The sequence below is a fragment of the Pseudoduganella sp. R-32 genome (assembly GCF_049913245.1).
Lineage (GTDB): Bacteria > Pseudomonadota > Gammaproteobacteria > Burkholderiales > Burkholderiaceae_D > Rugamonas.
Genome location: NZ_CP183987.1, coordinates 1,690,638 through 1,804,966 on the forward strand (window position 1 = coordinate 1,690,638; position 114,329 = coordinate 1,804,966).

At 62.7% G+C, this 114,329-nt stretch carries 103 protein-coding genes (2 of these 103 cut by a window edge); 64 read left to right on the forward strand and 39 right to left on the reverse strand.

Annotated features, from left to right (window positions below):
* Positions 1–544, forward strand: the 3' portion of a protein-coding gene (urtE, locus tag ACN9MU_RS07975) for an urea ABC transporter ATP-binding subunit UrtE (protein ID WP_426323708.1). Its footprint begins 155 nt before the window's first position; 544 of the gene's 699 nt are visible here — the last part of the coding sequence; its start codon lies beyond the left edge, outside the window; the stop codon is at positions 542–544.
* Here urtE and ACN9MU_RS07980 read toward each other — a convergent pair.
* Together ACN9MU_RS07980 and ACN9MU_RS07985 are read right to left on the reverse strand one after the other, a co-directional pair.
* Complete coding sequence (locus ACN9MU_RS07980; RefSeq protein ID WP_426169356.1) at positions 522–1,457, reverse strand: response regulator; 936 nt, start codon at positions 1,455–1,457, stop codon at positions 522–524. The genes urtE and ACN9MU_RS07980 overlap by 23 nt on opposite strands.
* Positions 1,441–4,788: a hybrid sensor histidine kinase/response regulator gene (locus tag ACN9MU_RS07985; protein WP_426169359.1), complete on the reverse strand. Its 3,348-nt coding sequence runs from the start codon at positions 4,786–4,788 to the stop codon at positions 1,441–1,443. Before ACN9MU_RS07985 ends, ACN9MU_RS07980 begins: the two co-directional genes overlap by 17 nt.
* A 97-nt stretch (positions 4,789–4,885) precedes the next feature.
* Here ACN9MU_RS07985 and ACN9MU_RS07990 point away from each other — a divergent pair, with 97 nt between their 5' ends.
* Genes ACN9MU_RS07990 through ureG form a run of 8 tightly spaced genes read left to right on the forward strand, consistent with a single transcriptional unit; the run spans position 4,886 to position 10,697 of the window.
* Complete coding sequence (locus ACN9MU_RS07990; RefSeq protein ID WP_426169361.1) at positions 4,886–5,719, forward strand: nickel transporter; 834 nt, start codon at positions 4,886–4,888, stop codon at positions 5,717–5,719.
* An 11-nt stretch (positions 5,720–5,730) separates the two neighbouring features.
* A complete protein-coding gene (locus ACN9MU_RS07995; protein WP_426344398.1) occupies positions 5,731–6,573 on the forward strand; it encodes an urease accessory protein UreD in 843 nt (280 codons plus the stop codon).
* Position 6,574: 1 nt separating this feature from the next.
* Positions 6,575–6,877, forward strand: a complete 303-nt coding sequence (locus tag ACN9MU_RS08000) for an urease subunit gamma (RefSeq protein ID WP_426169365.1) — start codon at positions 6,575–6,577, stop codon at positions 6,875–6,877.
* 7 nt (positions 6,878–6,884) lie between these two features.
* Positions 6,885–7,202: an urease subunit beta gene (locus ACN9MU_RS08005; RefSeq protein ID WP_426344399.1), complete on the forward strand. Its 318-nt coding sequence runs from the start codon at positions 6,885–6,887 to the stop codon at positions 7,200–7,202.
* On the forward strand, positions 7,202–8,902 hold the full coding sequence (ureC, locus tag ACN9MU_RS08010) for an urease subunit alpha (RefSeq protein WP_426169371.1): 1,701 nt from the start codon (positions 7,202–7,204) through the stop codon (positions 8,900–8,902). Before ACN9MU_RS08005 ends, ureC begins: the two co-directional genes overlap by 1 nt.
* Positions 8,903–8,915: 13 nt before the next feature.
* The gene (gene ureE, locus ACN9MU_RS08015; RefSeq protein ID WP_426169373.1) at positions 8,916–9,407 is read left to right on the forward strand and encodes an urease accessory protein UreE; all 492 of its coding nucleotides are present in this window, start codon (positions 8,916–8,918) and stop codon (positions 9,405–9,407) included.
* A gap of 2 nt (positions 9,408–9,409) precedes the next feature.
* Entirely contained in the window at positions 9,410–10,069 is a 660-nt protein-coding gene (locus ACN9MU_RS08020) for an urease accessory protein UreF (protein ID WP_426344876.1), read from the forward strand.
* 10 nt (positions 10,070–10,079) lie between these two features.
* A complete protein-coding gene (gene ureG, locus ACN9MU_RS08025) occupies positions 10,080–10,697 on the forward strand; it encodes an urease accessory protein UreG (RefSeq protein ID WP_426169375.1) in 618 nt (205 codons plus the stop codon).
* Here the strand turns inward: ureG and ACN9MU_RS08030 are convergent.
* From ACN9MU_RS08030 to ACN9MU_RS08040, 3 genes are all read right to left on the reverse strand, one after another.
* Positions 10,694–12,670, reverse strand: coding sequence for an ATP-binding protein (locus ACN9MU_RS08030; RefSeq protein WP_426344400.1), 1,977 nt, complete (start codon positions 12,668–12,670; stop codon positions 10,694–10,696). The genes ureG and ACN9MU_RS08030 overlap by 4 nt on opposite strands.
* Before the next feature lie 144 nt (positions 12,671–12,814).
* Positions 12,815–13,222, reverse strand: coding sequence for a hypothetical protein (locus ACN9MU_RS08035; RefSeq protein ID WP_426169381.1), 408 nt, complete (start codon positions 13,220–13,222; stop codon positions 12,815–12,817).
* Positions 13,223–13,234: 12 nt separating this feature from the next.
* Positions 13,235–14,467: a porin gene (locus tag ACN9MU_RS08040; RefSeq protein ID WP_426321554.1), complete on the reverse strand. Its 1,233-nt coding sequence runs from the start codon at positions 14,465–14,467 to the stop codon at positions 13,235–13,237.
* Positions 14,468–14,715: 248 nt separating this feature from the next.
* Between ACN9MU_RS08040 and argJ the strand changes: the two genes are divergently transcribed.
* From argJ to mutT, 3 genes are read left to right on the forward strand one after another with little or no spacing between them, the layout of a single operon-like run.
* Complete coding sequence (gene argJ, locus ACN9MU_RS08045) at positions 14,716–15,954, forward strand: bifunctional glutamate N-acetyltransferase/amino-acid acetyltransferase ArgJ (RefSeq protein WP_426169385.1); 1,239 nt, start codon at positions 14,716–14,718, stop codon at positions 15,952–15,954.
* Positions 15,955–15,958: 4 nt separating this feature from the next.
* Entirely contained in the window at positions 15,959–16,825 is an 867-nt protein-coding gene (locus ACN9MU_RS08050; RefSeq protein WP_426321556.1) for an ATP-binding protein, read from the forward strand.
* Complete coding sequence (mutT, locus tag ACN9MU_RS08055; protein ID WP_426169391.1) at positions 16,822–17,217, forward strand: 8-oxo-dGTP diphosphatase MutT; 396 nt, start codon at positions 16,822–16,824, stop codon at positions 17,215–17,217. The genes ACN9MU_RS08050 and mutT overlap by 4 nt, the downstream gene beginning before the upstream one ends.
* Before the next feature lie 61 nt (positions 17,218–17,278).
* Here the strand turns inward: mutT and yacG are convergent, their stop codons facing one another.
* The 7 genes from yacG to ACN9MU_RS08090 form a co-directional block, all read right to left on the reverse strand.
* Positions 17,279–17,458 (reverse strand): DNA gyrase inhibitor YacG, encoded by a 180-nt coding sequence (yacG, locus tag ACN9MU_RS08060; RefSeq protein WP_426169393.1) that lies wholly within the window; start codon positions 17,456–17,458, stop codon positions 17,279–17,281.
* 5 nt (positions 17,459–17,463) lie between these two features.
* Entirely contained in the window at positions 17,464–18,219 is a 756-nt protein-coding gene (zapD, locus tag ACN9MU_RS08065; protein ID WP_426321559.1) for a cell division protein ZapD, read from the reverse strand.
* A 61-nt stretch (positions 18,220–18,280) separates the two neighbouring features.
* Positions 18,281–18,883 (reverse strand): dephospho-CoA kinase, encoded by a 603-nt coding sequence (coaE, locus tag ACN9MU_RS08070; protein ID WP_426321561.1) that lies wholly within the window; start codon positions 18,881–18,883, stop codon positions 18,281–18,283.
* Positions 18,880–19,752, reverse strand: coding sequence for a prepilin peptidase (locus ACN9MU_RS08075; RefSeq protein WP_426344401.1), 873 nt, complete (start codon positions 19,750–19,752; stop codon positions 18,880–18,882). Before ACN9MU_RS08075 ends, coaE begins: the two co-directional genes overlap by 4 nt.
* Before the next feature lie 5 nt (positions 19,753–19,757).
* Positions 19,758–20,969 (reverse strand): type II secretion system F family protein, encoded by a 1,212-nt coding sequence (locus ACN9MU_RS08080; RefSeq protein ID WP_426321563.1) that lies wholly within the window; start codon positions 20,967–20,969, stop codon positions 19,758–19,760.
* Positions 20,970–20,979: 10 nt separating this feature from the next.
* A complete protein-coding gene (pilB, locus tag ACN9MU_RS08085) occupies positions 20,980–22,671 on the reverse strand; it encodes a type IV-A pilus assembly ATPase PilB (protein WP_426169406.1) in 1,692 nt (563 codons plus the stop codon).
* Between the two features lie 122 nt (positions 22,672–22,793).
* Complete coding sequence (locus tag ACN9MU_RS08090) at positions 22,794–24,083, reverse strand: HlyC/CorC family transporter (protein WP_426169409.1); 1,290 nt, start codon at positions 24,081–24,083, stop codon at positions 22,794–22,796.
* 99 nt (positions 24,084–24,182) lie between these two features.
* Between ACN9MU_RS08090 and ACN9MU_RS08095 the strand changes: the two genes are divergently transcribed.
* Complete coding sequence (locus ACN9MU_RS08095; RefSeq protein ID WP_426169411.1) at positions 24,183–25,070, forward strand: helix-turn-helix domain-containing protein; 888 nt, start codon at positions 24,183–24,185, stop codon at positions 25,068–25,070.
* Positions 25,071–25,151: 81 nt separating this feature from the next.
* A complete protein-coding gene (locus ACN9MU_RS08100) occupies positions 25,152–25,640 on the forward strand; it encodes a NuoB/complex I 20 kDa subunit family protein (protein WP_426169413.1) in 489 nt (162 codons plus the stop codon).
* 4 nt (positions 25,641–25,644) lie between these two features.
* Here ACN9MU_RS08100 and uraH read toward each other — a convergent pair whose 3' ends face one another.
* Entirely contained in the window at positions 25,645–25,998 is a 354-nt protein-coding gene (uraH, locus tag ACN9MU_RS08105; RefSeq protein ID WP_426169416.1) for a hydroxyisourate hydrolase, read from the reverse strand.
* 94 nt (positions 25,999–26,092) lie between these two features.
* On the opposite strand from uraH, the gene puuE reads away from it, so the two are divergent.
* The 11 genes from puuE to ACN9MU_RS08160 all read left to right on the forward strand — a co-directional run bounded on the left by puuE (position 26,093) and on the right by ACN9MU_RS08160 (position 43,793).
* Entirely contained in the window at positions 26,093–27,043 is a 951-nt protein-coding gene (gene puuE / locus ACN9MU_RS08110; RefSeq protein ID WP_426169419.1) for an allantoinase PuuE, read from the forward strand.
* Between the two features lie 78 nt (positions 27,044–27,121).
* Complete coding sequence (xdhA, locus tag ACN9MU_RS08115) at positions 27,122–28,588, forward strand: xanthine dehydrogenase small subunit (RefSeq protein ID WP_426321567.1); 1,467 nt, start codon at positions 27,122–27,124, stop codon at positions 28,586–28,588.
* A 24-nt stretch (positions 28,589–28,612) separates the two neighbouring features.
* Complete coding sequence (xdhB, locus tag ACN9MU_RS08120; RefSeq protein ID WP_426344402.1) at positions 28,613–30,955, forward strand: xanthine dehydrogenase molybdopterin binding subunit; 2,343 nt, start codon at positions 28,613–28,615, stop codon at positions 30,953–30,955.
* A 1-nt stretch (position 30,956) separates the two neighbouring features.
* A complete protein-coding gene (xdhC, locus tag ACN9MU_RS08125; protein ID WP_426344403.1) occupies positions 30,957–31,889 on the forward strand; it encodes a xanthine dehydrogenase accessory protein XdhC in 933 nt (310 codons plus the stop codon).
* 2 nt (positions 31,890–31,891) lie between these two features.
* Positions 31,892–33,205, forward strand: a complete 1,314-nt coding sequence (gene guaD / locus ACN9MU_RS08130; protein WP_426344404.1) for a guanine deaminase — start codon at positions 31,892–31,894, stop codon at positions 33,203–33,205.
* Positions 33,206–33,232: 27 nt separating this feature from the next.
* Positions 33,233–34,651 (forward strand): adenosine deaminase family protein, encoded by a 1,419-nt coding sequence (locus tag ACN9MU_RS08135; RefSeq protein ID WP_426344405.1) that lies wholly within the window; start codon positions 33,233–33,235, stop codon positions 34,649–34,651.
* Between the two features lie 424 nt (positions 34,652–35,075).
* Positions 35,076–38,510 (forward strand): TonB-dependent receptor domain-containing protein, encoded by a 3,435-nt coding sequence (locus ACN9MU_RS08140; protein ID WP_426321572.1) that lies wholly within the window; start codon positions 35,076–35,078, stop codon positions 38,508–38,510.
* Between the two features lie 124 nt (positions 38,511–38,634).
* On the forward strand, positions 38,635–40,293 hold the full coding sequence (locus tag ACN9MU_RS08145; RefSeq protein ID WP_426344406.1) for a bifunctional metallophosphatase/5'-nucleotidase: 1,659 nt from the start codon (positions 38,635–38,637) through the stop codon (positions 40,291–40,293).
* 13 nt (positions 40,294–40,306) lie between these two features.
* A complete protein-coding gene (locus ACN9MU_RS08150; protein ID WP_426344407.1) occupies positions 40,307–41,563 on the forward strand; it encodes a phospholipase D-like domain-containing protein in 1,257 nt (418 codons plus the stop codon).
* Positions 41,560–42,585 (forward strand): S1/P1 nuclease, encoded by a 1,026-nt coding sequence (locus ACN9MU_RS08155; RefSeq protein ID WP_426169440.1) that lies wholly within the window; start codon positions 41,560–41,562, stop codon positions 42,583–42,585. The genes ACN9MU_RS08150 and ACN9MU_RS08155 overlap by 4 nt, the downstream gene beginning before the upstream one ends.
* A gap of 11 nt (positions 42,586–42,596) precedes the next feature.
* Positions 42,597–43,793, forward strand: a complete 1,197-nt coding sequence (locus ACN9MU_RS08160; RefSeq protein WP_426169443.1) for an MFS transporter — start codon at positions 42,597–42,599, stop codon at positions 43,791–43,793.
* On the opposite strand, the gene ACN9MU_RS08165 is transcribed toward ACN9MU_RS08160, so the two are convergent.
* On the reverse strand, positions 43,783–44,679 hold the full coding sequence (locus ACN9MU_RS08165; protein ID WP_426169446.1) for a hypothetical protein: 897 nt from the start codon (positions 44,677–44,679) through the stop codon (positions 43,783–43,785). The genes ACN9MU_RS08160 and ACN9MU_RS08165 overlap by 11 nt on opposite strands.
* 144 nt (positions 44,680–44,823) lie before the next feature.
* Here ACN9MU_RS08165 and ACN9MU_RS08170 point away from each other — a divergent pair, with 144 nt between their 5' ends.
* On the forward strand, positions 44,824–45,384 hold the full coding sequence (locus tag ACN9MU_RS08170) for a hypothetical protein (RefSeq protein WP_426344408.1): 561 nt from the start codon (positions 44,824–44,826) through the stop codon (positions 45,382–45,384).
* Here the strand turns inward: ACN9MU_RS08170 and ACN9MU_RS08175 are convergent.
* From ACN9MU_RS08175 to ACN9MU_RS08190, 4 genes are all read right to left on the reverse strand, one after another.
* Complete coding sequence (locus ACN9MU_RS08175) at positions 45,371–46,342, reverse strand: ABC transporter permease (RefSeq protein WP_426344409.1); 972 nt, start codon at positions 46,340–46,342, stop codon at positions 45,371–45,373. The two genes, ACN9MU_RS08170 and ACN9MU_RS08175, sit on opposite strands and share 14 nt — an antisense overlap.
* A gap of 4 nt (positions 46,343–46,346) precedes the next feature.
* Positions 46,347–47,429, reverse strand: a complete 1,083-nt coding sequence (locus tag ACN9MU_RS08180) for an ABC transporter permease (protein WP_426169454.1) — start codon at positions 47,427–47,429, stop codon at positions 46,347–46,349.
* Between the two features lie 2 nt (positions 47,430–47,431).
* The gene (locus ACN9MU_RS08185; RefSeq protein WP_426169457.1) at positions 47,432–48,961 is read right to left on the reverse strand and encodes an ABC transporter ATP-binding protein; all 1,530 of its coding nucleotides are present in this window, start codon (positions 48,959–48,961) and stop codon (positions 47,432–47,434) included.
* An 81-nt stretch (positions 48,962–49,042) separates the two neighbouring features.
* A complete protein-coding gene (locus ACN9MU_RS08190) occupies positions 49,043–50,041 on the reverse strand; it encodes a BMP family lipoprotein (protein ID WP_426337111.1) in 999 nt (332 codons plus the stop codon).
* A 392-nt stretch (positions 50,042–50,433) separates the two neighbouring features.
* Here ACN9MU_RS08190 and ACN9MU_RS08195 point away from each other — a divergent pair, with 392 nt between their 5' ends.
* The 3 genes from ACN9MU_RS08195 (at position 50,434) to ACN9MU_RS08205 (ending at position 54,438) form a co-directional block, all read left to right on the forward strand.
* The gene (locus tag ACN9MU_RS08195; RefSeq protein ID WP_426344410.1) at positions 50,434–52,713 is read left to right on the forward strand and encodes a TonB-dependent receptor; all 2,280 of its coding nucleotides are present in this window, start codon (positions 50,434–50,436) and stop codon (positions 52,711–52,713) included.
* A gap of 82 nt (positions 52,714–52,795) precedes the next feature.
* Positions 52,796–53,491 (forward strand): DUF969 domain-containing protein, encoded by a 696-nt coding sequence (locus ACN9MU_RS08200; protein WP_426321588.1) that lies wholly within the window; start codon positions 52,796–52,798, stop codon positions 53,489–53,491.
* Complete coding sequence (locus tag ACN9MU_RS08205) at positions 53,488–54,438, forward strand: DUF979 domain-containing protein (RefSeq protein WP_426169467.1); 951 nt, start codon at positions 53,488–53,490, stop codon at positions 54,436–54,438. The genes ACN9MU_RS08200 and ACN9MU_RS08205 overlap by 4 nt, the downstream gene beginning before the upstream one ends.
* 11 nt (positions 54,439–54,449) lie before the next feature.
* On the opposite strand, the gene ACN9MU_RS08210 is transcribed toward ACN9MU_RS08205, so the two are convergent.
* Positions 54,450–55,535: an RNA-guided endonuclease InsQ/TnpB family protein gene (locus ACN9MU_RS08210; protein ID WP_426321590.1), complete on the reverse strand. Its 1,086-nt coding sequence runs from the start codon at positions 55,533–55,535 to the stop codon at positions 54,450–54,452.
* 107 nt (positions 55,536–55,642) lie between these two features.
* Between ACN9MU_RS08210 and pcp the strand changes: the two genes are divergently transcribed.
* Entirely contained in the window at positions 55,643–56,287 is a 645-nt protein-coding gene (gene pcp, locus ACN9MU_RS08215; protein WP_426169472.1) for a pyroglutamyl-peptidase I, read from the forward strand.
* A 73-nt stretch (positions 56,288–56,360) separates the two neighbouring features.
* Here pcp and ACN9MU_RS08220 read toward each other — a convergent pair whose 3' ends face one another.
* The 3 genes from ACN9MU_RS08220 to ACN9MU_RS08230 are packed head-to-tail and all read right to left on the reverse strand — an operon-like array spanning position 56,361 to position 59,287.
* Positions 56,361–57,272: a LysR family transcriptional regulator gene (locus ACN9MU_RS08220; RefSeq protein ID WP_426169475.1), complete on the reverse strand. Its 912-nt coding sequence runs from the start codon at positions 57,270–57,272 to the stop codon at positions 56,361–56,363.
* Entirely contained in the window at positions 57,257–58,183 is a 927-nt protein-coding gene (locus tag ACN9MU_RS08225) for a pseudouridine-5'-phosphate glycosidase (protein ID WP_426169478.1), read from the reverse strand. The genes ACN9MU_RS08220 and ACN9MU_RS08225 overlap by 16 nt, the downstream gene beginning before the upstream one ends.
* A 3-nt stretch (positions 58,184–58,186) precedes the next feature.
* Positions 58,187–59,287 (reverse strand): carbohydrate kinase, encoded by a 1,101-nt coding sequence (locus ACN9MU_RS08230; protein ID WP_426169481.1) that lies wholly within the window; start codon positions 59,285–59,287, stop codon positions 58,187–58,189.
* A gap of 222 nt (positions 59,288–59,509) precedes the next feature.
* Between ACN9MU_RS08230 and xapA the strand changes: the two genes are divergently transcribed.
* From xapA to ACN9MU_RS08265, 7 genes are all read left to right on the forward strand, one after another.
* The gene (xapA, locus tag ACN9MU_RS08235) at positions 59,510–60,349 is read left to right on the forward strand and encodes a xanthosine phosphorylase (protein WP_057261862.1); all 840 of its coding nucleotides are present in this window, start codon (positions 59,510–59,512) and stop codon (positions 60,347–60,349) included.
* Positions 60,350–60,469: 120 nt separating this feature from the next.
* The gene (locus tag ACN9MU_RS08240; protein WP_426169484.1) at positions 60,470–61,663 is read left to right on the forward strand and encodes a phosphopentomutase; all 1,194 of its coding nucleotides are present in this window, start codon (positions 60,470–60,472) and stop codon (positions 61,661–61,663) included.
* The gene (gene deoC / locus ACN9MU_RS08245; protein WP_426169487.1) at positions 61,660–62,622 is read left to right on the forward strand and encodes a deoxyribose-phosphate aldolase; all 963 of its coding nucleotides are present in this window, start codon (positions 61,660–61,662) and stop codon (positions 62,620–62,622) included. Before ACN9MU_RS08240 ends, deoC begins: the two co-directional genes overlap by 4 nt.
* Before the next feature lie 12 nt (positions 62,623–62,634).
* Positions 62,635–65,022, forward strand: coding sequence for an aldehyde dehydrogenase family protein (locus ACN9MU_RS08250; RefSeq protein ID WP_426169489.1), 2,388 nt, complete (start codon positions 62,635–62,637; stop codon positions 65,020–65,022).
* 128 nt (positions 65,023–65,150) lie between these two features.
* The gene (gene deoA / locus ACN9MU_RS08255; protein WP_426337116.1) at positions 65,151–66,473 is read left to right on the forward strand and encodes a thymidine phosphorylase; all 1,323 of its coding nucleotides are present in this window, start codon (positions 65,151–65,153) and stop codon (positions 66,471–66,473) included.
* Between the two features lie 78 nt (positions 66,474–66,551).
* Positions 66,552–66,956 (forward strand): cytidine deaminase, encoded by a 405-nt coding sequence (locus tag ACN9MU_RS08260; RefSeq protein WP_426169494.1) that lies wholly within the window; start codon positions 66,552–66,554, stop codon positions 66,954–66,956.
* A 6-nt stretch (positions 66,957–66,962) separates the two neighbouring features.
* The gene (locus ACN9MU_RS08265) at positions 66,963–68,177 is read left to right on the forward strand and encodes a nucleoside deaminase (protein WP_426321597.1); all 1,215 of its coding nucleotides are present in this window, start codon (positions 66,963–66,965) and stop codon (positions 68,175–68,177) included.
* On the opposite strand, the gene ACN9MU_RS08270 is transcribed toward ACN9MU_RS08265, so the two are convergent.
* The 7 genes from ACN9MU_RS08270 to ACN9MU_RS08300 all read right to left on the reverse strand — a co-directional run bounded on the left by ACN9MU_RS08270 (position 68,170) and on the right by ACN9MU_RS08300 (position 72,026).
* Positions 68,170–68,550: a YybH family protein gene (locus ACN9MU_RS08270; RefSeq protein ID WP_426321599.1), complete on the reverse strand. Its 381-nt coding sequence runs from the start codon at positions 68,548–68,550 to the stop codon at positions 68,170–68,172. The two genes, ACN9MU_RS08265 and ACN9MU_RS08270, sit on opposite strands and share 8 nt — an antisense overlap.
* On the reverse strand, positions 68,547–68,948 hold the full coding sequence (locus ACN9MU_RS08275; protein ID WP_426321601.1) for a VOC family protein: 402 nt from the start codon (positions 68,946–68,948) through the stop codon (positions 68,547–68,549). Before ACN9MU_RS08275 ends, ACN9MU_RS08270 begins: the two co-directional genes overlap by 4 nt.
* A complete protein-coding gene (locus ACN9MU_RS08280) occupies positions 68,948–69,373 on the reverse strand; it encodes a VOC family protein (RefSeq protein WP_426321603.1) in 426 nt (141 codons plus the stop codon). The genes ACN9MU_RS08275 and ACN9MU_RS08280 overlap by 1 nt, the downstream gene beginning before the upstream one ends.
* A gap of 77 nt (positions 69,374–69,450) precedes the next feature.
* Positions 69,451–70,227 (reverse strand): LytR/AlgR family response regulator transcription factor, encoded by a 777-nt coding sequence (locus ACN9MU_RS08285; protein ID WP_426169506.1) that lies wholly within the window; start codon positions 70,225–70,227, stop codon positions 69,451–69,453.
* A gap of 2 nt (positions 70,228–70,229) precedes the next feature.
* Positions 70,230–71,126: a sensor histidine kinase gene (locus ACN9MU_RS08290; RefSeq protein ID WP_426169508.1), complete on the reverse strand. Its 897-nt coding sequence runs from the start codon at positions 71,124–71,126 to the stop codon at positions 70,230–70,232.
* Positions 71,119–71,361, reverse strand: coding sequence for a hypothetical protein (locus tag ACN9MU_RS08295; RefSeq protein WP_426344411.1), 243 nt, complete (start codon positions 71,359–71,361; stop codon positions 71,119–71,121). The genes ACN9MU_RS08290 and ACN9MU_RS08295 overlap by 8 nt, the downstream gene beginning before the upstream one ends.
* 113 nt (positions 71,362–71,474) lie before the next feature.
* Positions 71,475–72,026 carry a GNAT family N-acetyltransferase gene (locus tag ACN9MU_RS08300; RefSeq protein WP_426321609.1) on the reverse strand — a complete coding sequence of 184 codons (552 nt, stop codon included), beginning with the start codon at positions 72,024–72,026 and terminating at the stop codon, positions 71,475–71,477.
* A 97-nt stretch (positions 72,027–72,123) separates the two neighbouring features.
* On the opposite strand from ACN9MU_RS08300, the gene ACN9MU_RS08305 reads away from it, so the two are divergent.
* Genes ACN9MU_RS08305 through ACN9MU_RS08325 form a run of 5 tightly spaced genes read left to right on the forward strand, consistent with a single transcriptional unit; the run spans position 72,124 to position 75,625 of the window.
* Positions 72,124–72,726: a hypothetical protein gene (locus ACN9MU_RS08305; protein WP_426321611.1), complete on the forward strand. Its 603-nt coding sequence runs from the start codon at positions 72,124–72,126 to the stop codon at positions 72,724–72,726.
* 45 nt (positions 72,727–72,771) lie between these two features.
* On the forward strand, positions 72,772–73,143 hold the full coding sequence (locus tag ACN9MU_RS08310; RefSeq protein WP_426169519.1) for a VOC family protein: 372 nt from the start codon (positions 72,772–72,774) through the stop codon (positions 73,141–73,143).
* 13 nt (positions 73,144–73,156) lie between these two features.
* Positions 73,157–74,212, forward strand: coding sequence for a hypothetical protein (locus tag ACN9MU_RS08315; protein WP_426169522.1), 1,056 nt, complete (start codon positions 73,157–73,159; stop codon positions 74,210–74,212).
* A gap of 30 nt (positions 74,213–74,242) precedes the next feature.
* Positions 74,243–74,677, forward strand: a complete 435-nt coding sequence (locus ACN9MU_RS08320; protein WP_426169525.1) for a DUF4440 domain-containing protein — start codon at positions 74,243–74,245, stop codon at positions 74,675–74,677.
* 3 nt (positions 74,678–74,680) lie between these two features.
* Entirely contained in the window at positions 74,681–75,625 is a 945-nt protein-coding gene (locus tag ACN9MU_RS08325) for a sensor domain-containing diguanylate cyclase (RefSeq protein WP_426169527.1), read from the forward strand.
* Between the two features lie 76 nt (positions 75,626–75,701).
* Here ACN9MU_RS08325 and ACN9MU_RS08330 read toward each other — a convergent pair whose 3' ends face one another.
* Together ACN9MU_RS08330 and ACN9MU_RS08335 are read right to left on the reverse strand one after the other, a co-directional pair.
* A complete protein-coding gene (locus tag ACN9MU_RS08330; RefSeq protein ID WP_426344412.1) occupies positions 75,702–76,343 on the reverse strand; it encodes a TetR/AcrR family transcriptional regulator in 642 nt (213 codons plus the stop codon).
* On the reverse strand, positions 76,330–77,784 hold the full coding sequence (locus tag ACN9MU_RS08335; RefSeq protein WP_426169532.1) for a PLP-dependent aminotransferase family protein: 1,455 nt from the start codon (positions 77,782–77,784) through the stop codon (positions 76,330–76,332). The genes ACN9MU_RS08330 and ACN9MU_RS08335 overlap by 14 nt, the downstream gene beginning before the upstream one ends.
* A gap of 165 nt (positions 77,785–77,949) precedes the next feature.
* Here ACN9MU_RS08335 and ACN9MU_RS08340 point away from each other — a divergent pair, with 165 nt between their 5' ends.
* The 10 genes from ACN9MU_RS08340 (at position 77,950) to ACN9MU_RS08385 (ending at position 89,603) form a co-directional block, all read left to right on the forward strand.
* Positions 77,950–79,266: an aspartate aminotransferase family protein gene (locus ACN9MU_RS08340; protein ID WP_426169534.1), complete on the forward strand. Its 1,317-nt coding sequence runs from the start codon at positions 77,950–77,952 to the stop codon at positions 79,264–79,266.
* A 200-nt stretch (positions 79,267–79,466) separates the two neighbouring features.
* On the forward strand, positions 79,467–80,582 hold the full coding sequence (gene ald, locus ACN9MU_RS08345; protein WP_426169537.1) for an alanine dehydrogenase: 1,116 nt from the start codon (positions 79,467–79,469) through the stop codon (positions 80,580–80,582).
* A gap of 15 nt (positions 80,583–80,597) precedes the next feature.
* Entirely contained in the window at positions 80,598–82,100 is a 1,503-nt protein-coding gene (locus ACN9MU_RS08350) for a CoA-acylating methylmalonate-semialdehyde dehydrogenase (RefSeq protein ID WP_426169539.1), read from the forward strand.
* An 11-nt stretch (positions 82,101–82,111) separates the two neighbouring features.
* A complete protein-coding gene (locus tag ACN9MU_RS08355) occupies positions 82,112–83,479 on the forward strand; it encodes an NAD(P)-dependent oxidoreductase (protein WP_426169541.1) in 1,368 nt (455 codons plus the stop codon).
* Positions 83,479–84,765, forward strand: coding sequence for an NAD-dependent dihydropyrimidine dehydrogenase subunit PreA (gene preA / locus ACN9MU_RS08360; protein ID WP_426169544.1), 1,287 nt, complete (start codon positions 83,479–83,481; stop codon positions 84,763–84,765). Before ACN9MU_RS08355 ends, preA begins: the two co-directional genes overlap by 1 nt.
* Complete coding sequence (locus ACN9MU_RS08365) at positions 84,762–86,240, forward strand: NCS1 family nucleobase:cation symporter-1 (RefSeq protein WP_426341621.1); 1,479 nt, start codon at positions 84,762–84,764, stop codon at positions 86,238–86,240. Before preA ends, ACN9MU_RS08365 begins: the two co-directional genes overlap by 4 nt.
* Positions 86,241–87,635 carry a dihydropyrimidinase gene (gene hydA / locus ACN9MU_RS08370; RefSeq protein WP_426337125.1) on the forward strand — a complete coding sequence of 465 codons (1,395 nt, stop codon included), beginning with the start codon at positions 86,241–86,243 and terminating at the stop codon, positions 87,633–87,635.
* Positions 87,636–87,645: 10 nt separating this feature from the next.
* On the forward strand, positions 87,646–88,881 hold the full coding sequence (locus tag ACN9MU_RS08375) for a Zn-dependent hydrolase (protein WP_426337126.1): 1,236 nt from the start codon (positions 87,646–87,648) through the stop codon (positions 88,879–88,881).
* A gap of 63 nt (positions 88,882–88,944) precedes the next feature.
* Entirely contained in the window at positions 88,945–89,202 is a 258-nt protein-coding gene (locus ACN9MU_RS08380; RefSeq protein WP_426337127.1) for an antitoxin, read from the forward strand.
* Positions 89,199–89,603 (forward strand): type II toxin-antitoxin system VapC family toxin, encoded by a 405-nt coding sequence (locus ACN9MU_RS08385; protein WP_426337128.1) that lies wholly within the window; start codon positions 89,199–89,201, stop codon positions 89,601–89,603. The genes ACN9MU_RS08380 and ACN9MU_RS08385 overlap by 4 nt, the downstream gene beginning before the upstream one ends.
* 4 nt (positions 89,604–89,607) lie before the next feature.
* On the opposite strand, the gene ACN9MU_RS08390 is transcribed toward ACN9MU_RS08385, so the two are convergent.
* Positions 89,608–90,243 carry a TetR/AcrR family transcriptional regulator gene (locus tag ACN9MU_RS08390; protein WP_426337129.1) on the reverse strand — a complete coding sequence of 212 codons (636 nt, stop codon included), beginning with the start codon at positions 90,241–90,243 and terminating at the stop codon, positions 89,608–89,610.
* A 94-nt stretch (positions 90,244–90,337) separates the two neighbouring features.
* On the opposite strand from ACN9MU_RS08390, the gene ACN9MU_RS08395 reads away from it, so the two are divergent.
* Genes ACN9MU_RS08395 through ACN9MU_RS08415 form a run of 5 tightly spaced genes read left to right on the forward strand, consistent with a single transcriptional unit; the run spans position 90,338 to position 96,877 of the window.
* On the forward strand, positions 90,338–91,474 hold the full coding sequence (locus ACN9MU_RS08395; RefSeq protein WP_426337130.1) for an acyl-CoA dehydrogenase family protein: 1,137 nt from the start codon (positions 90,338–90,340) through the stop codon (positions 91,472–91,474).
* A gap of 10 nt (positions 91,475–91,484) precedes the next feature.
* Positions 91,485–92,690, forward strand: coding sequence for an acetyl-CoA C-acetyltransferase (locus ACN9MU_RS08400; RefSeq protein ID WP_426337131.1), 1,206 nt, complete (start codon positions 91,485–91,487; stop codon positions 92,688–92,690).
* Between the two features lie 12 nt (positions 92,691–92,702).
* Positions 92,703–94,835, forward strand: a complete 2,133-nt coding sequence (locus tag ACN9MU_RS08405; RefSeq protein ID WP_426344413.1) for a 3-hydroxyacyl-CoA dehydrogenase NAD-binding domain-containing protein — start codon at positions 92,703–92,705, stop codon at positions 94,833–94,835.
* Between the two features lies 1 nt (position 94,836).
* Positions 94,837–95,916 (forward strand): CaiB/BaiF CoA transferase family protein, encoded by a 1,080-nt coding sequence (locus ACN9MU_RS08410; RefSeq protein WP_426344414.1) that lies wholly within the window; start codon positions 94,837–94,839, stop codon positions 95,914–95,916.
* A gap of 22 nt (positions 95,917–95,938) precedes the next feature.
* Positions 95,939–96,877 carry an alpha/beta hydrolase family protein gene (locus ACN9MU_RS08415; protein WP_426321653.1) on the forward strand — a complete coding sequence of 313 codons (939 nt, stop codon included), beginning with the start codon at positions 95,939–95,941 and terminating at the stop codon, positions 96,875–96,877.
* On the opposite strand, the gene ACN9MU_RS08420 is transcribed toward ACN9MU_RS08415, so the two are convergent.
* Together ACN9MU_RS08420 and ACN9MU_RS08425 are read right to left on the reverse strand one after the other, a co-directional pair.
* The gene (locus tag ACN9MU_RS08420) at positions 96,852–98,621 is read right to left on the reverse strand and encodes an allantoate amidohydrolase (RefSeq protein ID WP_426344415.1); all 1,770 of its coding nucleotides are present in this window, start codon (positions 98,619–98,621) and stop codon (positions 96,852–96,854) included. The two genes, ACN9MU_RS08415 and ACN9MU_RS08420, sit on opposite strands and share 26 nt — an antisense overlap.
* Positions 98,622–98,807: 186 nt before the next feature.
* Positions 98,808–99,737, reverse strand: coding sequence for a LysR family transcriptional regulator (locus ACN9MU_RS08425; RefSeq protein WP_426169578.1), 930 nt, complete (start codon positions 99,735–99,737; stop codon positions 98,808–98,810).
* Positions 99,738–99,850: 113 nt separating this feature from the next.
* Between ACN9MU_RS08425 and ACN9MU_RS08430 the strand changes: the two genes are divergently transcribed.
* The 3 genes from ACN9MU_RS08430 to ACN9MU_RS08440 are packed head-to-tail and all read left to right on the forward strand — an operon-like array spanning position 99,851 to position 102,750.
* Entirely contained in the window at positions 99,851–101,059 is a 1,209-nt protein-coding gene (locus tag ACN9MU_RS08430; protein ID WP_426321659.1) for a urate hydroxylase PuuD, read from the forward strand.
* The gene (locus ACN9MU_RS08435) at positions 101,059–102,285 is read left to right on the forward strand and encodes a M20/M25/M40 family metallo-hydrolase (RefSeq protein ID WP_426321661.1); all 1,227 of its coding nucleotides are present in this window, start codon (positions 101,059–101,061) and stop codon (positions 102,283–102,285) included. The genes ACN9MU_RS08430 and ACN9MU_RS08435 overlap by 1 nt, the downstream gene beginning before the upstream one ends.
* A 12-nt stretch (positions 102,286–102,297) precedes the next feature.
* Positions 102,298–102,750, forward strand: a complete 453-nt coding sequence (locus ACN9MU_RS08440; protein ID WP_426169586.1) for an acyl-CoA thioesterase — start codon at positions 102,298–102,300, stop codon at positions 102,748–102,750.
* On the opposite strand, the gene ACN9MU_RS08445 is transcribed toward ACN9MU_RS08440, so the two are convergent.
* Positions 102,743–105,106: a prolyl oligopeptidase family serine peptidase gene (locus ACN9MU_RS08445; protein ID WP_426321663.1), complete on the reverse strand. Its 2,364-nt coding sequence runs from the start codon at positions 105,104–105,106 to the stop codon at positions 102,743–102,745. The two genes, ACN9MU_RS08440 and ACN9MU_RS08445, sit on opposite strands and share 8 nt — an antisense overlap.
* Positions 105,107–105,248: 142 nt before the next feature.
* Here ACN9MU_RS08445 and ACN9MU_RS08450 point away from each other — a divergent pair, with 142 nt between their 5' ends.
* Positions 105,249–106,589 carry a S41 family peptidase gene (locus tag ACN9MU_RS08450; RefSeq protein WP_426344416.1) on the forward strand — a complete coding sequence of 447 codons (1,341 nt, stop codon included), beginning with the start codon at positions 105,249–105,251 and terminating at the stop codon, positions 106,587–106,589.
* Positions 106,590–106,638: 49 nt separating this feature from the next.
* On the opposite strand, the gene ACN9MU_RS08455 is transcribed toward ACN9MU_RS08450, so the two are convergent.
* On the reverse strand, positions 106,639–107,118 hold the full coding sequence (locus ACN9MU_RS08455) for an outer membrane beta-barrel protein (RefSeq protein WP_426321667.1): 480 nt from the start codon (positions 107,116–107,118) through the stop codon (positions 106,639–106,641).
* A 118-nt stretch (positions 107,119–107,236) separates the two neighbouring features.
* On the opposite strand from ACN9MU_RS08455, the gene ACN9MU_RS08460 reads away from it, so the two are divergent.
* Positions 107,237–109,552 carry a DNA polymerase II gene (locus ACN9MU_RS08460; protein WP_426344417.1) on the forward strand — a complete coding sequence of 772 codons (2,316 nt, stop codon included), beginning with the start codon at positions 107,237–107,239 and terminating at the stop codon, positions 109,550–109,552.
* Here ACN9MU_RS08460 and ACN9MU_RS08465 read toward each other — a convergent pair.
* The 3 genes from ACN9MU_RS08465 to ACN9MU_RS08475 all read right to left on the reverse strand — a co-directional run bounded on the left by ACN9MU_RS08465 (position 109,549) and on the right by ACN9MU_RS08475 (position 111,995).
* Entirely contained in the window at positions 109,549–110,091 is a 543-nt protein-coding gene (locus ACN9MU_RS08465) for a hypothetical protein (protein WP_426169598.1), read from the reverse strand. The genes ACN9MU_RS08460 and ACN9MU_RS08465 overlap by 4 nt on opposite strands.
* Before the next feature lie 178 nt (positions 110,092–110,269).
* Positions 110,270–111,172 carry a DMT family transporter gene (locus tag ACN9MU_RS08470; RefSeq protein WP_426344418.1) on the reverse strand — a complete coding sequence of 301 codons (903 nt, stop codon included), beginning with the start codon at positions 111,170–111,172 and terminating at the stop codon, positions 110,270–110,272.
* Positions 111,173–111,230: 58 nt separating this feature from the next.
* The gene (locus ACN9MU_RS08475; protein WP_426321676.1) at positions 111,231–111,995 is read right to left on the reverse strand and encodes a helix-turn-helix domain-containing protein; all 765 of its coding nucleotides are present in this window, start codon (positions 111,993–111,995) and stop codon (positions 111,231–111,233) included.
* A gap of 147 nt (positions 111,996–112,142) precedes the next feature.
* Between ACN9MU_RS08475 and ACN9MU_RS08480 the strand changes: the two genes are divergently transcribed.
* Both ACN9MU_RS08480 and ACN9MU_RS08485 read left to right on the forward strand, forming a co-directional pair.
* Positions 112,143–112,895: a carbohydrate-binding family 9-like protein gene (locus ACN9MU_RS08480; RefSeq protein ID WP_426321678.1), complete on the forward strand. Its 753-nt coding sequence runs from the start codon at positions 112,143–112,145 to the stop codon at positions 112,893–112,895.
* Between the two features lie 218 nt (positions 112,896–113,113).
* Positions 113,114–114,329, forward strand: partial view of a TonB-dependent receptor gene (locus ACN9MU_RS08485; protein WP_426321680.1) — the 5' end (the start) only. The gene runs 1,883 nt beyond the window's last position; only the first 1,216 of its 3,099 coding nucleotides appear in the window; the start codon lies at positions 113,114–113,116; its stop codon lies off the right edge, out of view.

Genomic DNA, 114,329 nt, shown 5'->3' on the forward strand with positions numbered 1-114,329 from the left:
GGTGGCTGGCGGCACCGTGCAACTCGCCGGGCGCGACATCACGCGCCTGCCGCCCCATGCGCGCGCGGCGGCCGGCATTGCCTATGTACCGCAAGGCCGGGAAATCTTTGCACGCCTGACGGTGGAGGAGAACCTGCGCATGGGAATGGCCAGGCTGCCGCGGCGCGAGGCTGCGAACATCAGCGGTGAAGTCTTCGAGCTGTTTCCCGTGCTGAAGGAAATGCTGCAGCGGCGGGGCGGAGACCTGTCCGGCGGCCAGCAACAGCAGCTGGCCATTGCCCGCGCCATGCTGCAACGGCCGCAGGTGCTGATCCTGGATGAACCGACCGAAGGCATCCAGCCGTCCATCATCAAGGATATCGAACGCGTGATCCGGCTGCTGCGCCAGCGCGGCGACATCGCCATCCTCCTTTGCGAACAGTACTTCGATTTCGCCCACGCACTGGCCGACCATTTCGTCGTGCTGTCGCGCGGCGAAGTGGTGGCGGCCGGCAGCCAGGCGCAGATGGCGAGCGACGACGTTACCCGCCACCTGTCGGTCTAGAGGACACCGCCAGCGCGGCCGCGGCAGTGCGCGTCTCCACGCCCAGTTTCGCAAACACATGCTCCAGGTGCTTGTTGACGGTACGGGGACTGGTGCCGAGGATGTCGCCGATGTCGCGGTTGGTCTTTCCCTTGCTGACCCAGTGCAGCACTTCGGCTTCGCGCTGGGTCAGGCGGTGCCTGGCCATCAGCGACTGCACCAAGGCGTCGTCCGCCTCCTCCCGCAGCACCACGCTCCACTGGACCGCTTCGTCCGCCTCGCCAAGCGTGAAGATCAGGCGCCGCGTGCCTTGGGCGATGACCAGTGCGGCCGCTTCCTCGCCGGCGGAGCGTGCCCGCACGGCGCGTTGCAGCCAGGGCGATACCTGCGGCGGCAGCGTTGATTTCGCCTGGGCCGGGAAGTAGATGTCCAGCCATTGCCGCGCCAGCGGGGTTTGCCAGATGATGCGTTCTTCCGGATCGACCGCCAGCACGGCGTGGCCGAAGGCGTCGAGGGCGCTGCGGGCCTGGCTCACCAGGCGTGCATTCTGCGTGTGGGCGCGGATGCGCGCCAGCATCTCGTTCTGTCGCACCGGCTTGGTGACATAGTCGCTGCCGCCGGCCTGGAATGCCGCCACCACATGTTCGCTCTCCGTCAGCCCCGTCATGAAGATCACCGGGATGGCGCGGGTCTGCAGGTCCGCTTTCAGGCGGCGGCAGACTTCGAAGCCGTCCATGCCGGGCATGACCGCATCCAGCAGCACGACGTCGGGCACCAAGGCATTGGCCTGTTCCAGTGCGGTGGCGCCATTGTTGGCGACTACGACGGAATACCCCGATTCATCCAGCGCGTCGTGCAGCACGGCCAGGTTTTCGGGCATATCGTCAACTACCAGCACCAGTTGGCCTGGTGGGCGCTCAATCGTTTGTGGCATGGGATGCTCCCCGTTCGAGCAAGCGCGCCATCGCTTCCAGTTCGAAGCGCTGCGCGTGGTCTCGCATGATGTCGACAAAATGCCGGTACGGTTCGCCGAGCGCGGCGATGACGTCCAGCTGCTGCTTGATGCCGCGCATGTAGCCGGCCTTGACCTGGGCGCGCAAGGGAGCAAGCTGGGCGGGCGAGGGCAACTGCGGTCGGCCGGACGGCGAGGCGCTGGCGGCTGCCGTTTCCGGCGCCAGCCAGTCCAGCTGCAAGCGGCGCCCGATCCAGTCCAGCAGTTCGGCCAGTTGCACCGGCTTGGTGAAAAAATCGTCGGCGCCAATGCCGGCCGGGTTGGGCAAGCCCTTGTCGTAGGCATTGGCCGAGACGATGCCGATCGGCACCGTACAAGCGTGTTCGGTGCGCAGCAGGTGGCTGGCCTCCCAACCGTCCATGCCAGGCATGGCCAGGTCCATCAGGATCAGGTCGGGAGCGAAGCCGGCGTAACTTTGCAGGCACTCCTGGCCAGAGGCGGCCTGACCGACGATGAAGCCGAGCGGCGTCAATATGTCCGCCAGCAGCTCGCGGTCATTGCGGTCATTGTCGACCACCAGGATGCGGCGGCGAGCTCCGGCGTACCCGTTGCGCTGGAGCGGGGCGGTATCGGGCTCCGGCGCCTCGGCGTGCAAGCGTGGCAGCAGCAGGCGCACGCTGAAGACACTGCCTGTGTCCGGCGCGCTGCGTACTGTCAGTTCGCCGCCCATCAGCTCCGTCAGCAGTTTACTGATCGGCAGGCCGAGACCGGTGCCGCCGCAGTTGGCGGCATCGCCGGCGCTGCCGCGCGCGAAGGGCTCGAAGATGCGTTCCAGCTCGTGCTCCAGGATGCCGGGGCCGCTGTCCTCCACTTCGAAATGCGCCATGTCGCGCTGGTAGCGCAGTCGGAAGACAATACTGCCCTGGCTGGTGAACTTGACCGCATTGCCGAGGATGTTGATCAGGATCTGGCCGAGCCGCTTGCGGTCCGCGCGCACCACCGCCGGCAGGCTGCCCTGCACCTCGTAACGGAAGGCCAGCCCCTTGCTGGCGGCCTGCTGTTCGAACATCTGCACCAGCTGCGCGACGAAGGTGGCGAAATCCAGCGGTCGCAGGTCGACGCTCAGGCGGCCGCCTTCGATGCGGGCGATGTCGAGCGTGCCTTCGATCAGTGACAGCAGGTGCTCGCCGCTGCCGCGGATGACACGGATGGCCTGCTGCCGGTGCGGCGGCATGGCCGGGTCGTTCTGCAGCAGTTGCGCATAGCCGAGGATGCTGTTGAGGGGAGTGCGGATCTCATGGCTGATGCCGGCGATGTAGCGGCTCTTGGCCTGGTTGGCCTGGTCGGCCAGCTTCCGCGCCTGCTGCGCTTCTTCCTGCGCCACGCGGCGCCCTTCGCGGTTCAGTACCAGCCACCAGGCGACGATGGCGCTGACCAGCAGCAGCGCGCCGAAGATCTTGAGGAAGGCCAGGCGCAGTGGCGCCAGCAACTGCGCCTGCCCGGCTTGCACCAGGGCCGCTGCCTCATGCAGGTAGAGCAGTCCTAACAGGCCAGCCAGGAAGAGCAGGGTCAGGGTCATGAGGAGCAGGTAGTAGCCCAGCCCGCTGACCAGGTAAGGCCAGGCCGACCTGGGCAGCAGCCAACGCATCGCTGCCTGCCATTGCACGGCAAGGCGCGCGTGCGGCTTGCATGCATCATCGCAGCGCGCGTCGAGGCAGCAGCAGAGCGAGCAGATCGGCCCCTGGTAGGCTGGGCAATGCGCCATGTCTTCCGCTTCGTAGTCCTTCTCGCAAATGCTGCAGGTATTGCTGTGCGCCGCAGCCGCCTGGCGCGCAAGGTAATAGCGGCCGCCGGTGAGGTAGGCAATGGCCGGCGCGGCGGCGAAGGCCGTGGCGAGCGCGATGAAGGCTGAAAAGGCGCGGGCCGTGGCGCCGAACAGGCCGGTGAAGGCGGCCACTGACAGCAGGGAGGCCAGCAGCATGGCGCCGACGCCGACCGGATTGATATCGTACAGGTAGGCGCGGCGGAATTCGATGCCGGCCGGGCTCAGCCCGAGCGGCTTGTTGATGACCAGGTCGGCCACCACGGCGGCGATCCAGGCGATGGCGATATTGGAGAACAGGCCGAGCACCTGGTCCAGCGCCTGGAACACGTTCAGTTCCATCAGCAGCACGGCAATCAAGGCATTGAAGCAGGCCCACACCACGCGCCCGGGATGGCTGTGGGTCAGGCGCGCGAAGAAATTCGACCAGGCCAGCGAACCGGCATAGGCATTCGTCATATTGATCTTGATCTGCGACACCACCACGAACACCACCGTGGCCAGCAAGGCCAGGACCGGGCCTGCGCCGACCAGGCTGAACCCGGCCAGGTACATGTGGGTCGGGTTGACCGCCTGCGCCAGGCTGGCGCCGCCTTGCAGCGCGAGCAGTGCGAGCAGGGCGCCGGCCAGCATTTTCAGGGCGCCGACCACGGTCCAGCCAGGTCCCGCGGCCAGCACGCCAAGGTGCCAGCGCAAACGCTGCTTTCCGGGCGGCGGCATGAAGCGCAGGAAGTCGACCTGTTCGCCGATCTGCGGGATCAGGGCCACGCCAACGGCGGTGGCGGCGCCAAAGGCCAGGGTGTTGAAATGGGCATTGGCCGGATCGCTGCCGGAGAACTGGAGCAATTGGCCGGGAAGGTCTGGGCGCTTGCAAGCGATGGCGACGAAGGGCAGCGCCATCAGCAGCAGCCAGAGTGGCTGGCTCACCATCTGGATGCGGCTGATCAGGGTCACGCCATGCGTTACCAAGGGGACCACCGCCAGGGCGCTGGCCAGGTAGCCGAGCCACAGGGGCAGGCCGAAATACAGTTCCAGCGCGTAGGCCATGATGGCCGCTTCCAGCGCAAACAGGATGAAGGTAAAGGAAGCGTAGATGAACGATGAAATGGTGGAGCCGATGTAGCCAAAGCCGGCGCCGCGGGTCAGCAAGTCCATGTCCACCCCGTGGCGCGCCGCGTAATAGCTGATCGGCAGGCCGGTCAGGAAGATGATCAGGCTGACAGCCAGGATGGCCCAGAAGGCGTTGATAAAGCCGTAGTGCACGGCCAGCGTGCCGCCGATCGCTTCCAGCACCAGGAAGGCGATCGCACCAAAGGCGGTATTGGCGACGCGAAAAATGGACCATTTGCGAAACGCGCGTGGCGTGAAGCGCAGCGCGTAGTCTTCGATGGTTTCATTGGCAACCCAGGTGTTGTAGTCGCGCCGGATCTTGACGATGCGCTGAACCGTTTTGGTGCGTGGGCTTTCCAGGTTTGGTGCAGGCGTGTTCATGGGTTTGCGGGATTCGTGCTGGCTACTGCATTAATGCAATTACTATGCCCATCTGAACCCCTGTTTCAACTGGTATGCGTCTTGCTTATTGAGGAGCATGGCCGATACCCTTCCCGACAATTTGATTGGACTTTGTTTGCTGGTGCTCAGCCTTGGCTTGAGGCACGGCTTCGACGCTGACCACCTGGCGACGATCGACGGGCTGGCCCGCTGGAACATGGCGGCACGGCCACGCCTGGCGCGCCAGTGTGGCGCCTGGTTTTCCCTGGGCCACGGCGCGGTCGTCATGGCCATCGCGGTGGCGCTCAGCACACTGGCGGGGCACTGGCAGCCGCCGGCCTGGCTTGAGCTGTGCGGCGCCTGGGTCTCGATCGCCTGCCTGATCGGCCTGGGACTGTTGAATGTGCAGGCGCTGCTTGGCGCGCCTCGCGGGCAGATGGTCGCGCCGGCGGGCTTGAAAGGCCGCTTCCTGGGACGGCTGGCCGCCGCATCGGGACCGGGCGGGGTGGCACTGGTGGGCGCCTTGTTCGCCTTGTCGTTCGACACCATCAGCCAGGCCAGCCTGTTTGCCGTGGCAGCCACCGAGTTCGGCGGCTGGCGGCATGCATTGTTGCTGGGCGTGCTGTTTACGCTGGGGATGCTGGTGGCCGATGGCGTGCATGGGGTCTGGATTGCGCGCCTGCTGCGCCGTAGCGGCGAGACGGCAGTGCTGGCCTCGCGCATCATGGGCTGGGTGGTGGCCGGCCTGAGTTTCCTGGTGGCGGGTTTCGGCGTGCTGAAGCTGTCATCGCCGGCCATCGGCACATGGAGCGATGGCAAGCAGCTGGCCCTCGGTGCGGCACTGGTGGCATTGCTGGCCGGCAGCTTCCTGATGGCCGTGGCCATGGCGCGGCTGCGCGCGGCTGCGCGTACCGACGCCTCCCTCGGATAGTGGTGGCCGTCATGCGCATGGACCTTCCCGCTGCCGCCCTTTCTCCCGCGTCGTGGCGCGCCAGCCTGGCGCTGGGCTATGCGCGCGCTGGCGCTGCAACGCGGCTGGTGCAGCGCGCTCACAGCGGTCCCTTGCGCGTGCAAAAAGCCCTCTATCCGGAAGGGGAAGCCGTCTGCCACAACATCTTGCTGCATCCACCGGCTGGCATTGCGGGCGGTGACGAGCTATCCATCGACATCACGGCCAGCGCCGGATCGCATGCCCTGCTGACCACGCCGGGCGCCGCCAAGTGGTACCGCGCCAATGGCAAGCCGGCGAGGCAGCGGGTCAGGATCGTGGCTGGGCCGGATGCGCGCGTGGAATGGCTGCCGCAGGAAACCATCTTCTTCGATGCCACGGATGCGCATCTGGCGCACGAGGTCGACCTTGCCGCCGGCGCGCGCTACCTTGGCTGCGACGTCCTGTGCTTTGGCCGCAGCGCCAGCGGCGAGCGCTATGCGCGCGGCACGGTGCACCAGCACCTCGAGGTGCGCCAGGCCGGACGCCTGCTGTGGTGGGACCAGGGCGTGCTGCACGGCGGCAGCAGCGCCATGCAAAGTCCGCTTGTACTGGGTGGCGCGACGGTCTGCGCCACCTTGCTGGCAGCGGGACGTGCCGCCGACGCTGCGCTCCTTGCGCAGTTGCGCGCGCTGGATCCGGCGCTGGGCGCGAGCGCGCTCAAATCCGTGCTGGTGTTGCGCTACCTGGGCCACGATGCCGAACAGGCGCGCAAGCTGATGGCGCTGGCCTGGCAAACCATGCGCCCGTACTGGATGGAGCGCCCTGCAACCGAACTCCGGATATGGAATACCTGATATGGATCTCTCTCCACGCGAAAAAGACAAACTGCTGCTGTTCACCGCCGCGCTGCTGGCCGAACGCCGCCGCGCGCGCGGCCTCAAGCTCAATTACCCGGAAGCCGTGGCCCTGATCAGCGCGGCCATCCTGGAGGGAGCGCGCGACGGCAAGACCGTGGCCCAGCTGATGGCCGAGGGCGCCCAGGTGCTGGCGCGCGACGAGGTGATGGAGGGCGTGCCCGAAATGATCTCCGACATCCAGGTCGAAGCAACCTTTCCCGACGGGACCAAGCTGGTCACCGTCCACCACCCCATCGTCTGAGGACGGCATGATACCTGGCGAATACCTGCTTGAAGAACGCGACATCACCCTCAACGCCGGCCGCGCCGGCTGCACCTTGGTGGTGGCCAATAGCGGCGACCGGCCGGTGCAGGTCGGGTCGCATTTCCATTTTTTCGAGGTCAACGCGGCCCTGCAGTTCGACCGCACGCAGGCACGCGGCATGCGGCTCGATATCGCCGCCGGCACCGCCGTGCGCTTCGAGCCCGGCCAGCGCCGCACGGTGCAGCTGGTCGCGCTGGCCGGCACGCGCCACGTGTACGGCTTCAACGCCCTGGTGATGGGCGCATTGGACGGGGAGGGATAATGGCCCGGATTTCGCGCCGCGCCTATGCGGAAATGTTCGGGCCGACCACGGCCGACCGCCTCCGCCTGGCCGACACCGAACTGTTTATCGAGATCGAACATGACTACGCCATTCCCGGCGAAGAAGTGAAGTTCGGGGGCGGCAAGGTGATCCGCGACGGCATGGGACAATCCCAGTTGCCGCACCGGGACGTGATGGACACGGTGATTACCAATGCCGTGATCCTCGACCACTGGGGCATCGTGAAAGCCGATATCGGCCTGAAAGACGGCCAGATCGCCGCCATCGGCAAGGCCGGCAACCCGGACATCCAGCCGGGCGTCACCATGGCCATCGGCGGCGCCACCGAGATCATTGCGGGCGAAGGCATGATCGTCACCGCCGGCGGGGTCGACACGCACATCCATTTCATCTGCCCGCAACAAATCGAAGAAGCGCTGGCGTCGGGGGTGACCACCATGATCGGCGGCGGCACCGGGCCAGCCGTCGGCACGGCAGCCACCACCTGCACGCCCGGCCCGTGGCACATCCACGCCATGCTGGCGGCGGCAGACGCCTTCCCCATGAACCTGGGCTTCCTGGGCAAGGGCAATGTAAGCCTGCCGCGCCCGCTGGAAGAGCAGGTCGAGGCGGGCGCCATTGGTTTGAAGCTGCATGAGGACTGGGGCAGCACACCGGCGGCGATCGACAATTGCCTGTCGGTGGCCGACCGCATGGACGTGCAGGTCGCCATCCATACCGACACGCTGAACGAGGGCGGCTTCCTGGAAGCGACGCTGGCGGCGTTCAAGGACCGTACCATCCACACCTTCCATACCGAAGGAGCGGGGGGTGGCCATGCGCCGGACATTATCGCGGCGGTTGGCCAGTCGAATGTGCTGCCCTCGTCCACCAACCCGACCCGCCCATTCACCGTCAACACGCTGGACGAGCACCTGGACATGCTGATGGTGTGCCACCACCTGGACGCCGCCATCGCGGAAGACGTGGCATTTGCGGAATCGCGCATCCGCCGCGAAACCATTGCGGCCGAAGACATCCTGCACGACCTGGGGGCGATCTCGATGATGTCGTCCGACTCGCAGGCCATGGGGCGGGTGGGAGAAGTCATCATGCGCACCTGGCAGACGGCGCACAAGATGAAAGTGCAGCGCGGCCCGCTGCCCGGCGACGACAGACGCAACGACAACACGCGCGTCAAGCGCTACGTGGCCAAGTACACCATCAATCCTGCCATCGCCCATGGCATTTCGCATGTAGTTGGCTCGCTTGAAGTGGGCAAGCTGGCCGACCTGGTGCTGTGGCGGCCGGCCTTCTTCGGCGTCAAGCCGTCCCTGGTGCTGAAAGGCGGCATGATCGCCTGTGCCCAGATGGGCGATCCCAACGCCTCGATTCCCACGCCGCAGCCCGTATACATGCGCCCGATGTTCGGCGCCTTTGGCGGCGGCTTGAAAAAGTCGCTGACTTTCGTGTCGCAGGCGGCGTTCGAGGCGGGCGTGGCGCAACGCCTCGGACTTGCCAAGCGCGTGGTGCCGGTGCGCGCCACCCGCCAGCTGCGCAAAGCCGATATGGTCCACAACGGCGCGACCCCGCACATGGAGGTCGACCCCGAAACCTATGAAGTGCGCGCCGACGGCCAGTTGCTCGTGTGCGAAGCCGCGCCGGTGCTGCCGATGGCGCAGCGCTATTTCCTGTTCTGAGAAAGCGAAGACCATGCAGACCCTGCACACCAAACTGGCCGCCGCCGACCGCGTCGACGGTGAGCTGGTACTGACTTACGACCAGCGCGAGAAGTGCCGTCAGCGCGCGCGCCTGGTGTCGGGCGAAGAGATCGCCCTGTTCACTGCGCGCGGCACGGTGCTGCGCGAGGGCGACCTGCTGACCGGTGAAACCGGCTTCGTGGCGCGCGTGCACGCGGCTGCGGAGCCGGTGTACACCGTGCGCGCCGCCGATGCCCACGGTCTGCTGCGCTGCGCCTTCCACCTTGGCAACCGCCATAGCCAGGTGGAGGTGGGCGACGGCTTCCTGCGCATCCGCGTCGATCCCGTGCTGCGCGATATGCTGGCCGGGCTGGGTGCGATTGTCACGGAAGACCTGGCGGCCTTCGAGCCGGAGGCCGGCGCCTATTCCGGCGGGCATGGGCACGGCCACCCGCTGGCCCCGGTGCCGTTGCGGCAGAAGATCCATCGTCCTGCGGACGCATGAGGATGGAAGCGAAGGCGCTGCTGCATCTGCTGCAATTCGCCAGCCCGGCGCTGCCGGTTGGCGCCTACAGCTATTCGCAAGGCCTGGAGGCGGCGCTGGAGGATGGCAGCGTGCACGATGCGGCCACGGCGCGCGCCTGGATGAGCAGCATGCTGCACGAAGTGCTGGCGCGCTGGGACGCGCCACTGTTCTGGCGTCTGCTGCGCGCCCACGCGGCAGGCGATGCGGCGGCTGCAGCGTGCTGGGCCGAGCGCTGCCTGGCCTCGCGCGACACGGCGGAACTGCGCGCGGAGTCGGTGCAGATGGGCTTTTCGCTGGCGCGCCTGCTGGCCGAACTGGAGCTGGCGCCGGCCGCCGAAGGCGAGGAAGCCTATCTCGCCGCGCTGGCCCGGGCCGTGCATGCGCTGAGCGTGCCGCACGAGGCGGCGCTGCTGGCCATGCTGTTCGGCTGGGCCGAGAACCAGGTGCTGGTGTGCGTCAAATCCATCCCGCTCGGGCAGGTGGCTGGCCAGCGGCTGCTGCTGTCGCTGCGACCCGAGATCGAAGAAGCGGCCCGTATTGCGCAAGCGCTGGACGATGCGGACATGTCCAACTGGGCGCCCGGGCTTTCCCTGCTGTCGATGCGGCACGAAGTGCAGCACGGCAGGCTTTACCGTTCATAAAGGAATTACCATGGCATCCAATCCCCTGCGCGTCGGCATCGGCGGCCCGGTCGGCTCCGGCAAGACCGCCCTGTGCGAAATGCTGTGCAAAGCGATGCGCGACAATTACGACATGGCTGTGATCACCAATGACATCTACACCCGCGAAGACATGGAGATCCTGCTGCGCGCACAGGCGCTGCCGCCGGAGCGCTTGATGGGCGTGGAAACGGGCGGCTGCCCGCACACCGCGATCCGCGAGGACGCTTCGATCAACCTGGAGGCGATTGCACGCTTGCAGGCGGATTTCCCGTCGCTCGACTTGATCCTGGTCGAATCCGGGGGCGACAATCTTGCCGCGACCTTCAGTCCGGAGCTGTCGGACCTGACCTTGTATGTCATCGATGTGGCGGGCGGCGAAAAGATTCCGCGCAAGGGCGGGCCCGGCATCACGCGCTCCGACCTGCTGATCATCAACAAGACGGACCTGGCGCCGCACGTAGGCGCAGACCTGGACATCATGGCGCGTGACGCCGCACGGCAGCGGGGCGAACGCCCTTTCGTGTTCACCAATTTGCGCAGCGGGCAGGGCGTGCAGGAAGTGGTTGGCTTCATTCGCGAACAGGGTTTGCTGGGCATGCCGCGCTAGTCCCTTTGCGGTGAGCTGGCCGGCAGCGAGATGCGAACCGTGGCTCCCTCGCCGGGGGCCGACTCGATCGCGATGCGCCCGCCCATCACGCCGGTGACGATGTTGTAGACGATGTTCATGCCAAGGCCGGTGCCGCCACTGCCCATTTTGGTGGTGAAGAATGGATCGAAGACTTTGCGCTGGACTTCTTCCGACATACCGGCGCCATCGTCGCGAAACACGATTTCGACCTGCCCGTCTTCGACAGTACGGGCGGATAGTCGGAGGTGGCCGCTGGTGCGGCCTTCAAAGGCGTGCATCAGGGCGTTGTTGATCAAGTTGTTGAAGACCTGGTACACGCTGCCCGGATAAGAATCGAGTTCCAGTTCCGGCGGCACGTCGACTTCCATCTGGATTGCACTGCGGCGCAGGCGCGGCATGTAGGTCGCGGCGGTGTCGAGCGCGACTGCCTGCAGGCGGAAGCGGCGGCGCTGGTCGTTGGTCTGGTCCACGGCAATCTGCTTGAAGGAAGCGATCAGGGACGCTGCTTTCTCGAGCGAACTGGAAATCAGGCCGCATGCAAGCTGTACCTCTTCCAGGTGATGATTCAACGTAGAGCGCCGCACCGAGCCGTCAGCCACCGACAGTTTGAATTCCTTCACGCGGTCGTCCAGCGCGGTGGAGGCCAACAGGCTGTTGCCGATCGGCGTATTCAATTCATGCGCGATGCCCGCCACAAGCGAGCCGAGGGAGGCCATCTCTTCAGCTGCGATCAGGTCGTGCTGGGTGCGCTGCAAGGTCTCCAGCGCATGTGACAGGTCGCGATTTGCCTGCTCCAGCGCGGCTGAGCGTTCGCGCACCCGCGACTCCAGTGCATCGTTCAATTCGCGCAATTGCTGCTTGGCCTTCATCTCCTGCGTCAGGTCCAGCAAAGCCCAGATGATGGCGTGCTTGCCATCCAGGAGCAGCGAGGACGACCAGATCGCCACCTGTCCCGGCCCGCCGTCAGGCAACATCACATCGGCCAGCTCGCCGCGCACCACGCCATGCAGGCGGTACTCGTTCCAGATGCGCTGGCGCTCGTTGGGCGAGGCCCAGAACGTCACTTCATCCGAACGCCTGCCAATCAGTTCGTGCAGCGGCGTGCCGAAGGTGCGAGCCAGGGCCTGGTTGGCGGCGATGATGCGGCCTTCCTGGTCCGATACCGACAGCGGCAGCGGGGTCATGTCGAACAGGGTGCGGAAGCGTTCTTCGGATTCGCGCAAGCGACGCTGCGATTCTTCGAGCTGGGCGATGCGTTCGCGCAGCGCGGCGCTCATGAGGTTGAGCGAATGCGTTACTACTTCCAGTTCGTCGCCGCCGCTCTCGGGCAACTGGCTGAACTGGCCTTCCGCCAGATGTTCCGAATGGCGCGCCAGGGCAGCGAGGCGTTTGCCGACGCCGCGCGTCATGGCGAAGAACAGCAGCAGGGCCAGTGCGAAACCGAGCAGGGCGATCAGGCCGCCCTGGCGCAGCACGTCGTCGCGCGCCGTTACAAGGTCGACGGTGGAAAGGCCGAAGTGCAGCATGCCCACCTGGTTATCCTTCAACAGCAGCGGCGCTTGCGCGTGCAGCAGGTTGCCGTCGACGGAGGTGCGCACGCCGCCGCCCAACTGGGCCTGGCGCAGCGCTTCCGGCATGAAGTCTGGCCGCTCGCCCGCTTCCAGCACCGTTTCGCCGGAAGCATCAAGGATCACGATATAGCGCAGGAAGCTGTCGCGCGGGTCGGACAGCATTTCCGACCAGTAGCTGCGCAATTCGCCCAGGCGGCCGCTGCTGGCATAGGGCGTCAGCGTGAGGTTGAGGTTGATGGCATATTCGTGGGCGACGCGGTCGGCGTTGCGGCTGACGGCGTTGGTCATCAGGCGCAAGCTGTTGCCGATCAACAGGGCCACCACTACGGCCTGGACGAAAGCGCTCAGCAGCAGGAATTTCGCGCGCAGCGAAAGCTTCAAGTTATGCCCCCAGCTTTGTTGATTTTTGATTATCGGGACATTGTATCCCTTCATTAGTGAAAGTTGCCGAAATTTAAAAAAAACGCCGCCCGGCTGTTGCGGGGCGGCGTTGGCGCGTAGCAGGCGCAGTAAAGCTTGTTCGGCTTATGGCAGGGTCAGGATGACCTTGACGCTGTCGTCGACAGCCGATTTGTCGATGTAGCCGATGGCTTTCGGATCGTCCGCCACGGCTTTTTTCACCTCGGCGTTGGACTTGAATTCCTTCGGTGGCGTGGCCTTGCCGGTAAATACCAGCTTGGACCAGATGGCTTTCACCTGGGCAGGGTCCTTTTCGGCGACTTTCTGGTAGAAGTCGGTGCGGATCTTGGAGCCTTCAGCCTGGTCCACCGGGGTGAACATGGCCGATTTGCCGAGGAAGAATTGGGACGCCTGTTCCGAGAACATGCGCGAGGCCGGATTGTCCTTGTTGACGATCACGACGATTTCGGCCGAAGCAGGCAGGGCTGCGGCAGCCAGTGCCGAGGCGAGGAGGGCGCAGAGGATTTTTTTCATGGCCGTAGCTCCTTAGAACACGAAGTCGATGCCGGCGGCATAGACGTTTACGCTGTTGCTGTAAGTTGGCACGCCGGAAGGCAGGATCAGGGAGCCGCCTTTGACTTGTGGCTTGACGTGGTCGATCTGCACTTTCAGGGCCAGCGACTTGGCGAAGTCCCAACGCATGCCGACCAGGTCGGATTTCTGTTCAGGCGACACCAGCAGGCCGCGCACGGCGCCGAAGGTTGCAGCCAGCGGATGGGCGGCAGGCACGGTCGGCACGGTTACGGACGAACCGTGGCCCTTGTAGTAAGCATGGGCGTAGTAAGGCAGCACTTTGCCGAAGCGGTAGCCGGCCATGATGTAGCCCGAGTTGGTCTCAGGGATGTAGACCGGCTCGTGGGCGCGGCGCTGGGCGTACTCGGCTTGCAGCACGATGTTCTTCCAGTCCATCGTCAGGCCGATTTCGGTGAAGCTCATCTTCTTGCCGCCGCGCAGGGTCAGGTCGTCGGCGAGCTGGACCGCGGCCGGCACCTTGGTCGCGGCCAGGCCGTCGGTCAGGGCGTTGATCGGGGCCAGGTTGTTGACTTCGATCTTGGCGCGGGCGTGCGCCAGGCGGGCGGTGAACGGGCCGTATTCGGCGGTCACTGCAGCGCCGAACACCGGCGACTGGTGTTTGGCGACCGAACCGCCGCCGGTCGGGATGTACAGCTTGCCGCGGCTCACGCCGCCGAAGCCTTGCACGGTGACGTTGGTGTCGCCGAAGGCATGCTGCCAGTTGACGTCAGCACCGTCCATGTTTTCGATCGGAGCCTGGCCGTACATTTCGATCGGCGGGCGCATCATGGTGTTGGCGTAGCCGACGTTCTGGTAGTCCGAGATCAGGAAGGCAGGCAGCACCACGCGGCCCAGGCGCACGTTGGTCTCGTCGTTCAGCTTGTACTTCAGGAAGCCCCAGGTCAGGTCGGTGGTGAACTGCTGGCTGGTATTCTTGCGGGTCAGTACCTGCACGGTGCCCGACAGGCTCTCGTTGAAGGTGTAGGTGGCTTGCAGGCCCAGGTTGCTGTCCAGGCCGATGCGCGGGGAGTCGCCGGTGCCTGCAGCCTGGTTGTAGCGTGCGAATTTTGCGTCATCGGAGTTGGTCTTGGCCACGCCCAGGGTGCCAAAGCCACTGATGCTCAGGTTGCCGTCGCCCAGGGTACCGGCCTGAGCCATCATGCTGGTAGCAGCCAGCATGGCGGCGGCGAGAAGCTGTTTCTTCATGAAGTGATCCGATCGAATGTTATTTTATTGATAGTGCAGCGCACCAAAGTCGTGCCATTTTGTTTATGGCAGTTTCCTAGAATAAACTAAAATTGCACCAAATTGAATTGGAACCTGCACAAATAGAGAGCAGCTTCTAGAAACTGTGGGGTTTTTGAGTTCTTTGATTGGCGTTATTGCACTGCGCACTGAAATGCGCGTGCGTTTAAAATAACAGCTTCGTTCCCTATCAAGATTGAGAAGAAAACATGGCCGTCAATTCCCCTATCCCAGTTGCCGCTGACCTGAAGCCGGTTGCCGGTATCGAGCTTGGCTATGCCGAAGCTGGCATCAAGAAGCCGGGCCGCAAGGACGTGCTGGTCCTGAAGCTGGCCGATGGCGCCACCGTGTCCGGCGTATTCACGCTGAACCGCTTCTGCGCCGCGCCTGTGCAGATTTCCAAGGAAAACCTGGCGGCCGTGAAAGCCGGCGGCAAGCCGATCCGCGCCCTGATGATCAATACCGGCAATGCCAACGCCGGCACCGGCGAATCGGGCCTGGCCAACGCGCGCACCACCTGCGCGGCGCTGGCCAAGGAACTGGGCTGCGATGCGCAGCAGATCCTGCCGTTTTCCACCGGCGTGATCCTGGAGCCGCTGCCAGTCGAAAAAATCGTGGCAGGCCTGCCGAAAGCCATCCAGAACCTCAAGCTGGACAACTGGTTCAACGCCGCCGAAGCGATCATGACCACCGACACCCAGCCCAAGGCCGGTTCGCGCACGGTCGATGTCGCCGGCCACAAGGTCACCATGACCGGCATTTCCAAAGGCGCGGGCATGATCAAGCCGAACATGGCCACCATGCTGGGCTACCTGGCCTTCGACGCCAAGGTATCGCAGCCGGTGCTGGACGTGCTGGTCAAGGAAGCGGCCGACAAGTCCTTCAACTGCATCACCATCGACGGCGACACCTCGACCAATGACTCCTTCATGCTGGTTGCCACCGGCGCCGGCACCCTGGTGGTGGACTCCGTCGATTCGCCTGAATACAAGGCGCTGGCCGCTGCCGTCACCGAACTGTCGGTATTCCTGGCGCAAGCGATCGTGCGCGACGGCGAAGGCGCCACCAAGTTCATGACCATCACCGTGGAAGACGGCAAGGACACCGCCGAATGCCGCAAGATCGCCTACTCGATCGGCCACTCGCCGCTGGTGAAGACAGCCTTCTTCGCGTCCGACCCTAACCTGGGCCGCATCCTGGCCGCCATCGGCTACGCCGGCGTGGACGACCTGGATGTCAGCAAGATCAACCTCTACCTGGATGACGTATGGGTGGCCAAGGACGGCGGCCGCAACCCGGACTACAAGGAAGAAGACGGCCAGCGCGTGATGAAGCAAAGCGAGATCACCGTGCGTGTGAAGCTGGCGCGCGGCACCGCCGCTTCCACGGTCTATACCTGCGACCTGTCACACGACTACGTGTCGATCAACGCCGACTACCGTTCCTGAGCGGATGTCGCACCAACTCGACCAATTCCTCAAGCGCGCCGAGGCATTGCTGGCGCGCGTGGAAGCCATCATGCCGCCTGCCGCCGCAGCGCCGGACTGGCTGGCCTCCACCGCCTTCCGCTGGCGCAAGCGGGGCCACACCGGCTTTCTCCAGCCTGTGCCGCGCCCTGCGAAAATCGCCTTTGACGACTTGCAGCACATTGGCCGCCAGAAGGCGCAGATCGAACAGAACACGCGCCAGTTCGTGGAGGGCAAGCCCGCCAACAACGTATTGCTGACCGGCGCGCGCGGCACCGGCAAGTCTTCGCTGATCAAGGCGTGCCTGGCGGCGTTCGCGCCGCAAGGCCTGCGCCTGATCGAAGTCGACAAGGCCGACCTGCACGACCTGCCCGACATCATGGACCTGGTAGCAGGCCGCCCGGAGCGCTTCGTGGTGTTCTGCGACGACCTGTCGTTCGAGGAAGGGGAGAGCGGTTACAAGGCGCTGAAGGTGGCGCTGGATGGCTCGGTGTCGGCCGTGATCGACAACGTGCTGATTTACGCCACCTCCAACCGGCGCCACCTGATGCCCGAGCGTATGTCCGACAATGCCACCTACACGCATGACGATGATGGCGACCTGCATCCGGGCGAAACGGTGGAAGAAAAGATTTCGCTGTCCGAGCGCTTCGGCCTCTGGCTGTCCTTCTACCCGTTCAAGCAGGACGACTACCTGGGCATCGTGGCGCACTGGCTGGCCGCCTTCGGCTGCAGCGTGCCGCAGATCGCCGACGCCCGCGCCGAGGCCCTGCAATGGGCGTTGCAGCGCGGTTCGCGCTCCGGCCGCGTGGCCTGGCAGTTTGCACGCGATTACGCAGGGAGATTGAAATGACTGCGCGCCCGATCGATGTCGCAGTCGGCATCCTGATGCAGCCCAATGGCGACGTCCTGCTTGGACAGCGCCCTGAAGGCAAGCCCTACGCCGGCTACTGGGAATTCCCGGGCGGGAAGGTCGACCCGGGCGAGACCATCCTGGAAGCGCTCAAGCGCGAATTTGTTGAGGAGCTGGGCATCCATATCCAGAGTGCGGAAGAATGGTGCGGCGTCGAGCACGTCTACCCGCACGCCCACGTGCGGCTGCATTTCTTCATCAGCCGCGAATGGAGCGGCGAGCCGCAAAGCCTGGAAGGCCAGGCCTTCGCCTGGCAGGGAACGGTAGGCGTCGAACCGCTGCTGCCCGCCACGATTCCATTGCTGGAGTGGTTAGACAAAGTACGGTATTAAAAGTCGGGGTCAGGTCTGGCAATCCGCCATTTTGGCGGATTGCCAGACCTGACCCCGACTTTCATTTTGATTCTTCGTCGAGCGGATCGGTGGGGGCGGCGCCGGGGATGGTGTATTTTTCCTCGGCCCAGGCGCCAAGGTCGATCATCTTGCAGCGCTCGCTGCAGAAGGGGCGGTATTTATTGGCTTCCGTCCACTCTACCTTGGCATGGCAGGTGGGGCATTCAACGACAGTAGGCATGGTGCTTAGAAATTACAGAGGGTGAGCTCGAATGGTACATCTTCTTCCAGCGGCTTGGGTTTCAGGTCGCCGCCCTGGGAAGTAAAGCGCACCCACAGCATGTATTTGTTGGCCGAGATCTCGGGAATCGCGCCCAGCGCTTCGTCGACCGACAGGCGCAGCATCTGGTAGACCTTGCCTTGCAGCATCTGCTGGTAACTGCCGGCACTGGCGATCATTTTCACCGGGGCGCCGGAGTCGCGCAGCAGGCGCAGCACCAGGGCCAGCGCGTCGAACAGCGGCGCCAGCGGGTTGAACCAGGTGACGATGTCGTTGAAGCGCTTCTCGGCCGGCTGCTTTTGCCAGGCGTAATAGGAAGGCAGGTCGAATTCGCAGGCGCCGCCCGGGATGATGGTGCGGCCGCGGATGCTCATCAGCCATTCATTGTCGCGCACGTTCTGGCCGGTCTTGCCTTGCGAGGCGACCAGGGCGCTTGAAACACTGTCGAGTTCGGTGAGGATGGCGTCCAGCATTTCGGCCTGGACGTTCGGGTTGGAGCGGTAGCCCAGCAAGCTCTGGCGCTGGCGCTCGAGTTCTTGCAGCAGATCGGATTTCAGGTCGGCGCGCCCGGCCACTTCGAGCATGTCGAAGATGGTGGCCAAAGCGACGTGGTGCTGCATCGGGTGTTCCTGATGCACGAAGAACTTGAACTTCTCGTATAGATCCTCCAGGCGCAGCAAGGTGCGGATGCGCTCATTGAAAGGATATTCGTAAACGATCAAAGCATCCCTCGTGTCGAAGACCTATTAATAATCTCGTGATTCTGAACTATGCGAAGCAAAATTACAAATATTGCTGATAAAAACCATGCAAACGGTCTACTTGAGGGGTTAAAGCTTCGATCCTGCCGCCATTGTCTATGACATCGTCGGCCGCTGCCAGCCGTACCGCGCGCGGTACCTGGGTGGCCATGATGGCCCGCACCTGGTCTTCGGCCAGGCCATTGCGCGCCATCACGCGCGCCACCTGGACTTCTTCCGGGCAGTCGATCACCAGCACGCGGTCGACGCGCTGCTTCCAGGCGCCGGATTCGACCAGCAGGGGAATGGCCAGAATCACGTAGTCGCCGCTGGCATCGGCAGCCGCGGCCAGGGTGGCGTCGCGGATCATGGGGTGGAGGATGGCTTCCAGCCGGCGCTTGGCTGGCGGTTCGCGGAACACGAGCTCGCGCATTTTTGCGCGGTCCATGGCGCCGCGGCTGTCGGCCATGTGGGAGCCGAATTCGGCCAGGATGTCGGGCATGGCGGCGCCATTGGGCCCGGTCAGGGTGTGGGCAATCTGGTCGGTGTCGACGATGCTGGCGCCGCGGTCGGCAAACATATTGGCAACCAGGCTTTTTCCGCTGCCTATGCCGCCTGTCAGGCCGACCACGAAGCGCGCCGTCATGTCAGGGCGGGGCCGTACAGGATGGGGGTGATCTGCTGGCCGAAGAACAATGCCGCCAGGCCGGCGCCGGCCAGGTAGGGGCCGAACGGGATCTTGTGGTCGAAGCCCATGCGCGAGGCGATGATGATGCCGATGCCGACCAGTGCGCCGACCACCGAGGACAGCAGGATAATCGCCGGCAGCATCTGCCAGCCCATCCAGGCACCCAGCGCGGCCAGCAGCTTGAAGTCGCCGTAGCCCATGCCTTCCTTGCCGCGCACCAGCTTGAACAGCCAGTACACGGACCACAGCGCCATATAACCGGCGGCTGCGCCCAGCACGGCATCCTGCAGGGGCACGAACATGCCCTTCACATTGACCAGCAGGCCAAGCCACAGCAGCGGATAGGTCAGGTCGTCCGGCAGCAGCTGGGTGTCGAAGTCGATGAAGGTCATCGCGATCAGCAGCCAGCCGAAGACCAGGGTGGCCATGCCGGTCCAGCCGAAGCCGAAGTGCCACACCAGGCCGGCCGACAGCAGGGCGCTCAGGGCCTCGATCGCTGGATAGCGCGCCGAAATCGGCGCCTTGCAGGAGCTGCATTGACCGCGCAGCACCAGCCAGCTGATGATCGGGATGTTTTCCAGCGCCGTGATCTGGTGGCCGCAATGCGGGCAGGCCGAACGCGGCACCATCAGGTTGTAGCGTTCCGGATGCGGCTCCGGTTCATTGCGCTCGCTGGCGCAGAACTTGTCGGCCTCGCGCTGCATCATGACCGGCACGCGGTGGATCACCACGTTCAGGAAACTGCCGACCAGCAGGCCAAGGATGCCGGCCACCAGGGCGGCGGCCAGCGTTGCTGGCGGCGAGAACAGCATGAATACGTCTTGCATGCTGCTTACACCACCGAGCCGAGTTTGAAGATTGGCATGTACATCGCAACCACCAGGCCGCCGATCACCACGCCCAGGACCACCATGATCATCGGCTCCATCAGGCTCGACAGCTGGGCGACCGCCTCGTCCACTTCATCTTCGTAGAAGTCGGCCACCTTGCCCAGCATCGCATCGAGCGCACCGGATTCTTCACCGATGGCCACCATCTGGGTCACCATGGTCGGGAACACGTCGGCATTTTGCATGGCCACGGTCAGGCTGGTACCGGTGCTGACTTCGGTCTGGATCTTCTTGGTCGCTTCCAGGTAGACGTTGTTGCCGGCAGCGCCGCCCACCGAATCCAGCGATTCCACCAGCGGCACGCCGGCGGCGAACATGGTCGACAAGGTGCGGGTCCAGCGGGCTACAGTTGCCTTGCGGATCACTTCGCCGAACACGGGAACCTTCAGCAGCAGGCGGTCCATCGTGGCCTGCATCTTTGCCGAACGGCGCCAGCTCTGGAAGAAGAAATACAGCCCGGCAAACAGGCTGCCGAAGATGATGTACCAGTACTTGACGAAGTAATCCGAGATCGTCATCACGAACAGGGTCGGCGCCGGCAGGTCGGCGCCGAAGCTGCTGAACACTTCCTTGAAGGCCGGCACCACCCAGATCATGATCACGGAGGTCACGATGAAGGCCACTGCCAGCACGGCGATCGGATAGGTCAGGGCCGACTTGATCTTGGCCTTGATGGCCAGCGTCTTTTCCTTGTAGATGGCCAGGCGGGTCAGCAGGTCTTCCAGGATACCTGCCTGTTCGCCGGCTGCCACCAGGTTGCAGAACAGCGGATCGAAGTACAGTGGGTACTTGCGGAACGCCATGTTCAAGCTGGTACCGGTCTCGATGTCGGCACGCAGATCCAGCACCAGTTTCGATACCGAAGGATTGGAGTGTCCCTTGCCGACGATGTCGAAGGCCTGCAGCAGCGGCACGCCGGCCTTCATCATGGTCGCAAGCTGGCGCGTAAACAGGGTCAGGTCCTTTTCGGTGACCTTCTTGCCTGTCCGGTAGACCTTTTTCTTGATCTTGGTGGCCATGATGCCCTGGCGGCGCAGGGTCACGTTGACCACGGCTTCGCCACCGGCGCGCATTTCTCCGCGCACGGTCTTGCCGGTCTTGTCCTTGCCTTCCCAGGTGAATATCTGTTCTTTCGCGGTGCCCGCAGTAGCCATATCCTATTTCCTATTCGTTGGTGCAGCCCAGCACTTCTTCCAGGCTGGTCAGTCCGTTCTTGACCTTGACCAGGCCCGATTGACGCAGGGACTTGACGCCTTCTGATTCCGATTGCGCCGCGATCTGCATCGCGTTGCCGTGTGCCAGGATCAATGCTTCGATCGCGGGCGTGATCGGCATGATCTGGTAGATACCGACCCGGCCTTTATAGCCCGAGCCGTTGCAGCGCTCACAGCCCACCGGGCCGTAAGGTTTCCAGCTGCCATCCAGGTCCTCATCCTTGAAGCCCGCTTTCAGCAGCAGCTCCGGAGCGATGTCGATCGGCTTCTTGCAGGTGCACAGGCGGCGCGCCAGGCGCTGCGCCGTGATCAGGATGACCGAGGAGGCAATATTGAAGGGCGCGACGCCCATGTTCATCAAGCGCGTCAGGGTCGACGGCGCGTCATTGGTGTGCAGGGTGGAGAACACCATGTGGCCGGTCTGCGCAGCCTTGATCGCGATGTCGGCCGTTTCCAGGTCACGGATCTCGCCGACCATGATGATGTCGGGATCCTGGCGCAGGAAAGCTTTCAGCGCCACCGGGAAGGTCAGGCCGGCCCGGTCGTTGACGTTGACCTGGTTGACGCCGGGCAGGTTGATCTCGGCCGGGTCTTCGGCGGTCGAGATATTGATGCCGGGCTTGTTCAGGATGTTCAGGCAGGTGTACAGCGACACCGTCTTGCCCGAGCCGGTCGGGCCGGTCACCAGCACCATGCCGTAAGGGCGGTGCACGGCGTCCAGCAGGATCTCCTTCTGGTCCGGGTCGTAGCCGAGCGAATCGATGCCCATCTGGGCCTGGGTCGCATCCAGGATACGCATCACGGTCTTTTCGCCGAACAGGGTCGGCAAGGTCGACACGCGCAGGTCGATGGTCTTGGTGGACGACACGATCAGGCGCATGCGGCCATCCTGCGGCACGCGCTTTTCCGAGATGTCGAGCTTGGACAGCACCTTGATGCGGGACACCAGCTTGTCCTTGATCGAGGTCGGCGGCTGGGCGTGTTCGATCAGGTTGCCATCGACCCGGAAACGGATGCGGTAAAACTTCTCATAAGGCTCGAAGTGCAAGTCGGACGCGCCCATATTGACCGCATCCATCAGCATCTTGTTCAGGAAACGCACGATCGGCGCGTCTTCCACCTCGGCGTCGGCACCAGCGCCCTGCGCCTGGGACGCGCTTTCCTCTTCGGCGAACTCGATTTCGGCGTCGTCGCCCGTCATCTCGAGGACGGTCTGGGTCGAGCTCTTGGTCAGGGTTTCCAGCAGCTTGAGCAGCACGTCGTGCTGCACAATGACCGGTTCCACGGTCGATTCGGCCTGGAACTTGATCTGGTCCAGGGCCTGGATATTGGTCGGGTCGGACAGCGCCACCGACATCTTGTTGCCGCGCTTGGCCAGCGGAATCACGCGCTGGGTTGCCATCAGGCGGGTATCGATGGCCTTGGGCGGCAGGATTTCGGGGTTGATGGCGCTCAGGTCGAGCAGCGGGTAGGCAAACGTTTCGGCACAGAAGGCGGCCAAGTCGCGCGCGTTGATGGTACCGCCGGCCAGCAGTACGTCAATAAACGTTGACTTTTCGGCAATAGCCTTCTTGTTCAGCGCGTCCGCTTGCGGCGGGGTAAGACGCCCCGCTTGCATCAGGGCCCGGGCCAGTCCCGACATAGGGGAACCAGACGCCGAGGTGGGTTGGACTGCTGCCATAGGAGCGCACTATCAGATTATTAATAAAGAGTGAGTCTCCGGATGATGCCTGCAGGCATCATTTTTGTAAAGGTCCGCACGGTTCACTCTGCCTGGCGGAACTCCGGACGTCGCAATTTCACTACTTTAATGGCCTGGTCTTGTGCTTGCACCACTTCCACGATGCAATCGACCACTTTGATGGAAATGGGGGCATCGGGAATGTCTTGCAATACTTCTAACAGCATGCCGTTCAACGTCTTGGGCCCATCAAGCGGAAAGTTTAAACCCAGACGCTTGTTAATGTCACGTAATGCCGTGCTGCCCTCCAGCAGGCATTCGCCGTGCTCGTCCCAGCCGAAGCTGTCGGCCCGCGCTGCGCTTGGAGTGGAGGTGGTGAATTCGCCGATCATTTCCTCGATGATGTCGTCCAGCGTGACCAGGCCCTGCACCTCGCCGTACTCGTCGACCACGATGGCCAGGCGCTCCTTGTTCTCCTGGAAGTTCTGCAGGGCGGCGAAGGCCGGCGTGTCCTGCGGGACGAAGAAGGGTTCGGATAGCAGCTTGCGGAAATGTTCGACCGTCAGTTCGTCCTGCTCGTTCAGCAGGGCGATGGCCTTGCGCACGTGCAGGATGCCGACGATCCGGTTGATCTCGCCGTCATAGACCGGCAGCTTGTTGTGGAAACAGGTGGTGAGCTGGGACTTGATGTCGTCCACCGGCATGGCCAGGTCCAGCGCCTCGATGTGGGCGCGCGGGGTCATGATGTCCTCCACTGAGATGGTGTCGAGGTCGAACAGGTTGAGCAGGATGCTCTTGTGCTTTTTCGGGATGAAGCTGCCGTTTTCCAGCAGCACCGAACGCAACTCGTCCGGTGACAGATTGCCTTCCTGGATCTGGCCAGTGGGCTTGATGCGGAACAGGCGCAGCCAGGTATTGACGAACAGGTGCACGAACCACAGCAATGGCTTGGAGACCGACAGCAGCGGGCGCAGCACCAGCGAAGCAGGCAGCACGATCTGGTCGGCATAGCGGGCGCCGACGATCTTGGGCGAGATTTCGGCCAGCACGATCAGGATGAACACCACGATCACGGTCGACAGCAGGATCACGTGCTGCTCCAGCCCGAACTGGGTAATGGCGATGGCCGTGGCGAGGGCAATGGCCATGGCGTTGATCAGGGTGTTGGCGACCAGGACCAGCGACAGCAATTGTTCGGTGCGTTCGAGCAGCCACAGGGTAGCGATGGCGCGGCGGCTGCCGCGTTTGGCCTGGTGGCGCAGGCGGAAGCGATTGGCCGCCATCAGGGCAGTTTCGGCCATGGCAAAGAAGGCCGAGGCGAGGATCAGGAAGGCGAGGACGGCAAATTGCGCCCACAAGGGAACGGTATCCAAGGGTCGTAATGACGAGTCAGTAAGGGGACGATTCTAACATGGCGCTGGCCCCGGCCGCGTCGTCGCCGCGGCCAGCACGCCTGGGCGAAGCCCCCTATAATGCTGGCCATGCGTGACGTGGATGCAATTCTGGCGCCGATGCGCCTGGCCCTGGTTCCGCCGCCGCAGCTGGCGGGGGTGGTGCGCTATTTTCATGTCGAAAGAAACAGCCCGGGCGCGGTGCTGGTGCCGGCCTCTCCCTGCCCCATGATTACCTTCTTCGTCCGCGGCGGCTCGCGCTTCAGCGGCGTGGACGGGCGCGAGCGGCTGCAGACCGCCCCCTTCATCACCGGGCCGATGTCTGCGCATACGCCGGCGGTCTGGGAGCCCGGCACCACCTTCATCAGCGCGGTGATCGACGTGGGCCAGCTGGGCCGCCTGCTGGACGTGCCTCCCGGCGAACTGCGCGACGCCGTGGTGCTGCTGGCCGATGCCGCGCCCGACTGGAGCGGCACTTGCGCGCTGGAGGAGGGGCTGCGCGCCGGCGGCGACAGCGCCGGCTGGGTTGCCCTGATGGCTGATTGGCTGACGCGGCGGCTGGCAGTGCGCGAAGCCGGCTTCAGGCGCGGCGCGCAACCATTCACCTTGCCGCCGCTGCTGATGGCCCTGCCTGCCGACGAAATCGCCACCCGTGTCGGCATCAGCGTGCGCCAGCTGGAGCGTCGCGTGATGGCCAGCTACGGCCAGAGCCTGCGCGATGGCAAGCGCATGCTGCGCTATATCCGTGCCTTGTCGAGCATGATCGCCGCGCCGCCGCGGCACGGCGGCCTGACCCGGCTCGCCGTCGACTGCGGTTATCATGACCAGGCCCATATGGTGCGTGATTTCATCCAGTACACCGGCATGGCGCCCAAGGCGCTGCTGGAAGCGGCTGCCGACGCCAGCGGGACCATGCGCCTGATGCGTTATGACGAGGCTTCGCGCGCCATCGTCACGCGCGGGGACTGACAGCCGCGGCGCATGTCGCCTCCGTACAATATTTTTCCCTCCTTCCCCGGTATCGTGGCGACGCTACGAAAGGGGAATGAAATGGAACTGGAAGCTACTCTGGAGCGCGACGGTTACGTGCTCACTTCGCTGGACGCGCTGATGGAAACGGTCCGCACCAACAGCCTGTGGTACCTGAGCTTCGGCCTGGCCTGCTGTGCGGTGGAAATGATGGAAGCCGCGTCAGCGCGCTACGACATGGACCGTTTCGGCATGTGCCCGCGGCCTTCGCCGCGCCAGGCCGACCTGATGATCGTCGCTGGCACCCTGACCAACAAGATGGCGCGCGCCATGCGCAAGGTATACGATCAGATGGCCGAACCGCGCTATGTGGTGTCGATGGGTTCCTGCGCCAATGGCGGCGGCTATTACCACTATTCGTATTCCGTGGTGCGCGGCTGCGACCGTATCGTGCCGGTCGACGTCTACGTGCCCGGCTGCCCGCCGACGCCGGAAGCCTTGCTGTACGGCCTGGTGCAGCTGCAGCGGAAAGCGCGGCGCGGCGAGCGCGCCGTCATGCTGCGCGGATAGTGGACTAGCTGCCGCGGTAGGTCGAATAGGCCCACGGCGACACCACCAGCGGAACGTGGTAGTTCTGGTCCGCATGGGCGATGCCGAAGGCGATCGTCACCTGGTCGATGAAGCGCGGCGCAGGCAAGTCCACGCCGAGCGCCGCGAAATAGTCTCCCGCGCCGAACACCAGCTCATACCGGCCAGGCTGCATGGTGTCGCCCTCCAGCAGCGGCGCGCCGCAGCGGCCATCGGCATTGGTCACATCCTCCTTCAATAGCGTGCGGGCGCTGCCGGCCAGCGCATACAGCGCCACATGCACGCCGGCGGCGGGACGTCCGTTGGCGGTATCGAGGACGTGAGTGCTCAGTTTTCCCATTTTGCATTCCTTATTTTGCTTATCCGGCAGATCATATACCGGTGCCATAACGCCAATATATTATTGCGCATATACCTTTAATCCCGGACCTGTCATGAGCAATTACCCGCGCGACCTCGTCGGCTACGGCCGCAATCCACCCCATCCACAATGGCCAGGCCAGGCCCGCGTGGCCCTGCAATTCGTGCTGAACTACGAAGAGGGCGGCGAGAATAGCGTTCTGCACGGCGACCCCGCCTCGGAGACCTTCCTGTCTGAGATCATCGGCGCGGCCGCTTTCCCGAACCGCCATATGAGCATGGAATCGATCTATGAGTACGGTTCGCGCGCCGGCCTGTGGCGGCTCCTGCGCATGTTTGAGGAGCGCAAGCTGCCGCTGACCATCTTCGGCGTGTCGATGGCGCTGCAGCGCCACCCTGAAGCGGTGGCCGCCTTCCAGGAGCTGGGCCATGAGATTGCCTGCCACGGCCTGCGCTGGATCACTTACCAGAACATGGACGAGGAGACCGAGCGCGCCCATATGAAGGAAGCGGTGCAGATCATCAAGGAGCTGACCGGCAGCGCCCCGCTGGGCTGGTACACAGGCCGCGATTCGCCGAATACGCGCCGGCTGGTGGTCGAGCATGGCGGCTTCCGCTATGACGCCGACTATTACGGCGACGACCTGCCGTTCTGGCAGGAAGTGGCGCACACCGGTGCCGACGGCAAGCCGGCCGTGACGCCGCAACTGATCGTGCCGTACACCCTGGATACCAACGATATGCGCTTTGCCGCCATGCAAGGCTTTAACAGCGGCACGCAATTCTTCGATTACCTCAAGGACGCATTCGACGTACTCTATAAGGAGGGGGACCCGGATGGCCTGAACCAGCCGAAAATGCTGTCGATCGGCCTGCATTGCCGCCTGGTGGGCCGTCCGGCGCGCGCTGCCGCCCTGGCGCGCTTCCTCGACTACGTGCAAAGCCATGACAAGGTGTGGATCACGCGCCGCATCGACATTGCCGAGCACTGGCACAAGCATCATCCTTATATGCGAAACGCCTGATATTCAAAATCAGGGATTTCATATATGGATGGGGTGCGGTAATGTTATCTTGCAAGCTAGGAGACCTGCGAGGACAAGATGTCAGAACCGATCCGCTTTTACTACCGCGGCGCCGTGCATGAAGTACGAGACGCTGCCCCAACGCAGACTGTGCTGCAGCACCTGCGCGAAGACTTGCACTGCACCGGCACCAAGGAAGGCTGCGCCGAAGGCGATTGCGGCGCCTGCACCGTGGTGCTGGGCAGCGTGGTCGACGGCAAGCTGGAGCTGAAAGCGGTCAATTCCTGCATCCAGCTCACCCCTACGCTGGACGGCAAGGCTCTGTTTACCGTGGAAGACCTGCAGCAGGCCAACGGCGCCCTGCATCCGGTGCAGCAGGCGCTGGTCGAATGCCATGGCTCGCAATGCGGCTTCTGTACGCCGGGCTTTGCCATGTCGCTGTGGGGCCTGTACCTGAAAAAAGAAGGCCAATGTGCCTCGCGCAAGGAAATCGACGACTGCCTGTCCGGCAACCTGTGCCGCTGCACCGGCTACCGCCCGATCATCGACGCTGCCCAGCGCATGGTCGAATTGCCGAACGTTGAATTCGACGCGGCTCGCGTGGCGGAGCAGCTCGAAGCACTCAAGCGCGATGCGCTGGCTGTCTACAGCGCACATGGCCAGACTTTCCTGGCCCCGCGCACCCTCGATGAGCTGATCCAGCTGCGTGCGGCCAATCCGTCCGCCGTGCTGCTGGCCGGTTCCACCGACGTCGGCCTGTGGGTCACCAAGCAGATGCGCGACCTGGGCGACATCATTTACCTCGGCCACGTCGATGCATTGAAGGTGCTGCGGGTGGACGAAGGTTCCATCGAAATCGGTGCCGGCGTTTCGCTGGAAGACGCCTACGACGCCCTGTGCCAGCACTACCCGAACGAACTGGGCGAGCTGCGCCAGCGCTTTGCCTCCCTGCCGATCCGCAATGCAGGTACCTTGGGCGGCAACGTCGCCAACGGCTCGCCGATTGGCGATTCCATGCCATGGCTGATCGCCCTCGGCGCGCAAGTGGTGCTGTGCGGCGCGGCCGGCGAGCGCGTGCTGGCGCTGGAAGACTTCTACCTCGATTACATGAAGAAGGACTTGCAGCCTGGCGAATTCGTGCAGGCAGTACGCGTGCCCCTGCCGAGCGAGGACGTGCGCTTCCGCACGTACAAGCTGGCCAAGCGCTTCGACCAGGACATTTCCGCCGTCTGCGCGGCCTTCGCCTTGCGCATGGACGGCGAGGCGGTTGCCGAGGCGCGCATCGCCTTTGGCGGCATGGCCGCCACCCCTAGGCGGGCGGCGCAGGCGGAAGCGGCGCTGAACGGGCGCGCCTGGAACGAGGCCGCGCTCGCCGACGCCATGGGCGCACTGGCGCGCGACTATGCGCCTTTGAGCGATATGCGTGCCAGCAGTGAATACCGGATGAAGACCGCGCAGAACCTGCTGCGCCGCTTCTGGCTCGAGACGCGCAATGATGCGCCGCTGGCGGCCGATGCCGTCAACGCCTTCGCTGTCAGTGCGTAATGGAGAAAGAATGAAGGAGCCAGCATGAACCATCCCGTCACTCCTGAACTGAAGGCCGCCACCTGGACCGGCGTCGGCATTCCGCGCAAGCATGAATCGGCCGAGCTGCATGTGCTGGGCCAGGCGACCTATACCGACGATATTCCCGAAGTTCGCGGTACCCTGCATGCAGCGCTCGGCCTGTCGTCCAAGGCCCATGCCCGCATTACTTCGCTGGACCTGGACGCCGTGCGCGCCGCACCTGGCGTGGTCGCGGTGTACACAGCCTCCGACATCCCGGGCACCAATGACTGCGGTCCGATCATCCACGACGACCCGATCCTGGCCGATGGCCTGGTGCAGTATGTCGGCCAGCCGATCTTCATCGTGGTCGCCGACTCGCATGCCAACGCCCGCCGTGCCGCCAAGCGCGGCGTGGTCGGCTACGAAGAGCTGCCGGCCATCCTGACGCCGCAGCAGGCCAAGGCTGCCGCCTCCTACGTGCTGCCGCCAATGAAGCTGCTGCGCGGCGATGCGCAGGCTGCGTTCGAGAAGGCGCCACACACGGTCAAGGGCCAGCTGTACGTCGGCGGCCAGGAACAGTTCTACCTTGAAGGCCAGATCGCCTATGCCATCCCGAAAGAGGGCAAGGGCATGCTGGTGCAATGCTCGACCCAGCACCCGAGCGAAATGCAGCACGTGGTGGCGCATGCGCTCGGCCTGCATTCGCACCATGTGACGGTGGAATGCCGCCGCATGGGAGGCGGATTTGGCGGCAAGGAATCGCAGTCCGCGCTGTGGGCCGCCGCGGCGGCGATCGCGGCGACGCGCACCGGCAAGCCGGTCAAGCTACGCGCCGACCGCGATGACGACATGATGGTCACCGGCAAGCGCCACTGCTTCTACTACGAGTACGAAGTGGGCTACGACGACGCGGGCCGCATCGTGGCTGCCAGGGTCGACATGACTTCGCGCGCAGGCTACTCGGCCGACCTGTCAGGGCCTGTTGCCACGCGCGCCGTCTGCCACTTCGACAATACCTACTACCTGTCTGACGTTGAAATCCATGCCGCCTGCGGCAAGACCAATACCCAGTCGAACACCGCTTTCCGCGGCTTCGGCGGCCCGCAGGGCGCCATCGCCATCGAATACGTGATCGACGAAATCGCGCGCAACCTGGGACAGGACCCGCTGGATATCCGCCGTCTCAACTTCTACGGCAAGACCGAGCGCAACGAAACGCCTTATGGCCAGGTGATCGTCGATAACGTCATCCACGAGCTGGTGGCGGAGCTGGAGCAAAGCAGCGAATACCGCGCACGCCGCGCTGCGGTGGCCGCGTACAACGCAAGCAGCCCGGTGCTGAAGCGCGGCGTGGCGCTGACGCCGGTCAAATTCGGCATCGCCTTCAATGTCACTCACCTGAACCAGGCGGGCGCGCTGGTGCACGTCTATGTCGACGGCTCGGTGCTGGTCAACCATGGCGGCACCGAGATGGGGCAGGGCATCAACACCAAGGTGCTGCAGGTGGTCGCGCACGAACTGGGCCTCGACCTGGAACGCGTGCGCATTACGGCAACCGATACCAGCAAGGTGGCGAATACCTCGGCCACGGCGGCGTCCACCGGCGCGGACCTGAACGGCAAGGCGGCGCAGGATGCGGCGCGCCAGATCCGCGAGCGGCTGGCGGCGTTTGCCGCGAAAACGCTGGGCGGCGAGGCGGCCGATGTGCGCTTCTTCGCCAACGAAATCCACGTGAACGGCCAGAGCGTGCCGTTCGAAGCGCTAGTGCAGAAGGCTTACCTGGCCCGCGTGCAGCTCTGGTCCGACGGCTACTATGCGACGCCGAACCTGCACTGGGACCCGAAGACCATGAGCGGCCACCCGTTCTCCTACTACGCTTACGGCGCCGCCGTGTCGGAAGTGGTGGTCGACACGCTGACCGGCGAGTGGAAGCTGCTGCGCGCCGACGCGCTGTACGATGCCGGCCAGTCGCTGAACCCGGCCATCGATATCGGCCAGGTGGAAGGCGCCTTCATCCAGGGCATGGGCTGGCTGACTACCGAGCAGCTGTGGTGGAACGGTGCCGGCAAGCTGATGACGCATGCGCCGTCCACTTACAAGATTCCCGGTATTTCCGATTGCCCGGAAGACTTCCGCGTCAAGCTGTTCCAGAACCGCAATGTGGAGGATTCGATCCATCGCTCGAAAGCGGTGGGCGAACCGCCGCTGCTGCTGCCGTTCTCGGTATTCTTTGCCATCCGCGATGCGATTTCCGCAGTTGGCGGGCATCGCTTCAATCCTCCGCTGAACGCCCCTGCGACCAGCGAAGAAATCCTGCGCGCCATCGCGGCGGTCGAAGGCGAATCACCTTCTGCGGCAGGCTGAAATGGCTGACTGGTTGACGCCAGCCGGGGAACCGGCGGTACTCGTCACGGTCGCGCGCGCCGAAGGTTCGGTGCCGCGCGAGGCGGGGACGCACATGCTGGTCACGGCCCGCGGGCAGTTCGACACTATCGGCGGCGGCCACCTGGAACACAAGGCCTTCGCCATCGCGCGCGAAATGATCGCCGCCCGCCGCGCCGGACGCGCGGTGGCGCCGCACCTGGAGCGCTTCCCGCTGGGCCCAAGCCTGGGCCAATGCTGCGGCGGCGTGGTCTGGCTGCTCTTCGAGACGGTAAGCGGCGGCCTGGAAGAGTCCATGGCGCAGCTGCGCCAGCGCCGCCGCCAGGACAGCTGCCGCATCAGCGCCATCGACGGCGAAGCGGAATGCCGGCTGGTGGACGAGCAGCACAAGGAAACGCATATCCACACCGATGCCGGCGGCCGCCGCTGGCTGGTCGATCCTGTCAAGCCGCCGCGCGCGCACCTGGTCCTGTTCGGCGCCGGCCACGTCGGCGCCGCGATCGTGCGCGCACTGGCCGAGCTGCCGTGCAGCGTGACATGGGTCGACGAGCGCGACGCCATGTTCCCGGCCGAAGTGCCAGGCAACGTCACGATCGAAGCCACCGACACGCCGGAAGCCTGCGTCGACGAGGCGCCCGACCATGCCAGCTACCTGGTGCTGACCCACAGCCACGCACTGGACTTGCAACTGAGCGAGGCGATCCTGCGCCGCCCCAGGGTCGGCTGGTTCGGCCTGATCGGCTCCAAGACCAAGCGCGCCCAGTTCACCTCGCGCCTCGAGGCGAAGGGCCTGAGCACGCAAAACATGGTATGCCCGATCGGCCTACCGGGTATCATCGACAAGGCGCCGGCGGTGATTGCCGCCTCGGTCGCCGCCCAATTACTGATGGTCTGGGAATCCCAGGCGAAAGACTAGCAATGAGCAAAACCTCCAGCGTGCAAGCCTACCGAGCAGGCTTGCTGCATTTTCACGCCGATCCGGCCTTCATCGAACACGCCCACGCCTGGCATGAGGACGGCCTGCTGATCGTGGCCGATGGCAAGGTACAGGCTGCGGGCGACTACGCCACGCTGGCGCCAACCCTGCCGCCCGGCACCGAAGTGAAGGACTGCCGCGGCAAGATCATCATGCCCGGTTTCATCGACAGCCACGTGCACTACCCGCAGACCGACATGATCGCCTCGCCGGCGCCCGGCCTGCTGCCGTGGCTCGAGCAATACACCTTCCCCACCGAGCGCCAGTTCGAAGACCCGGCGCATGGCGCCCAGGTGGCCGAGTTCTTCCTCGATGAGTTGCTGCGCAATGGCACCACGACTGCCATGGTCTACGGCACCGTGCACCCGCAATCGGTGGACGCCTTCTTCACCGCCAGCGAAAAGCGCGGGCTGCGCATGATCGCCGGCAAAGTCATGATGGACCGCCATTGCCCGGACTTCCTGTGCGACACCGCCGAACGCGGCGTCGAGGAAAGTGAAGCCCTGATCCAGCGCTGGCATAAGAAGGGGCGCTCGCTTTACGCCATCACGCCGCGCTTCGCCCCGACGTCGACGGAAACCCAGCTGCAACTGGCAGGCGAGCTGGCGCAGAAGTACCCCGACACCTTCCTGCAAACCCACGTCTCGGAGAACAAGGAAGAATGCGCCTGGGTCAAGACACTGTTCCCGCAGGCGCGCAGCTATCTCGACGTATACGACCGCTACGGCATGATGCGCCCGCGCGCCGTCTACGGTCACTGCATCTGGCTGGACGAAACCGATCGCGCGCGCATGGCCGAAGCGAAGGCCGCGGCCGCCGTGTGCCCGACCTCCAACCTGTTCCTTGGCTCCGGCCTGTTCGACTTCGAGCAGGCCGACAAGGCGGGCATGCTGCTGTCGCTGGCCACCGACGTCGGCGCGGGCACTTCGTTCAGCATGTTGCAAACGATGAATGAAGCCTATAAAGTAGCGCGCTTGAAGGGCAGCTACCTGCCTGCCATGCGCATGTTCTACCTGGCGACGCTGGGTGCCGCGCGCAGCCTGCACCTGGAAGACACGATCGGCAGTTTTGCCGCCGGCCGCGAAGCGGACTTTATCGTGATCGACCCGCAGGCCACGCCGCTGCTGGCACGCCGCAGCGCCAACACCGACAGCCTGGAAGAACAGCTGTTCGCCCTGGCGCTGCTGGGGGATGACCGCGCCGTAGCGGCGACCTATTCGGGCGGCCGCCTGGTGCATGCGCGCGGGCAGGGCTGACCGCCTCCACCACGCCTAGGAAAGAATATGCATAAGCCATTCAGCAGCCTCCTGCTTGCCGCCGCGGTATCCGCCGTCTTTGCCGCGCCGACGGCCGGCGCGGCATCGAACGCCGACATCACTGCGCGCCATTTCGCCTCGCTGGTCTCCGGCCCGGCGCCGAAGACGGCGGAACTGGCCATGTTCTTCAACAATATGCCGAAGGGCGGCGACCTGCATCACCATTACTCCGGCTCCATCTACGCCGAGCAGTACCTGGAATGGGTCGACAAGCTTGGCTACTGCGTCGACAAGACCAGCTGGAGCGTGCAGGCCGACAAGGCCGCGGACCGCAAGAACTGCGCGACCGCGGCACAACTCGAGCAGGACCCGGTAGCTTACCGCGCCCTCCTGCACAAGTGGTCCACCATGGACTTCTACAACCATAGCGAAGACCAGCTGGCGCCGGACCTGGCCTTCTTTACCACCTTCCCGCGCTTCAACGACGTGGCCTCGACCAATGGCAATGACGGCCAGAAGCGCCTGAAAGAGCGCGCGATCGCGGAAAACGTGGGCTATATCGAAACCGTGTTCGAGATCGCCCCCATCACTTTCGACGCCGAATTCGACGGCAAGCTGAACGATGAAGCGGCCTTCGCTGCCTACCTGGCCAAGCTGGAAGCCAGCCCGGCTTTCAACAAGGGCATCGCCGACTACAGCGCCTACGTCGATAGCAGCAGCGCCGGCATCGACGACGACAACTTCACCATGCGCTACCAGCCTTTCGTGCTGCGCTTCCTGTCGCCGTCGATCGTGTTCTCGCAGATGGCTGCCGGCTTCAAGATCGCTAGCCAGAATCCTAAAGTGGTGTCGGTGAACATTGTGGGCGCGGAGCATTACCCGGTCTCGATGCGCGACTACCACCTGCACATGCGCATGTATAAATTCCTGAGCGCCAAATACCCGAACGTGAAGCTGTCGCTGCACGCGGGCGAGCTGGCCCTGGGCCAGGTGCCGCCGGAAGGCCTGAAGTTCCACATCGCCGAAGCGATCGAGATCGCCGGCGCCCGCCGCATCGGCCATGGCATGGACATTGCCTACGAGCGCCAGCCGCTGGCCCTGTTGAAGAAGATGCGCGAGAAGAATATTCCGGTGGAAGTGAACCTGACTTCAAACGAATTCATCCTCGGTGTGAAAGGGGAGGCGCATCCGGTTAACATTTACCGCAAGTACGGCGTGCCGTTCGTGCTGTCGAGCGATGATACCGGCGTCAGCCGCAATACCCTGTCGAACGAATACCTGTTGTTCGCCAGCCGCTACAAGACCAGCTACGCCGAGGTCAAAAAGCTGTCATATGACAGCATTCGCTATGGTTTCCTGTCCGACGCCGATAAACAACGGTTGTTGAAACAACTCGACGGCCGTTTCGCCAAGTTCGAAGCCGACGTGGCAACTTCGCTGAAGTAAGCTCCTCTTTAGCCGTACTTGTGGCCCTTTCGCCACAAGTGCGCGCCTCCCTTACGCCGCCTGCAACCTTATAAAATTCTCCAGAGGCGTGCATTTCTTTATAATTCCGCCTTAACAGCCCCGGTAATTGCAGGAAAGCGTATAACGAACGGCAATTTATTTTCCCTACGTATAAATACGCAAGGGAAAATGAATTTGTGTTCAAACGCGGCTTTCAGGCATAGTTGACGGAAAGATACGTCTACTGCACTTGGGAAGTCCCGGTCGTCACACAAATGTCATATAGCTGTCGCACCCTTGTCATCAACGGTGCCTAAAATCGCTGGGCGGCTACTATTTTTGCAACATTAGTAAAAAGCGCAAATGCGGCAAGCAGCATGTTGCCGACATTTACCAATATTTTGTTCTCTTTTGGGGTATATCAATGATGAATCATAAACGGCTCCGGCTGACGCAAATCGCGTTTAGCCTGTCTCTCGTGTTTGCCGCTCCGGCATTCGCGCAGAACACGACTTCCGCCATCGGCGGTCGTATTTCTGCTGCTGACGGCAAGCCAGCAGCTGGCGCAACCGTTACCGTGCTGCACGTAGAGTCTGGCTCGGCAAGCAATGTCGTCACCGACAGCGAAGGCCGCTACATCGCACGCGGCCTGCGCGCCGGCGGTCCGTACACGATCACCATTACCAAGAACGGCGTTTCCGAAAAGCGTGAAAACGTCTACGTTGAAGTTGCTGAAACCGCTGCCGTGGACGCCACCATCGGCCAGGCCATGCAGACCGTGACCATCGCCGGCGCCAACGCCGCACGTGCCGAGAAGTTCTCGCGCACCAATATGGGCACGCAGACCTCGATCAGCGCTTCCGAACTGGCCATCCAGGGTTCGATCAACCGCAACTTGCAAGACTACGCCCGTGCCGACCCACGCGTTTCCCAGACCGACAAGGAACGTGGCGAAATGTCGATCGCCGGCCAGAACTCGCGCTTTAACTCGATGACCATCGACGGCGTGGCTGTGAACGACACCTTCGGCCTGGAAGCCAACGGTTCCCCAACCGCCAAGCAGCCGATCTCGATCGAAGCGATCCAGTCGGTGCAGGTGAACGTTGCCAACTACGACGTCACCCAGAAGGGCTACACCGGCGGCAACATCAACGCCGTGACCAAGTCCGGCACCAACAAGGTGAAGGGTTCGGTCTACTACGTGTTCCGTAACGACACCCTGGCAGGCGACCGCTACAACCTGTCGACCGATACCTACACCGCGCCGGCGCCGTTCAAGGAAACCACCAAGGGTGCAACCCTGGGCCTGCCGCTGATCAAGGACAAGCTGTTCCTGTTCGCCGGCTACGAGAAACTGGAATCGTCGCGCGCTGCGCCGCAGTTCGGCCCAATCGGTTCGAACATGACCAACGTCGGCATCACCCCGGACGCGATCGCCCAGGCACAAGACATTTCCAGGACCAAGTATGGCTTTGACGCCGGCACTTCGCAGATCCCTGAAGGCCTGGCAATGGACGTCACCGACAAGCTGGTCAAGCTGGACTGGAACATCAACGACGACCACCGCCTGATGGTGCGCTGGTCCAAGACCGCGCAGTCCGAACCGCAGTTCCCGGGCCTGAGCAATACCGGCCTGTCGCTGAACTCCTACTGGTACGCGCAACAGAAGACGATCGAGACCAAGGTAGCCCAGCTGTACTCCGACTGGACCCCGAACTTCTCGACCGAATTCAAGCTGTCCACCCGCGACTACGATTCCGTGCCAGCGGTGAACTCCACCCTGCCGTCGATCGCCCTGCAATTCTCCGGTCCTAACCCGGCCGGCACCCCATCGGCGGTGTCGACCGGCAACCGCTTCCTGAACTTCGGTACCGAGTTCTCGCGCCAGCGTAACGTGCTGGGCACCAAGACCCTGGACGCTTACCTGGGCGGCAACTTGGCGATGGGCGACCACCAGCTCAAGTTCGGCGGCGACCTGAACAAGAACGAAGTCACCAACGCCTTCCTGCAGGGCGTGTACGGTTCCTACACCTTCGCTTGCCTGAACAACGTGAGCTACGCATTCAATGGCAACAAGCCTCTCACTTCTTGTGGGGCTGCCACCAACGCGCAAATCACCGCTGCCGTGCTGGAGAACTACGCCAACGGTCGCCCATCGAGCTTCTCGGTGCAGGTGCCACAGGCTGGCCGCAGCTTCAACGACGCCATCGCCCACTTCACCTTGAAGTCCTATGGCCTGTTCCTGCAGGACACCTGGACTGTGAACGATCGCCTGAGCCTGATGGCCGGCGTGCGTGTCGACTACGCCGACCTGCCTGAGTCGCCGACCCTGAACGCCGCCGTGGCTGCTGCCCCAGTGCCGGGCACAGCTGCAACCCAGGGCCGCCAGACCGGTGGTTTCGGCCTGGACAACACCAACACCATCGATGGCCAGAAGCTGTTCCAGCCGCGCGTTGGCTTCAACTACAAGCTGAACACCGAGCGCCCAACCCAGATCCGCGGTGGCGCCGGCCTGTTCCAGGGCGCGGCCATGTCCGTATGGCTGGGCAACCCATACCAGAACAACGGCGTGGCCACCATGACCATCCAGTGCGGCAGCTCCTCGGTGACCTGCCCGACCGGCATCTTCACCCCGGACGTGAACAAGCAGCCGACATTGAACGGTGGTTCGCCGCCAGTTGCCAACGTCGATGTGCTTGCCAAAGGCCTGCGTCAGCCTTCCGTATGGAAAGCTAACATTGCCTTCGACACCGAACTGCCTTGGTACAACGTCGTATTCGGCGCAGAACTGCTGAAGCTGAAAACCAAAGACTCGATCTACTACCAGAACCTGAACCTGGGTGCTCCACAGAAGATCGGTACCGACGGCCGTCCGCTGTACTACACCGACAAGGCGCTGCAGCCAGGTTGCTGGTCTGCAACTGGCCTGACCACCACCAACGGCACCGCTCCAGGCAGCCCGCAGTGCTCTGGCGCACGCAGCAAGGCAAACAGCAATGACAAATACGGCAACGTACTGGTCGCCACCAACACCAAGGAAGGCGACAGCACCCTGGCGACCGTGTCCCTGAGCCGTCCGCTGCTGGGTGGCTTCGGCTGGTCGATGGCTTACACCTACACTGACGCCAAGGAAGTTTCGCCTCTGACCTCGTCGACCTCCGGCTCGAACTACGGTTCCCGTCCGGCTTTCAACCCGAACGAAGAAGTTGCCTCCAACTCCTCGTACCTGGTGAAGGATCGCTTCAATGCGATGATCAACTTCCGCAAGGCCTTCTTCGGCAACTACAATACCACCTTCGGCCTGTTCTATGAAGGCAAAACCGGCAAGCCATACAGCTGGACCTTCAACAACGACATGAACGGCGACGGCACCAACTCGAATGACCTGATGTACATTCCTTCGGCGCCGCGTTCGGGTGAAGTCATCTTCGTGGGCGACACTGCAACCAACCACGCCAATGAAGACCGCTTCTGGGCGACCGTTGACCAGTACCGCTCCCTGCGTAATGCCAAGGGCGGCGTCGTGAAGCGTAACGATTCGTTCGCTCCATGGACCCATTCCTTCGACGTGCGCGTGAAGCAGGAAATCCCTGGCCTGTTCGCAGGTAACAAGGCTTCCTTCACCTTCGACATCTTCAACGTCGGCAACCTGCTGAACAAGAAGTGGGGCCATATCAACGAAGTCGGCTTCAACTCCGCCGGCGGCCACGCTCGTTCCTTCGTGGACTTCGCAGGTGTTGATCCAGCTACCGGCAAGTACGTGTACCGCGTGCGCGATTCCGTGGAAGACTACGAAGTTCGCCAGGTCAAGGGCGAGTCGCAGTGGGCCATCCAGGCAACCCTGCGCTACGAGTTCTAAGCTTGAGTGTATGAAGCAGAAACGGGCCGCAAGGCCCGTTTTTTTTGTGCGTAACATATCGTTTCCCGATATGCGCCATGAGCAGCGGGACCTGTACAATCTCCTTTTATCCAGAACGATTCCCATGAAGCCTTTCCTGCGTCCACTGGCCTTGGCGGCCTTGCTGGCTGGCTGCGCAACGCAGCGTCCCGATAACCAGGTCGAGTTGACCCTGGTAGGCCTGAATGACCTGCACGGCCACCTGGAAGCTTCGCGTTTCGATGACGCCGCCAAGGCCGGCGGCATCGATGCGGTGGCCGCCACGGTACAGGCTTGGCGCAAGGAAGATCCGGACCTGGTGGTGGTCGGTGCCGGCGACATGATTGGCGCCAGCCCGGCCATGTCGGCGATGTTCGCCGACGAGCCGACCATCCAGGCCCTGAACCTGCTCGGCATGCGCGCCACTTCGGTCGGCAACCATGAATTCGACGCCGGCCGCGTGGAGCTGCTGCGCCAGGCCAGGGGTGGCTGCGCAAATTCGCCTCGTCCCGAGAAAGCCTGCAAATTCAACCCATCCTGGGATGGCGCCAGGTTCAGCTACTTGGCCGCCAACGTGATCGACACCCGCACCAACCAGACCTTGCTGCCTGCCTACCGCATCGATGAGGTGAAAGGCGTGAAGGTGGCCTTCATCGGCACCGTGCTGAAAGACACACCGGAACTGGTGGCCGCGGGCGGCATCAGCGGCCTGCAATTCATCGACGAGGCGCAGGCGGTCAATCGCCTGCTGCCGGAACTGCGCGCGCAAGGTGCGACGGTCTTCGTGGTGCTGATCCACCAGGGCGGCCATTCCAAGGCTCGCTACGACCAGCAATATTGCAACGACCTCGATGGCGACATCGCCGACGTGGTCAAGCGCCTCGACCCCGCCATACGGCTGGTGGTGAGCGGGCATTCGCACACTGGCTACCTGTGCCGGGTGGACGGCAAGCTGGTGACGCAGGCTGAAAAGTTCGGCCATATGCTGTCGCGCATCTCGCTGGTGGTGGACCGCCAGACCGGCGCCGTGGTCGACGCCAGTGCACGCAATATCTTGGTGGAGCCGGGTAAATATGCCGGCATGCCGGAAGTGGATGCGCTGCTCGCTTCAGTGCGCGCACGCAGCAGCGATGAGCTGAACAAGCCCGTGGCGAAGATCGCCGTGCCTTCGATCAGCAAGCAGTTGATGCCGAATGCAGACGAATCGCCGCTGGGCCAGGTGGTGGCGGACGCCATCCTCGCATCGGCCCGCAAATGGGGCGCGCAGATTGCATTCACCAATACCGGCGGCATCCGCACCACGCTCGAAGCCGGTGCCGACAAAGTGGTGAGCGTGGCGCAAACCCAGGTTGTGCTGCCGTTCGGGAATGAAATCGTGGTGATGAACCTGACTGGCGCGCAAATCCTGGCGCTGCTGGAAGGGCAATGGAACGGCAGCGAGGCCGACAAGCGCGGCTTGCTGCAGGTGTCGGAAGGCTTCACCTATTCCTGGGATACCCGCAAGCCGAAGGGCCAGCGCATCGTGCGCGACAGCGTCAAGCTGAATGGCGCGCCGATCGATGAAGGCGCCAGCTACCGCGTGGCGGTCTATAACTTCCTGGCCGAAGGCAACGACGGCTTCGTGACTTTCCGCCAGGGCAGCAACCAGGCGGCGACCGGCGTGCGCGATGTCGATTCGCTGCGCGGCTACCTGGTGCGCCTGGAGCAGGACAACAAGCCGGCCGGCACTTACGGAGCCGTTCCGCGCATCATTCGCATCAAGTAAGGAAAGGAAGGCTATGCGCCGCTATCTCCTCGCAGCCGCACTGGCTACATGTTTCACTAGCGCCCACGCGGCTTTCCAGATCCCCGGCTTTGAACTGGTGCAGACCGCGCCGGTTGAAACCACGCTGAAGAGCGACGACCTGCGCGGTCCCGCCGAGGTCTGGACCGAGTTGTTCGACAACGCGAAATCGGAAATCTGCATCGGCCAGTTCTACATCGCAAGCGAGCCGGGCTCGCCGTTCGAGAAGGTGATCGAGCGTCTGGAAGCGGCCGGCAAGCGCGGCGTGAAAATCCGCTTCCTGATCGACAAGAAGGGCGTGACGGGCCTGTCCGACAAGGCCACCGTGGAACGCGTGCACGCCATCCCGAACCTCGAGATGCGCGTACTGGACGTCAGCCAGCTCACAGGCAACGGCATCATTCATGCCAAATACCTGACCGTGGACCGCAAGCAGGCCTTTATCGGCAGCCAGAATTTCGACTGGCGTGCGTTCACGCACATCCACGAAACCGGCTTGCGCATCAGCGATGCCCGGATCGTCGGCCAGGTGCAGGCGATCTTCGAGCAGGACTGGTCCGCGCAAGCGGCCCTGGCCGCCGGCAAGACGGTCGCGCCGCTGCAAGCCAAGGCCCCCATCCTGGCCAGCGCGCCCGCGGCCGCCACCCTGGCGTCGACGCTGCCGGCTGAGGCCAATTTCCTGGTCGCGAGCCCGGCCGGCTTCAACCCGGCCGGCGTGCCCGATTCGGAAGTCGTGTTGCCGGCGCTGTTGGCCGACGCGAAACAGGAAATCCGCGTTTCGATGCTGGACTACGCGCCATTGAGCTACGGCCCGAACGGCACGCGCCCGTTCTACGCGGTCGTCGACAATGCGCTGCGCGCCGCCGCCACGCGCGGGGTCAAGGTCAAGCTGCTGGTGTCCAACTGGAACCTCGAGGCGCCTGCCATCCAGCACCTGAAATCTCTGGCCATGCTGCCGAACGTGGAAGCGCGCATCGTAACGATTCCGAAAGCCTCCACCGGCTTCATTCCATTTGCCCGCGTATGGCATAGCAAGACCCTGGTCATCGACGGCAAGCTGGCATGGGTCGGCACCAGCAACTGGGCCGGCGGCTATTTCGACCTGTCGCGCAATATGGAAGTGGTGATGCGCAACGAAGCCATGGCCAAGCGCCTGTATGCGCTGCAGGAGCAGGCCTGGATCTCGCAGTATGCAGAGCCGCTGGACGTCAGCAAGAACTACCCGAAACCGAACAAAGGCAAAGAAGAATGAAGAAACTCGCATTGATCGCGGCGCTGTCCGGCGCCTTCCTGTCCCCCAACGCCATGGCCTGGGGTAACGCAGGCCACCGCATCGTTGGCGCGATCGCGGATAATCTGATCAAGGGCTCCAACGCGGAGAAGCAGGTCAAGGCCCTGCTGCAACCGGGAGAAGACCTGGAAAAGATCGCCAACTGGGCTGACTGCGTGAAGGGCACTTTCTGCGGCCCGCAGACGCAGGAAATGAACGATTACGTGGCGGCGCATCCCAAGCACAGCGAATACCACTACACCGACGTGCCGTTCCAGCTGACCGAATACCACCTGCACGGCGCGGGCACGTCTGAACATGACGTGGTGCAGGTACTGCAGCAATGCATCGCCACCTTGCAGGGCAAGGGCGACGGCAAGTTCACGCCGCGCCAGGCGCTGCTGATCCTGACCCACCTGGCCGGCGATATCCACCAGCCGCTGCATGTTGGCGCGGCCTTCGTCGACAAGGAAGGCAAGTTCGTGGTGCCGAAGTCCGACAAGGAAATCGACTCCCTGAACATCTTCGATTCGCGCGGCGGCAACAACCTGCAGATGGATGAAGCGGCACTGGCCGCGGCCAGCGCCAAGAGCGGCATCCCCGCTGGCGACGAGGCTCCATCCAAGTACCCGACCAAGCCGTTCCACTCCTATTGGGACACCACGGTAGTCGACTACGCCATGCGCCGCAGCAGCATGCGCACGGTGGACAAGTTCAGCCAATGGGCGATCGACGGCAAACCGGTCGTCACGCTGCCGAAGGGCGAGGCGATCACCTGGCCCGCGCAATGGGCCAACGATTCGCTGGTGGCCGCCAAGCAGGCTTACGCCGACGTCAAAGTGGGCGTGGCCAGCAAGCAGACCAGCCGCAACGGCGAGAGCTACACCGTGTGGGCGATGACCGTGCCGGACAGCTATCCAGTGCCATCGTCCGCCCTCGCGCGCGAGCAGTTGATCAAGGGCGGCTACAACCTGGCCGGCCTGCTGCAAAAGATCTGGCCATAAAGCCGTAGACGATGGCCTCCCAGCTCCCACCGAATACCCGGCTTCCTGCCAGTATCTGGGTGCTGGGGCTGGTAAGCATGCTGATGGACATTTCATCGGAAATGATCCACAGCCTGCTTCCCCTGTTCATGGTCGGAACGCTCGGCGCTAGCGGCCTGGCAGTGGGCATCCTGGAAGGCCTGGCGGAAGCCACAGCGCTGTGCGTGAAAGTATTTTCTGGCGCATTGAGCGACTACCTTGGCAAGCGCAAACTGCTGGTCGCTTGCGGCTACGGCCTGGCCGCCCTGTCGAAGCCCTTGTTTGCCATCGCAGGTTCGATGCCGGTGGTTGCCACGGCCCGCCTGCTGGACCGGATGGGAAAGGGCATTCGCGGCGCGCCGCGCGACGCCATGCTTGCCGACCTGGCGCCTCAGTCCATGCGCGGAGCGGCATTTGGTTTGCGCCAAGCCCTGGACACCGTGGGCGCCTGTGCCGGCCCCTTGCTTGCATCGGGCTTGATGCTGTTGTGGGCGAATGACTTCAGAAAAGTGTTCTGGATCGCGGCGATTCCAGCTTCGCTTTCCGTGTTGCTGCTGTTCGTGGGGGTACGTGAACCGGGTGCAAAGCATGGCCGGGAGCGCGTCAATCCTCTGCGCCGCGACCAGTTGCGCCAGTTGGACCGGCAATTCTGGTGGCTGGCAGCCCTGGGCGTATTGTTCATGCTGGCCCGCTTTAGCGAAGCGTTCCTGGTCTTGCGCGCACAGGAGCGCGGCATGGCCCTGCAACAGGTCCCGCTGGTGATGGGGGCGATGAGTTTCGTCTACGCTCTGAGCGCCTATCCGTTCGGTCAATTGGCGGATCGACTGAGCGGCTCGCGCCTGCTTGCGATCGGGCTGCTGGTATTGGTTGCCGCCGATGCCGTGCTGGCGTCGGCCAAAGGCTGGCAGGGTGTGATCGCAGGCGTATTGCTGTGGGGGCTGCACATGGGCATGACGCAAGGATTGCTGTCGGCGATGGTGGCCAATGCTGCGCCGGCGCATTTGCGCGGTACGGCTTTCGGCCTGTTCAACCTGGCCAGCGGTGCGGCATTGCTGGCGTCGAGTGCGTTCGCAGGCTGGCTGTGGGATTGCTTTGGCCCTGCCGTCACTTTCGGCGCAGGCGCGGTGTTTGCCTTGCTGGCGCTTGCGGTGCTGCCCTTCTTGCCGCGCCGCCCCCAGTCTAGGGCTTGAACCACAATTCGCTGCGCTGGAGCGGGGTGTCCGGCGGCAGTGCCGGGTTTGGCAGCTCAATGATGCGCCGCGATGCGATCCGGGCCCGCTCGACCAGCGGGCCTTTGTGTTTGTTGAACAGCGCTATGAGCGAGCCGTCTTTAACCATCATCTCCATGCCGGTCCTGATCCGCTCGGCGAGCCTGTCGCCGGCCGCATCGCGCCGGACGAAGAAGTAGCGGGGCAGGGGGTAACGCAGCATCAGGGTGGGTTCGATCACGATGTCCGTGTGCTGCTTGCGGATCGCGTCATATTCGTTCGGCGCCTCGTCCAGTGCGCGAGGGAAAAAATCGAAACGTCCCGCCTCCAGCATGCCAAACAGGCTGCCGGGGCGGGGGGATTCCACCACGACGATGCCGGCCGCCGACAGCACGGCAGAATCGATCCAGCCCTGGCCCTGGCCGGCGCTCAGGTGCCGCAAGTCTTCCAGCGTGCGGATCGTCGCGAAGCGCGGCAAGTCGGCTTTGCGTACCAACAGCAAGCGCATGCCCATCAGGCCCCGGTCGATCGGGATGCGCACCGGCTGGAACTGCGTTTCCAGGTCGCGCTGGGTGGCGCGGGCAATGATGTTGATGGAACCGTTGCTGCGGCCCAGCTCCTGGAGCATGCGCGGCACGGATACCGGCTCATTCGATGGCGCCAGGGTAAAGGGACCGTATTTTCCGGACGTCTTTTCCAGGGCTGCGCGCAAGACGACCCAGTCGAAACCCTTGCTGGTGTCGAGTATGGAGAAATAGCGGGGATATACCACCTGCATAGGCGGGCTGTCGTGCGCCCGTGCCGGCAATCCCAGTGAGCAAATTGCCGCAGGCAATAATTTGAGCAAGAGCCAGTTGCGCCGGTTCATCAGAAACTCCTTGGTCTATGCAATATAGACCTCCGGCATCCTCGGCACAACAGTGATCCGTGTTGCGCACGGCATACCGGCTGGGCTCGCTCCATGCCAGCCTGCTGTTAGCATCAAAGCTCGGTTTTCACGAGGGAGGGCATCATGGCACGCAAACTTGGTTTGGCGCTGGCTCTTGCTTGCGCCGCTGGCAGCGCTTGGGCTGACGAATGGCGATTCAGTTACACGGGTTTTAACGAGAATGGCGTGTTCCAGCAAGACGCGCGGGTCGATGGCGGCTTTCGGGGCACGGACATGGATCTCGATGGCGTCATTTCCCTGCCGGAGCTGACCTCGTTGTCTATCGCGGGGCGCGATTACCTGGATGGATGCCTGAGCCTGAGCGACCCGTACTTCCGCTGTGAGATTGGGGCATTCAGTTATAAGTTGACCGGGCAATTGACGATCGATGCCAATTGGTGGGGCAATGACGAGGCGTTCTCCGGCTGGGGCGGGGGCTTTCGCACGGGAGATCAATACTCGCAATGGAGCTATGGATGGGAAGACTGGAGCCGCACCTGGTACTGGAGCAGCCAGACTGTTTTCGGCATCACGCCAGCCCCGATTCCGGAACCTGCGGCGGGACTGATGCTGCTGGCGGGGTTGGCGACCCTGGCCGGCCTGGGCCGGCGCAGGGTAGAGGAGGGTGCGCTTAGCGCGACTTGACGAACGGTACGCCGATGGCTTTCGGCGCCACCGACTTGGCCATCAGGCCGGCCAGCACAATCACGGTGACAACGTAAGGCACCATCTGGATCAGTGCGCCCGGAATGCGGCCGATCACCGGCAGGTCCACGCCTTCGAGCTGGATCTGCACGGCGCCGAAGAAGCCGAACATCAGGCAGCCCAGGAAGGTGTACACCGGACGCCAGTTGCCGAACACCATGGCGGTCAGCGCCAGGTAGCCGGCACCGGCCGACATATCACGCAGGAAGAAGCCCGATTGCACGATGGCCAGGTAGGCGCCAGAGAAGGAGCACAGTATGCCGGCGATCAGCATGGCGGCGTAACGGGTGCGCTCAACGGACACGCCGGCCGCGTCGGCTGCGTGCGGGTTCTCGCCGCAAGCGCGCAGGCGCAGGCCGAAGCGCGAGTGATACAGGAACCAGTGCACCAGCGGCACCAGGATGAAGGCCAGGTAGACCAGCACGGAATGGCCGCCAATCAGCTTGGTGTAGAACCAGCCAAGGAAAGGCACGTCAGCCACGGCGGCGCTGCCAGGCAGCACCACGTCGAACAGGCGCGCGTCGCCCAGGTCAGGGGTGCGGCCGCCTTGCTGGAAGAAATACTGCGCGACCACGAAGGTCAGGCCGCTCATGGCGATATTGATCGCGATGCCGCCCACGAGCTGGTTGCCCTTCTGGGTGACGGCGACAAAACCTTGCAGCATGGCCAGGACGACGGATACACCCATGCCGGCGAGGACGCCAAGCCATGGGCTGCGTGTTGTGAAAGCGACGGCAGCCGATACGAAGGCAGAGGCCAGGATTTTGCCTTCCAGGCCGATGTCGATCACGCCGGAACGTTCCGCAAACAGGCCGGCCATGGCGGCGAAAATCAGCACCGGCGCATTGCGCACGGTGGAGACGAGAATGGAGCCCAGGTGGAGATCTTCGAAAGTCATGGTCTTAACCTTTGCGTGCTTTGAGCAGCTTGATGATGGCCGGGGCGTACAGGTATTCCATCGCACCGCAGAACAGGATGATCAGGCCCTGGATGAAAATGAAGGTTTCGGTCGGAATGTTCGGTTTTTCCAGCGACAGGTCGAAACCACCCTGGGTCAAGGCGCCAAACAGGATGGACGACAGGAGGATGCCTACCGGGTGCTGGCGGCCCATCAGGGCAATAGCGATGCCGACGAAGCCCGCGCCGCCAACAAAGTTAAGCGACAGGTAGTGGGTCGAGCCCATGATGGAGTTGACTGCGCCCAGTCCGGCCAGTGCGCCCGAGATCAGCATGACGAGGATGATCATGGCGCTGATCTTGACGCCGGCGTAGTGGGCCGCATGCTGGTTCAGGCCCAGCGCGCGGATCTTGTAACCCCAGGCCGAGCGCCACATGACAACGCCGTAGATGACCAGCGCGATAATGGCGAAGAAGAAGCCGATGTTGAGCGGGGTCTCGCCCAGGATCGGGAACCAGGCGTTCAGGCGCGGCATTTCGGCAGCGGCAGAGAACACGCGCGAGGCGGTATTCTGCTCGCCGGCCGGGATCAGGTACTTGACGATGATGAAGTTCATCAGCGAGGCGCAGATGAAGTTGAACATGATCGTGGTCACGACGATGTGCGAGCCGCGCTTGGCTTGCAGGTAGCCGGGAATGAAGGCCCACAGGGCGCCGAACAGGGCGGCGCCGATGATGCCTGCCGGGATCAGCAGGTACCATGGCAGGGATGCGTCAAAGGCCAGCATGGCCAGCGTCACGCCAAGGCCGCCGAAATACATCTGGCCTTCGGCGCCGATGTTGAACAGGCCGGCCTGCATGGCGATCGACACGGCCAGGCCGGTGAACACCAGGGTGGAGGCGTAGAACAGCGTGTAGCTCAGGCCTTCCGGGTTAATGATGGCGCTGTTGATCAGGATCTGCATCGACTCCAGCGGATCTTCGCCCATCAGGTGGATCGCCAGGGCGGCCACCAGCAAGGCGGACAGCAGGTTCAGGATGGGCAGGACAAGGCCGGTTGCCCAGCGTGGCATATCGTTCGTGGTCATGATCAGTGCTTATGCATGCCACCCATCAGCAAGCCGATGCGGGTGGTGTCGAATTCGTCGATTTTCAGTTCGCCGGTAATTTTGCCGCCGCACATCACGAGGATGCGGTCGGCCAGGGCGCGTACTTCTTCCAGTTCCACCGATACCAGCAGGATCGCCACGCCCTGGTCGCGCAGGGCCAGCAGCTGGGTGTGGATGGATTCGATGGTGCCGATGTCCACGCCGCGGGTCGGCTGGCCGACCAGCATCAGCTTCGGCTTGGCCAGCACTTCGCGCGCGATCACCACCTTCTGCTGGTTACCGCCGGAGAGCAAGCCAATGCGCAGGTCCGGATTGGCCGGGCGCACGTCGAACTCTTTCATCAGGCCGGCGCAGCGTTGTGCGATGCCTTTGAAGTCGATCAGGCCCCATTTGTTCTTGACCTTGTCCTGGTAGCCGAAGAAGGTGTTCTGCATGACCGAGAAAGCCTTGATCACGCCGTCGCGCAGGCGGTCTTCCGGCACATGGCCGATGCCCAGTTCACGGAATTTGGTCGGCAGGCCGTCGGCATCCCCGCGTTTCGGGAAGGGCAGGGCCTTGCCTTCGAAGTCCACTTCCCCGGAGGTCGGCAGCTTCATGCCGGAGAGGATTTCCATCAGCTCGGACTGGCCGTTGCCGGACACGCCAGCAATCGCCACGATCTCGCCGGCGCGCAGGGTGAAGTTGATATCCTGCAGCAGCTTGACGCCGTTGTCGTCGGACAGCTGCAGGTTCTTCACTTCCAGCACGGCCTTGCCTGGATTGTATTCACCGCGCGGCAGGTTGTTCTCGATCGGACGGCCCACCATCATCTGGGCCAGTTCTTCCTTGGTGGTATCGGCAGTCTGCACCGCACCCACTACACGGCCGCCGCGCATCACGGTAACCGTGTCGGTGATGTCCTTGATCTCCTGCAGTTTGTGGGTGATCAGGATGATGGTCTTGCCCTGTTCCTTGAACAGCTTCAAGATCTCGAACAGCGATTCGGTCTCCTGGGCGGTCAGCACGGCGGTCGGCTCGTCCAGGATCAGGATGTTGGCCGAACGGTAGATCTGCTTCAGGATCTCGACGCGCTGCTGGGCGCCCACCGACAGGTCGTGGATGGTGGCCAGCGGGTCGACGTCCAGGCGATAGCGGTCGCAGATTTCGCGCAGCTTTTTCTCGACGGCGGCGCGGTGCTCGCGCAGGCGGAAGCCGCCTTCGCTGCCCAGCATCACGTTATCGAGCACGGTCATGTTCTCGACCAGCATGAAGTGCTGGTGCACCATGCCGATGCCAAGGCGGATCGCTTCGTGGGAATTGTGGATGTGCTGCACCTTACCGTCCAGCAGGATCTCACCGCCATCTGCGCGGTAATAGCCGTAAAGGATGCTCATCAAGGTCGACTTGCCGGCGCCGTTCTCACCCACCAGGCCATGGATGGCCCCTTTGGCGATGGAGAAACTGACGTCCGTATTCGCCTTCACCGCCCCAAAGTGCTTGGATATATTGCGGAATTCAACTGCTGGCGTCATAAGGATTTTCGGGTCTTATTTACTGAAAAACGCGCCGGACGGGATTCCCCGTCGGCGCGTTCTTTTTATTGGAACTGCTGGTTAGGCCGGGCAGGCGGCGTTGGTGGTGCGGATGTCGATGACCTTGATCTTGCCATCGATGATGTCCTTGCGCGCGCCCATGACCTTTTTCTCGATCTCAGGCGTGATCACCTTGCGGTTGTTCTCGTCCAGCGCCCAGTCCACACCCCCTTCCTTCAGGCCTTTGGCGGTCACGCCGGCTTTCCAGGTGCCGTTCTTCATTTGCATGAAGGAATCGTACACGGCATTGTCCACGCGCTTGACCATGGAGGTCAGCACGGAGCCTGGGTACAGGTGGTTCTGGTTGGAATCCACGCCGATCGACAGCTTGCCTTTTTCCTTGGCAGTCTGCAGGGTGCCCATGCCGGAACCGCCGGCCACGGCGAACACTACGTCCACGCCGCGGTCAAACTGGGCACGCGCCAGCTCGCCGCCCTTGGCAGGGTCGTTCCAGGCGGCGGAGGTGGTGCCGACCATGTTCGAGATCACTTCGGTTTTCTTGTCTGTAGCTTTGGCGCCCTGGGCATAGCCGCAGGCGAAGGTACGGATCAGCGGAATGTCGATGCCGCCAATGAAGCCCAGCTTTTTGGTCTTGGAGGCCATGGCAGCAGCCACGCCGACCAGGTAAGAACCTTCTTCTTCCTTGAACGTCACGGAATTGACGTTATTGCCCTGTGCAACGCCGTCGATCAGGACGAAGCGGACTTTCGGGAATTCCTTGGCGACTTTTTGCACCGCCTGGGTCTGGGCGAAGCCGATCGAAGCGATCAGGTCCAGGTTCTTGCGGGCCAGGCCGCGCAGCACCTGCTCAGCCTGGGTATCGCTGCTGGCTTGCACTTCAATGAATTTGATGCCGGTTTCTTTCTGGAAGCGCGAAGCGCCTTCAAAAGCGGACTGGTTGAACGACTTGTCGAACTTGCCGCCAGCGTCGTACACGATGCCCAGCTTCGGATCAGCCGCGTTTGCGCTGGCTGCTACCGCAACTGCGGCGATCATCATGCTAAGTTGTTTGATTTTCATGTAAGGGCTCCGTCGAAGATCGTTATTGTATATTTTTATGGAGTGCCTAGTTCCGCTTTTTCGCGCCAATCCACGCCACGGCACCTTGTAGCTTGCCAACAACGCACAAATGCAAATTTTGTACATGTACCCTTGATTAATTCTTGGGCACGTAATCAAACTGCAAACACATCTTCCTGCAGTCGAATCCGCTTCTCACGGCATGGATTCGTGCGTCACTACTATGCAGTAGGCGCTATATGTATGGCAAATACGTTTTTGCTTACTTATTTATATGCAAGTCAACTAAATGTAGGGTTTCTCGTAAGTAAGAGAAGGCAATTGCTTTCGTGTTAGCATTCGCGCCATTGCAACATTACGTTACTTTTCTTTTAAAGATTGGAACAACGGGTATGGATAAACGCCTCAAGCACTCCCTGATCGCCCTGGCCGTGGCCAGCGCGTTTCCCCTTCATGGCGCGATTGCGCAAGAAGCTACGACCACCACCGAAGAAGTGAAGAAGCCGGGCCAGCTGGAGACCGTGATTGTTACGGCACAGCGCCGCGCTGAAAACATCAAGGATGTGCCGATGGCGATCGCCACCCTGAAGGGCGAGAAGCTGGACGTGCTGACTTCCGGCGGCCAGGACATCCGTTTCCTGAACGGCCGTTCGCCATCCGTTTCCGTGGAGTCCGACTATGGCCGTACTTTCCCGCGTTTCTATATCCGCGGCCTGGGCAATACCGACTTCGACCTGAACGCCTCCCAGCCGGTTGGCCTGGTGATGGACGACATCGTGCAGGAAAACCCGATGCTGAAGGGCTTCCCCGTGTTCGACGTGGACCAGGTGGAAGTGCTGCGCGGCCCGCAAGGCACCCTGTTCGGCCGTAACTCCCCGGCCGGCGTGATCAAGTTCGATTCCGCCAAGCCGGTGTTCCGCCAGGAAGGCTATGTCAACGTCGGCATCGGCAAGGACCGCGTGCGCAACTATGAAGGCGCATACAACTTCCCGATCAACGACGTGCTGGCCACCCGCATCTCGCTGCAATCGCAACACCGCGGCAACCGCGTTCATAACGACCGTCCGGGCGCGCCGACCACCGATTTCGAAGGCTACAAGGACAATGCCGGTCGTATCCAGTTCCTGCTGAAGCCTAATAAAGACTTCAGCGCGCTGTTGAACGTGCACGGCCGCGACATGGACGGCAATGCCACCCTGTTCCGCGCCAATATCCTGAAGAAGGGCACCAATGAGCTGGTCGACAACTTCGACTACAAGTCCTACCCGACTGATGGCGGCAACGAGCAGCACCTGAAGAACAAAGGCGCCAACCTGCGCCTGCGCTGGGATACCCCGGGGCTGACCTTCCACTCGATCACTGGCTACGAAAAGCTGGAATTCTTCAGCCGCGGCGACGTGGACGGCGGCTTTGGCGCTTCCTTCCACCCTCCGATGGGTCCAGGCTTCATTCCATTCCCGGTCGAAACCGCCGACCTGATTCCTGACCATAAGCAGTTGTCGCAGGAATTCCGCGTCGAGTCCAATTACAAAGGCCCACTGCAGTGGATCGCCGGCGTATTCTACTTCGACGAGCATATCCAGATCGATTCGATCTCCTTCGATTCCTTCACCGCAGGTAACCCGCAAAACGCCGCGTACGCGACCCAGCAGCAGGACGCCAAGTCGTACGCCGCCTTCGGTACCATTAACTACACCGTGTCGGATGCGTTCAAGCTGCGCGCTGGCGTGCGCTACACCAAGGACAAGAAGGATTTTGTGGCCACTCGCGTCGAGCCGCTGCTGCCACCTCCTAATGTAGCGACCAATTACCTGAACGACACCTCGAACAACGTGAGCTGGGACCTGAGCGGTACCTACACCTTGAACAAGGACACCAACCTGTTCGGCCGCGTCGCCACTGGCTACCGCGCGCCTTCCATGCAGGGCCGCTTGTTCGACTTGACGTCCAAGCCATCGCAAGCTGACGCTGAAAAAGCGCTGTCCGTGGAATTCGGTGTCAAGCAGGACCTGTTCGACCGCCGCGCGCGCATGTCGGCCACCGTCTTCAACTATCGCGTGAAGGACAAGCAGCTCACCGCAGGCTCCGGCACCGTGAACATGAACCAGTTGATCAACGCTGACAAAGTCACTGGCCGCGGCGTGGAACTGGACCTGCAAGCCAACCTGAGCGATGCATGGGCCGTGACCTTCGGCACCAGCTACAACGACACCAAGATCAAGGACGCAGACCTGTTCGTCCAGTCCTGCGGCGGCGGTTGCACCCCGCTGGATCCACGTATCGAGTTCAAGGATGCCAACGGCAACGTGATCGGCAGCGCAGCCCTCATCAACGGCAATCCGCTGCCGCGTGCACCGAAGTGGCAGCACAACTTCACCCTGCGCTACAGCCAGCCGCTGGGCGATGGCGAGATCTACGCTTATACCGACTGGGCATACCGTACCTCGTACAACTTCTTCCTGTACGAAGCGACCGAGTACAAGGCCAAGGAACTGCTGGAAGGCGGCCTGCGCGTGGGTTATCGCTGGAACGACGGCAAGTATGAGCTGGCCGCCTACGGCCGCAACATCACCAACCGCATCCAGTCCCTGGGCGCGATCGACTTCAACAACCTGACCGGCATCGTCAACGAACCGCGCACCTACGGCGTGCAGTTCAAGGCGAACTTCTGATCGGAAGATCGCCCTCGCAAGACGCGCACTTCGGTGCGCGTTTTTTTTTTGTATCATGTGGCCTGCCTCGGGGGGAGGATTGATGCAAACTGCTGTCAATATGTGGCCGCTGCTTGGCGTGGCCGTGATCGTACTTGGATTCCTGTTGCGGCTGCACCCGGTTCTGGTGGTTGTCGCGGCGTGTTTCACTACCGGTTTTGCTGCGTTCATGCCGGTCGAAGCGCTGCTTGCCTCGCTTGGCACGGCCTTCGTCAGGACGCGCAACCTGCCGATGATCTACCTGCTGCCATTGGCGGCAATCGGCTTGCTGGAGCGTTTTGGTTTGCGCGAGCATGCGCAGTCGGCCGTAGCGCGCATGCGCTCGGCGACGGCTGGGCGGCTGCTGATTGTTTATCTCGGGGTTCGCGAGCTTTCCGCCGCGATGGGTCTGACCTCGCTGGGCGGCCATCCAAACATGGTGCGGCCGGTCGTTGCGCCGATGGCGGAAGGAGCAGCGCAGCTTCGCAACCCCGAACTCAGCGACGATCAACGCCAGCGGGTTCGCGCCATGGCTGCTGCCACCGACAACGTAGGGCTGTTCTTCGGCGAAGATATATTTGTCGCTTTCGGCGCCATCGTTCTGATGCAGACCGTGCTGCGCGCTGAAGGTATCGAGGTCGATCCTTTGCATATGGCACTGTGGGGCATCCCGACTGCCATCAGCGCCTTCATCATCCACGCCTGGCGGCTGCGCCGGCTGGACCGCTACCTGGCGCCAACAGGCGGGGGCGCTGCATGATCATCCGCGTCGAATACTTCTATTTCCTGCTGGGCGTCATGCTGGCGCTGGTTGCCCTGATGTCCTTCCGCGACCGCACGAACCCGCGCCGCTGGACCACGGGCCTGTTCTGGACCTTTTATGCGACGGTCTACCTGGTTGGCGAGCGCTTGCCGCCGGCCATGGTGGGCCTGGCGATGATCGTGATGGCGTTGCTGGCTGGCTTCGGCGGCGTCAGGAGCGGCAAGCCGGACGTGTTGCCGGACGGCGCGCGCCAGGCTAGCGCCGCGCGGCTCGGGCACAGGCTGTTCGTGCCTGCGCTGGTGATACCGGCCGTGACGATGGCCGGTTCCACCCTGCTCAAGGACGTGCACATTGGTGAGTTGTTTGTACTGGATCCGAAACACCTCACGCTGGTCAGCCTTGGCTGCGCGGCCGTGATCGCGGTCGGCGTGGCCTGCTGGCTGACGCGCTCCACGCCGCTACAGGCCGGCCGCGAATCTCGCCGCCTGATCGATGCCATGAGCTGGATGATCGTGCTGCCGCACATGTTGGCAGTGCTTGGCCTGTTGTTCAGCGAGGCAGGCGTTGGCAAGGCAGTGGCACAGGTGACGACGACTTATATTGGCCTCGATTCGAAACTGGTGGCCGTGGCGGTGTACTGTGTCGGCATGGCGTTGTTCACTATCGTGATGGGCAATGGTTTTGCCGCTTTCCCGGTCATGGCGGGCGGTGTCGGCGTGCCGGTATTGGTGGCGAAGTTTGGCGGCAATCCTGCGGTGGTGGCGGCGATCGGCATGTTCAGCGCCTATTGCGGTACGCTGATGACGCCAATGGCGGCCAACTTCAATATCATCCCGACAGCGCTGCTGGACCTGGCCGACCGCAATGCCGTGATCAAGGCGCAGGTGCCGACGGCCTTGCCGCTGCTGGGCGCTAATATCATTCTGCTTTACTTCCTGTTTTGACGTCCCCCGCCCTAAAGAACGCGGATTCCTGCTTCCAGCGTCGCACGTCCGCGACGGAGAATGTTTAACGCAGCATTACGATCACGATCATGTACCACACCGCATTCGCTGCATTCCCACTCTCTTATTCCAAGGCCTGCGATACCTTTCGGCCTCGAATCGGGCAGTGCACCACAACTCGAGCAGGTCTGGGTGGTAAAGCGTTCGTCCACTTCCACGTACCGCGCGCCATGCCTCATGGCCTTGTACGCCAGCATCTTGCGGAAGGACGACCAGCCTGCATCAAGCACGGACTTCGCCAGGCTGGTTTGGGCGAGTCCACTGGCATTCACATTGCCAACAGCGATATGGTCGAAAGCGCGGGCAAGCTCCACCGACCTGTTATGCAAGAAGTCCAGCCGTCGCCGCGCCGTGCGCGCCTGGATGGCTTTGATGCTGCGCCGCTTGTGGGCTCGCTGCGCTACCGCCAGCGCAGCTTCAGCCTCACGATAAAAGCCCGGCGCCGGAATCTTTTCTCCCTCGGACGGTGTAGCGAGATCCTTCAAGCCAAGATCGATACCGACACCGTGGTCAAGTGGACGAACCGGCGGCTCGGCCACCTCGATCACGATATTGAGGAACCAGTTGCCGCGGCTGGCAAAGCTTTTCACGGGGCCCGAATTGCTGCGCAATTCGTCTTGCGCAAAGCAACTGCCGTCCTTGATCTTCCCTTCAGGAAGGGGGCGAGAGTAAAACACGCGGAAAGTATTACCTGCAAAGCGAAACGCGTTGCCTTCCCGGTGCAGGTCACGTCCTTTGAGCGGAACCCAGCCCAAGGACCTTCGGCCGCGGTAACGCAAATACGGCCGGCGGTGTTGGGCACGCGATTTGGCAAATTGTTCGCATACAGCATTGATCACACCAGAATGCAGCTCCAATTCTTTGCTGCTGCCGGTAGTCAGCTTGTTCAAGTCGAAGCCGGTCAGCCAAGGGCGCTCAAATCGCAAGGCATCTTTCTGCCGATCATTGCAGTAGTTCCAGACAAAATTCACCTTACGGGCTTGCAGATCAAGCAGCCCGTTTTTCGATTTCACACGGAAACGGTAGACGAGAATCATACTGTAATTTTATACAGTATTTCACTAATCTCAAGGAGAACAGCCGCGTTGCGGTCGGCTCCTTTCACTCCCCGCCCTGAAGGACGGGGTTTCTCGGAACAAACCTGATGAAAACTGTTCTGCTGACGGGCTTCGAGCCTTTTAATAAAGAGCCGATCAATCCGGCATGGGAAACCGTGCGGGCTCTGGATGGCTGGGGTGAGGGCGATTTCCGTGTCGTGGCGCGCCAGCTGCCTTGCGTGTTTGGCGATGCGAATACGGCCATGGCGGCGCTGATCGATGAGTTGCGGCCGGCGCTGGTGATTGCCGTCGGCCAGGCTGGCGGGCGCGTCGATCTTTCGGTGGAGCGGGTGGCGATCAACGTCGACGATGCGCCGATCAAGGACAACGCGGAGCGGCAGCTGGTGGACGAGCCGATTGTGCAGGGAGGACCGGCGGCGTATTTTTCCACGTTGCCAATCAAGGCGATTGTGGCGGCTTTGCGGGCGGCTGGTTTGCCGGCGTCGGTGTCGCAGACTGCCGGAACTTTCGTGTGCAACCACGTGTTCTATGGGTTGATGCACGCGGTTGCGGGCCGCGGCGATGTGAAAGCTGGGTTTATCCACATTCCTTATTTGCCGGAACAGGCGGCGCGCCATCCTGGCGCGGCAAGCATGTCGCTGGAGCAGATGATTGAAGGAATGCGTGTTGCTATCCGTACCGCGCTTGCTACGGATGGCGATGCTGTTGCGGCTGGTGGAGCTACGCACTAAAACCGGTAAACCAGTGTCAGACCCAAGGGTCTGACACTGTCTGTGCGGCGGCTGGCGGCCCTAAGACCCTGGCTTACCGGTTTTCAGCGGGAGGGGGGCGCAGGATGTTGAGGAAGGCGCGCACGACCGGTGCGTCATCCAGCGTCGTGTAGGTGATGTACAGGTTCGCCGATGGCGGGTTGGTGCGGATCGGCAGGAACACCACGCCCGGCCAGCCGATACGTGCCGTGGTCTCCGGCATCAGCGTCACGCCCAGGCCCGCGCCCACCATGGCCAGCAAGGTTTGCGGCTCGTGCGCTTCCTGGAAAATCTCCGGCTGGAAGCCCGCGTTCACACAGCACTGGATCAGGTAGCGCGGGAATGCCGACTTGTCCAGAGCCAGCGTCAGCATCGGATCGTCCGCGATATCGGACAATTCGATGGCGTCCATCTTCGCCAAGGGATGGTGCTCGTTGACTGCCACGCAAACGTTCTCGCGGAAGCATAGTTCCTGTTTCAAGTTGTCGCGCCGCAGTTCGTCGTCGTCCAGCTTCGGCTCGCGCCAGAAGCCGACGTCGATCTGCTTGGCGCGCAAGGCGTCGTACTGCACGGTAGGGCCGGACTCGTGGATGGTCCAGGTCACGCGCGGGTACTTGCTCTGGAATTCTTCCAGCATGGATGGAATCGGTCCCCACATCGCCGAACCCACGATGCCCACGCGCAGCCGGCCCACTTCGCCGCGGTCGATCTGGCGCACGGTGTCGATGGTCATGCGCATCTTCGCCAGCAGGTCGGAGGCCTCTTGCATCAGCGCCTTGCCGGCCACTGTCAGCTCGAAGGTACGCGTGGTGCGGGCGAACAGCTTCACGCCAAGCTCCGCTTCCAGCTTCATGATCTGCTGGGAAAGCGGCGGCTGGGAGATATGCAGGCGTTCGGCCGCGCGGCTGAAGCTTTTCTCTTCGGCGACTGCGAGGAAGTACTTTAACTGTTTCAGGTCGATGGACATGGATGCTCCTGCAGCGCGCGTGCCAGGGCAGCGCCGACACGCGCGTTGTTTTTCACAAGTGCGATATTTGTCTTCAAGCTGCGACCCTCGGTCAGGGTCTTGATGCGGGCCAGCAGGAAGGGGGTAACCTTCTTGCCGGTGACGCCATTCTCTTCAGCTTCCTGCAGGGCGCGCAGGGTGATGGCGTCGATTTCGTCTTTCGGCATGGCTTCTGCCACCGGCACCGGTGCCGAGACCACCACGCCGCCGTTCAGGCCCAAGGCCCACTTGGTCGTGATGAAGGAAGCCTGTTCGGCGGCGGTGTCGAGCTGGAAGTCGGCATTGAAGCCGCTTTCGCGCGTGAAGAAGGCCGGGAAGCCTGGCTGGCCGACGGATACTACCGGCACGCCGTGCGTTTCCAGGTATTCCAGCGTCAGGCCGATGTCAAGGATGGACTTCACGCCCGCGCACACCACGGCGACATTTGTCTGCGCCAGTTCCTGCAGGTCGGCCGAAATGTCCATGCTGGTTTCGGCGCCGCGGTGTACGCCGCCGATGCCGCCAGTGACAAAGACCTTGATGCCTGCCAGTTGCGCGCAGATCATGGTTGCCGCCACGGTGGTGGCGCCCAGCTTGCCTTGCGAGAGCACATAGGCCAGGTCGCGGCGCGAGACCTTGATCGCGTCCGGCGAGTTGCCCAGTCCTTCCAGTTGTTCTTCGGTCAGGCCGACGCAGATTTTGCCGCCAATGATGGCGATGGTGGCCGGCACGGCGCCCGCATCCCGGATGATCTGCTCAACTTCACGCGCGGTCTGCACGTTCTGCGGGTATGGCATGCCATGCGAAATGATGGTCGATTCCAGTGCGACGATCGGCTTGCCGGTGGCGCGGGCGTTGGCAACTTCAGGGGAAAAGGACAGGAATTGGTGCATGATTTACTCCTCGATATGCGCGGTGGCGAGCAGGTCGGCGCTCAGCTCGGGCGACACGGTGTGCGGGCTGGCGAGCGTGATGGAGGCGGCTTTCAGTCCGCGTTCGCAAGCCAGGGTCAGGTTTTCGGGGTCTTGCAGCAGCGACCAGCAGACGGCGGCCGAGAAGGCATCGCCGGCGCCGGTGACGTCGATCACCTTGGCGTCGTGCGCCGGCAGCCAGTGCAGCGCATTGCCCAGCGTGTGATAGACGCCGCTGGCGCCGCAGGTGACGATGATGTCGCGTACGCCGTCAGCTTGCAGCTCGTGGCAGGCTGCCTGCACGTCGGCTTCGGTCGGCAGGGCGCGGCCGGAGCGGGTTTCCAGTTCACCGCGATTCAGGATCAGCAGCGACAGGCCATGAAGGTTTTTCGGCAGGCGCGCCATTTTCGGCTGCGATACGGCGACTACTACCAGCGGCACGCCGGATACGCGGGCATCCGCCATCAGCATGGCGACCGATTCGACCGGCAGGTTCAGGTCCGCCACCACCATGCCGGCGGCATTGCGCTGCGGCTGGCGGCTGGCCACCCAGCCTGGGGTGAGCTGGTCGAAGATGGCCATGTCGGCCAGCGCGACCACCATCTCGCCGGAAGCATCCAGCACGGCGGTGTAGGTGCCGCTGCCAATGCCGTTGACCTGCAGGCTGCCTTCCATGCCGATGCCGAAGGCTTCCGCCTGGGCGCGCAAGGCGCGGCCGGAGGAATCGTCGCCGAGGGCGGTCAGCAGGGAGCAGGGCAGGCCGAGCTGGGCCAGGTTGGCGGCGATATTTCGTGCCACACCGCCAAAACTTTCCTCGGCGCAAGCTGGGTTGGAGGTGGCCATTTGCAATGGGGCGTGCGGTCGCAGCTTGCGGTCGAGGCAGGCGGCCCCGATACACAGCACAGTGCGCTCGTTGCGCAACACATAGGCCCGGCCCAGCAGCTTGCGCTCGCGGATCAGGCTGGCGATATGGCCGGCTACGGCGGAGCGCGACAGGGCGAGCTGCTCCGCCAGCTCTTGCTGGGAAATAAAGGGGTTGGCACGAATCAGCTCGTAAAGCTGTTCCTTGCGGGAGAGATCGGTCACGAAAAGCTCGCTATAAACATTTGTTTGCGATGCTAAACATTTGTCCGTTCCATGTCAAACGGAAGCTGCTCCTATAATAAACCCATATTTATAGCGCTTGCGTATAAATGGCAAAGAAAAATGGTATTTGCCATACATATAGACGATGATGCATAGTGTCGTGGTACGTTCAAAGGGCCTGTTCTGGCCAGCTCACCTAAAGATATAAAAACGAGGAACTCCATGTCTTCCAATACCCCATTCCAGGCAGCCGCCATCATCCGTGCTCGCATGCCGGCCAATTTCCAGCCACGCGTTGCAATGATCCTGGGCTCCGGCCTGGGCGTGCTGGCCGAACAGATGACCGATGCAGTGTCGATTTCCTTCGATGAACTGCCAGGTTTCCCGATCTCCACCGTGCATGGCCACGCGGGCCAGCTTGTACTGGGCACGCTGGCTGGCGTGCAGGTTGTCTGCCTGAAGGGCCGCGGCCACTTCTACGAAGGCTACGGCCCTGCGGTGATGACTTCCGCCGTGCGCACCATCAAGCTGCTGGGCTGCGAGATGCTGTTTGTGACCAATGCGGCGGGCTCGCTGCGCACCGAGGTGGACGCTGGTTCGCTGGTGGCGCTGAACGACCATATCAACTTCCTGCCTGGCACTCCGATGGTTGGCCCGAACGACGAGCGTTTCGGCCCACGCTTCTTCTCGATGGCCAATGCTTACGATGCTGACCTGCGCAAGCTGCTGCAGTCGACCGCTGCGGACAAGTCGATCACCCTGCATGAAGGCGTGTACATCGCGTACCCTGGCCCGAACTTTGAAACCCCTGCGGAAATCCGTGCGTTCAAGACGCTGGGTGCGGATGTTGTCGGCATGTCGGTGGTGCCGGAAGTGGTGTCGGCGCGTCACTGCGGGCTGAAGGTGGTTGGCGTTTCTGTTGTTACCAACCTGGCTGAAGGGCTGTCGCCGTTCCCGCTGTCGCACGAGCAGACGCTGAAGTATGCGGCTGTGGGCGCGGAATCGCTGATCAAGCTGATTCTGGCGTTCCTGGAGAATGTGGCCAAGGCTCCAAAGGCCTGAAACCGGTAACCCGGTGTCTGACCCGCAGGGTCAGACACCTTGGCCCGCGGCCGCCGCGTATCGGGTGTCTGACCCTGCGGGTCAGACACCGCTTTGATGGTTTTGAATAGAGAGGCAAAAATGTCCCGCGCCTTCATCCTGTTGTTAGACTCCTTCGGCCTCGGCGCAACGCCAGACGCTTCCAAGTACGGCGACCAGGCCTGCAACACCTTCGGCCACATCGCCAAATGGGCAGCCAACGAAGGCAAGCCAATGTCCCTGCCAACCATGGAAGGCCTCGGCCTGGCCGCCGCCGCGCATACCGCGTCGGGCGAGTGGGCTGCCGGTTTCACCAAGCGCGACGGTTTCACCGGCGCCTACGGCGCGGCACGCGAGCAATCCACCGGCAAGGACACCCAGTCCGGCCACTGGGAAATCGCCGGCGTGCCGGTGCTGTTCGACTGGGGCTACTTCCCGAAGGAAGTGCCGTCCTTCCCAAAAGAGCTGACCGACAAGCTGCAGGAACTGACCGGCGTGCCGGGCTTCCTGGGCAACTGCCACGCCTCCGGCACCACCATCATCAACGAGCTGGGCGACGAACATGTGGCGACCGGCAAGCCTATCCTGTACACCTCGGCCGACTCCGTGCTGCAGATCGCATGTCACGAAGAGCACTTCGGCCTGGAGCGCCTGTACGATATGTGCGAGAAGGCTTATGAGCTGGTCAAGCCGTACAACATCGGCCGCATCATCGCCCGTCCATTCGTAGGCGCCAACGGCGACTACAAGCGCACCGCCAACCGCCACGATTACGCCGTGCCGCCAAGCGCGCCAACTCTGCTGGACCACGTGAAGAATGAAGGCGGCGAGGTGATCGCACTGGGCAAGATCAGCGACATCTACGCCGCGCAAGGCGTGAGCCGCGTGTTGAAGGGCCCAGACAACATGGCGCTGTTCGACAAGCTGCTGGAAGCAGAGGCGGAGGCGGGCGACAAGTCGCTGACCTTCGTCAACTTCGTCGACTTCGACATGCACTTCGGCCACCGCCGCGATGTTGCCGGCTATTCGAACGCGCTGCATGAGCTGGATGCGCGCCTGCCGGAATTCATCTCCCGCTTGAAGGATGGCGACCTGTGCGTGATCACCGCCGACCACGGCTGCGATCCGACCGCGCCTGGCTCCGACCATACCCGTGAACATATTCCTGTGCTGTTCTTCGGCCCGAACGTGAAGCCACAATCGCTCGGCATTTCCGAGACCTTCTCCGACATCGGCCAGACCATCGCGCATCACCTGGGCGTGAAACCTCTTTCCAACGGAACCAACCTGCTATGACCATCATTGAAAACTTCAAGCGCAACGAGGCCATCGGCCTCGACCTGGGCTGGCTGAATCACATCCACGTGAACAAGGCCGCCGCGGACCGCCGCGCCGCATCGCTGGCGAACCGCCGCACCGTGAAGAAAGAGTACCAGGCCGCCTGGCTGGTGAAGGCGATCGAACTGATCGACCTGACCACGCTGGCCGGCGACGACACCCCGGGCCGAGTTGAGCGCCTGTGCATGAAAGCCATGCGCCCGCTGCGCCAGGACCTGGTGGAAGCGCTGGGCCTGCAGGAACGCAAGATCATGACCGGCGCCGTCTGCGTGTACCACGAAATGATCCAGCACGCCGACGCAGTGCTGAAAGGCCGCCTGCCAATCGCTGCGGTATCGACCGGCTTCCCGGCCGGCCTGACCAGCATGGAAACCAAGGTGCGCGAAGTTGAACTGTCGGTCACCGCCGGCGCCAAAGAGATCGACATCGTCATCACCCGCCAGCACGTCCTGACCGGCAATTGGCAAGCGCTGTACGATGAAATGCTGGCTTACCGCAAAGCTTGCGGCGAAGCCCACGTGAAGGCCATCCTGGCTACCGGCGACCTGGTGACGCTGGAAAACGTGGCGAAGGCATCGTGGGTCTGCATGATGGCAGGCGCGGACTTCATCAAGACCTCGACCGGCAAAGAAGGCGTCAACGCCACCATCCCTGTGTCGCTGGTGATGGTGCGCGCGATCCGCGAATACTACGAGCGCACTGGCTTCAAGGTGGGCTACAAGCCGGCAGGCGGCGTGGGCACCGCCAAGGCAGCGTTGCAATACATGACCGTGATGAAGGAGGAACTGGGCAATGAATGGCTGGAGCCGCACCTGTTCCGTATCGGTGCTTCGTCCCTGCTGACCGACATCGAGCGCCAGCTGGAGCACCATGTGACCGGCGCCTACTCCGCCGCCCATCGCCACGCGCAACCATAAGAAGACACCGCCATGCCAACTATTAACGAGATCCTCAACACCATGGACTACGGCCCTGCACCAGAAAGCCAGAAAGAAGCGCAAGCGTGGCTGGAGCAGCGCTCCCGCAAGTTCGGCCTGTTTATCGACAACCAGTGGACCGAGCCGGGCGAAACCTTCGCTTGCTACAACCCGGCCGATGGCTCGCAACTGGCTGAACTGACCCAGGCTACCGCGGTCGACGTAGCACGTGCAGTTACTGCAGCACGCAAGGCGCTGCCGGGCTGGCAGGCACTGGGCGGCCATGGCCGCGCCAAGGTCATGTACGCGATCGCACGCCTGATGCAAAAGCATGCGCGCCTGTTCGCCGTGCTGGAAACCCTGGACAACGGTAAGACCATCCGCGAAACGCGCGACGCCGACCTGCCGCTGGTGGCCCGTCACTTCTACTACCACGCCGGCTGGGCGCAATTGCTGGACGAAGAATTCCCGGGCCATCGCGCCGTAGGCGTGGTCGGCCAGATCGTGCCTTGGAACTTCCCGCTGCTGATGCTGGCATGGAAAATCGCTCCTGCGCTGGCCGCCGGCAACACCATCGTCTTCAAGCCGGCTGAATTCACGCCGCTGACCGCGATGCTGTTCGCGGACATCTGCCAGCAAGCTGGCGTGCCTGCCGGTGTCGTGAACATCGTGACCGGCGACGGCCGCACCGGCGAAGCCATCGTCGGCCACCAGGGCATCGACAAGCTGGCCTTCACCGGCTCCACCGAAGTTGGCCGCCTCATCCGCGAAGCCACCGCCGGCACCGGCAAGAAGCTGTCCCTGGAGTTGGGCGGCAAGTCGCCGTTCATCGTCTTCGAAGACGCCGACCTGGACGCTGCGGTGGAAGGCCTGGTCGATTCGATCTGGTTCAACCAAGGCCAGGTCTGCTGCGCCGGTTCCCGCCTGCTGGTGCAGGAATCCGTGCAGGACCGCTTCCTGAAAAAACTGAAAGCGCGCATGGACAACCTGCGCCTGGGTTCCCCGCTGGACAAGTCGATGGACATCGGCGCCCTGGTCGACCCGATCCAGCGTCAGCGCATCGCCGGCCTGGTGGATTCCGCCCGTGCCGAAGGCTGCGAGGTGTACCAGCCGGCCGGCTGCGAACTGCCTGCCACCGGCTCGTGGTTCCCGCCAACCCTGATCACCGGCGCTTCCACTTCCGCCGCCGTGGCGCAAGCTGAAATCTTTGGCCCGGTGCTGGTGGCGATGAGCTTCCGTACTCCAGCCGAAGCTGTGCAACTGGCCAACAACACCGTGTATGGCCTGGCTTCCTGCGTGTGGACCGAGAACATCTCGCTGGCGCTGGACATGGCGCCGCAGATCAAGGCCGGCGTGGTGTGGATCAACACCGCCAACCAGTTCGACGCTGCGTGCGGCTTCGGCGGCTACAAGGAATCCGGCTACGGCCGTGAAGGCGGCCGCGAAGGCATGTTCGAATACCTGGTGCCTGTGTCGGAAGATGCACGTCCGGCCGCGCCTTCGTTCAAGAAGCCTGCCAAGCCTGAAACCGAGTTCACGCCATCGGCCGATCCATTTGCTGTGGATCGCACCGCCAAGCTGTACATCGGCGGCAAGCAGGCCCGCCCTGACGGCGCCTACTCGCGCGCCATCCACGGCGCCGACGGCAAGTTCCTGGGCGAAGTGGGCGAGGGTAACCGCAAGGACATCCGCAACGCCGTTGAAGCGGCGCACAAGGCAACCGGCTGGACCAAGGCTACTGCGCATAACCGCGCGCAAGTGCTGTACTACATCGCTGAAAACCTGGCTGCTCGTGGCGCTGAATTCGCAGAGCGTATCGCTGCGCAGACCGGCACCAAGAACGCCGAGAAGGAAGTGCAGGCTTCCATCGAGCGCCTGTTCTACTGGGCTGCCTGGGCCGACAAGTACGACGGCCTGGCACACCAGCCGCCTATGCACGGCATCACCGTGGCGCTGAACGAAGCGATCGGCGTGATCGGCATCGTGTGCCCGAACGAGAATCCGCTGCTGGGCTTTATTTCGCTGGTGGCTCCGGCTATCGCTGTTGGCAACCGTGTGGTGGCTGTGCCGTCCGAGGCGTATCCGCTGTCGGCGACCGATTTGTACCAAGTGTTCGATACTTCGGACCTGCCGGGCGGCGTGGTGAATATCGTGACCGGTTCGGCGGATGAACTGGCGCGCACGCTGGCGTCGCACGCGGACGTGGATGCTGTCTGGCGTCACGACGGGTCTGCTGCTGGTTGCGCGGAAGTGGAGAAGCTTTCGGCAGGTTCGCTGAAGCGTACCTGGACTGGCGGCGCGAAGGGCCGTGACTGGTTCTCGACCGCGCAGGCTGGCGGGCGCGTGGTGTTGGCGCATGCTTCGCAAGTGAAAAACATCTGGATTCCTTACGGCGTTTAAAACCGGTAAACCGGTGTCAGACCCATAGGGTCTGACACCGATACGCGGCAGCCGCTGGCCTGGTGTCTGACCCTGCGGGTCGGACACCGGGTTACCGGTTTGGAAGTAAAAAGAAAGAGATAAAAAAAATGTTCCTCCCCCAGGAAATCATCCGTAAAAAACGCGACGGCGGTGTGCTGAGCAAGGAAGAAATCCAATTCTTCGTCAAAGGCATCACCGACAACAGCGTCAGCGAAGGCCAGATCGCCGCGCTGGCGATGGCCGTCTTCTTCAACGACATGACCATGGACGAGCGCGTGGCGTTCACCCTGGCCATGCGCGATTCCGGCGAAGTGCTGGACTGGAAATCCCTGAACCTGCCAGGTCCGGTGATGGACAAGCATTCCACCGGCGGCGTTGGCGACGTCGTGTCCCTGATGCTCGGCCCGATGATCGCGGCCTGCGGCGGCTTCGTTCCAATGATCTCGGGCCGCGGCCTGGGCCACACCGGCGGCACGCTGGACAAGTTCGATTCCATCCCTGGCTACTCCACCGTCCCGACCAACGACAAGTTCCGCGAAGTGGTGAAGGACGTCGGCGTGGCCATCATCGGCCAGACCTCGTCGCTGGCGCCGTCGGACAAGCGTTTCTATTCGATCCGCGACGTCACCGCGACCGTGGAATCGGTGGCGATGATCACTGGCTCAATCCTGTCGAAGAAGCTGGCGGCAGGCCTGGACGTGCTGGCGATGGACGTGAAAGTCGGCTCCGGCGCCTTCATGCCTTCCTACGAGAAGTCGGTCGAATTGGCCGAATCCATCGTCAAGGTGGGCAATGGCGCGGGCACGCTGACCTCGGCCTTGCTGACCGATATGAATGAATCGCTGTCTCCATGGGCCGGCAATGCGCTGGAAGTACGCGGCGCAATCGACTACCTGACCGGCAAATTCCGTCCGGCGCGACTGCATGAGGTCACGATGTCGCTGTGCGCAGAGATGCTGGTGCTGGGCAAGCTGGCCGCCAACGAAGCCGATGCCCGCGCCAGGTTGCAGCATGCGCTGGATTCCGGCGAAGCGGCCGAGCGCTTCTCGCGCATGGTCAAGGCGCTGGGCGGCCCGGCCGACCTGGTGGAGAACATGGACAAGCACCTGGAAAAGGCGCCAATCGTGGTGCCGGTGCCGGCGCCGCGTGCGGGTTACGCTGCTTCGACCGTTTGCCGCGATATCGGGCTGGCGGTGGTGTCCCTGGGTGGCGGCCGTCGCCGTCCGACCGATGCGATCGACTTTGCCGTGGGGCTGACCGACCTGGCCGAACTGGGGCAGCCGCTGCAAGTGGGCCAGCCTATGGCCATGGTGCACGCGCGCACGCAAGCTGCTGCTGAACAGGCGGTGCGTGAAGTGCAGGCGGCATACACGATTGCGGATGCGGCGCCGGCGGCGAATCCGATCGTTTATCGCACGATCCGCCCTTAAACCGGAAAAGCAGTGCCGGACGCGTGCCTGGTGTCTGACCCTGCGGGTCAGACACCGGTTTACCGGTTTGGAGAATAAATGAACAACGAAACACTGATCGAAGAGGCCAAGGCAGCACGCCTGAAAGCCTACACGCCGTACTCCAACTTCAAGGTCGGCGCAGCGCTGCTGACGAAAGACGGCAAGATCTTCCACGGCTGCAACGTGGAAAACGCCAGCTACGGCCTGTGCAACTGCGCCGAGCGTACTGCCTTCTTCAGCGCAGTCGCGCAAGGCTACCAGCCGGGCGATTTCGACAAGCTGGCAGTCGTCGGCGAAACGGACAATCCGATCGCTCCATGCGGCGCCTGCCGCCAGGTTACGCTCGAACTGGGCGGCAATCAGTTGCCGGTCGTGCTGGCCAACCTGAAAGGCGACGTCCGCGAAACCACTGCCGCCGAGCTGCTTCCGGAAGCCTTTGGCGGCTGGGACTTGAAGAAGTAAGCAAGCGTGAAGAAGGCCATCGACGTCCAGACAGCGGTCGCCATCGCGGCATCCGAAGCTATTGCGGCAAAGACCCAGGGCACCTTTGGCGTGGGCGGCGTGATGCTCGACGCCAGCGGTACTGTGCTCAAGGCGCTGCATAACAACGTCATCAAGCATGGCCTGATCTACGACCCGACCGCGCACAGCGAGCGCCAGCTGATCGACTGGTACTTCGCCGAACGTGCCAAAGGCCACGAGCTGCCGCCGCCCGAAGAAATCACCATCGTGACTTCGCTCGACCCGTGCTGCATGTGCACGGGCGCCATCCTGGCGGCCGGTTTCAATGTCGTCGTCGCAGCGCCTGACAGCAAGGCCGGCATCAACTACAACGGTTCCGCCTTCTATCCCTCGCTGCCGGTTGCTTTGCGCCCGCAGGCCGAGCGGACTTTCGCCTATCCGGCCGTGCTGGGCACCTCGTCGTATGCACGGCGCGGGGCAGGGGCTACGCCGAAACCTTTCTTCATCGGCAAAACCATCGCCGAACCGACGCAAGCCTTATGCTCGCTGGTGTTCGAGGCGACCTCGGCCAATGTGATGGATTTGTTCAACATCGATCCGCCGCAAGCGGAGCTGAAAGATCCGGCCACACTGCCGGAAGACCATTTCATCGTGCGTGCCCTGAAGCGCGCGTTCCCCGATGCCCTGACTTACCGCTGCGAGCCGCGCACGCCGGATGCCGGCCTTGCGCCATACCTGCAGCAGGCCATGGCGCGCGACAAGGCGCAGGGCGGCAAGGGCGAAGCTGTAGCGCTGTTGGATTCTTTCGGCAATCTCCTGCTTTGCTGCCACGGCCGCCAACAGGCGTCAGCCATCCGTACCGCTTTCATGGAGTGCACGCGGGCTTACGCCCAACTGCGCTACAAGCTGATGGAAGGCGCCGACGCGGCAACGCAAGCCGAAGTGCGGCACTACCTGGGGCATCCAAAAGACGGCACCTTCGTGTTTGCTGTCGGCCCGGATGAGAGTGCGTTGAGCTTCATGGCCCTGGGCGCCTACGGATCGACGATGGAGGGGGCGCTGCCGCACAACAATCCGGCCCAGTTCCAGTACGTACGGCCGGCGATGCCGGAACAAGCGCTGCACGAATTGTGCGGCCACCTGCCTCCGCTCTACCGCAGCCTGATCAAGATCCGCCCGACGCAGGTGGCAGACGCCGCCCTGGTGGCTGCCATCAACTGAGCATGTTCGCGTCGCGCGCCAGCTGCCACTGGCCGGCAGCGTTCTTGCGGTACACCGACAACACATTGCCTTCCTTGCGCATGGCCTCGCCACCAGCCAGTGGCGTAATCGCCACGCGCAGATGCGTCGTGCACCAGGCCAGGTTGCCGCTGACTTCCACCTGCTGCACGTCGGCGTGCGATTCGACGCGATGCAATGCCAGCACGGCACGCACGCCTTTCTCGAAGGCAGCACGGCCGCGCATGGTGGGCTGGCCGGGAACGTAGAACTCCACGTCTTCCGTCATCAACGGCAGGATGCGCTCGACTTCCGCTGCGAGGGTAGCGCGGGTCCATTCCGCGACCAGGTCGCGGATTGCCTGTTCGTCGCTCATTTACGCCCCTCGAAGGAAGCGCCGGCATCGTTCTGCATCATGCCGAAGATGTTGCCGTCCGGATCCTTGGCGTAGGCCAGCCAGCCGACGCCCGGCACCGGCATGCGCGGCACGGCAACCGTGCCTTTAAGTTCTTTTAGCAGCGCAAGGGATTGATCGAGGTCTTCCACATCGACGGTGCAGACGAAGGCATTGACGGAGGCGCCTTCTTCCGGCCGCGGGCCACGGCGCGGCAACAGGCCGCCATTGATGCCGGGTGCGCCGACTTCGCCGGTGCCGACCAGCCAATACTCGCCGCCTTCCCATTTGGAAAAGCTCCAGTCGAACATCTTGCCGTAAAAATCGATCAGGGCTTGCGGCTCGCTGGCCTGGATTTCAAAGTGGACTGTGCGTCCCATCAGTGCTCCCAAGGGTCATAAGTGCCTATGCTCCACACATGCCCTTCGGGATCGCGACAGGTAAATCCACGGCCGCCGTAGTCTTCGTCCTGCAAGGGCATCTCGATTGGCGCCCCGGCTTGCACGCAGCGCGCGTGCACTTCGTCGGCGTCGTTGACGACGAGGTAGGCGGTTTGGGTGACAGCCATTCCCAGCTGGGCTGGCTGTTTCAGCAAACGGCCATAGTCGGTGTCAAAGATGGAGCTTAGCATGATCATGCCGTTGCCGTAGGAAAGCTGGGCGTGGGCGATGGTGCCGTCTTCGTTGGGGACCACAAGCGCGGCCTTGAAACCCAAGGTTTTACACAACCAATCGATAGCGGCGGGCGCGTCGCGGTAACGCAGGCAAGGCATGATGGTCGCGCGCGTGGCCTTTGGAATCGTCATCGTTCTCTCCCTGAAACGCAGCTTAGTCAGGACAATATAGACTAGCACCGTACAGGGGGCAAGCGAGCGCGGGCGACCTACATTTGCTGGAATAAATGGGTGTTGCCGCGGCTGACTTCGAGTTCTTCGCTGGAGTTGCGCACGCGGACCATCTGCCGACCGCGCAAGTCGCGCGTCACCTCGGCAATCGCATCCACACGCACGAGGGTAGAGCGGTGGATGCGCCAGAATTCATTCGGGTCCAGTTCATCTTCCAGTTCCTTCAGGGTCTTGCGGATCAGGAATTCGCCCTGTGCTGTTTGCACGCGCGTATATTTTTCATCGGCGCGAAAGAACAACACTTCCTTGGTCGAGATCATGCGCAGGCTGTTGCCAACCTGGGCCTGGATCCAGTGCAGGTACTCGGGTTGTGTCGCGCTGCCGGCCGGGCTGCGGCCAGTCTGCTGCAAGAGCTGGCTCAGTTGGCGTTCGATATTGTTGGGCGTTTTGCCGAGGCGCGCTTGCAGGCGTTCGCAAGCTGTTTTCAGACGCTCCAGGTTGACGGGCTTGAGCAGGTAGTCCAGCGCGCCCTGTTCGAAGGCCTCGATTGCATATTGATCGTAGGCAGTGATGAAGACGATGTGGCAACGATTGAACAGCATGCGCGCCGCCTCGATGCCGGTCAGGCCCGGCATGCGGATGTCGAGGAAGACGATGTCCGGCTGGTACTGGCCGGCCAGCGCGATGGCTTCGATGCCATTGGCCGCTTCGGCCACGATCTCCAGTTCGGGCCAGGCTTCGTGCAGGCGCTTGCGCAGCATGTCGCGCATTGGTTCTTCATCGTCTGCGATGATGGCGGTGGCTTTTGGCTGCATGCTCATGGTTTGGCAAAAATGTCTGGTGCAAAGGGGATGCAGATCGTGGCACGGCAGCCGCCATCCATCGGCTGCTCAATCAGCAACTGTGCGCGGGTGCCGTACATCAGCTTCAGGCGTTCACGTACATTGGTCAGGCCGACGCCATCGCCGGCGTAGGCATTGAAACCGACGCCGTCGTCCTGCACGTCGACTTGCAGCACGCTGCCGTTGACGCTGGCGCGGATGTCGATGCGGCCGCCTTCCACTTTCGGCTCCAGGCCGTGCTTGATCGAATTCTCGATCAGGATCTGCAGCATCATCGGCGGGAAGGTGGCGCTTTCAAGCTCCTGCGGCACGTCGATCGAGACGGACAGGCGCGACTTCATGCGGGCCTGCATGATGGCCAGGTAAGAGCGCGCCATCTGGATCTGGCGGCCCAGCGTACCGTTGCCGCGTGAACGCATCTGGGGCAGGGTGGCGCGCAGGTATTCGATCAGGTGGGTGTGGATCTTGGCCGCTTCCGGCGGGTCGGTCTCGATCAACTGGCCGATAAGGGCCAGGGTATTGAACAGGAAGTGCGGTTCGACTTGCGCCTGCAGGGCCGACATCTGGGCTTCCACCAGCCGGCGTTCCAGGCTTTCGGTGCCGGCTTGCGCCGCCGCCTTGCGCGCTTCGATTTCCGCCTTGCGCTTGCCGCCGGCCAGGATCTTCAGCCCGGCCGAGCCGACAATGAAGAAAGCTACCTGTTTCGGATGCAGCACGGGCGTCAGTCCCAGCAGGAAGGCGAGCATCCACGTTACCACCAGCTGGCGCAAGGGCACTTGCGCCAGCCAGTCGAAGAAGTCCCACCACAGGCTGCTGGCTGTGTCGCCAATCTCCCCGACAAAGGAGAGCACGCTGCGGGTCCGGTTACCCATGTTGTTTCGTGTCTCCAAAGGCGTTGATGGCCAGCTTGGCGATCAGCACGCCGATGAACAGCGTGATGGCCAGCGGCAGGATGGTCAGGAACAGCGCGATCACGATGCACATGCCGACGATGGCAGGCCAGGACATGTGGTCCAGCGTGCGGACGAAGTGGCGGCCGATGCCGACAAAGGCTTGCCACACTTCTTTCACGGTTTCCTTGGCGCTTTTGTTAATCGTTTTCATCATTTCCTCCTTGCGTTTCGATGATGCAACTGTACCGCTGCGCCTGGCAACAGTGGAGCGGCATACGACAGACTGCGCTGCGGGGCGGATGATTTGCTCTGGCGCGCGACGAACGGCTAGCGTGCCGCCAGCCAATCGGAACGCAGCAGGCCGAAAAAGTCCGTATCGCAGATCTCGCCATTGATGATCCAGCGTTCGCGCATATGGCCCTCATGCACAAAATGCAAGCTCTTCAGCAGCTTGGCGGAGGCGGTGTTGCGCGGATCGATGTCGGCTTCGATGCGGTGCAGGCTCAGCACCCGGAAGGCGTAGTCGATCAAGGAGGCCAAGGCTTCCTGCATATAGCCCTTGCCCCAGAATGCGCGGTCCAGCATGTAGCCGATGTCGCAGCGGCGGTTCTGGCGGCTGAAGCTGTACAGGTTGATGATGCCTGCCAGTTCGCCGCCGACCTCCACGCCCATGCGCAGCAGGTCGCCGCTTTCGTAGCCTGCTTGCGCCGCGGCGAAATAGGTTTCGGCTTGCTGCATGCTGTCCCAGGGCGCGCTGCTCCAGTAGCGCATGGCCTCGCTATCGGAATACATCCGATAAAGGGCCGGCGCGTCGGCAGCGGTCAGGAAGCGCAATTGCAGGCGCTGGGCGTTCAGGGTGAATGGGGCGAATGCTGGCATGGAATGCTGACTCTAGGAAATTTTTGCATTTTAACAAGGAGGAACAGTAAAATTGATTTTAACTTTTTGTTATCACCTTTCACTAATGGAGTAGTTCATGCGTATTTTGTTAGCCGGTGCTTTCGTTTTATCCCTGGCTGCCCCACTGGCGCAAGCTCAAATGTCGAACGGGAATGGCGGTGCAGCGTTCAACGGCATGGAGCGCGCTAACGATCCAACCAAGGAAATGATGGTGCGCTTTATCGATGCCAGCCGGATGACCTTGACCGGCAACCAGCAACTGCTGGCTGCCCTCGGACAGTCGCAGGAGGCCGTCGCAATGGGCGAACGTGCCGGCCAGCTGTCCGAATCAATGACACGCCGTGCGGTTGAAGAAACCCTGGAGACCCAGTTGCGCGGCGTAACGGCGTCCACCAAGGCACTGACTGCAGGCGGCCCGGCGCCGGTTGCCCAGCTCGAGCAAGGGCTGGCATCGCTGGCCCAGGCCGTAGCGCAGTACGAGCAGTTGATGAAGGACCTGCCGGAAGCAAAGGCCGCGATGAACACCATCCGCCAGGTGACCAAGGCCGATACCCCGACCTTCTTCATGCTGCGCAGCCTGTCGTCCAGCACGGCCAGCCTGAAAAAGGAAATCCGCGCTGTGGCGCAAGCGGCCAAGCGAGCGGGCGCTAACGTGCCGGAGGCCTTGCTGGCAATGTGAGCCGATGTTAGATTGGCATGGTCCAAGCGAGCGGAGGAATTCGGCATGCAACTCGGCGTATTTTCCCTTAGCCTGAACGTCCAGGACATCCGTGCCTCGCGCGAGTTCTACGCGAAGTTCGGCTTCCAGGACTTTGGCGGCAACATCGAGCAGAACTGGCTGATCATGAAGAACGGTGAACAGGTCATCGGCCTGTTCCAGGGCATGATCGAGAAAAATACGCTGACCTTCAATCCCGGCTGGGACAGCAATGCCCAGCTCGTGCCGGGCTACACCGACGTGCGCCAGCTGCAACGCCAGCTTGAGGAAAACGGCATTGCGCTGGCTGTCCGCACCGATGAATCGAGCACCGGCCCGGCCTATATCATCGCCATCGACCCCGATGGCAATCCGATCCTGATTGACCAACATATTTGATCGTTGCATTACCTTGAAATTCCTCGACCGTCTCAGCCTTGATGCGTCTGCGAATTCGCGAACGATTCGCCGGGCCTATGCTCGAGAACTGAAACTCATAGACCAGGAAGCAGAACCGGCAGCGTTCCAGGCTTTACGCGAGGCCTACGAGGCGGCATTGCGTTGGGCCGAGAGTGGCGCAACCGAGCTTCCTGAGCCAGATCAGCACGAAATGCCACATGAGGGAGCGCTGGCGCAACTGAACGATCTTAAGTCGCTGGAGCAGGCTCGGCAAATTTTGCAATCGTTGCGTCCATTGAATCTGGAGGACTCCGAAGTATTCGAAGCGTCTGTGGCACGACTGCTGGAATCCGGGTGGCGGCCAGGACATGAATATCTCTTCCCGGCCGCCTGTGAAATATTCTATTGGGACGGCCGCCAGCTTCCTTCCTACATGGATGATTTTGACGCGCTGGCTGGAGCCCTCTCGGACCTGAAGTTCCTGCGCATGCAGCCGGAGGAAACACGCGAGCAGCATACGCAAGTCATTAATCGCTTGCGCGAGACCGGGGTTCCGTCTCTTGCAGACCTGGCGCGCGATATCCTGGTTGCGGAAATCGTATTTACCAAGTATCCGGACTTGATGTATCTGACCTGTGCACCGCGCAAGGTTGAGGTTTGGCGCAAGCATATGTCGCACTTGATCAAGCAGGTAAAAGCGCAAGAAACACACCGGGTAGCCAAAACTGAGTCGAGGTCACTTGAACGTGTGCGCTGGTTTGGACTTGCCTGGCTGGTCTTCTGGATTTACCTCGGCGCAACAGACTTCCGGCTCTTGCGCAAAGAGGAGCCGCTGCGCCAGCTGACCGTAATGGAAATGCAGTGGATCACGAAGAATGTCGAGCCGATCAGGGTTGATGGACCTGTTGAATATGAAGTCAGCCTGGACCAGGACGGCGACATCAGCAAGCTTGAACTTGTGGGAAGCCAGGAGGGCCGTAACGTCAGCAACATAGACCATGCAATCCGGATCGCTGCCCCTTATCCTGCGGAATATCCAAGGGTGTTCCGGGTCCGGTTTCCGATTTAACGGCAAAGACAACATTCGATAGGGTATCTCATGAAGATTCGCGTAACCATGATTGCCGCTGCGCTGGCGCTTGGCACAGTGAGCGCTTTCGCCGTGTCGCCATCCGAAGAACTTGCACGACAGGCCGACGCCTGGGACAAGGCCATTATCCGCAAGGACCGCGCAGCCATCGCTGACAACATGGCGGAAGACTTCCGCCAGATCAGTGCGCGCGGCGATGTGGCCGGCAAGGCGGCCTTCCTCGATGCGATCACGTCGCCTAAACTGGTGATCAATCCCTACGGCGTCGAAGACATGGATATCCGCTTCTACGGCGACGTGGCGCTGGTGAGCGGCCGCACGCGCATGACCGGAAGCTATGACGGCAAGCCGTTCGGCAGCCATTACCGTTATGTTGACGTCTACGTGCGCAAGGAAGGAAAGTGGCGCGTGGCCAGCGTGCAGATCACACCAGTTCAGGAGTAGGCGATGAGCGACCGGCTGGATCTTCCCCCATCGAAGCTCGTCGCAATCGTAGATGCCCAGCTTGAACTGGCGCGCCTTGGACCGGCCTTTGGCGCGGTGATGGATCTCGCCGCGGCAAAGGCCATGCAGCTGACCGGCGCGGACGGCGCCGTGATCGAACTGGTGGAAGGCAGCGAGGTGGTGTACCGCGCGGCACACGGACTGGCTGAAGCCCAGCTAGGCTTGCGCATGCAGATCAAAGGCAGCCTGTCGGGACTTGTGCTGACCTCGCGCCAGGCCGCCACTTGCACCGACTCCGAAATCGATGACCGTGTGAACCGCGAAGCATGCCGTCGCGTGGGCCTGCGCTCGATGGCAATCCTGCCGCTGTTGTTTGGCGCCCAGGCTGGTGGCGTGCTGAAGTTGGCGTGGCGTGAACCGCGTCCGTTCGATGAAGACGAAGTGCCGATTGGCCAGGCGATTGCCGACATGACCGCAGCATTGATGTTCCACGCTTCGCAGGAAGGTGCGCAGGTATTGCAGCGCAAAGTGACGCAGGATCCTGCAACGGGATTGCCCAACCGTTCTTCCTTCTACGAACAGCTGCGCGTGCGCGTCGATGATGCGATTGCGCGCAGCGGCCACGTGGGCGTGATGGTGGTTCGCGTGCGCCCGCAGCATCGCGACGTGATGGTGGAAATATCCCGGCGGCTCGGCAAGCAATGCCGTGAGGGAGATGTGCTGGCACGGCTGGGAGTCGATGAATTTGGCGTGATCCTGAGCGTGGCGGCGCGGCGCACCATTGTCCAGAGCCAGGTGCTGCGCTTCAAGCAGGCGGCTACTGCGGCTCCGTTGTTGCTGCCGGGTGGCGAGAAGGTCGAATTGGCGTTGCGCTTTGGCGGCGCGCTGTATCCGGAAGACGGCAGGGCGACTTCAGAGTTGCTGGCCGTTGCGCGCGAACAAGATTGACCCTGTTTGCCAGCAGGGTGGGGCAAGACGAAACGCATCACCTCCGTGAACCGGGCCGGGGGCACGGCAATTGCCGCTAGCCGCTGGCTTTCGCTGGCATCAGGGCGGCGATCACCAGCTTGGTGATGGTTTCCTCTGCATCGGCAAAATCGGCGCCGGTCAATTGTCCGGCGCCAAGCACCAGCTGCATTTGCGCGGCGAAGTCGGCGTAGGACTGCGTCATGGCCCAGATGGCAAATAACAGGTGGGTGGCGTTGACGGGGGCGATCCGGCCCTCGGCGATCCAGCGCTCGAACACCTCGATATCCTTGCGCACCAGCGGCACCACGCGTTCGCGAATCTGCTCGCCATACAGGGGCGCGCCGCTGATCACTTCCATCGCATACACGCGCGATCCCCACGGATGCTCGCGCGAAAAGTCCAGCTTGGCCTTGATGTAGGCACGCAATACTTCGGCCGGCTGGCCGTCCGGCTCGGCGATATTGGCCATGCGCGCCAGCCATTCGTCGAGGACGTCGTCCAGCACACGCTGGTAGAGCGCCTGTTTGGTGGGGAAGTAGTACATCAGGTTCTGCTTCGACAGGCCGACGTTTTCCGCGATGGTGGCGACCGAGGCGCCTTCGTAGCCGCATTCGGCAAATACACGCACCGCCTCCGTGGCGATGTCCGCTTCCAGCCGGTCGCGGTTGATGACGCGGCGCAGTTTAGCTGATGCCATATTCCCTCCTCATGGACTGCAGGAAGTTCCGCAGTTGTGGGCTGTCCGAATAAGCGACGTTGAAGCGGAACCAGATCGATGCCGGTTGCCGCAACTGGAAGAACTCTCCCGGTGCGAGCAGGATGCCGGACTTCAGTGCCTGGTCGGCAAGCAGCTTGCCGTTGCATTCAGGCGACGGCGCCTGTTGCCACCCGGCGCTGACGAACATGCCGCCGCGCGGCCTGGCGATCGGCGCCATGCCGGCCAGGGCCAGCAGGTCGATAGTGCGTTCGCGGCCCTCGGCCAGTTGTGCCACCAGCTTTTCCACCATGCGCTTGTAGGGGCGCGCAGTGATGGCGTGGTAGGCGGCGCGTTCGTTCACTTCCGATGTGGTGAGGCCGGCCAGCATCTTCACGCGCACCAGCTCCGGCAGCAGTGAGGCAGAGGCGCAAATCGAACCGACGCGCAGCACTGGCGACAGCGTCTTGGAAAAACTGCCGACGCGGATCACGCGCCGCAAGCCGTCCATCGCGGCCAGCGAGGCTTCGCCGCGCGCGGTGAGCTCGCGGTAGATGTCGTCTTCCACCAGCCAGAAGTCGAATTGCTCGGCAAAGCCCAGCAGCCGATGCGCCTGCGCCTGCGTCAGGCTGGTGCCGAGCGGGTTTTGCAGCACGGTGTTGACGAACATGAGCTTGGGCTGGGTCTCGCGCGCCTGCGCGGCGAGAAAATCCATGTCGAGGCCATGCTCGTCGCGCGGAATGCCGATGGCATGGCAGCCGTGGTGGCGGATCAGCGACAGCAGGTTGCTGTACACCGGGTCTTCCACGAAGACGGTGTCGCCCGGCTTGGTCAGCGTGCGCAGGATCAGGTCGAAGGCATGGGTAGCGCCATGCGTGAGCAGGATCTGCTCGGCTTCCACGGCAAACAGTTCGTCGCTTAGTGTTGACGCCATGTACTGGCGCAGGCCGGGGAAGCCGAGCGGGTGGCCATAGCCGCGCAAGCGGTTGGCGGGGATGCGCATGGCGTGGCGTACGGCGTCGAGGATGGTGTCTTCGCCATACCATTCGGGCGGTAGCCAGCCGGCGCCGACCGGCAGCGCTTCGGAAGCGCCGGAATACAGTTCGGGTGTCAGCGCGTCGACGGCAGCCGGCGTGGCGAACATGGCCGCTGGCGGCAGCAGGGCGGGGACGTCGTGGCGAGCAACAAAATAGCCGGAACCGCGGCGCGATGACAACAGTCCGAGCGTGACCAGGCGGTCGTAGGCCTCGACAACTGTAAAGGTGCTGATGCCATTACACTTCGCGAATTGCCTGACTGAAGGCATCTTTGTGCCAACGCGCAGCTCGCGGCTTGCCACCATCGCGCTGATGGCGTCCACGATCTTTTCAACCAGGCTGCCCTTCTTCGCGCGCTCGATGGAAAGCACGGGCCATGCGGAGTTGGGAGTTGCGCTGTCGTCCATTCGGGCCTCTAAAACTGTACTGTTTTTGCTACCTGTACGGTTGGAGCGTTTCCGCTTGTGTGTATATGTGCCATAGTTAACTTGCTGTCTATTATTGCATCATGATTTTGCCAACTGGTAAAGTTTTTTGAGCATCGTAAAAAAACCCACCAAGGGAGATAGCAAATGAACGAAGCCCGGCCGCAGTCCCTGGCGTCCTTCTGGATGCCGTTCACGAACAACCGCGACTTCAAGGCCAATCCGCGCCTGCTGGTCTCGGCCGAAGGCGTCTACTACAAGGACGTCGACGGCAACCAGGTGCTCGATGGCACCGCCGGCCTGTGGTGTGTCCCCTGCGGCCACCGCCAGCCGAAGATCGTGGCGGCAGTCAGCGAAATGGTCGGCCAGCTCGATTTCGCGCCGACCTTCCAGATGGGCCACCCGGCCGCCTTCGACCTCGCCGAAAAGCTGATGGAATATACCAACCATCGCTTCGGCCACGTGTTCTATACGAACTCCGGTTCCGAGGCAGTGGACACGGCACTGAAAATCGCGCTGGCCTACCATAAGGCGCGCGGCGAAGCTTCCCGGACCCGCCTGATCGGCCGCGAGCGGGCTTACCATGGCGTCGGCTTCGGCGGCATCTCCGTCGGCGGCATCGCCGGCAACCGCAAGCCGTACGGCACATTGCTGCCGGGTGTAGACCACTTGCCGCACACTCACAATATTGAGAAGAACGCCTTCACGCGCGGCGAGCCGGAGTACGGCGCCCACCTGGCCGATGAACTGGAACGCATCGTCGCGCTGCACGACGCATCCACTATCGCAGCCGTGATCGTGGAGCCGGTGGCGGGTTCCACCGGCGTGCTGGTGCCGCCGAAAGGCTACCTGAAACGCCTGCGCGAGCTGTGCACCAAGCACGGCATCCTGCTGATCTTCGACGAGGTGATCACCGGCTTTGGCCGCCTGACCACGCCGTTCGCCACCGATTTCTTCGATGTCGAGCCGGACATGATGACCACGGCCAAGGGCCTGACCAACGGCACCATCCCGATGGGCGCGGTGTTCAGCAAAAAATTCATCCACGATGCCTTCATGGAGGCGCCGGCCGGCATTGAGCTGTTCCACGGCTACACCTACACCGGCCACCCGGTGGCCTGCGCCGCCTCGCTGGCGACGCTGGAAGTGTTCAAGGAGCAGAAGCTGCTGGACCACGCCAAGGAAATCCAGCCGTACTGGGAAGATGCGGTGCACTCGCTGAAAGGCCTGCCACATGTGATCGACATCCGCACCATTGGCCTGGTAGCCGGCATCGAGCTGGCACCGCGTGAAGGTGCGCCCGGAACGCGTGCATACGCCGCGTTCAAGAAAGCTTTCGCGGATGGGCTGTTGATCCGCACCACCGGCGACATCATCGCGCTGTCGCCACCACTCACCTTTGAGAAGAAGCATATCGACGAATTATTCGGGAAGCTCGGAAAGGTGTTGAAGACGCTTGATTAAAACCGGTAAACCTGGGTCCGACCCATAGGGTCAGACCCAGTCAGATCGACGGCCTGGGGTTCTGGTTCGAGGCCTTTGATTTTTGACGAAGATCAAAGGCGCATAACCAACACCAACAGCAGGCGAGCAGACAGGGTCCGACCCTATGGGTCGTACCCTGGTTTACCGGTTTTAAGTAAAACAACCAAAGGAGACGAACCATGTTGGTAGGCGTACCGAAGGAAATCAAGAATCAGGAATCGCGCGTTGGCCTTACCCCGGCCAGCGTAAAGGAACTGACACTCCGCGGGCACCAGGTCCTGGTGCAACACAACGCGGGCGCTGCAATCGGTCTGACCGACGAAATGTATGTGGGCTCCGGCGCCACGATCATCCCGACCGCGGAGGAAATCTTCGCCAAGGCCGAAATGATCGTCAAAGTGAAGGAACCGCAGCCACAGGAATGCGCGATGCTGCGCGAGAACCAGATTCTTTACACCTACCTGCACCTGGCTCCCGACCCGGAGCAGACCAGGGCGCTGGTGAAATCCGGCGCGGTCTGCATTGCGTATGAAACCATCACCGGTCCAAACGGCGGCTTGCCGCTGCTGGCGCCGATGAGCGAAGTGGCGGGGCGCATGTCGATCCAGGCTGGCGCCGCGCATCTTGAAAAATCCAAAGGCGGCATGGGCCTGTTGCTGGGCGGCGTGCCAGGCGTAGCCCCCGGCAACGTGGCGATTATCGGCGCCGGCGTGGTCGGCACCAATGCGCTGCAGATCGCTGTCGGCATGGGCGCCCGCGTGACGGTGCTGGACAAAAACGTCGACCGCCTGCGCCAGCTTGACCTGGTGTTCGGCAACCGCATCCAGACCATGTTCTCCAACGCCCATACCATCGACGACGCGGTGACCGATGCCGACCTGGTGATCGGCGGCGTGCTGGTGCCCGGCGCTGCAGCGCCCAAGCTGGTCACGCGCAATATGGTGTCGCGCATGAAGCAAGGCTCGGTGGTGGTCGACGTGGCGATCGACCAGGGAGGCTGCTTTGAAACCTCGCATGCGACCACGCACGAGAACCCTACCTTCGTGGTCGACGGCGTGGTGCACTACTGCGTCGCCAATATGCCGGGTGCAGTCGCCCGTACCTCCACCTTTGCGCTGAACAACGCCACCATCGGCCATGCCGTTGCGCTGGCCGACAAGGGCTGGGCCAAGGCCATGAAGGCCAACCCGCACCTGCGCAACGGACTCAATGTCTGCCAAGGCCACGTCACTTATGAAGCGGTGGCGCACGACCTTGGCTATACCTACGTGCCGGCGGAATCGCTGCTGGCCTAATCCTCAGGGCTTGAAATGAGCAATCTCGATACCATTACCCACTTTATCAACGGCGCCAAGGTCGATACGGCCAGCGGCCGTTATGGCGACGTATTCAACCCCGCATTGGGTGAACCGGTGGCGCGCGTGGCGCTCGGCACGGCCGAGGAAGTCGATGCCGCCGTGTGCGCCGCGGAAGCGGCTTTCCCGGCCTGGTCCAACACGCCGCCGCTGACGCGTGCACGGGTGCTGTTCAAGTACCTCGAACTGTGCCACCAGCACACCGAGGAATTCGCCGCCATGCTGACCCGCGAACACGGCAAGACCTTCGCGGACGCCAAAGGGGAAGTGGCGCGTGGTATCGAGATGGTGGAATTCGCTGTCGGCATCCCGCAGATGATGAAGGGCGAGTACACCGACCAGATTGCGCGCGGCATCGATGCATGGTCGATGCGCATGCCGCTTGGGGTGGTGGCCGGCATCACGCCGTTCAACTTCCCGGTGATGGTGCCGATGTGGATGTTCCCGATCGCTATTGCCTGCGGCAACACCTTCATCCTCAAGCCTTCCGAGCGCGACCCGTCGCCATCGCTGCTGCATGCGCGCCTGCTGAAGGAAGCCGGCCTGCCGGACGGCGTGTTCAATGTCGTGCAAGGCGATAAGGTGGCGGTCGACGCGCTGCTCGATCACCCGGCGATCCAGGCGGTGAGTTTCGTGGGCTCGACGCCGATTGCGGAATATATCTACTCGCGCGGTTCGCAGCACGGCAAGCGCGTGCAGGCGCTGGGCGGTGCCAAGAACCATATGGTGGTGATGCCGGACGCCGACATGGACATGGCGGTCGATGCGCTGATGGGCGCCGCCTTTGGTTCGGCGGGCGAGCGCTGCATGGCGATTTCGGTGGTTGCGGCGGTGGGCGATGCCGCCGACAAGCTGCTGGGTGCACTGAAAGAGCGCACCGCTGCACTGAAAGTGCGCGATGGCATGGCATCGGAGGCCGAAATGGGACCGGTCGTGACCTCGGCAGCCAAGCAGCGCATTGAGCGCCTGATTGGCGAGGGCGTGGAGCAGGGCGCAACCCTGGTAGTCGACGGCCGCAACTACCAGGTTGCCGACCGTCCGAACGGCTTCTTCATCGGCGGCACGCTGTTCGACCACGTCACGCCGGACATGACCATCTACAAGGAAGAGATCTTCGGCCCCGTGCTGTGCATGGTGCGCCTGCCTGACGTGGCGTCGGCGGTAGAGCTGATCAACAAGAATGAATACGGCAACGGTGTCGCGGTCTTCACGCGCGACGGCGGGGTGGCGCGCGAATTCGTGCGCCAGATCCAGGTCGGCATGGTGGGCGTCAACGTGCCGCTGCCGGTGCCGATGGCATTCAACAGTTTCGGCGGGTGGAAGCGCAGCCTGTTTGGCGACCACCACGCTTATGGTCCGGAGGGCGTGCGTTTCTACACCCGCCACAAGGCCGTGATGGAGCGCTGGCCAAATACCGCAAGTGCTGGCGCGCAGTTTGCTTTCCCACAGATGAAGTGAGGATGGAACCAATGATCGAGTCACTCAAATACATACCGCAGCCAAAAGCCACGAACGAAGAGCTGGCCGGTCATTTCACCGACCTGGCGCCGCCCTTGAACGCGCGCCAGGCTGCGATTGAAAGTTCGCGCTGCCTGTATTGCTACGACGCGCCGTGCACGCGCATCTGCCCGACCGGCATCGATGTCGCGAGCTTCATCCGCAATATCCATGACGGGAACGTGAACGGCGCCGCGGTCACCATCCTGCAGCAGAACATCCTCGGCGGCAGCTGCTCGCGCGTCTGCCCGACCGAAATCCTGTGCGAAGACGCCTGCGTGCGCAACCATGACGCGGAAGGCCAGCCGGTGAAGATCGGCCTCCTGCAGCGCTTTGCACTTGATAATGCCACGCTGGACGGCCATCCATTCAAGCGCGCACCCTCGACCGGCAAGAAGATCGCAGTAGTAGGCGCCGGGCCCGCAGGCTTGTCCTGCGCCCACCGCCTGGCCATGCTTGGCAACGACGTGGTGATCTTCGAGGCGCATGAGAAATCCGGTGGCCTGAATGAATACGGCATCGCCAAATACAAGCTGACCGACAATTTCGCGCAGAAGGAAGTGGACTTCCTATTGGGGATCGGCGGCATCGAAGTGCGCCACGGGCAGAAGCTGGGCGCCAACCTGCACCTCAAAGAGCTCCATGCGCAATACGATGCGGTATTCCTCGGACTCGGCCTGGGCGCCAGCCGCGCGCTTGGCCTGACCGGCGAGGATGCTCCCGGCCTGATGGCAGCAGTCGATTACATCGCCGAACTGCGCCAGGCGGACGACCTGGCGAGGTTACCGGTGCCGCGCCGTGCCATCGTGATCGGCGCAGGCAATACTGCTATCGACATGGCGGTGCAGATCCAGCGCCTGGGTGCGGAAGAGGTGACGATGGTCTATCGCCGCGGCTTCGACGCCATGAGCGCTACCCATCACGAGCAGGACATCGCCAAGGCCAACCAGGTGCGCATGCAGACCTGGGCGCAGCCGCAGCAGGTGCTGCTGGATGAGGCGGGCCGCGTGCGGGGCATGCGCTTCGAGCGCACGGCGATGGAAGGCTCGCGCATGATCGGCACGGGACTGACGTTTGAATTGCCGGCCGACGCGATCTTCAAGGCGATCGGCCAGGCGATGGATTCGTCCGCGCTGGCTGACCCGCTGGCAGCCATGCTGAAACGCGATGGCGACAAGATTCATGTGGACGACAGCTTCCGCACCATCCTGCCGGGTATCTATGCCGGCGGCGACTGTGTTTCGCTGGGCCAGGACCTCACCGTGCAAGCGGTGGAGCACGGCAAGCGCGCCGCGATGGCGATCCATTCCGACATCCAATCGAAGAAGGGGGCAGCATAATGGCCGACCTGAGCGTCAATTTCTGCGGCATCAAGGCGCCGAATCCATTCTGGCTCGCCTCCGCACCGCCTACCGACAAGGCGTACAACGTGATCCGCGCCTTCGAAGCGGGGTGGGGCGGCGTGGTCTGGAAAACGCTGGGCGAAGATCCGCCTGCCGTGAACGTGTCTTCGCGCTACTCCGCCATCTACGGAAAGAATCGCGAAGTGCTTGGCTTCAACAACATCGAGCTGATTACCGACCGTTCGCTGGAATTGAACCTGCAGGAAATCACGGAGGTGAAGAAGGCGTGGCCTGACCGCGCCATCGTGGTTTCGCTGATGCTGCCTTGCGAGGAACATTACTGGGCCGCGATCCTGCCGAAAGTCGAAGCTACGGGCGCCGACGGCATCGAGCTGAATTTTGGCTGCCCGCACGGCATGCCGGAGCGCGGCATGGGTTCCGCAGTCGGCCAGGTTCCGGAATACGTGGAGCAGGTGACGGCGTGGTGCAAGAAGCACACCAGGCTGCCGGTAATCGTGAAGCTGACGCCGAACATCACCGATATCCGCCGCCCGGCGCGTGCTGCCAAGGCCGGTGGCGCCGATGCTGTTTCGCTGATCAACACCATCAACTCCATTACCTCGCTGGACCTGGACAAGATGGTGGCCTTCCCCAACGTGGGCGGCGCCAGCACCCACGGCGGCTACTGCGGCCCGGCCGTCAAGCCGATTGCGCTGAACATGGTGGCCGAGATCGCGCGTGATCCGGAAACGCGCGGCCTGCCGATATCCGGCATTGGCGGCATTGGCAACTGGAAGGATGCGGCCGAATTCATCGCATTGGGCGCCGGTTGCGTGCAAGTCTGCACGGCTGCGATGTTGCACGGCTTCCGCATCGTGCAGGAAATGAAGGACGGCCTGGCGCGCTGGATGGACTCCAAGGGCTACCAGACGCTGGACGACTTCATGGGCAAGGCGGTGCCGAACACCACGGACTGGAAGTTCCTGGATATGAACTACAAGTCCATCGCCCATATCAACCAGGACGACTGTATCAAGTGCGGCCGCTGCTATGTGGCCTGCGAGGATACGTCGCACCAGTCCATCTTCCAGTTGATCGATGAGGCGACCGGTACGCGGACGTACAAGGTCAACGACGAGGAATGCGTCGGCTGCAACCTGTGCGAAATTACCTGTCCGGTGCAAGGTTGTATTACGATGGTCGCAGTCCCCACGGGCAAGCCTTACATGAACTGGACACAGGACCCGCGCAACCCGCGGGCCGAGATCAAGGAGACTGCATGAGCGACAATTCCCAGTTGTGGAACGAAGACCTGGCCCCGACCAATGAATCGCAGCGCACCTGGCGCTGGTATCACTTCGCTGCACTCTGGGTTGGGATGGTCATGTGCATCCCCGCCTACACGCTGGCGGCCAGCCTGATTGAAGGCGGCATGTCGGCGGGACAGGCTGTCCTCACCGTTTTCCTGGCCAATACCATTGTGCTGCTGCCGATGCTGCTGATCGGCCACGCCGGCACCAAGTATGGCATTCCGTACGCGGTGCTGGCGCGGGCCTCGTTCGGCACCTCCGGCGCGCGGCTGCCGGCGCTGATGCGCGCCATCGTGGCCTGCGGCTGGTATGGCATCCAGACCTGGTTCGGCGGGCAGATGATCTATACGCTGCTGGGCGTGATGATGGGCAGCGAGATCGGCGGTGCAAAGATCGGCGGCCTTGGCATCAATGGCGCCCAGCTGCTCTGCTTCATTGCCTTCTGGGCGATCCAGTTCTGGTACATCGTGCACGGCATGGATGCGATCCGCAAACTGGAAACCTATACCGCGCCACTGAAGATCATCATCTGCTTCGTGCTGCTTGGCTGGGTGTACCAGAAGGCGGGCGGCTTCGGTACCTTGCTGGAGCAGCCTTCGCAATTCGTTGAAGGCGGCAAGAAGGCCGGCCAGTTCTGGCCGACGTTCTGGCCTTCGCTGACAGCGATGATCGGCTTCTGGGCTACGCTGGCTTTGAATATCCCGGACTTCACCCGCTTCGCGAAAACGCAGCGCGACCAGGTGCTGGGGCAGTCGGTCGGCCTGCCGGTGCCTATGGGCCTGCTGGCGGCGCTGGCGGTGATCGTTACGTCCGCCACGGTCGTCTTGTACGGCAAGGCGATCTGGGACCCGGTTGACCTGGCCAGCCGCATGACCGGCGTGGCGGTGCTGGTCGCGCTGGTGGTCCTGTTGATCGATACGATCTCGGTCAACCTCGCGGCCAACCTGGTTGGCCCCGCGTATGATTTTTCCGCCCTGGCGCCAAAGCATATTTCCTATCGCACCGGCGGCTACATCACGGCCGGAATCGCGCTGGCGATGATGCCATGGAAGCTGCTGGAAACCACGCAGGGCTATATCTTCACCTGGCTGATCGGCTATTCGGCCCTGCTTGGCCCGATCGCCGGCGTGCTGATCGTCGACTATTACCTGATTCGCAAGACGGAGCTGAACGTCGGCGCGCTGTACGTCGACAACGGCGAATACAGCTATACAAACGGCTGGAATTCCGCTGCACTGCTGGCCTTCGCGTTTGGCGTAGCACCCAACGTGCCGGGCTTCCTGAATGCCGCCTTTCCGGCATCGTTCGGCGATGTCGGCGAGGGCTTCAAGCTGATTTATACCTATGCATGGTTCGTCGGCATCGCGATCGCGGCGCTGGTGTATGGCATCTTGATGAAGGGCAGGGCGGCCAAGGCCGTACCGCCACCCATTCCGGAGAAAGCATAAATGGCAACTTTGATTCGTGGCGGGACTGTAGTGAACGCGGACCGTGCCTTCCGCGCGGACGTGCTGTGCGAGGAGGACAAGATCGTCGCAGTTGGTCCCGCGCTTGAAGCGCCGGCCGGGGCGGAAGTGATTGATGCAGGCGGCCAGTACGTCATGCCGGGCGGGATCGACCCGCACACGCACATGAACCTGCCTTTCATGGGCACCGTCACCCAGGACGATTTTTTCACCGGCACCGCAGCCGGTCTTGCGGGCGGTAACACGACCATCATCGACTTCGTCATTCCCAACCCGCAGCAGCCGCTGCTCGAGGCTTACCACCAGTGGCGCGGCTGGGCCGAGAAGGCGGCCGGCGATTACACCTTCCACGTGGCGATCACCTGGTGGTCGGACAAGGTGCACGAGGAAATGGGCACGCTGGTGCGCAACCACGGCGTCAACAGTTTCAAGCACTTCATGGCGTACAAGAACGCCATCATGGCGGACGACGAAACGCTGGTGAAAAGCTTCCGCCGTGCACTGGAATTGGGGGCAATCCCGACTGTGCATGCCGAGAACGGCGAGCTGGTTTACCAGCTGCAGCAGGACCTGCTGCGCCAGGGGATTACCGGCCCGCGTGCGCATCCGCTGTCGCGCCCTCCAGCCGTGGAGGCGGAAGCGGCCAACCGCGCCATTGCCATTGCCAACGTCTTGAACACCCCGCTGTACATCGTGCACGTGTCGTGCAAGGAATCGCTGGACGCGATCACCCGCGCCCGCGCCGCAGGCCAGCGCGTGTATGGCGAAGCGCTGGCCGGCCACCTGATCGTGGACGACAGCGTGTACGACCATCCAGATTTCGAGTTTGCGGCAGGTCACGTCATGAGCCCTCCGTTCCGCAGCCGCGAGCACCAGAAGGCACTGTGGCAAGGCCTGCAGGGCGGCAACCTGCACACTACGGCGACGGACCACTGCACCTTCTGCGCCGAGCAGAAAGCGGCGGGGCGCAACGACTTCACCAAAATCCCCAACGGCTGCGGCGGGGTCGAAGACCGCATGGCGGTGATCTGGGACGAAGGCGTCAACAGCGGCAAGCTGACGCCGTCGGAGTACGTGCGTGTAACGTCCGCCAATGCGGCGCAGATCTTCAATATCTATCCGCGCAAGGGCCTGGTTGCCGCCGGCTCTGACGCGGATATCGTAGTGTGGGACCCGGAAGGCACCCGCACGATTTCGGCCAAGACACAGTTCGCAAAGGGCGGCTTCAACGTCTTCGAGGGACGTACAGTCAAAGGGATTCCAAGCACCACCGTGGCGGCCGGCAAGGTCGTGTTCCATCGTGGAGATTTGCGGGCAGTCGAAGGCGCCGGGCGCCACGTCGACCGTCCCGCTTTTGCGCCCGTAACGGCGCGCTAAGGAGTGCATCATGAGCGATCTACGTATCAATAGCGACCGCCTGTGGGATTCGCTGATGGAACTGGCCAAGATCGGCGCGACGCCGAAAGGCGGCGTCAAGCGCCTGACGCTGACGGATCTCGACAAGCAGGGGCGCGACCTGGTGACAAGCTGGGCGCGCGCCGCCGGCTTGTCGATCACGGTCGACCAGATCGGCAACGTCTTCATGCGCCGCGATGGCGAAGACAACACGCTGCCGCCCGTCATGACCGGCAGCCATATCGACACGCAGCCGACCGGCGGCAAGTTCGATGGCAACTATGGCGTGCTGGCGGGGCTGGAAGTGGTCCGTACCCTGAACGACAAGGGCATCAAGACGCGTGCACCGGTCGAGGTCGCGTTCTGGACCAACGAGGAAGGCTCGCGCTTTGTACCCGTCATGATGGGCTCTGGCGTATTCTGTGGCGCCTTTACGCTGGAACATGCGTACGCCGCCAAAGACACTGAAGGCAAGACAGTAGGCGAGGAGCTGGAACGCATCGGCTACAAGGGCGACCAGGTGCCCGGCCAGCATCCAATCGGTGCATACTTCGAAACCCACATCGAGCAGGGGCCTGTGCTGGAGGATGCCGATAAAGTCATTGGCGTCGTGCCCGCCGTGATGGGCCTTTCGTGGTACGACTGCACGGTGACCGGGATGGAGGCCCATGCCGGCCCGACTCCAATGCACTTGCGCAAAGACGCGATGCAGGTGGCGGCACAGATCATCCCCGAGGTGGTGGCAATTGCCAACCGCTACCCGCCATACGGCCGCGGTACGGTCGGCATGATGCAGGTCTTCCCTAACAGCCGCAACGTGATTCCCGGCCAGGTCAAATTCAGCATCGACCTGCGCAATGTGAACGACGAGCTGCTGAACAAGATGCACGAAGACATGCTGGCCTTCATCGACAAGACTTCCGCTGAGACGGGCCTGCCTGTCAAGATCGAGCGTGTGTCGTACTATCCGCCATGCCCGTTCCATCCAGACTGCGTTGGCGCTGTCCGCAAGGCGACCGAGAAACTAGGCTATTCCACCATGGACGTCGTTTCCGGTGCGGGCCACGACGCAATCTATGCGGCCCGTGTCGCTCCCGCTGGCATGATTTTCGTCCCCTGCAAGGATGGCATCAGCCACAACGAAATCGAAGACGCCAAGAAGGAGCACCTGGAGGCAGGCTGCAACGTGCTGCTCCACGCTATGCTGGAGCGCGCCGGTATCGCTTGACTTACCTCAACAGCGCGGCGGTATCTACCTTGATATGTATCGGTGCCGGCATATAGTGAAGTTATGGCAGATACCGCAAAACTCTTCTTTACCGGGCGCAGCCAAGCTGTTCGGTTGCCCAAGGATTATCGCTTCGAGGGGACTGAAGTGTTCATTCGGCGCGACCCGGTGACAGGCGATGTAATTCTGTCCCCCCGGCCGACTACTTGGGACGGGCTGTTCGCACTTTACGAAACCACAGTTGTGCCAGCAGACTTCATGAGCGGAATTGAACGTGGTGCACAAGAAGGGCAGCGCGATCCATTCGATGAAAATTCATGAGACCGCATCTGCTCGACACCAATATCGCGAGTCACGCGATCAGAGGCGATAAGCCTGGCGTCATTACCCGACTGGCGCTGTTGCCGTTGAGCTCAGCTTTCGTTTCGGTAATCACAGAAGCGGAACTGCGGTACGGCCTTGAGAAATGTGGGAATCCAGACGGCCTCGCTGCCCGCATCAATGCATTTCTGGTGCGTTCAACTATCTTGCCCTGGACCAGGGATGCGGCGATGGCTTATGCGTATCTGCAGGCCAAATACGAGCGCAATGGCCATCCATTGGCACGAATGGATATGTTAATTGCGGCCCATGCCTGTGCCCTCGGAGCAATCCTGGTGACACGCGACAAGTCGTTCGCAATGCTGAGCGCCGATCTGGAGATTGAGGATTGGCCTGACTAATTCGTTACCTGCCGAAGGCGATACGGGTGATGGCGACCGTCGCTTCGTGCGCAAGGTCCTCCAGTTCTTTATGCTGCGGGCGGGTCTCGGAGATGAACAGCATTGTCCCCAGCATCTGCGCCACGATCAGCGTGCCGCGGATTTCGCATTGCTGCATCGACAGGGCTGGATCGATTTCGTGGATCAGGTTGCGCAGCGTCCGGCGGGCGCGGGTCATCATCGTGTCGAACAGCTTGGTGGCCACCGGGTGGCGGTTGGCCAGGGCGGCGATTTCGAAGAACAGGCCGCTCGACACCTGGTCGCGCAGGTCGGCCAGGAAGTAATCGATGATCGATTCAAACAATTCCACGCGCGGACCGGTACCGGCTGCGGCAACACGTTCGTCGATGCCTGCCTGGTAGCGGGCAAAAGTCTGCTCCAGCAGCGCTTCGATCAGCGCATCCCGGCTCGGGTAATAGTGCTGCACCGTCGACAGGCTTACCCCCACCTGCTGCGCCACGCTGCGCATTGCCAACGCCGCATAACCGTCGTGCGCCAACAACAACCGCGCCGCCTCCAGGATGGCGCTGGCGCGCTCAAACCCTTTGGTGGTGGTGTTGGATTCTTTTGCCTGCAGGGGCGTGTCTGACCTTTTCCTCATAAGACATGAATTATCCCGTCGATTGACAAATAGGTCAACTGACCGATACTATTTCGGTCGACTGACCTATAACTTCCAACGGAGACCACGCCTGATGATCCCTCGCACCTTATTCACCGAAGAACACGAGATGCTGCGCGAATCCGCGCGCCGCTTCATGGAAACCGAGATCGCCCCGCACCACGAGCGCTGGGAAGAGCAAGGCTATGTTGATCGCGATGCCTGGCTGAAGGCCGGCGCTGCAGGCTTCCTGTGCCCGACCATGCCGGAGCAGTACGGCGGCGTTGGCGTGGACCGCCGCTACAGCATGGTGCTGATCGAAGAACAGGCACGCGTCGGTGCGTCCGGCCCCGGCTTCATGCTGCATTCGGAAATCGTGGCGCCCTACATCCTGCACTACGGCAGCGAGTACCTGAAGTCGCATTACATTCCCAAGCTGGCGACCGGCGAGATGATCGGCGCCATCGCGATGACCGAACCGGGCACCGGCTCCGACCTGCAGGGCGTGGCGACCACCGCGATCCGCGACGGTGACCACTACATCATGAACGGCTCCAAGACCTTTATCACCAATGGCTGGAATGCCGACGTGGTGATCGTGGTTGCCAAGACCGATCCGACTGCCGGCGCCAAGGGCATCAGCCTGTTCGTGGTCGACACTTCGATGGAGGGCTTCAGTAAGGGCAAGCGCCTGAAGAAGGCAGGCATGAAGGCGCAGGACACCTCCGAGCTGTTCTTCGAAAATGTGCGCGTGCCGGCGAAAAACCTGCTGGGCGAGGAGGGCGCGGGCTTCAAATACCTGATGCAGGAACTGCCGTGGGAGCGCATGCAGATCGCCATCATGGCTGTGCAAGCTGCTGAATCGGGCCTGGAATGGACCGTGCAATACACGCGCGACCGCAAGGCTTTCAAGCGTCCGATCGCTGAGTTCCAGACCATCGCCCATACGCTGGCCGAGATCAAGACCGAGGTGCAGATGTGCCGCGTGTTCGTCGACCGTTGCATGGAGCTGCTGATCGAAGACAAGCTGGATGCCGCCACAGCATCCATGGCTAAATACTGGACCACCGAGATGCAATTCCGCGTTCTGGACAAGTGCGTGCAGCTGCACGGCGGCTATGGTTATATGTGGGAATACCCGATCACCCGCGCCTGGGCCGACGCACGCGTACAGCGCGTGTACGGCGGCACCAACGAAATCATGAAAGAACTGATCAGCCGCACGCTGTAAGGAGACCAGCTTGGAAGCTTACATCTTTGACGCCGTGCGCACGCCGCGCGGCAAAGGCAAGAAAGACGGCTCGCTGCACGGCGTAACGCCGCTGCGCCTGGCGGAGACTGCGCTGCGCGCGCTGGTCAGCCGCAACAACTTCGACAGCGCGATCATCGACGACGTGGTGCTCGGTTGCGTGGAACCGGTCGGCGAGCAGGGCGCCTGCATCGGCCGGGTTGCCGCGCTGGCTGCCGGCTACGCCGAATCGGTCGCGGGCGTGCAGATCAACCGCTTCTGCGCGTCCGGCCTGGAGGCCTGCAATATGGCGGCGGCGCAGGTGATGTCCGGCCAGTCCGATATGGTGGTCGGCGGCGGCGTGGAAGCGATGTCGCGCGTGCCGATGGGTTCTTCGGGCGGCGCCTGGCCGGTCGACCCGCAAAGCGCTTTCGATTCCTACTTCGTGCCGCAAGGGATTTCGGCGGACGCGATTGCGACCATCTGGGGCTATAGCCGCCGCGATGTCGACGCCTACGCCGTCGAATCGCAGCAGCGCGCGTATCGCGCCTGGCAGGAAGGCCGTTTTGCACGTTCCGTGGTGCCGGTGGTGGACCGCAATGGCCTGACCATGCTGGCGCGCGATGAGCTGGTGCGTCCCGAAACTACCGTTGAATCGCTTGGCGCGCTGAAAGCATCGTTCGCCGACATGGGCGCCAACTTCGGCTTCGACTTGGTCATCACGCAACGCTATCCGCAGATCGAGCAGATGCAGCACGTGCACCATGCCGGCAACAGCTCCGGCATCGTGGACGGCGCCGCAGCGGTGCTGATCGGCACGCGCGAATCCGGCGAGCGCGCCGGCCTCAAGCCGCGTGCCCGCATCCGTTCCTTCGCGTCGATCGGCAGCGAACCTTCCATCATGCTGACCGGGCCAAGCTACGCTGCCGAGAAAGCGCTGAAGCGCGCCGGCATGAAGGCTTTCGACATCGACCTGTACGAACTGAACGAGGCATTCGCCTCCGTGGTGCTGCGCTTCATGGAAGTGATGAACGTGCCGCACGGGAAAATGAACGTCAACGGCGGCGCCATTGCCATGGGACACCCGCTGGGCGCAACTGGCGCAATGATCCTTGGCACACTGCTGGACGAGCTGGAACGCCGCAACCTGCAAACCGGCCTGGCCACGCTGTGCGTTGGTGCCGGCATGGGCACTGCCACCATCATCGAGCGCATTTAAGGGAGGCAGACAATGATTGATTACAGCCTGGATTCCCACGGCATCGCGACCCTCAGCTGGAACATGCCGGGACGCAGCCAGAATGTGCTGAACGAAGAAAGCTGCAGCGCGCTGTGCGAACTGGTAGACCGCGTGGCCGCGGATGCTGCCGTCAAGGGCGTGCTGATGACGTCCTCCAAGCCGGACTTCATTGCTGGCGGCGACCTGGAGTGGCTGCTGTCCGCCAGGACCGCCGAGGTTCTGTTCGAACGCGTCGTGTGCCTCGATCGGGCGCTGCGCAAGCTGGAGACTTGCGGCAAGCCGGTCGCGATGGCGCTGCCAGGCACCACGCTTGGCGGCGGCCTGGAGGTGGCGCTGTGCGGCCATTACCGCGTGGCGGCTGACAATCCGAAGGCCCGTTTCGGCCTGCCTGAAGTCACCCTTGGCCTGTTGCCGGGCGGTGGCGGAACGCAGCGCTTGCCACGCCTGGTCGGCATCCAGAAATCGCTGCCGCTGCTGTTGGAAGGCAAGCGCCTGACTGCCGGCGCTGCGCGTGAGCTGGGCATCCTGAATGAAGTAGTCCCTGCTGGCACCGAGCTGGTTGCGGCACGCGCATGGGTCGAAAGTGCGATCCCTGCGGGCGGCGTGCATCAGCCCTGGGATGCCAAGGGCTTCAAGATTCCGGGCGGCGCCGTGTCCTCGCCGGCAGTGCAGCAGGTCTTCATGGCGGCCAACGCCATGTTGCGCGCCAAGACCTATGGCAACTATCCGGCGCCGCGCAATATCCTGTCCTGCGTGTATGAAGGCCTGATCACGGACCTCGACACCGGCTTGATGACGGAAGCGCGCTATTTCGTGCAAACCGTGTTGTCGCCGGAAGCGAAGAACATGATCCGCACGCTGTTCTTCAGCATGAACGAGGCGAACAAGCTGGCTTCGCGTCCAAAGGATGTGCCGCAGCAGAAGTACACCAGGATCGGCGTGCTGGGCGCCGGCATGATGGGCGCGGGCATCGCCTATGTCGCCGCCAAGGCGGGTATCGAGGTAGTACTGGTCGATACCGCGCAGGAGGCCGCAGAACGCGGCAAGGCCTACTCGGCGGGACTGCTGGCGAAACAGCAGCAGCGCGGCCGGGTCAGCGCCGACAAGGCGGAAGCGCTGCTGGCGCGCATCACGCCGACCACCGACTTTGCGTTGCTGGCAGGCGCTGAACTGGTGGTGGAGGCAGTGTTCGAGGATCGCGGCATCAAGGCCGACGTGACGCGCCGCGCGGAAGCGGTACTCGGAGCCGACGCGATCTTCGCGTCCAACACTTCCACCTTGCCCATCACCGGCCTGGCAGAAGCGAGCGCGCGGCCGGCCAACTTCATCGGCCTGCACTTCTTCTCGCCGGTGGATCGCATGGCTATCGTTGAGATCATCGTCGGCAAGCAGACTTCCGATGCAACGCTGGCGCGCTCGATGGACTTGGTGCGCGCGCTGGGCATGACGCCGATCGTGGTCAACGACTCGCGCGGCTTCTACACCAGCCGCGTATTCTCGACCTATGTGCTGGAAGGCCTGGCGCTGCTGGCGGAGGGCGTGGCGCCCGCGCTGATCGAAAACGCCGGCCTGCAGGCTGGCATGCCGGTCGGTCCGCTGGCGCTGACCGATGAAGTCTCGTCCGAATTGATCTGGAAGATCGACCGCCAGACCCGCCTTGACCTGGGCGATGCCTACAAGGCGCGTCCGGGCCACGAAGTCGCCGCACGCATGGTGGAGCTGGGCCGCATCGGCAAGAAGGCCGGCAAGGGTTTCTACGACTATCCGGAAGGCGGCAAAAAGGTCCTGTGGAGCGGTCTGGCGGAGCTTTTCCCCCGTGCCGAAGTTCAGCCCGACGTGAGCCAGGTGGTCGAACGCCTGACCGTGGTGCAGGCCGTCGAAACCGCGCGCTGCATGGACGAAGGCGTGCTGCGTTCTGCGCGCGACGCGGACGTCGGTGCTATTCTCGCATGGGGCTTCCCGCCATTCCGCGGCGGTCCATTGAGCATGATCGACCATGCCGGTTCGGCGGCCTTCGTGGCGCAGTGCGAACGCCTGGCGGCCGCCCACGGCGACCGCTTTGCGCCACCTGCGCAGTTGAAGGCGATGGCCGCTACGGGTGCGGCTTACTACACGGAGCGTTGAGATGGGTGTGCTGTCCGGCGTCAGGATTATCGAAATTGCGGGCATCGGCCCGGGTCCGTTTTGCGGCATGCTGCTGGCGGACCTGGGCGCGGACGTGATCGTCGTGGAGCGTCCCGGCCCGGCGGAGATTCCGACCGCCGGCATCCTGCGCCGTGGCAAGCGTTCGCTGGCGCTGGACCTCAAGGAACCCGGCGCGATCGACACCGTGCTGCAATTGATCGAAGACGCGGACGGCCTGATCGAAGGCATGCGGCCCGGTGCGATGGAGCGCCTTGGCCTGGGTCCTGAGGTATGCCTGGCGCGCAATCCTCGCCTGGCCTATGGCCGCATGACCGGTTGGGGCCAGGACGGCCCGCTCTCGCAGTCGGCCGGGCACGACAACAACTACATCGCGCTGTCCGGCGCGCTGCATTACGCTGGGAGCGGCGAAGCGCCACCGGTCGCACCGCCAACGCTGGTAGGCGACCTTGGCGGCGGCGCGCTTTATCTTGCGCTGGGCATTGTCTCCGCTATCCTGCATGCACGCGGCGGCGGCAAGGGACAAGTGATTGATGCCGCCATCGTCGATGGCTCGGCGCACTTGATGAACCTCCTGCTTGATTTGTCCGGCGCGGGCCTGATGCGCGAGCAGCGCGGCACATCGGTGCTGGATGGCCCGCATTGGTTCAATACTTACCGTTGCAAGGACGGGCGCGACATCACGGTCGGTGCCCTGGAAGCCAAGTTCTATAGGCTGCTGCTGGAAAGACTCGGCCTGGCCGGAGATCGCCGCTTTGCGTCCCAGCACGCGGCGGGCCAATGGCCGCTTCAGCGCGCCGCGTTTGCGGAGTTGTTTGCGATGCGCACGCGCGACGAATGGTGTGCCCTGCTGGAGGGCAGCGACGCCTGCTTCGCTCCAGTGCTGGCGCCATCGGAAGCGGCGCAGCATCCGCACATGCAGGCGCGCGGCGTTTATTCCAGCGAAGGCGTATTGCAGGCGAACGCCGCGCCGCGGTTCTCCGCCACGCCGGCACCGGCGGCGCCAAATGCGATTCCCGCCATCGGCCAGCACAACGAGGAAATCTTGTCGCGGCTTCGCTGATGGCGCTAGAATCCCCTATTTCATGAAATTTAAACAACTCCTGCTGGCGCTGCCGCTTGCGTGTCTGATGCACCTCGCCTCCGATGCCATGGCCCAGCCCTCGCCTGAGTCGGCCCTGGTGCAGGCGCGCGCCGGATTCACCACCAAAATTATTCGCCAGGGCGAGAAGTTCCCAGCCCTCCCTGCGCCACCGGCAGGTGTCTTCGAACGCGTGCACTACAAGTCGCCGGCTGGCGCCCTGGCAGCTTATGTCACGCCGAAGCCGGACGGCAATGGCAAGTATCCCGCAATCATCTGGATCGCCGGCGGCGACAGCAGTTCGCTGGAAGAGATGTGGAAGCCGAGGCCGCGCGAAAACGACCAGAGCGCAGCGGCCTATCGCAAGCCCGGCCTCGTGCTGATGCTGCCAAGCCTGCGCGGCGGGAACGACAATCCGGGCCGGCGCGAAGGCTTCTACGGTGAAGTGGATGATGTGATCGCGGCCGCGGATTACCTGGCCAGTTTGCCGTATGTGGACCCGCAGCGTATCTACCTGGGCGGGCACAGTACGGGCGCAACCTTGGTGATGCTGGTCGCAGAAAGCACGAAACGGTTCCGCGGCGTCTTTGCTTTCGGGCCGGTAGCGGCGGCGCATTATTACGGCGAAGACTACAACTACTATGACATCAAGGATATGCAGGAAGCGAAGCGCCGCGCTCCGATCCTGTGGATGGATTCAGTCCGCAGTCCGCTGTTCGTACTGGAGGGGGCCGTTGGCGGCAACGTGCAGGACCTGCAGGAAATGCGACAGAAGAACAAGAACAAGGCCATCCGCTTCATGGAAGTGGCGAACAAGTCGCACTTCAGCATCCTTGCTCCCGCCAACGACATGATTGCGGCAAAAATTGTCTCCGCCGCGCGTAGTGGCGGCGAAGTCGATATCAGCCCGGCAGATATCAGCGACCTGTCGCAGCGCCGCTAACGAAACTGCGGAGGAAGTCGAGCAGCACCTGCGCTGCGACTTCCGCATCGTCGGCGGTCATGGTCTCCAGCGGGTTGTGGCTGATGCCGCCGTTGCCGCAACGTGTGAACAACATGCAAACGTCGGTGATTGCGGCAATCGCCATCGCATCGTGGCCGGCGCCGGACAGCAGGTCGAATCGTGGCAGGCCGCTGCGCTGGACTGCATCGCCCAGCTGCTGCATCAGCCACGGCGCACATGGGGCGGCCTTGGCTTCGACAATCTTCTCCACCTTGAATTCGATATTGCGCCGCGCGCAAATTGTCGCCAGGCCGTCCAATACATCGCGCACCGCCGCCTCGCGCACTGCATCGTCGGCAGCGCGGATGTCGAGCGACAGCTTGCAGGCGCCGGGAATGACGTTGACGGAACCGCCCGGCACCTGGAGCTGTCCGACCGTGCCGACCAATGCTTCGCCCCGTGCGCAGCGCTGCTCGACCAGCAACACGATCTCGGCTGCCGCCGCGGCTGCGTCTTTGCGCATATGCATCGGCGTGGTACCGGCATGGCTGGCGACGCCGTGCAGCTCGACCAGGAAGCGCGAACTTCCCGCGATGGCCGTTACAACACCGACTGGCAGGCCCCGTTCCAGCAATACCGGGCCTTGCTCGATGTGGACTTCGACATAGGCGGCGATATCCTCGCGCCGCCGCGCTATCGCAGGAATGGCTGCCGCGTCGTGGCCAGCGGCGGCCAGTGCGTCGCGCATCCTGATGCCGTCGGCGTCCACAGCATCCAGCAGGGACATGTCGAACTTGCCGGTGACCGCATTACTGCCGAGGAAGGTGCTGCGGAAGCGCACGCCTTCTTCTTCCGCAAAGCCGATCACCTCAAAATTGAACGGCAGCCTCTCGCCCTTGGCGTGCAGGTGGCGCACGATTGCGATCGGCAGCAGGATGCCAAGCCGGCCATCGTACTTGCCTCCGTTGCGCACCGTGTCGTAATGGGAGCCGGTGAGGACGGTTTTCGCGCCCGGCGCGCCGGACTGGTAGCGGCCAACGACGTTGCCGACAGCATCAATCTCGACCTGCATGCCGGCCTCGCGCATCCAGCTGGCCAACTGCGCGGCGGTGGCGCGGTGGGCATCGGTCATGTAGGCGCAGGTGAGGGCGCCAGCCTCGTCGCTCCACTGTGCCAGGTCTTCCGACCATTGCATGATCTGCGGGCCGAACTCCAGCTTCACGCCCAGCAGGTCGTTCAAGCGTATTTCGGCAATGCGGTGGATCTGGCGCAGGCACTCCGCCATTTCGTCGGCCTTCTGGTTTTTCAGGCGGCGCGCGAAGGCGGCGATGACGGCTTCACGCGTCAAGCCTTGTCCAGTCGGGCCTTTGACCGCCAAGATGAACGGGAAGCCGAACTTCGCGTTGTAGTCGGCGTTCAGCTTGTGCAGGGTGGCGAATTCCTCCGCGCTGCACAGGTTCAAGCCGGACCTGGCCTGTTCGCTGGTTGATTCGGCTGTCAGTTCGCCTGCGATGGCCGCCTTGCCCGCCAGTTCCGGGTGCGCGCGGATCAGGCCAAGCTGCTCGCCTTCAGTCGCGCTGGTGACCACGCCTTGCAAGGCCTGTTTCAACGCCGCCAGCGTCGCAAATGGCCGCTGCGCCGCCGCCCGATCCGGAATCCAGGGCGAATGCTCATAGATGCCGCGCAGGTGGTCGATATAAGCAGCCGGACTGCAGGAGTTCAGTTCAGTAAGAGTCGTGGTCATCGCATTTGTCCTATCTTGAACAATCGATCATACCCGGCCCCGAGCGCCCCGCCATAATCGCTCCTTTATACCTGCAATTATGAAAGTCGGGGTCAGGTCTGGCAATCCGCCACATTTTTCGCTATGCGAAAAATGTGGCGGATTGCCAGACCTGACCCCGACTTTAGACCTGACCCCGACTTTCAATTAGAGCGCCTTGGCGGCAGCGGTGACCTGGTCGCGCAGCCATTTGTGCTCGGGGGCCTGGTGCACACGCTCGTGCCACAGCTGGTAGAAGCGCATCGGCGGGAACTTGACCGGGGGCGTAAAGACCTTGAGCGGCAGCGAGTTTTCGTAGAAGCGCAGGAACTGGCGGCCGGTGGTCAGCACCAGGTCGGTCTGCGCCAGCATGTACGGGATCAGGCTGAAATAGGCCGATTCCACCGCCACATTGCGACGCATGCCCTGGCGCTCCAGGAAGGAGTCGATCACGCCGCCGTAGCCGGGCACCATTTGCGATGGTGCGACGTGGGGCAGGGCGAGGTAGTCGTCCAGCGACATCGCATCGCTGGCGGTGCGCTTGGCATAGGGGCTGCCGGCGTGCATGGCGCAGATGATCGGGTCTTCGAACAGCTTGGAAATGTGCAGGTGCTGCGGCGGCTCGTCCCAGTTGGCGATGACCAGGTCCATGTCGCCGTCCGACAGCAGCCGCAGATAGTCTGTACCGGGACCGATTGAGTGGATCACCACGCGGCTCCTGGGCGAGCCTCGGCGTAACAAGGCCACCACGTTCGGCAGGAACTGGCTGTCCAGGTAGTCGGGTGCGGCGATATTGAAGGTGCGCGCTTCCTCCTGCGCCACGAAGGGCGTCTTCTTCACGAACAGCGATTCCGTTTCGTCCAGGATGCGCTTGGCCGGCTTGAGCAGGCTTTCGCCGTGCTGGGTCGGCACCATGCCGCGCGCGCCGCGCACCAGCAGCGGGTCGCCGGTCAGTTCGCGCAGCTTGCGCAAGGACGCCGAAATGGAGGGTTGCGGCTGGTTCAGCTTGAGCGCCACGCGCGATACGTTCTTCTCGACCAGCAGCAGGTAGAGAATGCGAATGAGGTGAATATCGAGGTGTTGCGGCAGGCCGGACATCTTGCTTACGTATATGAATTCGAATATCTTGAATATACGACATATTTCATGTTGTGGGGGCTCGAAAACGCGTATCTTCGATAGATTGCCACTTCTTCAACTCAAGGATTTACATGGATTACCTGCTGCCCTACGGCCTGGAATGGGCGAACCTGCTGGTACGCTGGCTGCACATCATCACGGGCATTGCCTGGATCGGCGCGTCGTTCTATTTCGTCTGGCTGGACAATTCGATCCGGCCACCGGCGCCGGGCTCGGACCTGGCGAAGAAGGGCGTCTCCGGCGAATTGTGGGCCGTGCACGGCGGCGGTTTCTATAACCCGCAGAAATACCTGGTGGCGCCGGCCGAACTGCCGAAGGAGCTGCACTGGTTCAAGTGGGAGGCTTACAGCACCTGGCTGTCGGGCATCGCGCTGCTGACCATCGCCTATTATTTCAACGCGCAGGCGATGATGGTGGACAAGCAGGTGGCGGATCTCTCCAGCCCGCAGGCTGTCGGCATTGGCATCGGCTTCCTGGTGGCAGGCTGGGTGGTGTACGACGCGCTGTGCCGCTCGCCGCTGGGCAAGAGCGAGAAGTGGCTTGGCCTGGTCGTATTCCTGCTGCTGGTTGCCGCGGCCTATGCGCTGACTCACCTGCTGAGCGGGCGCGCTGCCTTCATCCACATCGGCGCCATGATCGGCACCATCATGGTGGCCAACGTGGCGATGCTGATCATTCCAGGCCAGCGCAAGATGGTGCAGGCGATGCAGGCGGGCAGCCTGCCCGATCCGATCCATGGCATCAAGGCCAAGCAGCGCAGCGTGCATAACAACTACTTCACGCTGCCGGTGCTGTTCATCATGATCAGCAACCACTACGCGATGACTTACCAGAACAAGAATGCCTGGCTGGTGCTCGGCTTCATCATGGCGGCCGGCGTCTTCATTCGCCACTTCTTCAACCTGCGCCACAAGGGCCGCATCGAATGGCGCTATCCTGTCATTGGCGTAGCGCTGCTGCTGGCGGTTGCCGTGGCGATTGCGCCGTCCAAGCCTGCTGCCGTGAAGCCAGCCGCCGACCCTGCTGCGCAATTCGCGAAAGTGAAAGCGATCGTCGATCAGCGCTGCCTGGCCTGCCATTCGGCCACACCGACGCAGCCCGGCTTTGCCACGGCGCCGGCTGGCGTGATGTTCGATACGGCCGACCAGGTGCACCAGCGTGCAGCCCAGATTCACAAGCGCGCCGTGGAGCAGAAGGACATGCCGATCGGTAACCTGACCAATATGACCGAAGCGGAACGCGCCGAGCTGGGCGCTTGGTTCGCCGCAGGAGCGAAATAATGAACGACAAACTCACCCGGTGGATCGACGACCATTTCGACGAGGAAGTGTCCTTCCTGCAACAGGTGCTGCGCGTGCCGACCGATACGCCGCCCGGCAACAATACGCCGCATGCGGAAACCGTGGCGGGCATGGTAAAAGCCTATGGCTGGAACGCCGAGAAGCACGCCGTGCCGGAACAGGAAGTGCGGGACTACGGCATGGAGTCGATCACCAACCTGATCATCCGCCGCCCGTATGAAGCCGGCGGCCCGACGATCGCGCTGAATGCCCACGGCGACGTGGTGCCGCCGGGCGAGGGCTGGACGTATCCGCCCTACGGCGGGGTGATCGACGACGGCTATATCTACGGCCGCGCAGCAGCGGTATCGAAATGCGACTTCGCTACCTACATCTTCGCCGTGCGCGCGCTGGAAGCGCTGGGCGTCAAGCTGAAAGGCGGCGTGGAGCTGCATTTCACGTATGACGAGGAATTTGGCGGCCTGCTTGGCCCTGGCTTCCTGCTGCGCGAAAAGCTGACCAGGCCGGATTACGTGATCGCGGCAGGCTTCAGCTACAACATCGTTACCGCGCACAATGCCTGCCTCCAGCTTGAAATCACGGTGCACGGCAAGTCAGGCCATGGCGCCATGCCGGAAACCGGGCATGACGCGCTGCAGGCGGCAACGAAGATCCTGAATGCGGTCTACGGCCAGTTGCCTGAGCTGAAAAAGATCAAATCGAAGGTGCCAGGCATCGATTCCCCGACCATGCTGGTGGGCCGCATCGACGGCGGCACCAATACCAATGTCGTGCCGGGCAAGGTCGTGATGAAGCTGGACCGCCGCATGATCCCGGAAGAGGACCCGGTGGCGGTGGAGGCGCAGGTGCGCAAGCTGATCGAAGAGGCAGTGCAGGGTGAACCCGGGATTCGTCTCGAGATCAAGCGCCTGTTGCTGTCGCACGCCTTGCGTCCGCTGCCGGCCGGCGAAAAGATGGTGGCCAGGCTGCAGAAGAACGCGCGCGAGGTGCTGGGCGAGGATATCCCGGCGGTCGGCACGCCGCTGTACGCCGATGCGCGACTGTACGGCGAACAAGGCATTCCCGCAGTACTATATGGCGCAGGGCCGCGCAGCGTGCCCGAATCGAATGCCAAGAAGGCAGATGAAAAACTGCTGCTGGAAGATTTGCGCAAGGCGACCAAGATCGTGGCCCTGACTTTGCTGGACTTCCTCGCAGCCGAGTAAGGGGGAGTGGCAATGTTTGAACGCAAGATGCTGGCCGGCTGGGGCGATATGGATTTCAACAGCCATATGGCCAACACGGCATACCTGAACAAGGCGGGCGATATCCGCATGATGTTCCTGGGCGAGAATGGGTTCCCGATGGCGGAATTCAAGCGCCTGAATATCGGCCCGGTCGTGATGAAGGACGATATCGCGTATTTCAAGGAAGTGCTGCTGATGGATACCATCACCGTCACGCTGGCGCTGGCCGGGATGTCTCAGGATGGCAGCCGCTGGATGCTGCGCAGCGACGTGTATCGCAGTGATGGCAAGCTGTCCGCCCGGATCAACAGCTCGGGCGGCTGGCTGGACCTGACGGCGCGCAAGCTGGTCACGCCGCCGCCGGCGCTGCTGGCAGCCTGGCACTCGCTGTATCAGACAGACGACTTCCAGGCGTTGCCAAGCAGCGTGGCGAAACCTACTTGAGGGTGCTCTCGAACAGCTTGTAGATGCGGCGGTACTGGTCGTACCAGCTCTCAGGCTGGACGTAGGCATGGCGTTCCATTGGATACGCCGCCAGTTCCCAGTTGTCCTTTTTCAGTTCGATGAAGCGCTGCGCCATGCGCACCGAATCCTGGAAGAACACATTGTCGTCCACCATGCCGTGGGCGATCAGCAGGTGGCCTTTCAGCTTGTCCGCGTACTCGATCGGCGAAGATTTGCGGTAAGCCTCCGGGTCGATGTCCGGCGTATTCAGGATGTTGGCGGTGTAGCCGTGGTTATAGGTGGTCCAGTCGGTCACCGGGCGCAGCGCGGCGCCGGCCTTGAACAGCTCCGGTTCGCGCAGCAGCGCCATGAAGGTCATGAAGCCGCCATAGCTGCCGCCGTAGATACCGACCTTGTCGATGTCGCCCTGGTGGTTCGCTGCCAGCCATTTGGCGCCGTCCACATAATCGTCCAGTTCAGGATGGCCCATCTGGCGATAGATCGCCGTGCGCCAGTCGCGTCCATAGCCCTTCGACGCGCGGTAATCCATGTCCAGCACGATGTAGCCCTTTTCAACCAGCAGGTTGTGGAACATCTGCTCGCGGAAGTAGTTCGGGAAGCGGTTGTGCGTGTTCTGCAGGTAGCCTGCGCCGTGCACGAACATCACGATCGGGTACTTCTTGCCCGGTTCCAGCGTGGCCGGGCGATACAGCTTGGACCAGATCGGCTGGCCAGCGCCGTGGGTCGACGGCACGGCCACCATCTGCGGCTGGATCCATTCGCGTGTCTTGTATTCGGCGCTGCGGGTATCGGTCAGCCTGGTTGCTGCGCCGCCGGTAGCAGGCACGGTAGCCAGTTGCGAAGGGACGTAGGCCGATGAATAGTGGACCAGCAGCTTGCGCTGGTCAGGCGACAGGTCGAACTGTTCGACGCCTCCATTGAGCTGGGTGACTTCGCGCACGGTGGCGTCCTTGGCTGAAGCGGAGCACACCTCGTATTCGCCGGGCGTGCGGCGGTTGCACAGCATATAGGCCAGGGTGCCGTCGGCGTTCCACTTCACGTTCGATGCTTCCCATTTGCCGCTGGTCAGGGCGCGCTGCTTGCCGTCGGCGCCGAGGGTGTACAGGTGGGCGTATCCGGTTTCCTCGGACATGAACCACAGCGTGTTGTTGTCCGGCAGCCAGCCGAAGTCGTTGTAGCTGTAGTTGATCCAGGCATTGTCGGTCAGGCGGTGCAGGGACTTCAGCTTGGCGCCTTCCAGGTCGATGCCGGCCAGCCAGCGGTCTTTATTGTCCACGGTGCGCAGCATGACGGCGACCTTGGCGCCGTTGTCGCTCCAGGCAATGCCGTCGCCTTCATCGGCTTCCAGGCGGGTGGCGCGGTTGCCCTTCAGGGCCGGCTGCTTGGCTGCTTCGCGCAGGCTGGCCAGCGGGTCGGTGGCGATGCCCGGCAGGGAATCGAAGGACAGGTCCTTGATGGCGCCGGTGCGCAGGTCCACCAGTTTGAGCGATTGCGCCAGCGGCAGGTTGCGGCCAACGCGAGCACGCTGGTCGTCGAATTCTTCGTAGCCCGACTCGGTCACGTAGCGCGGCATCTTGCCGACGCGGCCGTTCTCGCTGCTTTTCGGCGAAGTGGCGACCACCAGCCAGCGCCCATCTGGCGACAGAGATGAGGCATCGATGGATACCTTGTCGCCAAAGTAAAGCGGCGCCGGCGCGCGGGTGGCGTCGGCAGCGCGTTCGGCTTTGGCGCGGGCGCGTGTCTCGTCGCGTTCATCCTTCTGGCGCTTGAGGGTGGTGATCAGGCGCAGCTGCAGGTCGCGCAAGTAGTCTTCATCCGGTGCGGCGGCCGGGTCCTTGGCGGCGCGCGGCAAGGCGACAGGGGAGAGCAGGCGCTCGGCGCGGCTCCAGCTGAACCAGTCGTTGCCGACCTTGAACTGCACGCTGCGGCCATCTGCCGAGTACTGGGGGGAGGAAGCGTTGGCAGTGCCGCGGCTGATCTGCACCAGGGCGCCGGATTTCAGGTCGCGTTCGAACAGGTCGCCGTTGCGCAGCACGATGGCGCGGGTGCGCTCGCGATTGAACACCATGTTCGGGCTGTCCTGGTTGGACAGCTCGGAGTCCGCCACCAGGCGCGGCTTGTCGCCGGCCTGGAAGGTGTCGCGCAGCGAGGAGCCGACGCGCTTTTGTTTATAGAAAATCTGCTTGCCGTCCCAGCTCCACCATGCCGCTTCAACTGGCGTGCCGATCCAGTCCGGGTGGGACATGGCCTGGTCGAGGGTGATGGGGGTTGGGCTAGTGGCAAATGCGGGGGCTGCCAGCAGGGCTGCCAGCAAGGGAAGTGCAAGTGGTCGCATGGTCTCGAAAGGGAAATGAAGAACTTCGAGGAAGGATTCTAACAGCCGCCCCCTGTACGAAAAGTATCAGGCTTGTAACAGGGTAGCGCCGGCGCCGCCGGGCCTCTAGAATGTCGGGCATTCAGCACATTCAGGAGACAAAATGGCAAAAAGCCATGTAGCGGCGCTGGTCCTGGCCTTGATGGCCGCCGGCGCGATGGCGCAGCAGCAGCCTGCCATGCAGTGGGAAACCGCGGCATTGGCGGGCTCTTATAAAGAAAACATCAGCGAGGATGAAAAGGTCGCCGGCCTGTCCAAGCTGTGGTCGGAAGTCAAATACAACTTCGTCGATACCGCCACCCTGGAAAAGCTGGACTGGGACAAGCTGTACCTGGAAGCCCTGCCGCGCGTGCGCGCAACGCGCAGTACTGAAGACTATTACCGCGTGCTGACGGAACTGGTGGCCAGGCTGAAAGATGGTCACACCAACGTGATGGTGCCAAACGAGCTGTCCGACCGCATGGGCGGCCTGCCGCTGCTGGTGACCCGGCCGGTCGAAGGCCGCGTCATCGTGACCGAAGTCCTGGACCCCGGCTTGCGCGCCAAGGGCATCATGCCCGGACTGGAAGTGGTGGCGGTGGATGGCGCCGAAGTGAAGGCTTACGTAGCCCGCGAGATCACGCCGTATGTGAGTGCCTCCTCGCCGCAGGACGAAGCACTACGCGCGTTCGGGACCCAGTTCCTGCGTGGCGCGGCCGGCTCGGCCGTGCGCGTGACCTTCCGCGATGCTGCTGGCAAGCAGTTCGATCAGCAGCTTGCGCGCGTGGGCCGGGAAGCCCGCAAGGCCGCTGTCGCCAACTCTCCCTCGTTTGAATTCAGCATGCTGCCGGGCGACGTTGCCTACGTTGCGTTGAACAGCTTCGATGACAACAGTGCGGCAGACGCCTGGATGGCCGCTTTCGCCGACATTGCCAAGTCTTCGGCGCTGGTGATTGATGTGCGCCGCAATGGCGGCGGCAATTCGGAAGTGGGCTACAAGATACTGTCGACGCTGGATGACAAGGCTTTCCTGACCAGCCGCTGGGCCACCCGCGACTACAAGCCGGCCTGGCGCGCCTGGGAAAAGGCGCAGCCGATGTACGCCGAAGCTTCCGATGTGGTGCAGCCCGACCCGCAGCGCCAGTACAAGAAACCGGTGCTGGTGCTGACCAGCGCAGCGACCTTCTCGGCGGCGGAAGATTTTGCCGTGGCTTTCGATGTCATGCAGCGCGGTACCCTGGTGGGCGAGGCGACCGCTGGCAGCACCGGCCAGCCGCTCTTCATCAAACTGCCGGGCGGCGGCAGTGCGCGCATCTGCACGAAACAGGATACTTATCCGGACGGCCGCGCCTTCGTCGGCGTGGGTGTGCAGCCGCAGCACCTGGTCAAGCAAACGGTTGAAGGCGTACGGGCAGGCCGCGACGAAGTCCTCGAAGCAGCCCTGGCTTCACTGCAGCCCAAATAGAAAAAAGCCACCGGACCAGGTCCGGCGGCTCTCTGTGCGAAGCAACAGCTTAGAAGTGGTAAGCCACGCCAGCGCTGATGTTGTTCGAGCCGCTAATTGGACGCTGCCATTCAACACGGCCGCTGATTTCTTTGGTGAACTGGTAGCTCACGCCAACGCCGAACAGCGCTTTGTTTTCGTGTTCTTTTTCGCCAAGAGCCTTGGCTTCAACGCGGTTGTAGCCCACGCGGCCGTACACGGCAACTTGGTCAGCCACTGGTACGGAGCCGATTACGGACAGTGCCAGTTGGTTGGTTTTCAGGTCAACGCCCAGGATGTCCCACTTACCCAGGTTGCGGTAGCCGGCTTCAATGGCGAAGTTCTCGTCGAACTGGTAGCCTGCGAAGATGCCGTAGGAGGCTTTACGGCCGTCCAGGTCTTCGTGCTTGCTCGAGCCCACGTCGCCGCCGACGTAGAACGATGGTTCAGCTGCGGATGCAGCGAAGGATGCTACTGCCAGCAGGGTGGCAGCGGTGATTTGCTTGATCATTTTAAGTGTTCCTATTTCTAGTTAGGTTGCCTGCTCTTGATACAAGGCAACATACTATTCTAGCAATGTTATTTTAATGTTGCAAGTGTACTGTGCTTGCATACAGTATAATTTCAGCATGCCTGGTTTTATCCTCACCCGCGCCTGGCGCGACGCCCGCGACGGCACGGAAATCGAGTTCTGGCTCGCGACCGACGACGGCCCCCGCAAAATATTGCTGACAGCACAAGCTTCGGTGGCTTTCGCCGAGGCTTCGCTGCGCGAAACGATTGCGACCCTGGTGGCGGGCATGCCGGGCATCGACATTCGCGAAGTTGCACTCAAGACATTCCAGCGCGAGCCGGTGGTCGGCATCTACGCCAGCCATTACAAGCAGTTGCTGGCGCTGGAGCGCAAGCTGGGCGAGCGCGGCATCCGCCTGTACGAGGCGGACATCAAGCCGCCGGAACGCTACCTGATGGAACGCTTCATCACGGCCGGCGTGGACTTCGAGGGTGGCAAGCTGCGTCCCGCGCCGGCATACCGCCCGCACCTGCGCATGGTGTCGCTTGATATCGAGACCAGCGCTTTCGGCGACCTGTACTCGATCGCGCTGGAAGGCTGCGGCCAGCGCCAGGTCTACATGCTGGGCGAACAGCCGGCCGCGCCGCCCGCGGTGGATTTCGACCTCGAATACTGCCCGACCCCGCGTCGCGTGATCGAGAAACTCAACGAGTGGTTCCGCGTGCACGATCCGGACGCCATCATCGGCTGGAGCGTGGTGCAGTTCGACCTGCAAACGCTGCAAAAGAATGCCGAAAAATACAAGGTGCCGCTGCTGCTGGGCCGTGAAGGCCGTCCGGTCGAATGGCGTACCCACCAGGCGCGCGACGGCTACGTGTTCGCCACCATTCCTGGCCGCATCGCCATCGACGGCATCGAGGCCTTGCGCGCCGCGTCATGGAGTTTCCCTTCCTTCAGCCTGGAGAACGTGTCGCAAGCCTTGCTGGGGGAGGGCAAGGAAATCGGCAGCGACTACGACAAGATGGCCGAGATCGAGCGCCGCTTCCGTGAAGACAAGCCGGCCCTGGCCACCTACAACCTGAAAGACTGCGAGCTGGTGACGCGCATCTTCGAGAAGACGCGCGTGATGGACTTCATCCTGGAGCGCTCCCACGTGACGGGGCTGGTGCCCGACCATATGGGCGGTTCGATTGCCGCTTTCAGCCACCAGTACCTGCCGCGCATGCATCGCGAAGGCTATGTGGCGCCGAATGTCGGCGAAATTCCGGCCGTGGCGTCGCCCGGCGGCTTCGTGATGGATTCACGCCCCGGCCTGTACGACTCGGTGGTGGTGCTGGACTTCAAGAGCCTGTATCCGTCCATCATCCGCTCCTTCCTTGTCGACCCGGTCGGCATGGTCGAAGGCGAGGCGGAGGCGGAAGCCGGCGGCGATGCCGTACCCGGCATGCGCGGCGCCCAATTCTCGCGTACCCGCCACTGCCTTCCTGCCATCACCACCCAGCTCTGGCAGGGCCGCGATGCCGCCAAGCGCGAAAAGAACGATGCCCTGTCGACCGCGCTCAAGCTGCTGATGAATTCCTTCGTCGGCGTGCTCGGTTCCACCGACTGCCGCTTCTACCACCCGCAGCTGATTTCCTCCGTCACCTTGCGCGGCCACGAACTGCTCAAGCTCACGCGAGAGCTGGTGGAAAAGGAGGGCTATGAAGCGATCTACGGCGATACCGACTCCATCTTCATCTGGCTCAAGCGGCCGCATGAAACGGAGGAGGCGCTTGCCATTGCGCGCGCGTTGGTTGCCAAGATCAACAAATGGTGGAAGGATCGCTTGCACAGGAAATACAAGCTGCAGAGCTACCTGGAGATCGAGTTCGATACGTACTACCGGAAGTTTTTCATGCCGACGATCCGCGGTACCGACATGGGCAGCAAGAAGCGCTATGCGGGACTGACCAGCGACGGCGACATCATTTACCGAGGCCTGGAAGTGGCGCGCAGCGACTGGACCCCGCTGGCGCAGCAATTCCAGCAAGGCCTGTTTGCCCGCATTTTCCGCAACGAGCCTTACCAGGACTTCGTGCGCGAATATGCGCGCGATACGCTGTCCGGCGCCCACGATGAACTGCTGGTGTACCGCAAGCGCTTGCGCCATCGCCTCGACGAATACCAGGTCAACGTGCCGCCGCAGGTGCGCGCCGCGCGCCTGGCCGATGAATTCAACAAGGCACAAGGCCGGCCGCTGCGCTACCAGAACGGAGGCCGTATCAGCTATGTCGTCACCACCAGCGGACCGGAGCCGCTGGAAGTGCAGCGCTCACCGATCGATTACCAGCACTATCTCGAAAAGCAACTGCAGCCGATCGCCGACGCCATCCTGCTGCCGCTGCACGACAGTTTCGCTGCCCTGACCACGGCGCAGCAGGCACTGTTTTAGTTGCGCGACATCGACAGGCGCATGACCCATTTGGTGAAGAACAGCAGCAAGACAGTGCCGGCCAGGTCGCCCAATGCCATCACGGCAAAGCCTTGCAGCAGGTGGCCGCGCCCCTCGTACAGGGCAAACCAGATGTGGTGCAGCAGGGGGCTGGCCACGGAATAGGCGACAGCGCACGCCAGCACCTGCCAGGCGGCCAGGCTGGCCAGCGAGCCTTGCAGGTCGAGCCAGCGCCTGGCGCCAAGGTAGACCAGGTAGGGCGCCGCGCTGGCCAGGATGCCGCCGGCAAAGGCACGCACAGGATCATGCGGGAAGAGGACGAGGAAGCAGTAAAGCCAGGAAACGGCCAGCAGGCCTATCGCGCCTGCTTCGGCAAAAAGCAGGGTGGCCAGCAAGCGCACGCCGGCCGGCAGGTAGATCCAGTTGATCCCTTCGGCGAACTCGAGTTGCTTGAACAGCAGTTCATTGATCAGCAGCGCGGCGCCGAACATGACCATTGTGGCAAGGATCATGGAAAGGTTCTGGCGGATGCTTGCCATGCTGGTCGCTTGTCGTGGACGAATCGCCAAATCTTACCGAAAATGCTTGGCCCGGCGCAATCAGCCGTCAAATGGCCATGACAAATTGCGCGCCCCCAGCAACAGAGCAGCGATCGTGCATCAATGCTGCATTGCGATGCACAAGCTGCCCGGCCGTCGCGCCGGGCGTGCGTCGCCGTCAGCTTGAGGCATTCCTCCCGTGGGCCAGCGCGCAGGTGGCCACGCCTGCCACAAGCAAGGCCATTGCAGCGGTCTCGATTGCGGTTGGCCAGCGCGCTTCCCAAAGGAAGCCATACAGCGCCGCAAACAGCGTCTCGAACACGATCATTTGGCCGGTCAGCGTCAGCGGCAAGGCACGGCTGGCATAGTTCCAGAAACCGTTGCCGATGATGGAACAGAGTATGGCAACGCTGGTCACGACCGCTGCGAAGTACAGCCATTCCGAATTGCTGTGCTGCGGCGCTGCGGACGACAGGGCCGGCACCGCCAGCAGCAGCGCTTCGGCGCCGGTGACCAGGCCGGTGAGCATGCTCCATTCATGCGGCGTGACGGTCCCGAGGCGCGCCAGCCAGCGGCTGTTGCCGACTGCGTAAGCCGTCCAGGAAGCGAGGGCGCCGCTGGCATACAGCACGCCAGCCAGCGATCCGGTTTGAAGGTGCTGCCAGCTGATGCAAAACAGGCCTGCGGTGCTGAGGGCAATCGAAGGCAGCAGGCTGCGCAAGGGGACGGCGTCGGCATCGCGGCTGCCGACCAGGGTGATCACCACCGGCAGCAGGCCGATCACGATCGAGGCCATGGCGATGCCGCCAGTCTGCACCGCCTGCGCCAGGAAAAAGTAGTAGACGATATTGCCCGAGAAACTGAGCCAGGCGAGCGCCTTCCACTCGCGCCAGGCCAGCCTGGCGAACAGGCCGCGCCACGAGCGCGATACCAGGATGGCTGCGATCAGGCCGTAAGCGACGTAGCGCCCAGCCGAGAGCTGGATCGGCGTGAAGCCGCGCGTCAGTTCGGGCGCGAGAAAAACCAGTCCCCAGAATGCACCGGCGATGATGCCGGCAATAATGCCAAGTGAAATATTCAACGTCCATCTCCCAAATGGGACATGGTGGACGTCGCGCACTGCATGGTCTTGGCGCGGCCTACTGGATTTTTGTCGCAGGCTCCCGTCCCTGGCGACGATACGCCGCCGGCGTGGTGTCGAGCCGGCTGCGCATGGCGCGGGTGAGGGCGCTCTGGTCGCCGAAACCGCTATTCAATGCAATGTCCGCAATCGGCAGGCCGGTATGGCGCAGCAGTTCGCAGGCGCGATTGAGGCGCATGGAGAGAAGCCAGGCGCGTGGGCTGGTATTCAGCTGGTCCTGGAACAAGGCGTGCAGGCGGCTTACGCTCATGCACGCAAACTGCGCCATCGACTCGGTCGTCCAGGGCAGTGCAAGATTGGCTTCAGTATGCGCCAGCAGGGCGGCCAGGCGCGATTGCAGGCGTGGCGGCTCAAGCATGAGCGTATCCAGCATCAGCGGAACCCAGCCCTGGAGCAGCGATGGCGGCGCGGCGTGCGCTGCGACGGAAAGCTGCATGAACTCGACCAGTTTGCGCGCCGCAGGGCTGATGTCGGCAAATGGCCGCTGCGCGATGCGCTCCCAGATCGGGTGCACCATGGTGGCTTGGTCGACGTCGACGATCAGGGAGTGATTCGCCACGGCGCTCTGCTGCGAATGCCATGCACCCGCCACGACGACAGCACCTCTCAAGGGATTCAGGAGCGCGCCTTTGCCTTCGATGTCGAGCTCCACTTCGCCGGACAGTGGCAGCACCAGCTGGGCAAACGCGTGCTGGTCCGCCGCCCACCGCTCGCCGTAGCTGCGGATGTCGATAGCGGAGGAAGGCGGATGGATGATAGGCACTGCGACACCTGAAATGCTGGATTGATGGCTCCAGTTTACTAAAGTTCGCTAAAGTGTGGCCAGAATGTGCGGAGCCTGTTGAACAGGTCTTGTCTCCTTGCTATAACTTTTGCCGAGACATGGAGGGACACCTGGATGAAGGAAGTTGTGACAGCATTCGCGGCCCTGCTGGCCGCCGCCATTCCTGCCGTGGCCGCGGATTCCTCGCCGCTTGCCTATGAATGCCTGCGGGCTGCGAGCCCGATCATTATTGACGGAAGGCTGGACGACCCTGCATGGAAAAATGCGCCATGGACTTCCGATTTTGTCGACATCGAAGGCGAGCGCAGGCCCAAGCCGAAATTCCGCACCCGCGTGAGAATGCTGTGGGACGACCAATACCTGTATATCGCGGCCGAACTCGAAGAGCCGGAGGTGAAGGCGACGCTGACCCAGCGCGACTCGGTCATTTTCAAGGACAACGATTTCGAGGTCTTCATCAAGCCGCTGCCTGCCACCAAAAGCTATTACGAATTCGAGATCAACGCCCTCAACACGGGCTGGGACCTGCACCTGCCCAAGCCTTACAACGAAGGCGGACAAGCGGATAACAGCTGGGACATCAAGGGACTGAAGACGGCCACCGCCGTGTACGGAACCCTGAACCGGTCCGGCGACAAGGACCGGGGCTGGAGCGTGGAAATCGCCTATCCGCTGGATGCCTTCGCCTCGCGCCAGGCAGTGCCGCATCCCCGCCCTGGCACCACCTGGCGCATCAATTTCAGCCGAGTGGAATGGACCGCGGGCCAGCCAAAGGAGGACAACTGGGTATGGGCGCCGCAAGGCGTGATCGACATGCACGTGCCCGGCCGCTGGGGCTACCTGCGCTTTTCCGAAAATATTTCCACACTAAACAAATAGTCGCAAATCCGCCGCACTCTTGTTTACTAATCAAAACTAAACTTCATTCATTCTCTGAAAGTTTGTTGAAGTGCCATAGCCTCCTTTGTAAGAATTCTCCTTGAGTGGACGCGATCCCATCGATGTGCAGACGGCATCATCGTCGTTTAGTAAATCGAGGATCCGAGGCTTGCTACCGCGATATAAAGCCCGCAAGAGGGCATAACCAGGAGACCCGCATGACGTTCAGAACCCATCTCGCATCACGGCAGCGCGGCTGCCGCGCGACGCCCATCGCCATGGCGGTGAGCGTGGCACTGCTTTCCCTTGCAAGCGCCCAGGCGCAGACCGCGTCCACCGGGCAGGCGTCCGAGCAAAAGGCCGACCCGAATACCGTGGTCGTTACCGGTTACCGCTATGCGATCGAGAAGAGCCTTGACCAGAAGCGAGACGCCAATTCGATCGTTGAAGTGATCACCGCCGAAGATATCGGCAAGTTCCCGGACAAGAACGTGGCCGACGCGCTGCAGCGCGTGCCGGGCGTGGTGGTGACCCGCAGCGGCGGCGAGGGCAAGAACGTCAGCGTGCGCGGCCTGTCGTCGGAACTGACCCTGACCCAATTGAATGGCAACTATATCGCCACCGCAGAATCGAATGGCGATCCATCGCGCTCGTTCAATTACACGCTGCTGCCATCGAATATGCTGTCCAGCGCGGAACTGTTCAAGACCCCGGAAGCGCGCATCGATGAAGGCGGAGTTGGCGGTACCGTGATCTTGCATACCCGCCGTCCGCTGGAAGTAAAGTCCGGTTCCGGCTTCGTTTCCGCCGAGGGCACCTGGGCCGACACCACCAGGAAGACCGACGGCCAGTTCTCCGGCCAGTACGCCTGGCACGACGAGGACAACCGCTTCGGCATCCTGGTCGGCCTGACCAGCCAGAAGCGCACCACCCGCACCATGGGCGCCAGTACTGAGAACTGGCAATGGTATGGCGACGATTACGACGCCCACCCTGCCACCGACGTCAATGGCAAGCCTTCGGACCTGAGCTCTTACTGGTGGGGCCAGTCGGGCTTCTACGACCAGGGCGGCAAGTACTACGCCAACTTCATGATGCCGACTTCGGTCAACCTGAGCGTGAAGAACGAGGAGCGTGAACGCAAGGGCGGCCAGATGACGCTGCAGTTCAAGCCGGTCCGCAACCTGACCCTGACTGCCAATTACTTCCGTTTCGACCTGAAGCAGAATTCGCAGACCAATATCCTGAAGGTGCCTGAGTGGAATTTGGCCCGCTACAGCGGCGACGGCAACTGGCCGGGCGGCCGCATGCTGGATGGCCTGACTTTCGACCGCAGCGGCACCCTGGTGACCGGTGCGCAGTACAGCGTCCACCCCGGCAAAGCCTATTATTGCAGCGAGGCGCAAGCGGCGGCGGCCGGCCAGCAGCCTGGCG

Bases quoted from the DNA above. Each gene is read 5' to 3' on its own strand.
- ACN9MU_RS07980 (WP_426169356.1), bottom strand. From the start codon at position 1,457: ATGCCACAAACGATTGAGCGCCCACCAGGCCAACTGGTGCTGGTAGTT.
- ACN9MU_RS07985 (WP_426169359.1), bottom strand. From the start codon at position 4,788: ATGAACACGCCTGCACCAAACCTGGAAAGCCCACGCACCAAAACGGTT.
- ACN9MU_RS07990 (WP_426169361.1), top strand. From the start codon at position 4,886: ATGGCCGATACCCTTCCCGACAATTTGATTGGACTTTGTTTGCTGGTG.
- ACN9MU_RS07995 (WP_426344398.1), top strand. From the start codon at position 5,731: ATGCGCATGGACCTTCCCGCTGCCGCCCTTTCTCCCGCGTCGTGGCGC.
- ACN9MU_RS08000 (WP_426169365.1), top strand. From the start codon at position 6,575: ATGGATCTCTCTCCACGCGAAAAAGACAAACTGCTGCTGTTCACCGCC.
- ACN9MU_RS08005 (WP_426344399.1), top strand. From the start codon at position 6,885: ATGATACCTGGCGAATACCTGCTTGAAGAACGCGACATCACCCTCAAC.
- ureC (WP_426169371.1), top strand. From the start codon at position 7,202: ATGGCCCGGATTTCGCGCCGCGCCTATGCGGAAATGTTCGGGCCGACC.
- ureE (WP_426169373.1), top strand. From the start codon at position 8,916: ATGCAGACCCTGCACACCAAACTGGCCGCCGCCGACCGCGTCGACGGT.
- ACN9MU_RS08020 (WP_426344876.1), top strand. From the start codon at position 9,410: ATGGAAGCGAAGGCGCTGCTGCATCTGCTGCAATTCGCCAGCCCGGCG.
- ureG (WP_426169375.1), top strand. From the start codon at position 10,080: ATGGCATCCAATCCCCTGCGCGTCGGCATCGGCGGCCCGGTCGGCTCC.
- ACN9MU_RS08035 (WP_426169381.1), bottom strand. From the start codon at position 13,222: ATGAAAAAAATCCTCTGCGCCCTCCTCGCCTCGGCACTGGCTGCCGCA.
- ACN9MU_RS08040 (WP_426321554.1), bottom strand. From the start codon at position 14,467: ATGAAGAAACAGCTTCTCGCCGCCGCCATGCTGGCTGCTACCAGCATG.
- argJ (WP_426169385.1), top strand. From the start codon at position 14,716: ATGGCCGTCAATTCCCCTATCCCAGTTGCCGCTGACCTGAAGCCGGTT.
- ACN9MU_RS08050 (WP_426321556.1), top strand. From the start codon at position 15,959: ATGTCGCACCAACTCGACCAATTCCTCAAGCGCGCCGAGGCATTGCTG.
- mutT (WP_426169391.1), top strand. From the start codon at position 16,822: ATGACTGCGCGCCCGATCGATGTCGCAGTCGGCATCCTGATGCAGCCC.
- yacG (WP_426169393.1), bottom strand. From the start codon at position 17,458: ATGCCTACTGTCGTTGAATGCCCCACCTGCCATGCCAAGGTAGAGTGG.
- coaE (WP_426321561.1), bottom strand. From the start codon at position 18,883: ATGACGGCGCGCTTCGTGGTCGGCCTGACAGGCGGCATAGGCAGCGGA.
- ACN9MU_RS08075 (WP_426344401.1), bottom strand. From the start codon at position 19,752: ATGCAAGACGTATTCATGCTGTTCTCGCCGCCAGCAACGCTGGCCGCC.
- ACN9MU_RS08080 (WP_426321563.1), bottom strand. From the start codon at position 20,969: ATGGCTACTGCGGGCACCGCGAAAGAACAGATATTCACCTGGGAAGGC.
- pilB (WP_426169406.1), bottom strand. From the start codon at position 22,671: ATGTCGGGACTGGCCCGGGCCCTGATGCAAGCGGGGCGTCTTACCCCG.
- ACN9MU_RS08095 (WP_426169411.1), top strand. From the start codon at position 24,183: ATGCTGGCCATGCGTGACGTGGATGCAATTCTGGCGCCGATGCGCCTG.
- ACN9MU_RS08100 (WP_426169413.1), top strand. From the start codon at position 25,152: ATGGAACTGGAAGCTACTCTGGAGCGCGACGGTTACGTGCTCACTTCG.
- uraH (WP_426169416.1), bottom strand. From the start codon at position 25,998: ATGGGAAAACTGAGCACTCACGTCCTCGATACCGCCAACGGACGTCCC.
- puuE (WP_426169419.1), top strand. From the start codon at position 26,093: ATGAGCAATTACCCGCGCGACCTCGTCGGCTACGGCCGCAATCCACCC.
- xdhA (WP_426321567.1), top strand. From the start codon at position 27,122: ATGTCAGAACCGATCCGCTTTTACTACCGCGGCGCCGTGCATGAAGTA.
- xdhB (WP_426344402.1), top strand. From the start codon at position 28,613: ATGAACCATCCCGTCACTCCTGAACTGAAGGCCGCCACCTGGACCGGC.
- xdhC (WP_426344403.1), top strand. From the start codon at position 30,957: ATGGCTGACTGGTTGACGCCAGCCGGGGAACCGGCGGTACTCGTCACG.
- guaD (WP_426344404.1), top strand. From the start codon at position 31,892: ATGAGCAAAACCTCCAGCGTGCAAGCCTACCGAGCAGGCTTGCTGCAT.
- ACN9MU_RS08135 (WP_426344405.1), top strand. From the start codon at position 33,233: ATGCATAAGCCATTCAGCAGCCTCCTGCTTGCCGCCGCGGTATCCGCC.
- ACN9MU_RS08140 (WP_426321572.1), top strand. From the start codon at position 35,076: ATGATGAATCATAAACGGCTCCGGCTGACGCAAATCGCGTTTAGCCTG.
- ACN9MU_RS08145 (WP_426344406.1), top strand. From the start codon at position 38,635: ATGAAGCCTTTCCTGCGTCCACTGGCCTTGGCGGCCTTGCTGGCTGGC.
- ACN9MU_RS08150 (WP_426344407.1), top strand. From the start codon at position 40,307: ATGCGCCGCTATCTCCTCGCAGCCGCACTGGCTACATGTTTCACTAGC.
- ACN9MU_RS08155 (WP_426169440.1), top strand. From the start codon at position 41,560: ATGAAGAAACTCGCATTGATCGCGGCGCTGTCCGGCGCCTTCCTGTCC.
- ACN9MU_RS08160 (WP_426169443.1), top strand. From the start codon at position 42,597: ATGGCCTCCCAGCTCCCACCGAATACCCGGCTTCCTGCCAGTATCTGG.
- ACN9MU_RS08165 (WP_426169446.1), bottom strand. From the start codon at position 44,679: ATGAACCGGCGCAACTGGCTCTTGCTCAAATTATTGCCTGCGGCAATT.
- ACN9MU_RS08170 (WP_426344408.1), top strand. From the start codon at position 44,824: ATGGCACGCAAACTTGGTTTGGCGCTGGCTCTTGCTTGCGCCGCTGGC.
- ACN9MU_RS08175 (WP_426344409.1), bottom strand. From the start codon at position 46,342: ATGACTTTCGAAGATCTCCACCTGGGCTCCATTCTCGTCTCCACCGTG.
- ACN9MU_RS08180 (WP_426169454.1), bottom strand. From the start codon at position 47,429: ATGACCACGAACGATATGCCACGCTGGGCAACCGGCCTTGTCCTGCCC.
- ACN9MU_RS08185 (WP_426169457.1), bottom strand. From the start codon at position 48,961: ATGACGCCAGCAGTTGAATTCCGCAATATATCCAAGCACTTTGGGGCG.
- ACN9MU_RS08190 (WP_426337111.1), bottom strand. From the start codon at position 50,041: ATGAAAATCAAACAACTTAGCATGATGATCGCCGCAGTTGCGGTAGCA.
- ACN9MU_RS08195 (WP_426344410.1), top strand. From the start codon at position 50,434: ATGGATAAACGCCTCAAGCACTCCCTGATCGCCCTGGCCGTGGCCAGC.
- ACN9MU_RS08200 (WP_426321588.1), top strand. From the start codon at position 52,796: ATGCAAACTGCTGTCAATATGTGGCCGCTGCTTGGCGTGGCCGTGATC.
- ACN9MU_RS08205 (WP_426169467.1), top strand. From the start codon at position 53,488: ATGATCATCCGCGTCGAATACTTCTATTTCCTGCTGGGCGTCATGCTG.
- ACN9MU_RS08210 (WP_426321590.1), bottom strand. From the start codon at position 55,535: ATGATTCTCGTCTACCGTTTCCGTGTGAAATCGAAAAACGGGCTGCTT.
- pcp (WP_426169472.1), top strand. From the start codon at position 55,643: ATGAAAACTGTTCTGCTGACGGGCTTCGAGCCTTTTAATAAAGAGCCG.
- ACN9MU_RS08220 (WP_426169475.1), bottom strand. From the start codon at position 57,272: ATGTCCATCGACCTGAAACAGTTAAAGTACTTCCTCGCAGTCGCCGAA.
- ACN9MU_RS08225 (WP_426169478.1), bottom strand. From the start codon at position 58,183: ATGCACCAATTCCTGTCCTTTTCCCCTGAAGTTGCCAACGCCCGCGCC.
- xapA (WP_057261862.1), top strand. From the start codon at position 59,510: ATGTCTTCCAATACCCCATTCCAGGCAGCCGCCATCATCCGTGCTCGC.
- ACN9MU_RS08240 (WP_426169484.1), top strand. From the start codon at position 60,470: ATGTCCCGCGCCTTCATCCTGTTGTTAGACTCCTTCGGCCTCGGCGCA.
- deoC (WP_426169487.1), top strand. From the start codon at position 61,660: ATGACCATCATTGAAAACTTCAAGCGCAACGAGGCCATCGGCCTCGAC.
- ACN9MU_RS08250 (WP_426169489.1), top strand. From the start codon at position 62,635: ATGCCAACTATTAACGAGATCCTCAACACCATGGACTACGGCCCTGCA.
- deoA (WP_426337116.1), top strand. From the start codon at position 65,151: ATGTTCCTCCCCCAGGAAATCATCCGTAAAAAACGCGACGGCGGTGTG.
- ACN9MU_RS08260 (WP_426169494.1), top strand. From the start codon at position 66,552: ATGAACAACGAAACACTGATCGAAGAGGCCAAGGCAGCACGCCTGAAA.
- ACN9MU_RS08270 (WP_426321599.1), bottom strand. From the start codon at position 68,550: ATGAGCGACGAACAGGCAATCCGCGACCTGGTCGCGGAATGGACCCGC.
- ACN9MU_RS08275 (WP_426321601.1), bottom strand. From the start codon at position 68,948: ATGGGACGCACAGTCCACTTTGAAATCCAGGCCAGCGAGCCGCAAGCC.
- ACN9MU_RS08280 (WP_426321603.1), bottom strand. From the start codon at position 69,373: ATGACGATTCCAAAGGCCACGCGCGCGACCATCATGCCTTGCCTGCGT.
- ACN9MU_RS08285 (WP_426169506.1), bottom strand. From the start codon at position 70,227: ATGCAGCCAAAAGCCACCGCCATCATCGCAGACGATGAAGAACCAATG.
- ACN9MU_RS08290 (WP_426169508.1), bottom strand. From the start codon at position 71,126: ATGGGTAACCGGACCCGCAGCGTGCTCTCCTTTGTCGGGGAGATTGGC.
- ACN9MU_RS08295 (WP_426344411.1), bottom strand. From the start codon at position 71,361: ATGATGAAAACGATTAACAAAAGCGCCAAGGAAACCGTGAAAGAAGTG.
- ACN9MU_RS08300 (WP_426321609.1), bottom strand. From the start codon at position 72,026: ATGCCAGCATTCGCCCCATTCACCCTGAACGCCCAGCGCCTGCAATTG.
- ACN9MU_RS08305 (WP_426321611.1), top strand. From the start codon at position 72,124: ATGCGTATTTTGTTAGCCGGTGCTTTCGTTTTATCCCTGGCTGCCCCA.
- ACN9MU_RS08310 (WP_426169519.1), top strand. From the start codon at position 72,772: ATGCAACTCGGCGTATTTTCCCTTAGCCTGAACGTCCAGGACATCCGT.
- ACN9MU_RS08320 (WP_426169525.1), top strand. From the start codon at position 74,243: ATGAAGATTCGCGTAACCATGATTGCCGCTGCGCTGGCGCTTGGCACA.
- ACN9MU_RS08325 (WP_426169527.1), top strand. From the start codon at position 74,681: ATGAGCGACCGGCTGGATCTTCCCCCATCGAAGCTCGTCGCAATCGTA.
- ACN9MU_RS08330 (WP_426344412.1), bottom strand. From the start codon at position 76,343: ATGGCATCAGCTAAACTGCGCCGCGTCATCAACCGCGACCGGCTGGAA.
- ACN9MU_RS08335 (WP_426169532.1), bottom strand. From the start codon at position 77,784: ATGGACGACAGCGCAACTCCCAACTCCGCATGGCCCGTGCTTTCCATC.
- ACN9MU_RS08340 (WP_426169534.1), top strand. From the start codon at position 77,950: ATGAACGAAGCCCGGCCGCAGTCCCTGGCGTCCTTCTGGATGCCGTTC.
- ald (WP_426169537.1), top strand. From the start codon at position 79,467: ATGTTGGTAGGCGTACCGAAGGAAATCAAGAATCAGGAATCGCGCGTT.
- ACN9MU_RS08350 (WP_426169539.1), top strand. From the start codon at position 80,598: ATGAGCAATCTCGATACCATTACCCACTTTATCAACGGCGCCAAGGTC.
- ACN9MU_RS08355 (WP_426169541.1), top strand. From the start codon at position 82,112: ATGATCGAGTCACTCAAATACATACCGCAGCCAAAAGCCACGAACGAA.
- preA (WP_426169544.1), top strand. From the start codon at position 83,479: ATGGCCGACCTGAGCGTCAATTTCTGCGGCATCAAGGCGCCGAATCCA.
- ACN9MU_RS08365 (WP_426341621.1), top strand. From the start codon at position 84,762: ATGAGCGACAATTCCCAGTTGTGGAACGAAGACCTGGCCCCGACCAAT.
- hydA (WP_426337125.1), top strand. From the start codon at position 86,241: ATGGCAACTTTGATTCGTGGCGGGACTGTAGTGAACGCGGACCGTGCC.
- ACN9MU_RS08375 (WP_426337126.1), top strand. From the start codon at position 87,646: ATGAGCGATCTACGTATCAATAGCGACCGCCTGTGGGATTCGCTGATG.
- ACN9MU_RS08380 (WP_426337127.1), top strand. From the start codon at position 88,945: ATGGCAGATACCGCAAAACTCTTCTTTACCGGGCGCAGCCAAGCTGTT.
- ACN9MU_RS08385 (WP_426337128.1), top strand. From the start codon at position 89,199: ATGAGACCGCATCTGCTCGACACCAATATCGCGAGTCACGCGATCAGA.
- ACN9MU_RS08390 (WP_426337129.1), bottom strand. From the start codon at position 90,243: ATGAGGAAAAGGTCAGACACGCCCCTGCAGGCAAAAGAATCCAACACC.
- ACN9MU_RS08395 (WP_426337130.1), top strand. From the start codon at position 90,338: ATGATCCCTCGCACCTTATTCACCGAAGAACACGAGATGCTGCGCGAA.
- ACN9MU_RS08405 (WP_426344413.1), top strand. From the start codon at position 92,703: ATGATTGATTACAGCCTGGATTCCCACGGCATCGCGACCCTCAGCTGG.
- ACN9MU_RS08410 (WP_426344414.1), top strand. From the start codon at position 94,837: ATGGGTGTGCTGTCCGGCGTCAGGATTATCGAAATTGCGGGCATCGGC.
- ACN9MU_RS08415 (WP_426321653.1), top strand. From the start codon at position 95,939: ATGAAATTTAAACAACTCCTGCTGGCGCTGCCGCTTGCGTGTCTGATG.
- ACN9MU_RS08420 (WP_426344415.1), bottom strand. From the start codon at position 98,621: ATGACCACGACTCTTACTGAACTGAACTCCTGCAGTCCGGCTGCTTAT.
- ACN9MU_RS08425 (WP_426169578.1), bottom strand. From the start codon at position 99,737: ATGTCCGGCCTGCCGCAACACCTCGATATTCACCTCATTCGCATTCTC.
- ACN9MU_RS08430 (WP_426321659.1), top strand. From the start codon at position 99,851: ATGGATTACCTGCTGCCCTACGGCCTGGAATGGGCGAACCTGCTGGTA.
- ACN9MU_RS08435 (WP_426321661.1), top strand. From the start codon at position 101,059: ATGAACGACAAACTCACCCGGTGGATCGACGACCATTTCGACGAGGAA.
- ACN9MU_RS08440 (WP_426169586.1), top strand. From the start codon at position 102,298: ATGTTTGAACGCAAGATGCTGGCCGGCTGGGGCGATATGGATTTCAAC.
- ACN9MU_RS08445 (WP_426321663.1), bottom strand. From the start codon at position 105,106: ATGCGACCACTTGCACTTCCCTTGCTGGCAGCCCTGCTGGCAGCCCCC.
- ACN9MU_RS08450 (WP_426344416.1), top strand. From the start codon at position 105,249: ATGGCAAAAAGCCATGTAGCGGCGCTGGTCCTGGCCTTGATGGCCGCC.
- ACN9MU_RS08455 (WP_426321667.1), bottom strand. From the start codon at position 107,118: ATGATCAAGCAAATCACCGCTGCCACCCTGCTGGCAGTAGCATCCTTC.
- ACN9MU_RS08460 (WP_426344417.1), top strand. From the start codon at position 107,237: ATGCCTGGTTTTATCCTCACCCGCGCCTGGCGCGACGCCCGCGACGGC.
- ACN9MU_RS08465 (WP_426169598.1), bottom strand. From the start codon at position 110,091: ATGGCAAGCATCCGCCAGAACCTTTCCATGATCCTTGCCACAATGGTC.